Source organism: Haemophilus haemolyticus (assembly GCF_003493605.1).
In the GTDB taxonomy this organism is placed as follows: Bacteria; Pseudomonadota; Gammaproteobacteria; order Enterobacterales; family Pasteurellaceae; genus Haemophilus; species Haemophilus haemolyticus_J.
The window spans coordinates 1-115,343 of sequence record NZ_QQKA01000007.1 but is presented as its reverse complement, the minus strand read 5'-3'; the positions used below and the strand labels follow the sequence as shown (position 1 = coordinate 115,343).

119 protein-coding genes (1 of these 119 running past the window's edge) are annotated in these 115,343 nt (G+C 37.7%); 68 read left to right on the top strand and 51 right to left on the bottom strand.

The window, feature by feature from the left end; translation table 11 throughout:
• Positions 1–52, bottom strand: partial view of a single-stranded DNA-binding protein gene (locus DV424_RS06410; protein WP_118859469.1) — the 5' end (the start) only. 455 nt of this gene lie to the left of the window's left edge; 52 of the gene's 507 nt are visible here — the first part of the coding sequence; its start codon is at positions 50–52; its stop codon lies beyond the left edge, outside the window.
• A gap of 154 nt (positions 53–206) precedes the next feature.
• On the opposite strand from DV424_RS06410, the gene uvrA reads away from it, so the two are divergent.
• The 10 genes from uvrA (at position 207) to secF (ending at position 14,327) form a co-directional block, all read left to right on the top strand.
• A complete protein-coding gene (uvrA, locus tag DV424_RS06405; protein ID WP_118859468.1) occupies positions 207–3,038 on the top strand; it encodes an excinuclease ABC subunit UvrA in 2,832 nt (943 codons plus the stop codon).
• Between the two features lie 153 nt (positions 3,039–3,191).
• Positions 3,192–3,635: a hypothetical protein gene (locus DV424_RS06400; RefSeq protein WP_118859467.1), complete on the top strand. Its 444-nt coding sequence runs from the start codon at positions 3,192–3,194 to the stop codon at positions 3,633–3,635.
• 186 nt (positions 3,636–3,821) lie between these two features.
• Positions 3,822–4,913, top strand: a complete 1,092-nt coding sequence (gene queA / locus DV424_RS06395; RefSeq protein ID WP_118859466.1) for a tRNA preQ1(34) S-adenosylmethionine ribosyltransferase-isomerase QueA — start codon at positions 3,822–3,824, stop codon at positions 4,911–4,913.
• A gap of 344 nt (positions 4,914–5,257) precedes the next feature.
• Positions 5,258–6,406, top strand: coding sequence for a tRNA guanosine(34) transglycosylase Tgt (tgt, locus tag DV424_RS06390; RefSeq protein ID WP_118802769.1), 1,149 nt, complete (start codon positions 5,258–5,260; stop codon positions 6,404–6,406).
• An 88-nt stretch (positions 6,407–6,494) separates the two neighbouring features.
• Positions 6,495–10,256, top strand: coding sequence for an N-6 DNA methylase (locus DV424_RS06385; RefSeq protein WP_118859465.1), 3,762 nt, complete (start codon positions 6,495–6,497; stop codon positions 10,254–10,256).
• Between the two features lie 26 nt (positions 10,257–10,282).
• On the top strand, positions 10,283–10,801 hold the full coding sequence (locus DV424_RS06380; protein ID WP_118859464.1) for a hemerythrin domain-containing protein: 519 nt from the start codon (positions 10,283–10,285) through the stop codon (positions 10,799–10,801).
• Positions 10,798–11,019, top strand: coding sequence for a sulfurtransferase TusA family protein (locus DV424_RS06375; RefSeq protein ID WP_005653410.1), 222 nt, complete (start codon positions 10,798–10,800; stop codon positions 11,017–11,019). The genes DV424_RS06380 and DV424_RS06375 overlap by 4 nt, the downstream gene beginning before the upstream one ends.
• Positions 11,020–11,128: 109 nt before the next feature.
• Positions 11,129–11,422, top strand: a complete 294-nt coding sequence (yajC, locus tag DV424_RS06370; protein WP_005631054.1) for a preprotein translocase subunit YajC — start codon at positions 11,129–11,131, stop codon at positions 11,420–11,422.
• 69 nt (positions 11,423–11,491) lie between these two features.
• Positions 11,492–13,342 carry a protein translocase subunit SecD gene (secD, locus tag DV424_RS06365; RefSeq protein ID WP_118859463.1) on the top strand — a complete coding sequence of 617 codons (1,851 nt, stop codon included), beginning with the start codon at positions 11,492–11,494 and terminating at the stop codon, positions 13,340–13,342.
• 10 nt (positions 13,343–13,352) lie between these two features.
• Complete coding sequence (gene secF, locus DV424_RS06360; RefSeq protein ID WP_118785422.1) at positions 13,353–14,327, top strand: protein translocase subunit SecF; 975 nt, start codon at positions 13,353–13,355, stop codon at positions 14,325–14,327.
• A gap of 98 nt (positions 14,328–14,425) precedes the next feature.
• Here secF and DV424_RS06355 read toward each other — a convergent pair whose 3' ends face one another.
• Complete coding sequence (locus tag DV424_RS06355) at positions 14,426–15,475, bottom strand: AI-2E family transporter (protein WP_118859462.1); 1,050 nt, start codon at positions 15,473–15,475, stop codon at positions 14,426–14,428.
• A gap of 77 nt (positions 15,476–15,552) precedes the next feature.
• Between DV424_RS06355 and arsC the strand changes: the two genes are divergently transcribed.
• The 3 genes from arsC (at position 15,553) to DV424_RS06340 (ending at position 16,536) form a co-directional block, all read left to right on the top strand.
• The gene (arsC, locus tag DV424_RS06350; protein ID WP_118859461.1) at positions 15,553–15,903 is read left to right on the top strand and encodes an arsenate reductase (glutaredoxin); all 351 of its coding nucleotides are present in this window, start codon (positions 15,553–15,555) and stop codon (positions 15,901–15,903) included.
• A gap of 67 nt (positions 15,904–15,970) precedes the next feature.
• Positions 15,971–16,216, top strand: a complete 246-nt coding sequence (locus DV424_RS06345) for an alternative ribosome-rescue factor A (RefSeq protein ID WP_118859460.1) — start codon at positions 15,971–15,973, stop codon at positions 16,214–16,216.
• A 23-nt stretch (positions 16,217–16,239) separates the two neighbouring features.
• Complete coding sequence (locus DV424_RS06340) at positions 16,240–16,536, top strand: DUF5377 family protein (protein WP_118859459.1); 297 nt, start codon at positions 16,240–16,242, stop codon at positions 16,534–16,536.
• A gap of 291 nt (positions 16,537–16,827) precedes the next feature.
• On the opposite strand, the gene mltF is transcribed toward DV424_RS06340, so the two are convergent.
• From mltF to pnp, 4 genes are all read right to left on the bottom strand, one after another.
• Positions 16,828–18,276 (bottom strand): membrane-bound lytic murein transglycosylase MltF, encoded by a 1,449-nt coding sequence (gene mltF / locus DV424_RS06335; protein ID WP_118859458.1) that lies wholly within the window; start codon positions 18,274–18,276, stop codon positions 16,828–16,830.
• Between the two features lie 117 nt (positions 18,277–18,393).
• Positions 18,394–20,235 carry a DEAD/DEAH box helicase gene (locus DV424_RS06330; RefSeq protein ID WP_105887879.1) on the bottom strand — a complete coding sequence of 614 codons (1,842 nt, stop codon included), beginning with the start codon at positions 20,233–20,235 and terminating at the stop codon, positions 18,394–18,396.
• A gap of 178 nt (positions 20,236–20,413) precedes the next feature.
• Positions 20,414–21,346: a lipoprotein NlpI gene (gene nlpI / locus DV424_RS06325; protein WP_042594183.1), complete on the bottom strand. Its 933-nt coding sequence runs from the start codon at positions 21,344–21,346 to the stop codon at positions 20,414–20,416.
• Positions 21,347–21,427: 81 nt separating this feature from the next.
• Complete coding sequence (pnp, locus tag DV424_RS06320) at positions 21,428–23,557, bottom strand: polyribonucleotide nucleotidyltransferase (RefSeq protein ID WP_118859457.1); 2,130 nt, start codon at positions 23,555–23,557, stop codon at positions 21,428–21,430.
• A gap of 272 nt (positions 23,558–23,829) precedes the next feature.
• On the opposite strand from pnp, the gene DV424_RS06315 reads away from it, so the two are divergent.
• Both DV424_RS06315 and nanQ read left to right on the top strand, forming a co-directional pair.
• Positions 23,830–24,672, top strand: coding sequence for a glycosyltransferase family 8 protein (locus DV424_RS06315; protein ID WP_118859456.1), 843 nt, complete (start codon positions 23,830–23,832; stop codon positions 24,670–24,672).
• Between the two features lie 75 nt (positions 24,673–24,747).
• Positions 24,748–25,215, top strand: coding sequence for an N-acetylneuraminate anomerase (nanQ, locus tag DV424_RS06310; RefSeq protein ID WP_118859455.1), 468 nt, complete (start codon positions 24,748–24,750; stop codon positions 25,213–25,215).
• A gap of 64 nt (positions 25,216–25,279) precedes the next feature.
• Here nanQ and DV424_RS06305 read toward each other — a convergent pair whose 3' ends face one another.
• From DV424_RS06305 to DV424_RS06295, 3 genes are all read right to left on the bottom strand, one after another.
• Positions 25,280–25,501 (bottom strand): sulfurtransferase TusA family protein, encoded by a 222-nt coding sequence (locus tag DV424_RS06305; protein ID WP_005631077.1) that lies wholly within the window; start codon positions 25,499–25,501, stop codon positions 25,280–25,282.
• A gap of 9 nt (positions 25,502–25,510) precedes the next feature.
• On the bottom strand, positions 25,511–26,554 hold the full coding sequence (locus DV424_RS06300; RefSeq protein ID WP_118859454.1) for a YeeE/YedE family protein: 1,044 nt from the start codon (positions 26,552–26,554) through the stop codon (positions 25,511–25,513).
• A 274-nt stretch (positions 26,555–26,828) separates the two neighbouring features.
• On the bottom strand, positions 26,829–27,536 hold the full coding sequence (locus DV424_RS06295; protein WP_118815833.1) for a 7-cyano-7-deazaguanine/7-aminomethyl-7-deazaguanine transporter: 708 nt from the start codon (positions 27,534–27,536) through the stop codon (positions 26,829–26,831).
• Between the two features lie 192 nt (positions 27,537–27,728).
• Here DV424_RS06295 and pdxH point away from each other — a divergent pair, with 192 nt between their 5' ends.
• A complete protein-coding gene (pdxH, locus tag DV424_RS06290) occupies positions 27,729–28,361 on the top strand; it encodes a pyridoxamine 5'-phosphate oxidase (protein WP_118859453.1) in 633 nt (210 codons plus the stop codon).
• 87 nt (positions 28,362–28,448) lie between these two features.
• Here pdxH and typA read toward each other — a convergent pair whose 3' ends face one another.
• Positions 28,449–30,299: a translational GTPase TypA gene (gene typA, locus DV424_RS06285; RefSeq protein ID WP_005631087.1), complete on the bottom strand. Its 1,851-nt coding sequence runs from the start codon at positions 30,297–30,299 to the stop codon at positions 28,449–28,451.
• 232 nt (positions 30,300–30,531) lie between these two features.
• On the opposite strand from typA, the gene glnA reads away from it, so the two are divergent.
• From glnA to ndk, 4 genes are all read left to right on the top strand, one after another.
• Positions 30,532–31,950, top strand: a complete 1,419-nt coding sequence (glnA, locus tag DV424_RS06280) for a glutamate--ammonia ligase (protein ID WP_118859452.1) — start codon at positions 30,532–30,534, stop codon at positions 31,948–31,950.
• Positions 31,951–32,037: 87 nt separating this feature from the next.
• Positions 32,038–33,081, top strand: a complete 1,044-nt coding sequence (gene rfbB / locus DV424_RS06275) for a dTDP-glucose 4,6-dehydratase (RefSeq protein WP_118859451.1) — start codon at positions 32,038–32,040, stop codon at positions 33,079–33,081.
• A gap of 76 nt (positions 33,082–33,157) precedes the next feature.
• Positions 33,158–34,462 (top strand): aminopeptidase PepB, encoded by a 1,305-nt coding sequence (pepB, locus tag DV424_RS06270; RefSeq protein ID WP_118859450.1) that lies wholly within the window; start codon positions 33,158–33,160, stop codon positions 34,460–34,462.
• Positions 34,463–34,471: 9 nt separating this feature from the next.
• Complete coding sequence (gene ndk / locus DV424_RS06265) at positions 34,472–34,894, top strand: nucleoside-diphosphate kinase (RefSeq protein ID WP_162697472.1); 423 nt, start codon at positions 34,472–34,474, stop codon at positions 34,892–34,894.
• A gap of 69 nt (positions 34,895–34,963) precedes the next feature.
• Here the strand turns inward: ndk and cgtA are convergent, their stop codons facing one another.
• The 4 genes from cgtA to rplU all read right to left on the bottom strand — a co-directional run bounded on the left by cgtA (position 34,964) and on the right by rplU (position 37,754).
• Positions 34,964–36,136 (bottom strand): Obg family GTPase CgtA, encoded by a 1,173-nt coding sequence (gene cgtA, locus DV424_RS06260; RefSeq protein ID WP_118859449.1) that lies wholly within the window; start codon positions 36,134–36,136, stop codon positions 34,964–34,966.
• A gap of 27 nt (positions 36,137–36,163) precedes the next feature.
• Positions 36,164–37,084, bottom strand: a complete 921-nt coding sequence (locus tag DV424_RS06255; RefSeq protein ID WP_105898988.1) for a DMT family transporter — start codon at positions 37,082–37,084, stop codon at positions 36,164–36,166.
• 80 nt (positions 37,085–37,164) lie between these two features.
• Positions 37,165–37,422, bottom strand: coding sequence for a 50S ribosomal protein L27 (gene rpmA, locus DV424_RS06250; protein WP_005539872.1), 258 nt, complete (start codon positions 37,420–37,422; stop codon positions 37,165–37,167).
• Positions 37,423–37,442: 20 nt separating this feature from the next.
• Positions 37,443–37,754, bottom strand: a complete 312-nt coding sequence (gene rplU, locus DV424_RS06245; protein ID WP_005626416.1) for a 50S ribosomal protein L21 — start codon at positions 37,752–37,754, stop codon at positions 37,443–37,445.
• A gap of 214 nt (positions 37,755–37,968) precedes the next feature.
• On the opposite strand from rplU, the gene ispB reads away from it, so the two are divergent.
• Both ispB and DV424_RS06235 read left to right on the top strand, forming a co-directional pair.
• Positions 37,969–38,958, top strand: a complete 990-nt coding sequence (gene ispB, locus DV424_RS06240; RefSeq protein WP_118859470.1) for an octaprenyl diphosphate synthase — start codon at positions 37,969–37,971, stop codon at positions 38,956–38,958.
• 50 nt (positions 38,959–39,008) lie between these two features.
• Positions 39,009–39,746, top strand: coding sequence for an epoxyqueuosine reductase QueH (locus tag DV424_RS06235; RefSeq protein WP_005651413.1), 738 nt, complete (start codon positions 39,009–39,011; stop codon positions 39,744–39,746).
• 51 nt (positions 39,747–39,797) lie between these two features.
• Here the strand turns inward: DV424_RS06235 and rplS are convergent, their stop codons facing one another.
• The 4 genes from rplS to rpsP are packed head-to-tail and all read right to left on the bottom strand — an operon-like array spanning position 39,798 to position 41,780.
• Positions 39,798–40,148: a 50S ribosomal protein L19 gene (gene rplS / locus DV424_RS06230; RefSeq protein WP_005626422.1), complete on the bottom strand. Its 351-nt coding sequence runs from the start codon at positions 40,146–40,148 to the stop codon at positions 39,798–39,800.
• A gap of 36 nt (positions 40,149–40,184) precedes the next feature.
• On the bottom strand, positions 40,185–40,925 hold the full coding sequence (trmD, locus tag DV424_RS06225; protein WP_118859448.1) for a tRNA (guanosine(37)-N1)-methyltransferase TrmD: 741 nt from the start codon (positions 40,923–40,925) through the stop codon (positions 40,185–40,187).
• A 37-nt stretch (positions 40,926–40,962) separates the two neighbouring features.
• Entirely contained in the window at positions 40,963–41,490 is a 528-nt protein-coding gene (gene rimM, locus DV424_RS06220; RefSeq protein ID WP_065244522.1) for a ribosome maturation factor RimM, read from the bottom strand.
• 44 nt (positions 41,491–41,534) lie between these two features.
• Positions 41,535–41,780, bottom strand: coding sequence for a 30S ribosomal protein S16 (rpsP, locus tag DV424_RS06215; RefSeq protein WP_118859447.1), 246 nt, complete (start codon positions 41,778–41,780; stop codon positions 41,535–41,537).
• Positions 41,781–42,090: 310 nt separating this feature from the next.
• On the opposite strand from rpsP, the gene DV424_RS06210 reads away from it, so the two are divergent.
• The 5 genes from DV424_RS06210 (at position 42,091) to DV424_RS06190 (ending at position 47,497) form a co-directional block, all read left to right on the top strand.
• On the top strand, positions 42,091–42,864 hold the full coding sequence (locus tag DV424_RS06210) for a hypothetical protein (protein WP_118859446.1): 774 nt from the start codon (positions 42,091–42,093) through the stop codon (positions 42,862–42,864).
• A gap of 22 nt (positions 42,865–42,886) precedes the next feature.
• A complete protein-coding gene (gene nadN, locus DV424_RS06205) occupies positions 42,887–44,698 on the top strand; it encodes an NAD nucleotidase (protein WP_118859445.1) in 1,812 nt (603 codons plus the stop codon).
• A 286-nt stretch (positions 44,699–44,984) separates the two neighbouring features.
• Positions 44,985–45,527 (top strand): shikimate kinase AroK, encoded by a 543-nt coding sequence (gene aroK, locus DV424_RS06200; protein WP_118859444.1) that lies wholly within the window; start codon positions 44,985–44,987, stop codon positions 45,525–45,527.
• Positions 45,528–45,546: 19 nt separating this feature from the next.
• Complete coding sequence (gene aroB, locus DV424_RS06195; protein WP_118859443.1) at positions 45,547–46,635, top strand: 3-dehydroquinate synthase; 1,089 nt, start codon at positions 45,547–45,549, stop codon at positions 46,633–46,635.
• Position 46,636: 1 nt separating this feature from the next.
• On the top strand, positions 46,637–47,497 hold the full coding sequence (locus DV424_RS06190) for a Dam family site-specific DNA-(adenine-N6)-methyltransferase (RefSeq protein WP_118859442.1): 861 nt from the start codon (positions 46,637–46,639) through the stop codon (positions 47,495–47,497).
• Between the two features lie 21 nt (positions 47,498–47,518).
• On the opposite strand, the gene mobA is transcribed toward DV424_RS06190, so the two are convergent.
• The gene (gene mobA / locus DV424_RS06185) at positions 47,519–48,109 is read right to left on the bottom strand and encodes a molybdenum cofactor guanylyltransferase MobA (RefSeq protein ID WP_118859441.1); all 591 of its coding nucleotides are present in this window, start codon (positions 48,107–48,109) and stop codon (positions 47,519–47,521) included.
• 64 nt (positions 48,110–48,173) lie between these two features.
• Between mobA and DV424_RS06180 the strand changes: the two genes are divergently transcribed.
• The 10 genes from DV424_RS06180 (at position 48,174) to DV424_RS06135 (ending at position 56,067) form a co-directional block, all read left to right on the top strand.
• Positions 48,174–48,440, top strand: a complete 267-nt coding sequence (locus tag DV424_RS06180) for a YihD family protein (RefSeq protein ID WP_118859440.1) — start codon at positions 48,174–48,176, stop codon at positions 48,438–48,440.
• 11 nt (positions 48,441–48,451) lie between these two features.
• Positions 48,452–49,069 carry a thiol:disulfide interchange protein DsbA gene (gene dsbA / locus DV424_RS06175; RefSeq protein WP_118859439.1) on the top strand — a complete coding sequence of 206 codons (618 nt, stop codon included), beginning with the start codon at positions 48,452–48,454 and terminating at the stop codon, positions 49,067–49,069.
• 61 nt (positions 49,070–49,130) lie between these two features.
• Positions 49,131–49,466: a MaoP family protein gene (locus DV424_RS06170; RefSeq protein ID WP_118859438.1), complete on the top strand. Its 336-nt coding sequence runs from the start codon at positions 49,131–49,133 to the stop codon at positions 49,464–49,466.
• Positions 49,467–49,609: 143 nt separating this feature from the next.
• On the top strand, positions 49,610–50,701 hold the full coding sequence (gene trmA / locus DV424_RS06165) for a tRNA (uridine(54)-C5)-methyltransferase TrmA (protein ID WP_118859437.1): 1,092 nt from the start codon (positions 49,610–49,612) through the stop codon (positions 50,699–50,701).
• A complete protein-coding gene (locus DV424_RS06160) occupies positions 50,683–51,456 on the top strand; it encodes a class I SAM-dependent methyltransferase (RefSeq protein WP_118859436.1) in 774 nt (257 codons plus the stop codon). The genes trmA and DV424_RS06160 overlap by 19 nt, the downstream gene beginning before the upstream one ends.
• Positions 51,450–51,884: a SoxR reducing system RseC family protein gene (locus DV424_RS06155; RefSeq protein WP_118859435.1), complete on the top strand. Its 435-nt coding sequence runs from the start codon at positions 51,450–51,452 to the stop codon at positions 51,882–51,884. The genes DV424_RS06160 and DV424_RS06155 overlap by 7 nt, the downstream gene beginning before the upstream one ends.
• A gap of 110 nt (positions 51,885–51,994) precedes the next feature.
• The gene (locus DV424_RS06150) at positions 51,995–52,216 is read left to right on the top strand and encodes a hypothetical protein (protein WP_005645740.1); all 222 of its coding nucleotides are present in this window, start codon (positions 51,995–51,997) and stop codon (positions 52,214–52,216) included.
• Between the two features lie 153 nt (positions 52,217–52,369).
• Complete coding sequence (mobB, locus tag DV424_RS06145) at positions 52,370–52,885, top strand: molybdopterin-guanine dinucleotide biosynthesis protein MobB (protein ID WP_118859434.1); 516 nt, start codon at positions 52,370–52,372, stop codon at positions 52,883–52,885.
• On the top strand, positions 52,882–54,270 hold the full coding sequence (locus DV424_RS06140; RefSeq protein WP_118859433.1) for an MDR family MFS transporter: 1,389 nt from the start codon (positions 52,882–52,884) through the stop codon (positions 54,268–54,270). Before mobB ends, DV424_RS06140 begins: the two co-directional genes overlap by 4 nt.
• Positions 54,271–54,423: 153 nt before the next feature.
• Positions 54,424–56,067, top strand: coding sequence for an ABC transporter substrate-binding protein (locus tag DV424_RS06135; RefSeq protein ID WP_118859432.1), 1,644 nt, complete (start codon positions 54,424–54,426; stop codon positions 56,065–56,067).
• 69 nt (positions 56,068–56,136) lie between these two features.
• On the opposite strand, the gene ligA is transcribed toward DV424_RS06135, so the two are convergent.
• On the bottom strand, positions 56,137–58,155 hold the full coding sequence (gene ligA / locus DV424_RS06130) for an NAD-dependent DNA ligase LigA (protein WP_118859431.1): 2,019 nt from the start codon (positions 58,153–58,155) through the stop codon (positions 56,137–56,139).
• 110 nt (positions 58,156–58,265) lie between these two features.
• Positions 58,266–59,252 carry a cell division protein ZipA gene (gene zipA, locus DV424_RS06125; protein ID WP_118859430.1) on the bottom strand — a complete coding sequence of 329 codons (987 nt, stop codon included), beginning with the start codon at positions 59,250–59,252 and terminating at the stop codon, positions 58,266–58,268.
• A gap of 152 nt (positions 59,253–59,404) precedes the next feature.
• Between zipA and cysZ the strand changes: the two genes are divergently transcribed.
• Together cysZ and cysK are read left to right on the top strand one after the other, a co-directional pair.
• Positions 59,405–60,223: a sulfate transporter CysZ gene (gene cysZ, locus DV424_RS06120; RefSeq protein ID WP_118859429.1), complete on the top strand. Its 819-nt coding sequence runs from the start codon at positions 59,405–59,407 to the stop codon at positions 60,221–60,223.
• Positions 60,224–60,322: 99 nt separating this feature from the next.
• Positions 60,323–61,273 (top strand): cysteine synthase A, encoded by a 951-nt coding sequence (cysK, locus tag DV424_RS06115; RefSeq protein ID WP_118859428.1) that lies wholly within the window; start codon positions 60,323–60,325, stop codon positions 61,271–61,273.
• Positions 61,274–61,419: 146 nt separating this feature from the next.
• Here cysK and DV424_RS06110 read toward each other — a convergent pair whose 3' ends face one another.
• From DV424_RS06110 to DV424_RS06080, 7 genes are all read right to left on the bottom strand, one after another.
• On the bottom strand, positions 61,420–62,076 hold the full coding sequence (locus tag DV424_RS06110; protein WP_118859427.1) for a HEPN domain-containing protein: 657 nt from the start codon (positions 62,074–62,076) through the stop codon (positions 61,420–61,422).
• Positions 62,077–62,295: 219 nt separating this feature from the next.
• Positions 62,296–62,955: an OmpA/MotB family protein gene (locus DV424_RS06105; protein ID WP_118859426.1), complete on the bottom strand. Its 660-nt coding sequence runs from the start codon at positions 62,953–62,955 to the stop codon at positions 62,296–62,298.
• Positions 62,956–62,962: 7 nt separating this feature from the next.
• A complete protein-coding gene (locus tag DV424_RS06100) occupies positions 62,963–64,285 on the bottom strand; it encodes a hypothetical protein (RefSeq protein WP_118859425.1) in 1,323 nt (440 codons plus the stop codon).
• A gap of 96 nt (positions 64,286–64,381) precedes the next feature.
• Positions 64,382–65,032 carry a hypothetical protein gene (locus DV424_RS06095; protein WP_118859424.1) on the bottom strand — a complete coding sequence of 217 codons (651 nt, stop codon included), beginning with the start codon at positions 65,030–65,032 and terminating at the stop codon, positions 64,382–64,384.
• The gene (locus tag DV424_RS06090) at positions 65,032–66,357 is read right to left on the bottom strand and encodes a hypothetical protein (protein WP_118859423.1); all 1,326 of its coding nucleotides are present in this window, start codon (positions 66,355–66,357) and stop codon (positions 65,032–65,034) included. The genes DV424_RS06095 and DV424_RS06090 overlap by 1 nt, the downstream gene beginning before the upstream one ends.
• A 23-nt stretch (positions 66,358–66,380) precedes the next feature.
• Positions 66,381–67,364, bottom strand: coding sequence for an ATP-binding protein (locus DV424_RS06085; protein ID WP_118859422.1), 984 nt, complete (start codon positions 67,362–67,364; stop codon positions 66,381–66,383).
• Between the two features lie 13 nt (positions 67,365–67,377).
• Positions 67,378–68,271, bottom strand: coding sequence for a helix-turn-helix transcriptional regulator (locus tag DV424_RS06080; RefSeq protein WP_118859421.1), 894 nt, complete (start codon positions 68,269–68,271; stop codon positions 67,378–67,380).
• A 198-nt stretch (positions 68,272–68,469) separates the two neighbouring features.
• Between DV424_RS06080 and DV424_RS06075 the strand changes: the two genes are divergently transcribed.
• Positions 68,470–68,805 carry a helix-turn-helix domain-containing protein gene (locus DV424_RS06075; protein WP_114892526.1) on the top strand — a complete coding sequence of 112 codons (336 nt, stop codon included), beginning with the start codon at positions 68,470–68,472 and terminating at the stop codon, positions 68,803–68,805.
• Between the two features lie 138 nt (positions 68,806–68,943).
• Here DV424_RS06075 and sodA read toward each other — a convergent pair whose 3' ends face one another.
• Positions 68,944–69,591 (bottom strand): superoxide dismutase [Mn], encoded by a 648-nt coding sequence (gene sodA / locus DV424_RS06070; protein WP_046952749.1) that lies wholly within the window; start codon positions 69,589–69,591, stop codon positions 68,944–68,946.
• Between the two features lie 264 nt (positions 69,592–69,855).
• Between sodA and ccmA the strand changes: the two genes are divergently transcribed.
• The 11 genes from ccmA (at position 69,856) to DV424_RS06015 (ending at position 77,656) form a co-directional block, all read left to right on the top strand.
• Positions 69,856–70,494, top strand: coding sequence for a cytochrome c biogenesis heme-transporting ATPase CcmA (gene ccmA, locus DV424_RS06065; protein ID WP_005645729.1), 639 nt, complete (start codon positions 69,856–69,858; stop codon positions 70,492–70,494).
• Positions 70,495–70,498: 4 nt separating this feature from the next.
• On the top strand, positions 70,499–71,164 hold the full coding sequence (ccmB, locus tag DV424_RS06060) for a heme exporter protein CcmB (protein WP_118859420.1): 666 nt from the start codon (positions 70,499–70,501) through the stop codon (positions 71,162–71,164).
• Positions 71,165–71,222: 58 nt separating this feature from the next.
• On the top strand, positions 71,223–71,963 hold the full coding sequence (locus DV424_RS06055; RefSeq protein WP_005634316.1) for a heme ABC transporter permease: 741 nt from the start codon (positions 71,223–71,225) through the stop codon (positions 71,961–71,963).
• Positions 71,964–72,005: 42 nt separating this feature from the next.
• Positions 72,006–72,209: a heme exporter protein CcmD gene (ccmD, locus tag DV424_RS06050; RefSeq protein WP_005645660.1), complete on the top strand. Its 204-nt coding sequence runs from the start codon at positions 72,006–72,008 to the stop codon at positions 72,207–72,209.
• The gene (gene ccmE, locus DV424_RS06045) at positions 72,206–72,727 is read left to right on the top strand and encodes a cytochrome c maturation protein CcmE (protein WP_118859419.1); all 522 of its coding nucleotides are present in this window, start codon (positions 72,206–72,208) and stop codon (positions 72,725–72,727) included. The genes ccmD and ccmE overlap by 4 nt, the downstream gene beginning before the upstream one ends.
• Entirely contained in the window at positions 72,724–74,670 is a 1,947-nt protein-coding gene (locus DV424_RS06040) for a heme lyase CcmF/NrfE family subunit (RefSeq protein ID WP_118859418.1), read from the top strand. The genes ccmE and DV424_RS06040 overlap by 4 nt, the downstream gene beginning before the upstream one ends.
• A gap of 113 nt (positions 74,671–74,783) precedes the next feature.
• On the top strand, positions 74,784–75,329 hold the full coding sequence (locus tag DV424_RS06035; protein WP_118859417.1) for a DsbE family thiol:disulfide interchange protein: 546 nt from the start codon (positions 74,784–74,786) through the stop codon (positions 75,327–75,329).
• Complete coding sequence (locus DV424_RS06030; protein WP_118775594.1) at positions 75,329–75,790, top strand: cytochrome c-type biogenesis protein; 462 nt, start codon at positions 75,329–75,331, stop codon at positions 75,788–75,790. Before DV424_RS06035 ends, DV424_RS06030 begins: the two co-directional genes overlap by 1 nt.
• Positions 75,791–76,708 (top strand): c-type cytochrome biogenesis protein CcmI, encoded by a 918-nt coding sequence (gene ccmI / locus DV424_RS06025; RefSeq protein WP_118859416.1) that lies wholly within the window; start codon positions 75,791–75,793, stop codon positions 76,706–76,708. It abuts the gene before it with no gap.
• Positions 76,709–76,815: 107 nt separating this feature from the next.
• Positions 76,816–77,346 (top strand): DUF8095 domain-containing protein, encoded by a 531-nt coding sequence (locus DV424_RS06020; RefSeq protein ID WP_118859415.1) that lies wholly within the window; start codon positions 76,816–76,818, stop codon positions 77,344–77,346.
• A 1-nt stretch (position 77,347) separates the two neighbouring features.
• A complete protein-coding gene (locus DV424_RS06015) occupies positions 77,348–77,656 on the top strand; it encodes a hypothetical protein (RefSeq protein WP_118859414.1) in 309 nt (102 codons plus the stop codon).
• A 67-nt stretch (positions 77,657–77,723) separates the two neighbouring features.
• Here the strand turns inward: DV424_RS06015 and DV424_RS06010 are convergent, their stop codons facing one another.
• From DV424_RS06010 to DV424_RS05980, 7 genes are all read right to left on the bottom strand, one after another.
• On the bottom strand, positions 77,724–79,091 hold the full coding sequence (locus tag DV424_RS06010; RefSeq protein WP_118859413.1) for an L-serine ammonia-lyase: 1,368 nt from the start codon (positions 79,089–79,091) through the stop codon (positions 77,724–77,726).
• 35 nt (positions 79,092–79,126) lie between these two features.
• Entirely contained in the window at positions 79,127–80,365 is a 1,239-nt protein-coding gene (locus tag DV424_RS06005) for an HAAAP family serine/threonine permease (protein WP_118859412.1), read from the bottom strand.
• Positions 80,366–80,588: 223 nt separating this feature from the next.
• A complete protein-coding gene (locus tag DV424_RS06000; RefSeq protein ID WP_118859411.1) occupies positions 80,589–82,757 on the bottom strand; it encodes a heavy metal translocating P-type ATPase in 2,169 nt (722 codons plus the stop codon).
• Positions 82,732–82,938 (bottom strand): heavy-metal-associated domain-containing protein, encoded by a 207-nt coding sequence (locus DV424_RS05995; protein WP_005656254.1) that lies wholly within the window; start codon positions 82,936–82,938, stop codon positions 82,732–82,734. Before DV424_RS05995 ends, DV424_RS06000 begins: the two co-directional genes overlap by 26 nt.
• A gap of 73 nt (positions 82,939–83,011) precedes the next feature.
• Complete coding sequence (locus tag DV424_RS05990; RefSeq protein WP_005631184.1) at positions 83,012–83,218, bottom strand: heavy-metal-associated domain-containing protein; 207 nt, start codon at positions 83,216–83,218, stop codon at positions 83,012–83,014.
• An 85-nt stretch (positions 83,219–83,303) separates the two neighbouring features.
• Positions 83,304–83,510, bottom strand: coding sequence for a heavy-metal-associated domain-containing protein (locus tag DV424_RS05985; protein ID WP_005631184.1), 207 nt, complete (start codon positions 83,508–83,510; stop codon positions 83,304–83,306).
• Between the two features lie 85 nt (positions 83,511–83,595).
• The gene (locus DV424_RS05980; RefSeq protein WP_005654130.1) at positions 83,596–83,802 is read right to left on the bottom strand and encodes a heavy-metal-associated domain-containing protein; all 207 of its coding nucleotides are present in this window, start codon (positions 83,800–83,802) and stop codon (positions 83,596–83,598) included.
• A gap of 76 nt (positions 83,803–83,878) precedes the next feature.
• On the opposite strand from DV424_RS05980, the gene DV424_RS05975 reads away from it, so the two are divergent.
• Positions 83,879–84,265 (top strand): Cu(I)-responsive transcriptional regulator, encoded by a 387-nt coding sequence (locus DV424_RS05975; RefSeq protein WP_005631185.1) that lies wholly within the window; start codon positions 83,879–83,881, stop codon positions 84,263–84,265.
• A gap of 13 nt (positions 84,266–84,278) precedes the next feature.
• Here DV424_RS05975 and metJ read toward each other — a convergent pair whose 3' ends face one another.
• Positions 84,279–84,596, bottom strand: a complete 318-nt coding sequence (gene metJ, locus DV424_RS05970) for a met regulon transcriptional regulator MetJ (RefSeq protein WP_005634287.1) — start codon at positions 84,594–84,596, stop codon at positions 84,279–84,281.
• Between the two features lie 244 nt (positions 84,597–84,840).
• Between metJ and rho the strand changes: the two genes are divergently transcribed.
• Positions 84,841–86,103 carry a transcription termination factor Rho gene (gene rho, locus DV424_RS05965; protein WP_005629550.1) on the top strand — a complete coding sequence of 421 codons (1,263 nt, stop codon included), beginning with the start codon at positions 84,841–84,843 and terminating at the stop codon, positions 86,101–86,103.
• Between the two features lie 53 nt (positions 86,104–86,156).
• On the opposite strand, the gene DV424_RS05960 is transcribed toward rho, so the two are convergent.
• From DV424_RS05960 to ppdD, 4 genes are read right to left on the bottom strand one after another with little or no spacing between them, the layout of a single operon-like run.
• Positions 86,157–86,849, bottom strand: a complete 693-nt coding sequence (locus DV424_RS05960; protein WP_118859410.1) for a prepilin peptidase — start codon at positions 86,847–86,849, stop codon at positions 86,157–86,159.
• Entirely contained in the window at positions 86,846–88,066 is a 1,221-nt protein-coding gene (locus tag DV424_RS05955; protein WP_075913213.1) for a type II secretion system F family protein, read from the bottom strand. Before DV424_RS05955 ends, DV424_RS05960 begins: the two co-directional genes overlap by 4 nt.
• Positions 88,063–89,457, bottom strand: coding sequence for a GspE/PulE family protein (locus DV424_RS05950; RefSeq protein WP_118859409.1), 1,395 nt, complete (start codon positions 89,455–89,457; stop codon positions 88,063–88,065). Before DV424_RS05950 ends, DV424_RS05955 begins: the two co-directional genes overlap by 4 nt.
• Positions 89,454–89,894, bottom strand: a complete 441-nt coding sequence (gene ppdD / locus DV424_RS05945) for a prepilin peptidase-dependent pilin (RefSeq protein ID WP_118859408.1) — start codon at positions 89,892–89,894, stop codon at positions 89,454–89,456. The genes DV424_RS05950 and ppdD overlap by 4 nt, the downstream gene beginning before the upstream one ends.
• Before the next feature lie 114 nt (positions 89,895–90,008).
• Between ppdD and ampD the strand changes: the two genes are divergently transcribed.
• The 6 genes from ampD (at position 90,009) to tadA (ending at position 94,667) form a co-directional block, all read left to right on the top strand.
• Positions 90,009–90,563 carry a 1,6-anhydro-N-acetylmuramyl-L-alanine amidase AmpD gene (gene ampD / locus DV424_RS05940; RefSeq protein WP_118859407.1) on the top strand — a complete coding sequence of 185 codons (555 nt, stop codon included), beginning with the start codon at positions 90,009–90,011 and terminating at the stop codon, positions 90,561–90,563.
• A gap of 525 nt (positions 90,564–91,088) precedes the next feature.
• Positions 91,089–91,679: an RNA pyrophosphohydrolase gene (gene rppH / locus DV424_RS05935; protein ID WP_118859406.1), complete on the top strand. Its 591-nt coding sequence runs from the start codon at positions 91,089–91,091 to the stop codon at positions 91,677–91,679.
• Positions 91,679–92,476, top strand: coding sequence for a sulfite exporter TauE/SafE family protein (locus DV424_RS05930; protein WP_118859405.1), 798 nt, complete (start codon positions 91,679–91,681; stop codon positions 92,474–92,476). Before rppH ends, DV424_RS05930 begins: the two co-directional genes overlap by 1 nt.
• An 8-nt stretch (positions 92,477–92,484) precedes the next feature.
• Entirely contained in the window at positions 92,485–93,291 is an 807-nt protein-coding gene (gene lgt / locus DV424_RS05925; RefSeq protein WP_118859404.1) for a prolipoprotein diacylglyceryl transferase, read from the top strand.
• Between the two features lie 9 nt (positions 93,292–93,300).
• A complete protein-coding gene (locus tag DV424_RS05920; RefSeq protein WP_118859403.1) occupies positions 93,301–94,152 on the top strand; it encodes a thymidylate synthase in 852 nt (283 codons plus the stop codon).
• Positions 94,152–94,667 carry a tRNA adenosine(34) deaminase TadA gene (tadA, locus tag DV424_RS05915; RefSeq protein ID WP_118859402.1) on the top strand — a complete coding sequence of 172 codons (516 nt, stop codon included), beginning with the start codon at positions 94,152–94,154 and terminating at the stop codon, positions 94,665–94,667. Before DV424_RS05920 ends, tadA begins: the two co-directional genes overlap by 1 nt.
• A gap of 33 nt (positions 94,668–94,700) precedes the next feature.
• Here the strand turns inward: tadA and DV424_RS05910 are convergent, their stop codons facing one another.
• Positions 94,701–95,015 carry a DUF721 domain-containing protein gene (locus DV424_RS05910; protein ID WP_118859401.1) on the bottom strand — a complete coding sequence of 105 codons (315 nt, stop codon included), beginning with the start codon at positions 95,013–95,015 and terminating at the stop codon, positions 94,701–94,703.
• Positions 95,016–95,093: 78 nt separating this feature from the next.
• On the opposite strand from DV424_RS05910, the gene secM reads away from it, so the two are divergent.
• The 3 genes from secM (at position 95,094) to mutT (ending at position 98,704) form a co-directional block, all read left to right on the top strand.
• Positions 95,094–95,396, top strand: coding sequence for a secA translation cis-regulator SecM (gene secM, locus DV424_RS05905; RefSeq protein WP_118859400.1), 303 nt, complete (start codon positions 95,094–95,096; stop codon positions 95,394–95,396).
• A 124-nt stretch (positions 95,397–95,520) separates the two neighbouring features.
• Positions 95,521–98,226, top strand: a complete 2,706-nt coding sequence (gene secA / locus DV424_RS05900) for a preprotein translocase subunit SecA (RefSeq protein WP_118859399.1) — start codon at positions 95,521–95,523, stop codon at positions 98,224–98,226.
• A 64-nt stretch (positions 98,227–98,290) separates the two neighbouring features.
• A complete protein-coding gene (gene mutT, locus DV424_RS05895) occupies positions 98,291–98,704 on the top strand; it encodes an 8-oxo-dGTP diphosphatase MutT (RefSeq protein ID WP_005627484.1) in 414 nt (137 codons plus the stop codon).
• Between the two features lie 47 nt (positions 98,705–98,751).
• Here mutT and DV424_RS05890 read toward each other — a convergent pair whose 3' ends face one another.
• From DV424_RS05890 to yggU, 5 genes are all read right to left on the bottom strand, one after another.
• Positions 98,752–99,015, bottom strand: a complete 264-nt coding sequence (locus DV424_RS05890) for a DUF5339 domain-containing protein (protein ID WP_044232187.1) — start codon at positions 99,013–99,015, stop codon at positions 98,752–98,754.
• A gap of 89 nt (positions 99,016–99,104) precedes the next feature.
• Entirely contained in the window at positions 99,105–100,139 is a 1,035-nt protein-coding gene (gene holA / locus DV424_RS05885) for a DNA polymerase III subunit delta (RefSeq protein ID WP_118859398.1), read from the bottom strand.
• Entirely contained in the window at positions 100,139–100,642 is a 504-nt protein-coding gene (locus DV424_RS05880) for an LPS-assembly lipoprotein LptE (RefSeq protein WP_118859397.1), read from the bottom strand. Before DV424_RS05880 ends, holA begins: the two co-directional genes overlap by 1 nt.
• A 95-nt stretch (positions 100,643–100,737) precedes the next feature.
• Positions 100,738–103,323 carry a leucine--tRNA ligase gene (gene leuS, locus DV424_RS05875; protein ID WP_118859396.1) on the bottom strand — a complete coding sequence of 862 codons (2,586 nt, stop codon included), beginning with the start codon at positions 103,321–103,323 and terminating at the stop codon, positions 100,738–100,740.
• 128 nt (positions 103,324–103,451) lie between these two features.
• Entirely contained in the window at positions 103,452–103,739 is a 288-nt protein-coding gene (gene yggU / locus DV424_RS05870; protein WP_005631228.1) for a DUF167 family protein YggU, read from the bottom strand.
• 152 nt (positions 103,740–103,891) lie between these two features.
• Between yggU and uppS the strand changes: the two genes are divergently transcribed.
• The 6 genes from uppS to lpxD all read left to right on the top strand — a co-directional run bounded on the left by uppS (position 103,892) and on the right by lpxD (position 110,982).
• Positions 103,892–104,611 carry a polyprenyl diphosphate synthase gene (uppS, locus tag DV424_RS05865; RefSeq protein ID WP_118859395.1) on the top strand — a complete coding sequence of 240 codons (720 nt, stop codon included), beginning with the start codon at positions 103,892–103,894 and terminating at the stop codon, positions 104,609–104,611.
• A gap of 21 nt (positions 104,612–104,632) precedes the next feature.
• The gene (locus tag DV424_RS05860) at positions 104,633–105,499 is read left to right on the top strand and encodes a phosphatidate cytidylyltransferase (protein ID WP_118859394.1); all 867 of its coding nucleotides are present in this window, start codon (positions 104,633–104,635) and stop codon (positions 105,497–105,499) included.
• A 9-nt stretch (positions 105,500–105,508) separates the two neighbouring features.
• Complete coding sequence (rseP, locus tag DV424_RS05855; RefSeq protein ID WP_118859393.1) at positions 105,509–106,840, top strand: sigma E protease regulator RseP; 1,332 nt, start codon at positions 105,509–105,511, stop codon at positions 106,838–106,840.
• A gap of 19 nt (positions 106,841–106,859) precedes the next feature.
• Positions 106,860–109,238 (top strand): outer membrane protein assembly factor BamA, encoded by a 2,379-nt coding sequence (gene bamA / locus DV424_RS05850; protein WP_118859392.1) that lies wholly within the window; start codon positions 106,860–106,862, stop codon positions 109,236–109,238.
• Positions 109,239–109,350: 112 nt separating this feature from the next.
• Positions 109,351–109,944, top strand: coding sequence for an OmpH/Skp family outer membrane protein (locus tag DV424_RS05845; RefSeq protein WP_042611073.1), 594 nt, complete (start codon positions 109,351–109,353; stop codon positions 109,942–109,944).
• A gap of 12 nt (positions 109,945–109,956) precedes the next feature.
• Complete coding sequence (gene lpxD, locus DV424_RS05840) at positions 109,957–110,982, top strand: UDP-3-O-(3-hydroxymyristoyl)glucosamine N-acyltransferase (RefSeq protein ID WP_118859391.1); 1,026 nt, start codon at positions 109,957–109,959, stop codon at positions 110,980–110,982.
• Between the two features lie 179 nt (positions 110,983–111,161).
• Here the strand turns inward: lpxD and tsf are convergent, their stop codons facing one another.
• The 4 genes from tsf to mtr form a co-directional block, all read right to left on the bottom strand.
• Positions 111,162–112,013, bottom strand: coding sequence for a translation elongation factor Ts (tsf, locus tag DV424_RS05835; protein ID WP_118859390.1), 852 nt, complete (start codon positions 112,011–112,013; stop codon positions 111,162–111,164).
• Positions 112,014–112,146: 133 nt separating this feature from the next.
• Positions 112,147–112,869: a 30S ribosomal protein S2 gene (rpsB, locus tag DV424_RS05830; protein ID WP_046949980.1), complete on the bottom strand. Its 723-nt coding sequence runs from the start codon at positions 112,867–112,869 to the stop codon at positions 112,147–112,149.
• Between the two features lie 177 nt (positions 112,870–113,046).
• Complete coding sequence (locus DV424_RS05825; RefSeq protein WP_118859389.1) at positions 113,047–113,811, bottom strand: class I SAM-dependent DNA methyltransferase; 765 nt, start codon at positions 113,809–113,811, stop codon at positions 113,047–113,049.
• Between the two features lie 64 nt (positions 113,812–113,875).
• Positions 113,876–115,132: a tryptophan permease gene (gene mtr, locus DV424_RS05820; protein ID WP_118859388.1), complete on the bottom strand. Its 1,257-nt coding sequence runs from the start codon at positions 115,130–115,132 to the stop codon at positions 113,876–113,878.
• Positions 115,133–115,343: the final 211 nt, after the last annotated feature.

The window sequence follows — 115,343 nt, the reverse complement described above, 5'->3', positions numbered from 1 at the left end:
CAGGATCATTACCTAAATGACCTACAATAATGACTTTATTAACTCCAGCCATAAAAAAACCTCATTTTTTATCTAAAAAAAGTGCGGTTATTTTGCCTGAAATTTTTTAAAAGATCTATATGTTTTAACTGGATATTTGCACAGATATTAAAATATGCGATAATGATCGCAGAATTTAAACTTATTTCATCCTTTTGAGTTATTTTATGGAAAATATCGATATTCGCGGGGCTCGAACCCATAACCTGAAAAATATTAATCTGACTATTCCACGCAATAAACTTGTGGTGATCACAGGGCTTTCAGGTTCGGGAAAATCCTCTTTAGCGTTTGATACACTTTATGCGGAAGGTCAGCGCCGCTATGTTGAATCTCTTTCAGCATATGCACGTCAGTTTTTATCTTTAATGGAAAAGCCTGAAGTGGATTCTATTGAGGGGCTTTCCCCAGCAATTTCGATTGAACAAAAATCTACTTCACACAATCCACGTTCTACGGTGGGAACAATTACGGAAATTTATGATTATTTACGTTTATTGTTTGCACGAGTAGGGGAGCCACGTTGTCCAGATCATGATGTTCCATTAACTGCACAAACGATAAGTCAAATGGTGGACAAAGTATTAAGTTTACCTGAAGACAGCAAGATGATGTTACTTGCGACAGTTGTAAAAAATCGAAAAGGTGAACATGTTAAGATTTTAGAAAATATTGCTGCGCAAGGTTATATTCGAGCACGTATTGATGGCGAAATTTGTGATTTATCTGATCCACCAAAATTAGAGTTACAGAAAAAACATACTATTGAAGTGGTGGTAGATCGCTTTAAAGTGCGGTCAGATTTAGCAACACGTTTAGCAGAGTCTTTTGAAACAGCATTAGAGCTTTCAGGTGGCACCACGATTGTGGCAGATATGGATAATCCGAAAGCGGAAGAATTAGTTTTTTCGGCAAATTTTGCTTGTCCGCATTGCGGTTATTCTGTGCCAGAATTAGAACCACGTTTATTTTCCTTTAATAATCCTGCAGGTGCTTGCCCTACTTGTGATGGTTTGGGTATGCAACAATATTTTGATGAAGATCGTGTGGTGCAAAATCCAACTATTTCCCTTGCTGGTGGCGCGGTAAAAGGTTGGGATCGTCGAAATTTCTATTATTATCAAATGCTCACCTCATTGGCGAAACATTATGATTTTGATGTTGAAGCGCCCTATGAATCTTTGCCAAAGAAAATTCAACACATCATTATGCATGGCTCAGGCAAAGAGGAAATTGAATTCCAATATATGAATGATCGTGGCGATGTGGTTATTCGCAAGCATCCTTTTGAAGGTATTTTGAATAATATGGCTCGCCGATATAAAGAAACGGAATCAATGTCGGTGCGAGAAGAATTAGCGAAAAATATTAGCAATCGACCTTGTGCAGACTGTGGGGGATCTCGTTTACGTCCAGAAGCGCGTAATGTGTATATCAGAAAAACGAATTTACCGATGATTGCGGAAAAAAGCATTGGTGAAACGCTCGAATTTTTCACCGCACTTTCTCTCACTGGTCAAAAAGCGCAAATTGCGGAAAAAATTCTTAAAGAAATTCGTGAGCGTTTGCAGTTTTTAGTGAATGTTGGTTTGAATTATCTTTCTCTTTCTCGTTCAGCTGAAACTCTTTCAGGTGGTGAAGCACAACGTATTCGCCTTGCTAGTCAAATTGGTGCGGGGCTTGTTGGTGTGATGTACGTATTAGATGAACCTTCGATTGGCTTGCACCAACGTGATAATGAACGCTTACTTAACACGTTAATTCATCTGCGTAATCTTGGTAATACGGTAATTGTCGTGGAACACGATGAAGACGCGATTCGTGTGGCTGACCATATTATTGATATTGGGCCTGGTGCTGGCGTGCATGGCGGACAAGTTATTGCGCAAGGAAATGCCGATGAAATTATGCTCAATCCAAATTCCATCACAGGAAAATTCTTATCGGGCGCAGATAAAATCGAAATTCCTAAAAAACGCACCGCACTTGATAAGAAAAAATGGCTCAAACTTAAAGGGGCATCAGGGAATAACTTAAAAAATGTGAATTTAGATATTCCCGTTGGTTTGTTTACTTGCGTAACCGGTGTATCAGGCTCAGGAAAATCAACACTCATTAATGATACTTTATTTCCACTTGCGCAAAATGCATTAAATCGAGCTGAAAAAACCGATTACGCACCTTATCAATCTATTGAGGGATTAGAACATTTCGATAAAGTTATTGATATTAACCAAAGCCCGATTGGGCGCACGCCACGTTCAAATCCAGCCACTTATACAGGCTTATTTACCCCAATTCGCGAGCTTTTTGCAGGGGTGCCAGAGGCACGTGCGCGCGGTTATAATCCAGGACGTTTTAGCTTTAACGTGCGAGGTGGACGCTGTGAAGCCTGTCAGGGCGATGGTGTACTCAAAGTTGAAATGCACTTTTTACCCGATGTTTATGTTCCTTGCGACCAATGTAAAGGTAAGCGCTATAATCGTGAAACCTTAGAAATTCGTTATAAAGGCAAAACGATTCATCAAGTTTTAGATATGACGGTGGAAGAGGCTCGCGAGTTTTTTGATGCGATTCCAATGATTGCAAGAAAATTACAAACCTTGATGGATGTGGGATTATCCTATATTCGATTAGGTCAATCTTCTACAACACTTTCAGGCGGCGAAGCACAACGCGTTAAGCTAGCGACTGAGCTTTCTAAACGTGATACGGGTAAAACCTTGTATATTCTAGATGAACCGACGACTGGTTTGCATTTTGCTGACATTAAGCAATTACTTGAAGTACTGCATCGATTACGCGACCAAGGAAATACTATTGTCGTCATTGAACACAATCTTGATGTGATTAAAACGACAGACTGGATTGTCGATCTTGGTCCTGAAGGGGGAAGCGGTGGCGGACAAATTATTGCTACTGGCACGCCTGAAGAAGTTGCTAAAGTCGCAGGATCTCATACCGCCAGATTCCTTAAACCAATTTTGGAAAAACGTTAAAAATTACCGCACTTTTAGTATAAAAAGTCGTAAAATAACAATTAGGATTTAGTTTCATGTTAATAGCTTTTTTGATTTAACATTGGGAACTTTATTTAATTAAACGTATCTAAGTAGCACCCCAGATTGGGGCTTAATTAAGAGGATTTAATGATGAACTTTACTAAAGTTTTACCGGCATTTGCTGCCGCTGTTGTATTATCTGCATGTGCAAAAGATGCGCCAGTAATGGAAAAAGCATCGGCTCAAATGGCTGCTCAAACTGCATCAACTATTACTGATAAAACAGTAGTTTATTCTTGTAATAAAAAAACTGTGACTGCAGTGTATCAATTTGAAAACCAAGAACCAGTTGCTGCAATGGTTAGTTTAGGTAACAAAATTATTGCAAAAGATTTTGCTCGTGATAAATTACAAAATGATTTTACAAGTTTCACTTCTGGTGACTATGTTTGGAATGTAGATAGTGGTTTAACTTTAGATAAATTTGATTCTGTTGTACCAGTGAATTTAATTCAAAAAGGCAAAACTAGCGATAAGATCATCATCAAAAACTGTGATGTAAACGAAAAAGCAACTAAAAAAGCAAATTTATAATTCATCAAAATGGCTAGCGTAATTGCTAGCCATTTTTCTATCTTAAATAGTTCTTAACTTGCATCACCTCAATAGATAAATAAAAAATTTTAGCTACAAATAGAAGATTAGATTTTTATTTTTTCTTGAGATCATCCCCAATTCAAACTAGACTTATCGCCTATTTTATTTAATCTAAACTTTATTATGCGTGTTTCAGATTTTAATTTCGATTTACCTGATGAACTTATTGCTCGCTATCCCAAAGAGGATAGAGCATCTTGCCGTTTATTACATTTGAATGGGGAAAATGGCGCGGTAATTGACCGCACTTTTTCAGATGTATTGGATTTAATTGATGAAGGCGATTTATTGATTTTCAATAATACTCGCGTTATTCCTGCAAGAATGTTTGGACGTAAAGCTAGCGGTGGGAAAATTGAAGTTTTAGTTGAACGCATGTTAGATGATCATCGTTTCTTAGCGCATATCCGTTCATCAAAATCACCAAAAGAAGGGGCTGAATTATTTTTAGGTGAAGATAAATTAGGCGAAAATAATGGAATTAAAGCGGTAATGACAGCGCGTCATGGTGCATTATTTGAAGTGGAATTAAGTGATAAATCAACCGCTCTTTTAGATGTGTTGCAAACCATTGGACATATGCCATTGCCGCCTTATATTGACCGTCCAGATGAAGAAGCCGATCAAGAATGTTATCAAACGGTTTATAGTAAAGTACCAGGTGCTGTCGCAGCGCCAACAGCAGGATTACATTTTGATGAGAATTTACTTGAGAAACTCAAAGCTAAAGGCGTGAATTTTGAATTTGTTACATTGCATGTGGGCGCGGGAACATTTCAGCCAGTTCGTGTAGAAAATATTGAAGATCATGTGATGCATGCAGAATATGTAGAAGTTTCTCAAGAAGTTTGCAATGCGATTATTGCAACAAAGAAAGCGGGTAAACGTGTTATTGCAGTGGGAACTACTTCTGTTCGTTCTATTGAAAGTGCGGCGCTTTCTGCGGAAGAATTTGGTAATCCAGATTTAATTGAGCCTTATTTTTCTGATACCTCTATTTTTATTTATCCAGGAAAAAAATTCCGAGTGGTAGATTGTTTAATTACTAATTTCCACTTACCTGAAAGCACATTGATAATGTTAGTTTCAGCTTTTGCTGGTTATAAAAATACTATGAATGCGTATAAGCATGCAGTGCAAGAAAAATATCGTTTCTTTAGTTATGGCGATGCGATGTTTATTAATAAAAATTCTAATGTGAGAGGATTGGAATAAGTTGTTTGACTTGTAATTAGTCAGCACCTACAATAAAGAACAAGAGATGGCGGTAACCATCCCTTGTCGGAGAATCTACCTAGCCAGCGCTACCTTTCAATAGTAGGCAAAGTAGAATAACAATGATTAGTTTAATAATGAGATTAATCATAGTTTTTATCCTCAATTTGATTACAAATGAAGGATCTACTCAAACAGCCCGTCAGGTGCATACTGGCGGACTGATTTTAGCAGATCCGCCTCTGCTCAAAGAGCATTGTAAATATGATATCACAAAGCCTGTATTTTTTAACAGGCTTTTTTGTTCAAAAAAATCTTCGAACTGTTTATTCGTTGGAGCAAAAATGAAGTATGAATTAGATAAAACAAGCGGCAATGCTCGTCGTGGTCGCTTGGTATTTGAACGTCCACAAGGCACGTTCACCGTTGAAACCCCTGCATTTATGCCAGTGGGTACTTATGGCACCGTAAAAGGCATGACACCAGAAGAAGTGCGTGCGACGGGTGCTGAAATTTTATTGGGTAACACCTTCCATTTATGGCTTCGTCCAGGTCAAGAAGTCATGCGTAAACACGGTGATTTACACGATTTTATGCAATGGCATCGCCCGATTTTGACTGACAGTGGCGGTTTCCAAGTATTTAGTTTAGGTAAATTACGTAAAATCACCGAAGAAGGCGTGAAATTCCAAAACCCAATTAATGGTGAGCGCATTTTCCTTTCGCCTGAAAAATCCATGGAAATTCAATATGATTTAGGGTCTGACATCGTAATGATTTTCGATGAATGTACGCCTTATCCAGCGACTTTCGATTATGCGAAAAAATCCATGGAAATGTCTCTTCGTTGGGCAAAACGCAGCCGAGATCGCTTTGATGAATTAGGCAATAAGAATGCCCTATTTGGTATTATTCAAGGCGGCGTATTTGAAGAATTACGCAAAGTATCACTAGAAGGTTTAGTGAATATTGGCTTTGACGGTTACGCGGTGGGCGGTTTAGCGGTAGGCGAACCGAAAGAAGATATGCACCGTATTTTAGAATACATCTGCCCACAAATTCCGGCTGACAAACCGCGTTATTTAATGGGCGTGGGTAAACCAGAAGATTTAGTGGAAGGTGTGCGTCGTGGTATTGATATGTTTGACTGCGTGATGCCAACCCGTAACGCACGTAATGGTCATTTATTTGTGACTGATGGTATTGTTAAAATCCGTAATGCAAAATATCGCGATGATACCAGCCCATTGGATCCTGAATGTGATTGCTACACCTGTAAAAACTACACCAAAGCGTATTTATATCATTTAGATAAATGCGGTGAAATTTTAGGTGCACGCTTAAATACCATTCACAATTTACGTTATTATCAACGTTTAATGGCGGAAATTCGTCAAGCTATCGAAGACGATTGTTTTGATGATTTTGTGGTGGAATTCTATGCTCGCATGGGCAAACCTGTTCCACCATTACAATTAGCGGATAAATCATAATTGATGAAAGTGCGGTAGAAAATGAAATGTTTTTTGACCGCACTTTTTAGTATAATGAATAATAAACCTCACAATAAATAGATAATATATGATTACTCGCTCAAACTTTTCTGAATTACTCTCTTCTTTAGGCTTTACACCAACGAATAAAATTTATTATAAAACAATCAACAGTTATGAATTAAAAGTCGATTTTGCTAATGAAAAATTAATTTATCCTGAAGGCTTAAAAGCACAAAGAGATACTACTAAAAACTTTTCTGCACCTGAAAATTTTGTGGTATTTGAGTGTGTGCATAACTTATTACAATCTGGTTATAAACCAGAACATATTATTTTAGAACAAGGTATGCCAGGCGGACACGGTGATACAGGTGGTTTCTGCGATATTATTGTGCAAGATAACGATGGCGTGGAATACTTACTAATTGAATGTAAAACCGCAGATGATGGCAAAAGTCGAGAATTTTCTAAAGCATGGGCGAAAATGTTAAAAAATGGTGGACAGTTATTTAACTATTTTAATACTTACCGCCGAGCTAAATGGCTTTGTTTATATTGTTCAGATTTTCGCAATGATAAAGTGGAATCCATTTATCATCTGATTTCGATGACAGATAATAATGACTTCTTGAAAAACAACGATAAATTACAAAGTTTTGCCCAAATTCAAGCAGAAAATGGGGCAAAAGTGGATTATTTCAACGTTTGGACAGATACCTATCAACAAGACTTTATTACGCATAATCTCTTTGAATCAGAAATCTTTAAAGTCGGTAATCGTCCTTATAATGTGAACGATCTTAAAATTGTTGATAACGACACCATTCAGAAAAAATATCATCAATTTGCCACGATTATGCGCCAGCATAACGTTTCAGCACGTGAAAATGCTTTTGATAAACTGGTTAATATCTTTCTATGCAAAGTAGTGGACGAAAAAGCCAACCCTGAAAATTTAAAAGTTTATTGGAAAGGAGCCGCCAGCGATAACCACTACGACTTGCAAGATCGTCTACAACAACTTTATAAAATTGGTATGAAAGATTTTTTGGGCGAAGAAGTAACCTACATCAGCGAAGAAGAAATCAACAACGCATTTCATTTGTTCAAAAATAAAAAAGATGAAACCAAACGCACTGTTTTAGAATACTTTACGCAACTTAAATTCTATTCCAACAACCCTTTTGCGTTTCTAGATGTACATAATGAAAAGCTCTTCTTTCAAAATGCAGTAATTTTGAAAGAAATCGTGCAAATGTTGCAAGACATCAAACTCAAAAGTGAAGAAGAACAGCACCAATTTTTGGGTGATTTATTTGAGGGCTTTTTAGATCAAGGAGTAAAACAATCAGAAGGACAGTTTTTTACTCCAATGCCGATTGTGAAATTTTTGATTTCTTCACTGCCACTGGAACAGGTTTTACAAAATAAAAATGCACCAAAAGTAATTGATTACGCTTGTGGTGCAGGGCATTTCTTAACGGAATACGCAAGCCAAATCAAATCCTTGCTAAAAGATAGCGGTCGGAATCTATCTGAGTTTTACCAAAAAATCTATGGTATTGAAAAAGAATACCGCTTATCCAAAGTGGCAAAGGTTTCTGCCTTTATGTATGGGCAAGATGAGATGAATATTATCTATGCCGATGCCCTTGCTCAAAATCAAGAACAAGGTAAAGCCTTACAAGATGGTTCATTCTCTTTATTAGTGGCTAATCCACCATATAGCGTTAAAGGCTTTTTATCTACTATTTCCGATGAAGATAAAGCCAAATTTACCCTTTATGAAAACATTGATAACGAAGAAACCTTTAACAGCATTGAAACCTTCTTTATTGAAAAAGCCAAACAACTTCTTCACGCTGAAGGGATTGCGGTTATAGTATTACCTTCTAGTATTTTAACCAACGGCAACATTTACATTAAATGCCGTGAAATTTTGCTACAACATTTTGATTTAGTCGCCATTGCAGAATTTGGTTCAGGCACATTTAGCAAAACAGGTACAAACACAGCCACCCTTTTCTTACGCCGTAAGCAAGCAACACCAAATTTAAGCGAACACTATAAAAATCGCATAGAACAATGGCAAAGTGGTAACTTTGGCTTTGATGGCTTATTTGAAGATCATCATTTGTTACAAAGTTATTGCAACCATTGCGGTTTTAATCTTGATGATTACAAAGCTTTCTTATCTGCCATCGAAGAAATGCCTTTGGCAATTGCTGAAACAGAGTTTTTCCAAGAATACCGCAAGGCATTTGAGAAAAGAAAATTTGCAAAATCAGCAAATTTAGCCAAAGAGTGGCTCAATTTTGCCAAAGCGATTGAGGCGGATAAGATGCAATTCTTTATGTTGGCACAAAATAATCCGCAAGATGTGTTAGTGGTGAAAATGCCTGCGGACAACAAAGAAAAGAAAGCCTTTTTAGGTTATGAATGGAGTTCGGCAAAAGGCAGCGAAGGGATTAAATATCTCAATCAAACCAGCGGTGATGAGGACGATAGCCTAGCAAAACTCAAAGGTATTAACCAAATTCAAACTCCGTTGTTTAACCCACAAAACTTGTTTGATGAAACCAAAATTAACTGCCTTATTCGCCAGAATTTCAACCAACAAGCGGTCGAAATTCCGCAAACGTTAGCAAATTATGTGAGCCTATTACCGCTTACACAAATGCTGGATTTTAGCCGTGTGGATTTTGATAAAGCCATTCGCACTAACGTTCAAAAGAAAATTAAGGTTTTGAGTAAGTATCCCATTATTGCATTGGAAGAGTTTCCAGCAGAAATTAAAAAAGGCAAATCAATTACTGCTAAAAATGCAATTGTAGGAGATTACAAAGTTGTTGCAGGAGGAAAAAACTTTGCTTATATGCATAATGAATTTAACCGTATGGAAAACACAATTACTATTAGTGCCTCAGGTGCAAATGCAGGATTTGTAAATTTTTGGACAGAGAAAATTTTTGCATCTGATTGTACAACTGTGAGAGCAGATAATTATGTGGGGACAAAATTTATTTTTACATATTTGCAAAGTATTCAAGAAAATATTTTTGATTTAGCGCGTGGTGCAGCACAACCACACGTCTATCCTGATGATATTAAACGTTTACCTATTCCTAAAGTCCCTCTAGACATTCAACAAAAAGTAGTCGAAGAATGTCAAAAAGTTGATGATGAATTTAACCGCACTCGCATGCAAATCGAAGAATATCGTGCAAAAATTGCTAAAATTTTCAATGAGTTAGAAATCGTGCGGGGGGTAAAACGCTTTAAAATCAATGACTTATGTTCATTTAATCCATCAAAATCTGAACTAAAAACACTGTCCGATGATTTAATGGTTTCTTTTGTAGAAATGTCATCAGTGAGTAATTTTGGCTTTATTGAAAATAAAATTGATAAGACACTGGGTTCTCTTCGTAAAGGCTCTTACACCTATTTTCGTGAAAATGACGTTATTATTGCAAAAATAACTCCATGTATGGAAAACGGAAAATGTGCTTTAGCGATTGGGTTGTCTAATGGGATTGGCATGGGGAGCTCAGAATTCCATGTTTTCCGTGCTAACGAAAACAAAGTTTTGCCTTTTTTCTTATTCTACTCTCTTAATCGTGAGAGTATTCGCAAGGAAGCAGAGCGAAATATGACAGGTTCAAGCGGACATCGTCGAGTACCAATTTCATTTTATGAAGATCTAGAAATTAGCTTACCCGATTTAAATGAACAACAATCTATCGTTAATCAAATCAATGAAATCGAAACCCAAATTTCTGAACTAGAAAAAGTGTTGGAAAATTCAAGGCAGGAGAAAAAAGCGGTTTTAGATAAATGGCTTTGATCTTTTATTTTAACAAAGGAAACCTTATGCAAATTCTTGAACCTCAACAATTCGCCACATGGAATGAACCTATTGAAATGCTTTATGCCTGTCATAGTAAGGTAAAACGTTTTTGTCGCCAGTTAAGCATTTTGCCTGATTATCTAGAAAAACACGGCTATACTCAGGCTGTATTAAATGATGTTGAGCAGATTTTAACTTATTTTAATCGTGCCGCGCCGTTACATCATGAGGATGAAGAATTAGATTTTTTCCCTCAATTAGTCAAAGTAGCTCCGCAAGCACAAACTTCCATTGATGAATTAGAAAAACAGCACGACTATTTGCATGAAAATTGGAATGCACTATCTGCGCAGTTAGAAGAGCTTATTTCTGAACAACGTCAAAATATTGATGAGCATTTAATTGAACGCTTTGTTCAAGGTTATGCTCGTCATATTGCGTTAGAAGAACCCTTATTTGAAATGGGGCGTGAATGCTTAAGTGCGGGTATTTTGGCTGAAATGGGCAAGAGCATGAGTGCTCGTCGTCAAGTTAAAGAATGAAATATCAGCTCAATTTAACCGCACTTCGATGTCCAATTCCTCTTTTAAGTGCCAAAAAAGCCTTAAAAAATTTGAATAAAAATGATGAGCTAATGTTGATCTTAAACCTTGAAAGTGCGGTGGAAAATTTTTCTATTTTTGCAGAAGAAAATTCTGTTGCCTTGGTCGAGCAATATTACGCTTCGGAAAAAGAATTTATCGTTATCTTGAAAAAATAAAATTAATCGCCATAACGTAGAATATTGGGCGTGGTTCACCTTTCCCAATGAGCCAATTTATGGTATTTTAAGCGCAATTTTTAACTTAAATTAACAAGGAAAACATACAATGGAAGCACAAAACCCGATGTCCACGTTATTTATTTTCGTGATCTTTGGTTTAATTTTTTACTTTATGATTTATCGCCCGCAAGCTAAACGCAATAAAGAACATAAAAAATTGATGTCTGAGCTTGCAAAAGGTACTGAAGTTTTAACCGCTGGTGGTTTAATCGGCAAAATTACTAAAGTAACCGAAGGTAGCGATAGCATCGTGATTGCGTTAAATGACACGACAGAAATTACGATTAATCGTAACTACATTGTGAGCGTTCTTCCTAAAGGTTCATTAAAATCACTTTAAGAGTAACGTTAAATTATTTTCCAGAGCCACGAATTGTGGCTCTGTGCGTTAGAAAAGAAAAGGAAAACTATGTTAAACCGTTATCCATTATGGAAGAATTTGATGGTTATTTTTATTGTGGCCATCGGGATTTTATATTCTCTTCCAAATATTTATGGTGAAGATCCTGCGGTTCAAATTTCTGGTACGCGCGGTCAAGAAGCGAATACTAGCGTGCTTGGACAAGTTCAAGATGTGCTTAAAACCAACAATCTTCCAACCAAATCTATCGTGCTTGAGAACGGCTCAATTCTAGCTCGTTTCACTAATACCGATGATCAACTCCTCGCTAAAGATAAAATTGCTGAACGTCTTGGCAATAATTACACCACTGCATTAAACCTTGCGCCTGCCACTCCAGCTTGGTTAAGCATGTTTGGTGCTAATCCAATGAAATGGGGATTAGACTTACGTGGTGGAGTTCGTTTTTTGATGGAAGTTGATATGAATGCTGCACTTGTAAAACGCCAAGAGCAATTACAAGACAGTTTACGTAATGAACTTCGCAAAGAAAAAATTCAATATACGGCAATTAAAAATACTGAGCATTTTGGTACTTCTGTCACATTGGCCGATGCAAGTCAACGCTCTAAAGCGGAACGTATTATTCATCAGTTGCATCCAACCTTAGATATAACAGAGTTGGATAACGATAGTATCAATTTAGGCCTTTCAACTTCAGCATTAAATGAAGCACGCGATTTAGCAATTGAGCAAAACTTAACGATTTTGCGTAAACGTGTTGCTGAATTAGGTGTATCTGAGGCGGTTATTCAACGTCAAGGTGCTGAACGTATTGTAATTGAATTACCAGGTGTTCAAGATACTGCTCGCGCAAAAGAAATTTTAGGGGCAACTGCAACGCTTGAGTTTCGTATCGTAAATCAAAATGTTACGGCCGATGCAATTTCTCGTAATATGTTGCCAGCTGATTTGGAAGTTAAATATGATCGCCAAGGTCATCCTGTTGCATTATTTAAACGCGCGGTCTTAGGTGGTGAGCATATTATTAATTCAAGTTCTGGTTTAGATCAGCATTCAAGTACCCCGCAAGTGAGTGTAACCTTGGATGGTGAAGGTGGTGAGATTATGTCTCAAACTACCAAAAAATATTACAAGAAACCAATGGCAACGCTTTATGTTGAATATAAAGATAACGGTAAAAAAGACGAAAATGGTAAAACTATTTTAGAAAAACATGAGGAAGTCATTAATGTGGCGACGATCCAAGGTCGTTTCAGTTCTAATTTCCAAATTACTGGTGTTGATAGTATCGCGGAAGCGCATAACCTTTCTACCTTACTGAAATCTGGCGCATTAATTGCACCAATTCAAATTGTTGAAGAACGTACAATTGGCCCATCTTTGGGGGCACAAAATGTGGAGCAAGGGATTAATGCGAGCTTTTGGGGACTCATCGCTGTGATTTTATTTATGCTGTTCTACTACAAAATGTTCGGTATTATCGCAAGTTTTGCTTTGGTCATTAATATCGTGTTGTTAGTGGGTTTAATGTCTATTTTACCTGGTGCGACACTTTCCATGCCAGGGATTGCTGGTATCGTATTAACCTTAGGTATGTCGGTGGATGCAAACGTGTTGATTTTTGAACGTATTAAAGAAGAAATTCGCAATGGTCGTCCAATTCAACAAGCAATCAATGAAGGTTACAACGGGGCGTTTAGCTCAATTTTTGATGCGAACTTAACGACAATTTTAACTGCAATTATCTTGTATGCAGTGGGGACAGGCCCAATTCAAGGATTTGCGATTACGCTTTCACTTGGTGTGGCAATTTCAATGTTTACCGCAATTACAGGAACTCGAGCATTAGTTAATGCGCTTTATGGCGGTAAACAACTTAAGAAATTATCAATTTAGGTAGGGAACGATGAAAATTTTTGCAAAAGATAAAGACGGACATTTTATCCGTGAAATCAATGGGATTAAACTCCCGTTCCCATTGACCGAATTTATGAAAGTGCGTAAATGGGGCTATGTTTTTTCCGCACTTTTAATGGCTGTTTCGCTATTTTTTATCGTATCAAAAGGCTTTAACTGGGGATTGGATTTTACCGGCGGGGTTGTTTTTGATACCCATTTTTCACAATCTGCAGACTTAGAAAAAATCCGTGGTAAGCTCCATGAAAATGGTATTGAAAGCCCAATTGTGCAGACAACAGGTTCTGTTCAAGATGTCATGATTCGTTTACCAGCGACGGATAATGATTCAGGCATTGGCGATCGCGTAAAAGGAATGCTCCAAGAAGTAGATTCTGGTATAAAGATTCGTAGTGTTGAATTCGTTGGACCAAACGTAGGGGAAGAATTGGCACAAGGTGCTGTGTATGCGACATTAGCGACATTAGCCATGATGCTAGTTTATGTAGGTTCTCGCTTTGAATGGCGTTTAGGTTTCGGCGGTATCGCATCCCTTGCGCATGACGTAATTATTACTCTTGGCGTGTTTTCAGCGTTACAAATCGAAATTGATTTAACCTTCGTTGCAGCGATTTTATCTGTTGTGGGTTATTCTATTAACGATAGTATCGTGGTCTTTGACCGTGTGCGTGAAAACTTTAGAAAAATAAGACGTCTAGATACGATTGATATTATTGATGTTTCTTTAACGCAAACTTTATCAAGAACCATCATGACCTCTGCTACAACATTAATTGTTGTTATTGCATTGTTCTTTTTTGGTGGTCCATCAATTCATAACTTCTCTTTAGCGTTACTTGTGGGTATTGGATTTGGTACATATTCTTCAATCTTTATTGCAATCGCAATTGCATACGATGTTGGATTACGCCGTGAACATATGATCCCGCCTAAAGTAGATAAGGAAATTGATGAATTACCTTAGTTAAATTCTATTCTTAGAATAAACTTCAATAAAAAATAGTTAACCAAAAATTCATGGTTAACTATTTTTTTATTTGTATAGCTTTTTAATTTAGACTTTTAATCTTGAGGTAACGCATTTATAACGGCTTTCACTAAAGTCGCTAAAGGAATGGCAAAGAATACGCCCCAAAATCCCCATAAACCACCAAAAATTAATACTGAAATAATAATAATCAATGGATGTAAATTCACTGCTTCAGAAAATAAATAAGGGACGAGTAAGTTTCCATCTAAGAGCTGGCTCACAGCAAAAGCGATGATGATATACCAAAATGTTGGGCTGATTCCAAATTGGAATAACGCAACCAATGCAACAGGAATCGTGACAATTACTGCGCCAATATAAGGGACCAGAACTGAAAGACCCACCGCAAAAGCTAATAAGAGCGGGTAATTTAGCCCGAATATTAAGAAAATAATGTAGGTGATGAGCGTGACAATCAGAATTTCTAATAATTTTCCATGAATGTAGTTGGAAATTTGCTGTTGCATTTCTTTCCATACTTTGAAGGCTAAGTTTCTATTTTTCGGTAAGAAACGGCTCACGCCTTGTAAAAGTTCTGATTTATCCTTCAGCATAAAAAACATCATTAATGGCACTAAAAAGGCATAAATCCCTAAAGAAACCAAGTTCATGATGGAGGCTAAAGAAAGTTTTACAGCAGATTCACCAAAACCAAGAATTTTTTCTCGCACAGAATTGAAAATAGAATCGACCATTGAATAGTCGATGAGTTCAGGATAATGCTCAGGTAAGTTTAGTAACCATTCATTGAGCTTGTTAAACATTGCAGGTAAATCACTTAATAAGGAAATAGTTTGATTCCATAACATTGGCACCAATACCAAAAAGAAAATTGCTGCTAGACCAATAAAACTACCGAAAATAAGAATTGTCGCTAACATTCTTGGACATTTTAAATATTGATTTAAAAAATTGATCGGCATTTCTAGTAAATAAGATAGTACTAGAGCAATTAACAAAGGTGCGATTAAATCTCCAAAAAAATAAATGGAGATAAAGCCAAATAATAATATTGCTAATAGTCCCATCGCTTGTGGATCGCTTAAACGGCGTGAGTACCAGCTTTTTAACATTTCTAGCATAATTTCTTTTCCTATAAGTATTTTTCGCCATTATAAGTTAAAATTTACAGTGTTTATAGCTACTAAGAGGAAATCCTATGTCTGTCGTTATTTATCACAACCCACATTGCTCAAAAAGCCGTGAAACGCTAGCATTATTAGAAAATCAAGGTATTCAGCCAATAATTGAACTGTATTTACAAAAGCAATATTCCATTGATGAATTAAAAAGTATTGCTCAAAAATTAGGAATTGATGATGTGCGTCAAATGATGCGAACGAAAGATGAACTATATAAAAGCTTAAATTTAGACAATTTAGAGCTCTCTCAAGCTGAATTATTAAAAGCCATGAGTGAACATTCAGCACTTATTGAACGCCCAATTGTTATAAATGGCGATAAAGCTAAAATCGGGCGTCCGCCAGAAACTGTACTTGAGATTTTGTAATTTAAACGTTTGCACGTATAATGTCTTTGCCGTGGAAATCCTTCCGCGGCTTTTTTAAGGAAAAATTATGGCAAAAAAACAAAAAAGTGCGGTTGAAAATGAAACCGTTTATCAGCATACTCGAGGTGTGATAAAAGATAATGCAGTGATGGCATTGCTAGGCGATAAATTATTTCGTCAGCGTGTTGAGAAAAAACGTAAAGGGAAAGGCAGTTACCAACGTAAAACGAAACACCCAGGGAAAATGTTTGAAAAGCCCGATTATAAATTTTTTGATTACAGAAACTTTATAATCGGGTTTTTCTTAGGCTAAAAATAGTAAAAAGGAGTATAAAAATGTCAAATCAGCCTCAAGTCCTATTTAATAATACATGGAATGTACGTATTAGTGATCCTGGTGAAGAGGGGGCTAAAAGCCATTTTTTTGAAACTATCTACCTAACTTTAACTGCATATTTTGAAGAAAATAGAATACGTTATGAGTTTGTTCGTAAAGTAGAAGATCAAATAAAAATTCAACGCTCTTTTATAGAGTTAAATGAATTGTTCAAATTTTTAGGGGATTATGTTGATCCTGTCTCGATTGGTCTATTGGGTGTGAAAATTGGAAACTTAGGGATAAAATCAGAATAAAATATTGATTAATCTATAAAATTTCACACTATATTTTACGATTATTGTAAAACAAAAATCGCACTTTAATGATATAAATTATATAAAAAAGTGCGGTTATTTTTTTATTTATTTTGATAAGAAAAATAGGTTACTTAACAACAAATTTCTTGTACGACAAATTGTAATGAATGTCTCGAAAATTGTTTTTGTTTGCGGTGTTTTAAACGTCTTAAACGTAGATTTCGTGATAAAGAACTTTGTTGTAAATTAGCTTTCTTTTTAAGAAAAGTTTTGCGTTTTACCATTTTATTAATCCTTATTTTCTTTTATTTCTTCTAAATTTTTAACCGCACTTTCGTTGCTTGCATTATCATTTATTATTTGATTTTCTTGGACTCGATGATAATTTACGATGCTATTCATATAGCGGCGAATATTTTCTACATATTGATAGGCTTCATAGCCCCTAGCATAGCCGTATTTGAGTTGGGAATAATAGCGTTTTTCGGCTAATAAAGGCAGATTTTTTTTCACATCGAGCCAATTATCTGGATTTCCTCCAAGATTTTGAGTTAAACGACGTGCATCAATTAAATGACCGAGTCCTATGTTATAGGCAACTAAGGCAAACCAAATTCTTTCTTCCTTTTCAATGCTTTCAGGAAGCTGACTAATCAACCAGTGTAAATATTCTGAACCTGCTTTAATACTTTGTTCAGGATTTGTTCTATCACTGATTTTCATATGTTGTGCGGTATTTTTGGTGAGCATCATTATGCCACGTACGCCAGTTGGCGATGTTGCGTCAGGATCCCAATGGGATTCTTGATAAGCCACTGCTGCGAGTAACCGCCAATCTAATTCTCCCTGATATTTTTCAAAAAACGGTGAATATTGCGGCAGTGTATTTTCAATCGCGTTCATATAAGAACGCGTATCCACGTAATCAAATTGTGAAATATGTCCTAAATATTTTTCTTTTAAATTATCTAAAAGCCCCGTTTCTTCGGCATTATTCATAAAATTGAGTAAAGCCGTTTGCAGATCACGGTAGGGGCTATTGGGTAAATACCAGTGAACGTTTGCTTCATCAGTAATATCAAAGGCAATGGCTAATTCTGGTTTTATTTGTTGAATTGCAGCAATATCAATAGAATTTGCAATAACGTAAGGAATTTTGCCTTCAGCCAGTTGTAGTAATAGCTCTTCTTGAGTGAGTGCTTGATTTTTTTTCCAAGTTAATTGTGGATATTGTGTTTGTAATTCTTTTAGCGTTTCTTCTAATGTTAAATTATTTGAGATATAAATATCTTTCTTTACGGCACCTAAATTTTTAGGGCGATTTTCATTTTTTCGATAAGCTAATTGCCATGAATCAGAATGATATGCTGGGCCTATTTGGAAACGTTCTGCATTTTTAGGATGATATAAAAGATGGGCGGCAGCTAAATCAATATTATGTTTATCAAGTTCATCAAATAACTGCTCTTGATTATCGAAAGTTTTCATTTTGAGTTCTACACCCAAAGTATCAGCAAATGCTTTGGCTAATTCATATTCAAAGCCTCGTTCGCCATCGTTATTGGTAAAATAAGAAATCTGGTTATTTATTGTGCCTACATAAAGTGCTCCCCTCGATTGAATTGCAGCATAATGATTTTCTTCAGTATGACGTAAAAATTGCCATGGGAATACCATATCAATAGCCCAAAATAATAAAGCTAGAGCAGTAATAATACGTAAAAAAAGACCTTTCAATGATTTTTCCTATATAAAAAAGTTATGGGATTGTAGCCAAAACTTTCACTATAGACAATAAAAAGCCCCTTGAGGTTCAAGAGGCTAAGCGTATGTAAAATATCAGACGATTTATTTTTAGAATGATGATCTACGATCACGACGTGGTTTGTCGCTAAAAGTGCGGTTACTTTTTTCATTAAATTTACGATTTCCACGATTATCATTGCCACGTTCACGTCCGCGTTCTCCACGGAAATCGCTACCACGACCTTTACGTTTACCGTTAAAATCATCGCTGCCACGAGAATTATCGGATTTTACTGCACCTAAGAAAGACATTTGCATTTGTTTATTCAATACGCGTGTTTTTCCGAATTGTTGCAATAATTCTTTCGGCATACCTTGTGGCAATTCAACGGTAGTGTAATCATCATAAAGTTTAATATGACCAATATAACGGCTGTTAATATCGCCTTCGTTAGCAATCGCACCAACGATATGACGAACTTCTACACCATCTGCACGACCGACTTCGATACGATATAAATCCATTGGTTGTGGATTTCCATAGCCTTTACGTTCGCCACGACGTTCAGCTGAACGTGGATTTTCACGGCGATCACCGCGTTCATTACGTTCACGACGACGTTTTTCCATTGGCGGATCTGGAGGAAGAATTAATTTTTGTTTGCCTTGTAGCAACATTAACATTGCTGCAGCAATATCTTCTTGATCCTGATCGGCTGTGAATAAGTCTTCTAATAAACTACGATATTGCTCTAAATCGTGATGTTCAAGTTGTTTCGTAATTTTTGCAACGAATTTTTTGCGGCGGCATTCTTGTAACACAAGATGATTTGGCAATTCTACTTCATTGATACCTTTTTTCATTAGGTGTTCAATATTACGAAGTAAACGACGCTCACGAGGTTCAACGAATAATAAAGCACGACCAGAACGACCTGCACGACCAGTACGCCCAATTCGGTGTACATAAGATTCTGCATCCAGCGGAATGTCGTAGTTTACCACAAGGCTGATACGTTCAATATCAATACCACGAGCAGCCACATCGGTTGCCACAACAATATCTAAACTGCCGTTACGTAAACGATCGAGGGTTTGTTCGCGTAATTGTTGTGTCATATCGCCATTAAGTGCGGCGGAACGGAAACCATTTTTCTCAAGTAGTTCTGTAATGTCTAAGGTGCCTGTTTTAGTGCGGGCAAAAATAATCGCCGCATCAAAATCTTCCACTTCTAAGAAACGAAGAAGGGCTTCATTTTTACGCACGCCGTGCACATACCAACAACTTTGGTCGATATCTGGTGCATTTTCGTTATTTACTTTGATCTTCACTTCTTGTGGATCATTCATAAAACGTTTCGTAATACGACGGATCGGTTCAGGCATTGTTGCAGAGAATAATGCAGTTTGATGATTTTCTGGTAATTCAGCCATCACGGTTTCTACATCATCAATGAAACCCATACGTAGCATTTCATCGGCTTCATCTAATACAATAAAACGAAGTTCAGAAAGATTTAATGTTCCGCGGCGAATATGGTCAAGAATACGACCTGGTGTACCCACAACCACTTGTGCGCCTTGTTTTAATGCACGAAGTTGGATGTCATAACGTTGCCCGCCATATAAGGTAACAATTCGAGTGCCATGCGCATATTTAACAAATTGTTCGCAAGCATCGGCAACTTGAATAGCAAGTTCGCGAGTAGGTGCCATTACTAACATTTGTGGATGTTTTTCACTTGGATCGATTTGTGCTAATAAAGGCAGTGCAAAAGCAGCGGTTTTACCACTACCCGTTTGTGCCATACCTAGCACATCATTGCCACTGAGCAAATGTGGGATACAAGCTTGTTGAATTGGAGAAGGGGTTTCAAAACCTAAGTCAGAAACAGCTTTTAAGATGAACTCAGGTAAGCCTAAGTCATTAAAAGTAATTTTGTCAGTCATTAAAATACTCGAATATAAATAAGGAAAGCTCAACGGGCTTTCGGGTTTATGTTGCTATTAAAACGTAGTCCTAGGGTAAATATACTCTAGGCTAATTTTAGTGCTGCCTCGTTGGAGGAGAGTAGTTCTCCAAAGGAGAACCGCTTTGCATAACTTAGGATATACCTACCCTAAGTGCTTATTTTGCCACCGCACTTTTCTCTTCTTTTTCGTCTTCTGTTTGAACTGGTTTTAATTTCATTAGTTCAAACGCAGCAAAACGATACTCAACAAAGTTATAAACCTGATTTGCCATAGCTAGTTTAAATAAAGCTGCCGCTTCATCTACTAGCCCTACATTGAGTTTTTGTTTTGCTAGATAAAAATAGGTTTCTGTGAGAATTTCAGCATATTGTTGTGAATTTTCGGCAAATTCACTTGCACGTTGTTGTAATTCTTCTACAGAGATGTGTCCTAAGTAATATTGAACGATATGTGTACCCCAGAAGTCCTCTGATAGCCCTTTTGCTCGTTCAACAAGGTTTGTTTGGGCTTCTTGTGGTTTTAATTTTTGTTCGTTCAAATATAGCCATAAGACACGATAGGGATCTTTTGTATCGGCTTGGTAGAACTGTAAGAAATCTTGCTGAGCAAGAGGGTAGCGTCCTACATAATAAAAATTTAAACCACGATTAAGGTGGGTATAGTCATAACCTGAATCTAATTCAAACACCGTATTGAAAGCATCCAATGCACCGTCGTAATCTTCTTCAAGCAATAAATAAAGCCCTAAGTAATTGTACACAGAAGCCATTTTCGGCTGTAATGCAAGGGCTTGAGTAAAATCGTAACGAGCAAGTCCCCATAATCCAAGGGAATCATAGAGTACGCCACGTTCAAAATGTAGCGATGCTCGTTCTTCATTACTCATTTTTCCAACCAGTAGTACTTGGCTTAATCGTACGATCATCACTTCTTGTTCAAAGTGCATATTCGGATTTTGTTCAGCCAATACAACATGATTTTTAGACACAAAACCGCCCCTAGACTGAACACAGCCTGCAAGGAGTAAGATCGCACATAAGCTAAATAAATAGACTATAAAATGGCGAGATAAGCGAAAACACCACATTTGCTTTCTTTATGCCTAAAAGTTGGAAAACAACAAAACTTGGCAGCTGTTGCTGTCAAGTTTTGATTCGATATTCCAAGATTATTTCTGTTCTTCGGAAGACATTTCTTGGTTAATTTCAGTTTCTTGTTTTGGAGCCAAGTCTTTCATTGTTAAACGAATACGACCTTGACGATCGATTTCAACAACTTTTACGTTTACTTCTTGACCCACTTGGAGGTAATCGCTAACTTTTTCTACACGCTCTTCAGCAATTTGAGAAATATGAACTAAACCTTCTTTATTTCCAACGATTGCTACGAATGCACCAAAATCAGCAAGACGAGTAACTTTACCTTTGTAAATTGCGCCAGCTTCAACTTCTGCAACGATTTCTTCAATGCGTCCCATTACGTTTTTCGCAGCGTTACCATCGACTGCGGCAATTTTCACTGTACCATCGTCATCAATATCGATAGAAGTGCCAGTTTCTTCAGTTAGTGAACGAATTGTTGCACCACCTTTACCAATCACGTCTTTGATTTTTTTAGGATCAATTTTCATTGTATAGATACGTGGTGCGTAGTCAGAAATATCAGCACGTGGAGCAGGGATTGCTTGTTCCATTACACCAAGAATGTGCATACGCGCACTCTTCGCTTGGTTTAATGCAATTTGCATAATTTCGGGGGTAATACCTTCAATTTTAATGTCCATTTGAAGTGCAGTGACACCTTCACGTGTACCTGCCACTTTAAAGTCCATATCGCCCAAATGGTCTTCATCGCCTAAAATATCTGAAAGCACCACAAATTTATCTTCTTCTTTCACTAATCCCATTGCGATTCCTGCAACAGCAGCTTTGATTGGTACACCCGCATCCATTAATGCTAAAGACGCACCACATACAGATGCCATAGAAGAAGAACCGTTAGACTCAGTGATTTCAGAGACAACACGCACGACATACGGGAATTCCGCAAGGCTAGGCATAACCGCTGCTACACCACGTTTTGCTAAACGACCGTGACCGATCTCACGACGTTTTGGCGAACCAATCATTCCTGTTTCGCCTACAGAATATGGAGGGAAATTATAATGGAATAAGAAGTGATCTTGGCGTTCGCCTGTTAATTCATCAATGATTTGTGCATCACGTTCGGTACCTAAAGTCGCAACAGCTAATGCTTGCGTTTCACCACGGGTGAAAATTGCAGAACCGTGAGTACGTGGTAATACACCTGTGCAAATATCTAATGCACGAACGGTATCAACGGTACGGCCATCAATACGTGGTTCTCCTGCAATGATACGGCCACGAACGATTTGGCTTTCAAGTGCGGTAAAAATATCCACGATTTTACCTTCGATGATTTCTTCATCTTCAGCTGTGATTTGTGCAATCACATCTGCTTTAATCGCATCGATTTGTTCGTAACGAGCTTGTTTTTCAGTAATGCGGTATGCATCGCCTAAACGTGCTTCAGCAATCGCTTTTACTTTGTTGATTAAATCTGTGTTTGGTTGTAGCGCAACCCAATCCCAACGTGGTTTGCCCGCTTCTTTTGCAAATTCTTTGATTGCTTCAACTACAACTTGTTGTTGTTGATGACCGAATACGACCGCCGCTAACATTTGTTCTTCAGTTAAAACGTTGGCTTCAGATTCAACCATTAATACGGCTTTGTCAGTACCTGCAACTACTAAGTCTAAACGGCTTTGTTTTTGTTCAGCCATCGTTGGGTTTAATACGAATTGGTTATCGATAAAACCAACACGCGCCGCACCAATAGGGCCATTGAAAGGCACACCAGATAAGGTTAATGCTGCAGAGGCACCGATCATTGCCACTAAGTCTGGGCTGATTTGCGGGTTTACAGAAACCACAGTTGCCACGACTTGGATTTCGTTGAAGAAACCTTCAGGGAATAATGGGCGAATTGGACGGTCGATTAAACGTGCAATTAAAGTTTCGCCTTCAGATGGACGACCTTCACGTTTGAAGAAACCACCAGGGATTTTACCCGCCGCATAAGTACGCTCTTGGTAGTTTACGGTTAATGGGAAGAAGTCTTGACCTTCTTTTACATCTTTTTTAGCAACAACAGTCACGAATACCGTGGTATCGTCCATACTTGCCATCACAGCAGCAGTTGCTTGACGTGCAATTGCACCAGTTTCTAGAGTAACGGTATGCTGACCGTATTTAAATTGTTTAACAATTGGATTCACAATGTTTTCCTTAAAATTTATATTAAAAACAATGCCTTATTTTCCAGATTGCGACTAGCAAAAGAAATCTCTCGAAGAAATGACCGCACTTTGGGCGTTTAAAAATTTCTTTTGATAGCCGCACGCTAATGTAGAAAATAAAGCTCGTGCATTATACAGGATGTTTGGCTTTAATGGCTAACTTTATTTCACATTGCCAACTTGTTATTATTGTTGCGACAGTATTTTCCTCCTAAAAATTGATTGTTCTCTCTGCAATTAGGTTCTTTTATATGAAATATAATGTAATGATGGCTAGTGATGCCAATTATCTTCCTTATGTAGAAATCACACTGAAATCTTTATTAATGCACAATGAAAATCTCTCTGTTTTTATTTTACATACAGGAGATATTTCTGAATCGTGGCAAAATGATCTTCAACCTTATTTTGCTAAACGTTATTCAACATTACAATTAGTCCATATAGATAAATCAGAATTAGATTCTTTCAGTGCAAATAATTATATTACTTCTGCTACTTATTTAAGATTTTATATTGATCGCTTACTTCATTATAGTGATATTCCTTATTGGATTTATCTTGATTGTGATATTGTAATTAATGGTAATATTACACATCCTTTTGAATGCTTAGATTTCTCTCGTCATTCATTAGCTGCAGTTTTAGATCATTATGTAACTCGCATTGGTCATCCTTATAAAAATAAGGACTATTTCAATGCTGGTGTTTTATATTTTAATATGGATAAGTATCAATTAGGAATTTCATCATTTTCTAAAGAATTAATTACATTACATACCCAATTAAAAGAAAGTTTAATTTACGGCGATCAAGATATTCTAAATTACTATTTTAAAGATCAGTGGATTCCATTAGATAAGCGTTATAATTTCCAATTAGATCATATGATTTCAATTAATAGTTTTGATATTTCTCCTGTTATTTTTCATTTTACAGGTCCTCATAAGCCTCTTGATAATATTTTTTCTGAAAATGCTTGTGTTAGTGCCGTAATTTCGTTGTTTAGGCTTTATGCTTCAATAAGTTGGCAAGATATTTGCTCTCTTCCGCTTGGTACTATAAAAGCAAGTTGGACTAATCAAAAGAGATGATGTAATCGGTGGCTTTATTTCATTTAACCGACTTGGTATCATAGGATAACTTTTATCTACTGTAAGGAAAATTCTATGATTATTAGCAGCTTAACCAGCCCAAATTTTAAAGTTGGTTTACCAACAGTGATTGCTGAAGTATGCGATTATTTGAATACGTTAGATTTAAATGCGTTAGAAAATGGCCGCCATGATATTAACGATCAAATTTATATGAATGTAATGGAACCAGAAACCGCAGAACCAAGCAGTAAAAAAGCAGAATTACATCATGAATACTTAGATGTACAAGTGCTTATTCGCGGCACGGAAAATATCGAAGTGGGCGCAACCTATCCGAATTTATCTAAGTACGAAGATTACAACGAAGCAGATGATTATCAACTTTGTGCAGATATTGATGATAAATTTACTATTACAATGAAACCCAAAATGTTCGCTGTATTCTATCCTTACGAACCGCATAAACCTTGCTGTGTAGTGAATGGAAAAACAGAAAAAATTAAAAAATTAGTCGTAAAAGTATCTGTTAAATTAATTTAACTTCGAAAAAAGTGAACTGCCCCCAAAAAGTTGGACAGGTTTTTGGGGGCAGTTTACTTTTTTATTATTTAATCACCGTAATTGACCATTTTGCATCATCAATTTGCTCGAAGTTTGTCACTTCATAACCTTCTTCAGCTGCCCAAGCGGGAATGGCTTCAGTGGCTTGTGTGCAGTCAAATTCAATTTCTAGGCCATCGCCTTTATTTAACTTAGCCATTGCTTCCTTGGCTTCAACGAGAGGAAATGGGCAAACAAGGCCGAGTGTTGGTAATTTAACGATCATATAAACTCCTTATGATGCTTTTGTTAATTTTAAACGTTGTGGACGGATAATGGTGAAGTAGGCGGCCACCCAAGTGCCGAGAATCATCAATGGCAATGAGACCCAACCTTGCCAAGAGAAAAAGGCGGTTTCGACTAAGCCATTACCGATAGAGCAGCCACCCGCAAGGGTTGCACCGATGCCCATGAGAATACCGCCGAGTCCGCTGCGTAGAATCGTGGTGGCATCCGGTACGCGGACACGGAATTCATTGCTTGCTTTAGCGCCGATGAATGACCCAATAAAAATCCCTAAGACTAAGAATACGCCCCAGTTAATAAATTTACCGTCGCCAGTAACAAGGAATTGCATGATATTGGCTGATGGGCCAGTGATCCCAAGTCCGAACTCACGACCAGTAGCAACACTTAATGGCCAAGCGGCAAGTGCGATTAATCCGATTAATAAGGCAGAGAAAAATGGGTGCCAGCGTTTTTCAAATAATAAGTGGGCAAGTCCCGTTTTCTTTGGTTTTAATGCCGCGACTTTTGCGCTTGGTTTGCTGAGATATTTGTATACATAGAAAGCTGTCACTAAAGTTAATAATGCGACTAACCACCAAGGTGAAATACCGAATGTATCGTAAATATTGCGTTGTTCAATATTGATACTGCGTAAGGTTTTATTAAGTTCACCTAATGGGCCAGTGCGCATGATGGCACTTAATAACATATAAGTGAATAACGCGACCCAACTGCCGACTAAGCCTTCTGCAGCTCGGTACCATGTGCCAGTTGCACAACCGCCAGCGAGAACAATGCCGACACCAAACACAAAGGCACCGATAATCACCGCTAAAAAGGCAAAATTTTCAGCCGGATCGACATTTAATACACCGATTTCTTTTAAGAGAAAGAAACCGATGGATTGCACGGTAATCGCCAATAGAAGGGCTACAAACATTTTGTTATTTTTGGTGACATACATATCGCGAAATGCGCCAGTAATACAAAAGCGCCCACGCTGCATCACAAATCCGAGTAAAATTCCGCAAAGTAATCCGGTTAAAAGCATAAATATTCCTTCTATTTTAGAACTAAGTAGGTCGGTATTTTCTAAAAAAATAAGAAGGTAGCGCCAATAACTTTTAGCTAGAAAATATGTTTTTTTGATATAAAAAAGTGCGGTTATAAATTTATACTTTTTACCGCGCTACTTTAGCAATGTAAGTGTAGAGAATATAATGTGAAGACTTTATGGCGCTCCCAAGCGATTTAATGAGCTTTTTAGTAATTAACCCCACTTAAAAGAGCGGGGTTAATTGTTTTATATGCGCCAGAAATTTGGTTTATGCAGGAACGCGTTCCGCTACGAGCATTTGTAGTTTTCGTAAAATGACATTTAATACTACGCCATAGGCTGGGACGAACAAGATAATTCCTATAAATAATTTAAATAGATAATCTACAAAGCCGAGTTGTGCCCAGTGTTCAGCCATGAACGGATCTGCACTTTGGTAGAAGGCGATACTGAAGAAAACAAACGTATCCGCCATTGAACCGAATGTCATTGAGCTAGTTGGCGCCACCCACCATGTTTTTAACTGGCGTAAGCGGTTAAATACGATCACATCAAGTAATTGTCCTATAACGTAAGCTGCAAAGCTCGCAATAGCAATACGGAATACAAACAGATCAAAATGCGTTAATGATTCGAAACCTTGGAATTTGCTTTCAGAGAATAAAACCGATATGACGTAACTTACAATAAGTGCAGGAAACATCACCACGAAGATGATTTTTCTCGCATCTTCCGCACCGAAAATGCGTACAGTTAAATCGGTAGCTAAAAAGATAAATGGGAATGTGAGCGTTCCCCAAGTGCTGTGGAAAGAAAAATCGTTTGCTGCACCAAGTGCGGTTAATTTTAGCGTGATTTCAAAAGGGATTTGAACAAAGTAATTGCTTGCGGCAATGATGAATATGTGGAAAAAGCTGAGCCAGATGATTGCACGACGTTTTTGTTGATCATTAAAGATCGGAGAGTTTAATTTCATGTTGTACCTTTTTAGTTTAAATAAATCGGGGTTAGGGAACCCGAGGTTGAATATAGGGGGCTAGATGATACGCATATTTCTAATAATTGCAAGAGTTGATGTCATTTGAGTTTTATATTTTATGATAATTGACGAATGCTTTTAGGGTCTTTATTCTATTTGCATTTTTCATCAAATTTGAAAGGAGAGAAAATGGAATTACACAATATTCGCGATGAATATACTAAACGCGTGCTTTCACAAAATGATTGCTATGAAAATCCAATTTCGCAATTTGAACAATGGCAGAAAGAGGCTATTCACGCTCAAGTTAATGAACCTACTGCAATGAATATTGCGACTGTTGATGAACAAGGTCGCCCAAATAGCCGAATGGTTTTGCTAAAAGAAGTCACTGAACAAGGTTTTGTCTTTTTTACCAATTATCTTAGCCGAAAAGGCAGCTGTATTGAGCGTAACCCTTATGTCGCACTGACTTTCTTTTGGCCAGAATTGGAACGCCAAGTGCGGATTGAAGGTAAGGCGGTTAAAATTTCGGCAGAACAATCTGATAAATATTTTGCTACCCGACCTTACACCAGTCGTATAGGAGCTTGGGCAAGTGAGCAAAGTGCGGTGATTTCTAATTATAAATCTTTACTAGCAAAAGCCGCATTGGTTGCTGCTAAACATCCATTAAAGGTGCCTCGACCAGATTATTGGGGCGGCTATTTAGTTGTGCCAGAAACCGTGGAATTTTGGCAAGGGCGACCAAGCCGTTTACATGATCGCATTCGTTATCGTAAAGTAAGTGATAATTGGATTAGAGAAAGATTGTCTCCTTAGTAAATTGAGCATAAAAATAACCGCACTTTAGTTGTATTCCCAAAGTGCGGTTAATTTTTTCTAAGTTTTAACGTTTAGCTTTATTTATTAATGCGTGCTAGTACTTGTTGTCGTACGATTTGCACGTTTACGATCGTTTTCCGTTAAAAGTTTTTTACGGATACGAATCGACTCAGGTGTCACTTCCACTAATTCATCGTCATCGATAAATTCAATCGCTTGTTCAAGACTGAATTTTACAGGTGTAGTCAGCACAATCGCATCGTCTTTACCTGACGCACGCATATTGGTTAGTTTTTTACCTTGTAAGCAGTTTACGGTTAAGTCATTTGAGCGGCTATGAATACCGATAATTTGACCTTCATAAACTTCCACGTTTGCATCAATCATTAACTTACCACGTTCTTGTAAGCCAAATAATGCATAACCCAGTGCTTTACCTGTTGCGTTCGAGATTAATACACCATTTTTACGTTGGCCAATATCTCCACCTTTGATTTCATCATAGTGGCTAAAACTTGAGTAAAGTAAGCCTGTGCCAGAAGTCATGGTCATAAAATCGCCACGGAAACCAATTAATCCACGGCTAGGAATGATGTATTCTAAACGAACACGGCCTTTGCCATCTGGCAACATATCACGAACTTCGCCTTTACGAATACCTAATGCTTCCATCACTGAACCTTGATGCTGTTCCTCCACATCAATAGTTACTTGTTCGTATGGCTCTTGTTTTTTACCGTCAATATCACGATAAATTACTTTTGGACGAGAAACCGCAAGTTCATAACCTTCACGACGCATATTTTCGATTAACACTGAAAGATGTAATTCCCCACGACCAGAAACACGGAATTCATCTGGGTTTGGGGTTTCTTCTACGCGTAACGCTACGTTGTGAACCAATTCTTTATTTAAACGTTCAAGAATTTGACGAGATGTGACATATTTTCCTTCTTGCCCTGCAAATGGAGAGGTATTCACACAGAAGAACATTGTTACTGTTGGTTCATCAACAGTTAATGATGGCAATGCTTCCACTGCGTTAATATCACAAATCGTATCTGAAATGTTTAATTCTCCTAAACCAGTGATTGCCACGATATCGCCTGCGTAAGCAACATCTTCTTCATAACGTTGTAAACCAAGATGACCAAGTACTTGACCGATACGACCTTGACGAGTTTTTCCTTCACTATTGATGATAGTAACAGGTTGATTTGGTTTAATCGCACCACGCTTAATACGACCAATGCCGATAACACCTACATAGTTGTTATAGTCTAATTGTGAAATTTGCATTTGGAATGGCGCATCAAGTTCTACTTTTGGCGGCTCTACATATTTCACAATAGCTTCAAATAATGGCGTCATATCTTCTGCTAATTCTTCGTGCTCAAGACCTGCAACACCATTTAATGCTGATGCATAGATAATAGGGAAGTCTAATTGTTCATCTGTTGCACCAAGATTGACAAATAAATCAAATACTTGATCTACAACCCAGTCAGGGCGCGCACCAGGGCGATCAACTTTATTAATTACGACGATTGGTTTTAAGCCGTGAGCGAATGCTTTTTGTGTCACGAAACGCGTTTGTGGCATTGGGCCATCAAAAGCATCAACGACTAAAAGTACAGAGTCCACCATAGAAAGTACACGTTCAACTTCGCCACCGAAGTCGGCGTGTCCTGGAGTATCCACAATGTTAATACGGTAGTCATTCCAGTTAATCGCGGTATTTTTTGCAAGAATGGTAATGCCACGTTCTTTTTCAAGATCGTTTGAGTCCATAACGCGTTCATCTACATCGCCACGAGCAGATTCAAAAGTACCAGATTGTTGCAGAAGTTTATCCACAAGAGTTGTTTTACCGTGGTCTACGTGGGCAATAATGGCGATGTTACGGAGTTTTTTAATATCGATTTCGTTTTTCATTGTTTAATGCTTTAATTGGATAAGATGCAATTTTTATTGCATTGTTACATAAAAAATGGCGCAACGAATTGCACCCTACATTTCTACATTTGTCGAAAGGGCAAAAATTATACATGTATTTTTCTTTTTCTGCTATGGCTAGAATAAGAAAAATAAATTTCATGAAAAAATAGCATGGCTACGTTATAATGCGTGCTTATCTTAATAAGACTAACCATAGAGGATTTCCTAAGTGCCAAACGCAAATGCAATCGCTAATGTATTTAAGCTAATTGAAGAAAATAATGTGAAATTTGTACTTCTTCGATTTACCGATATTAAAGGTAAAGAACATGGTGTTTCTATCCCAGTTAACCTTGTTGATGAAGATATGTTTGAAGACGGCAAGATGTTTGATGGCTCCTCTGTAGAAGGATGGAAGACTATTAATAAAGCTGATATGTTGCTTATGCCAATGGCTGAAACAGCCGTGGTCGATCCATTCGCGCAAATTCCAACGCTTTCTATTCGTTGTAGTGTTTATGAACCAACGACAATGCAAAGCTATGATCGTGATCCGCGCTCTATTGCAATTCGTGCAGAAAATTATATGCGTTCAACTGGTATTGCAGATCAAGCTTTTTTCGGCCCAGAGCCAGAATTCTTCTTATTTGATGATGTGCGTTTTAATGTATCAATGAACAAAGCGTCTTTTTCTATTGATGATATAGAAGCTGCTTGGAACACGAATAAAAAATATGAAGAAGGTAATAACGCTTATCGTCCATTGAAAAAAGGCGGATATTGTGCCGTTGCACCAATTGATAGTGTGCACGATATTCGTTCTGAAATGTGCTTGATTTTAGAAGAAATGGGCCTTGTGATTGAAGCCCATCATCATGAAGTGGCGACTGCGGGACAAAACGAAATTGCGACTAAATTTAATACGCTAACTTTAAAAGCGGATGAAACCCAAATTTATAAATATGTCGTACAAAACGTTGCATTAGAGCACGGTAAAACGGCGTGTTTTATGCCCAAACCAATTACTGGAGATAATGGTTCGGGTATGCACTGTAATATGTCGTTAAGTAAAGACGGGAAAAATATTTTCCAAGGCGATAAATATGCAGGTCTTTCTGAAACCGCACTTTACTACATCGGCGGTATCATTAAGCACGCTAAAGCCTTAAATGCGTTCACTAATCCAAGTACTAATTCATATAAACGTTTAGTGCCTGGTTATGAAGCACCAGTATTGTTGGCTTACTCTGCAAGCAATCGTTCTGCTTCAATTCGTATTCCTGCTGTAACCAATCCAAAAGCGATTCGCGTAGAATCACGTTTCCCAGATCCATTGGCAAACCCATATTTAGCATTTGCTGCATTATTAATGGCAGGTCTTGATGGCGTGGTAAATAAAATCCATCCAGGAGATGCGATGGATAAAAATCTTTACGATCTTCCACCAGAAGAATTAAAAGATATTCCAGCGGTTGCAAGCTCTTTAGAAGAAGCATTGAATTCATTAGAAAAAGACTATGAATTTTTAACTCAAGGTGGCGTATTTGCTAAAGATTTTATTGATGCGTTTATCAGTATCAAACGTAAAGAAGTGGAACGTTTAAATATGGCACCACATCCAGTTGAGTTTGAGATGTATTATGCGTAATCATCATTGATGAAATCATGTTTAAAAGTGCGGTAAAATTTACCGCACTTTTCGTTTGAAATTGTTTATAACGAGAATCGGGTAAAAATGTCGAATACAAATAGAACAATTCTAGTTACTGGTGGAGCGGGTTTTATTGGTTCTGCGCTTGTCCGTTATCTTCTTGAAAAGACACATAATAAGATCGTCAATGTTGATAAGCTGACTTATGCGGGAAATTTAGCCTCACTTAAAACTGTAGAAAACCACCCACGTTATGCTTTTGTACAAGCAGATATTTGTGATACTAAGGCGTTGTCTTATATTTTTGCACAATATCAACCTGATGCCGTTATCCATCTTGCCGCTGAAAGCCATGTTGATCGTTCTATAAATGCTTCTTCGGAGTTTATACAAACCAATATTGTAGGCACTTATAGGCTACTTGAATCTATTCTAGACTACTGGCATCGTTTAGATAATCAAAAAAAATCCAGTTTCCGATTCTTACATATTTCCACCGATGAGGTTTATGGAGATTTAAAAAGTAATGAGGGTTTATTTACTGAAACATCAGCTTATAAACCTAGTAGCCCTTATTCAGCTTCAAAGGCGGCAAGTGATCATCTTGTGCAGGCTTGGTATAGAACATATGGGTTACCGACAATCATTACACATAGTTCAAATAATTATGGCCCGTATCAGTACCCTGAAAAATTAATTCCATTGATGATTTTAAATGCGATAGAGGGAAAAACACTGCCTATTTATGGCGATGGTTTGCAAATTAGAGATTGGTTATTTGTTGAAGATCATATTGATGCTCTATATAACGTTTTGACGAAAGGAACTATTGGGGAAACCTATAATATTGGCGGAAATAATGAAAAGTCCAACATTGAAGTGGTGCGTTCTATTTGTTCTTTATTGGAAGAATTTTTACCTAATAAACCAAAACATATTGATAAATATGAAGATTTAATTTGCTATGTACAAGATAGACTAGGTCACGATCTTCGTTATGCGCTTGATACAAGTAAAATCAATGATAAGTTAGGTTGGGTACCTAAAGAGACTTTTGAATCTGGATTAAGAAAAACGGTAATTTGGTATTTAAATCATCAAGATTGGTGTCAAAAAGTGAGTGAATAATGTCAAATAATTAACTATCAGAAATAAAGCTGGTATAGTTTCTAAATTTATTTTGTTTATATATGGGGGAATAAATATGCAAATTACACTTTCAAATACCTTAGCGAATGACGCTTGGGGAAAAAATGCGATTTTGAGCTTTGACTCTAATAAAGTTACGATTCATTTAAAAAATAATGAAAAAACTGACCGCACTTTAGTTCAACAAGCCGCTCGTAAATTGCGTGGGCAAGGGATTAAAGATGTGGAATTAGTCGGTGAAGGATGGGATTTAGAATTTTGCTGGGTGTTTTATCAAGGTTTTTATACTGCAAAACAAGATTACGCGATTGAGTTTCCACATTTAGATGATGAACCGCAAGATGAATTGTTAGCACGTATTGAATGTGGCGATTTTGTGCGTGGAATTATTAATGAACCAGCACAAAGTTTAACGCCAGTTAAATTAGCGGAGCGTGCGGCTGAATTTATCTTAAACCAAGCGGACATTTATAATGAAAAAAGTGCGGTAAGTTTTAAGATTATTTCTGGAGAGGATCTTGAACAACAGGGTTATCACGGAATTTGGACAGTGGGTAAAGGCTCTGCTAATCCACCTGCTATGTTGCAACTTGATTTCAATCCAACACAAGATCCGAATGTGCCCGTGTTAGCTTGTTTAGTCGGTAAGGGGATTACTTTTGATAGTGGCGGCTACAGTATCAAACCAAGTGATGGAATGAGTACAATGCGAACTGATATGGGCGGGGCTGCATTATTAACTGGGGCTTTAGGTTTCGCTATTGCTCGCGGATTAAATCAACGCGTTAAGCTGTATTTATGTTGCGCAGAGAATTTGATAAGCAATAATGCCTTTAAACTAGGCGATATTATTACTTATAAAAATGGCGTGAGCGCAGAAGTGCTGAATACTGACGCTGAAGGGCGTTTGGTGTTGGCTGATGGATTGATTGAAGCGGATAGTCAAAATCCAGATTTTATTATTGATTGTGCAACTTTAACTGGTGCAGCAAAAATGGCTGTAGGAAATGACTATCATTCGGTATTATCTATGGATGATGAGCTTATGAAAAATCTTTTCCAATCAGCACAAGAAGAAAATGAACCTTTCTGGCGTTTACCATTTGAAGATTTTCATCGCTCACAAATTAATTCATCTTTTGCCGATATTGCTAATATTGGTTCGGTTCCAGTTGGAGCGGGGGCAAGCACTGCAACGGCATTTTTATCGTATTTTGTAAAAAATTATCAACAAAATTGGTTGCATATTGATTGTTCAGCGACTTATCGTAAATCTGGTAGTGATTTATGGGCTGTTGGGGCAACAGGGATTGGTGTGCAAACTTTAGCAAATTTAATGTTATCAAAATCATTGAAGTAAGGAGATATGATGACAGAAAGAACTTTTTCGATCATTAAACCTGATGCGGTAAAGCGTAATCTAATTGGGGCGATCTTAACTTGTTTTGAGCAAAATGGTTTTGAAATCATCGCCTCTAAAATGGTACGCTTAACTCGTGAGCAGGCTGAAGGCTTTTATGCAGAACACCAAGGCAAAGAATTTTTTGCGCCTTTAGTTGAATATATGATGTCTTCGCCAATAGTGGTTTCTGTTCTTGAAAAAGAAAATGCAGTGAAAGATTACCGCACTTTGATTGGTACAACGAATCCAGAAACTGCAGCAGAAGGTACAATTCGTAAAGATTTTGCATTAAGTCAGCGTGAAAATTCAGTTCACGGATCAGATAGTATAGAAAGTGCAAATCGTGAAATTGCTTATTTCTTTACTGATTCTGAAATTTTTGAGCGTTAATTGATAGAAAAAAGCACCTAAAAGTTTTAGGTGCTTTTAAATTTTTAATGCTTACAAAATTAGACTTTCTTAAGGTTTATAGATGAACTCAATTCCTTCATCGTCTTCTTCGCTCCAATCATCATCCCAATCTTCGTCATCATCAAATTGATGCTCTGCTAGTTGTTCTTGATGATAATCTTCCCATTTGAATTTTACTTCTTCAGGTGCAACTTGCTGTATTTCAGCTTCGCGTGGATTCGCTATGATAAAGTCCATAATATCACGACAAAGTGGTGGAACATTTTTCCCTGTTGCCGCTGAAATCAGGTAATAGTCTTCTTCCCAACCTAATTGTTCAGTAATTTCTCGAGCCCGCTCTTCAGCTTCTTCGTCACTTATCGTATCAATTTTATTGAATACTAACCAGCGTGGTTTTTCTGATAATTTTTCACTGTATTGGAAAAGTTCAGATTCAATAATAGCCACATTATCTGCTGGATTAGAGCCATCAATTGGCGCAATATCGACTAAATGAATAAGCACTCTACAACGTTCTAAATGTTTTAAAAAGCGAATTCCTAGCCCAGCACCATCTGCTGCGCCCTCAATTAATCCAGGAATATCTGCCACTACGAAACTGTTTGAGTCATCTACTTTCACAACACCGAGACTTGGTACTAAGGTCGTAAATGGATAATCTGCAACCTTTGGTTTGGCGGCTGAAACGGCACGAATAAAAGTGGATTTACCAGCATTAGGTAAACCGAGCATTCCCACATCAGCAAGTAGCATTAATTCCAATAATAAATCTCGTTTTTCGCCCGGTGTTCCCATTGTTTTTTGACGCGGCGCACGGTTTACTGATGATTTGAAACGAGTATTTCCTAACCCGTGATAACCACCTTTGGCTACCAACATTTTTTGACCGTGTTGGGTTAAATCCCCCAAAGTTTCTTTGGTGTCGTTATCAATAGCACGAGTTCCTACGGGAACAGGTAAAATAATATCTTTACCGCGACGTCCTGTACAATCTGAACTCCGTCCATTCTCTCCACGCTCTGCCGCAAAGCGTTTATTAAAGCGGTAGTCGATTAAGGTATTGAGGTTTTCATCGGCTTGTAAATAGACATCGCCACCGTCGCCACCGTCGCCACCATCAGGGCCACCTTTCGGAATAAATTTTTCTCGACGGAAACTTACGCAACCGTTGCCACCATCCCCTGCCTCAATTCTAATAAGGGATTCATCAATAAATTTCATTAAAACTTCTCCAAAATAAACCGCACTTTAATGAGTTCTATGCGGTAATAATTTATGTCCAATTGCGGATAAAATTGCCCCGCATACTACAACAAATGCACCAATATAGCTAATATTATTCAATTCTGGGGCTGCAAAATCTACTGGGCTAAAATAATGGGCAATATGGGAAAATAGGATTGTGAAAAGAGGTACAAGAGTGATAACAACGCTGACTTTTGATACATCCCAACGATTAAGAGCTTCCGCATAAGAGCCGTATCCAATTAAGGTATTTAAACAGCAGTAAATAAAACAAATCAGAGCTAAAGGTGTGAGTTCTTGCACTTGCGAGAATTCAGCCATCGGCATAAAGACTATGGCACAACCTAAATACATCATTAGCAAGATTTGTTGTGAATTAAATTTACGTAACATTAATTTTTGTGCCATTCCATAAGCGACCCAAATAAGAGCACCCCCTATACTTAAAATGACACCTGTTGAATACTGATTTAGTCCAGAAAATACAGCAAAACGATCATTAAAGAATAAGCCTAAACCAATTAATAATAAGAAAAGTCCGAGCTTTTGGTGTAATCCTAATTTTTCTTTGAAGATCAGTACACCACAGATGAGCATTCCAAAAGAGGATAAATGAATAAAAATTTGTGCAACTGATGGTTCAATGTAATTCAGCGAGCTACTAAATAATAGAAAATTGCCGGTAAGACCAATTACTCCAATAATCATAATCCATGCATATTGGCGAACTTTCATTAATTCAGGTAATTGTTTTTTATAAGCAAGTAAAGCCAATAATGAAACTGCAGCAATAATGAAACGATACCATACGATAGTTTGCGCATTCATTACAGACAAAACTTGTTTCAAAGCAATAGGCAATGACCCCCAAGCCATTGCAGCAATAAGTGCAAAGGTAAAGCCTAGTAAAGGTTGTTGTTTCATTGCGTTCTCACTTATGTGAAATTAAGAAAGACAAAACGCCCCACAAAATTGTAGGGCGTTTCAATGGAATAGATTTTAAATTATTCAGTAACAATACTTACGTATTTACGGCTTTTCTCGCCTTTTACTTCAAATTTAACTTTACCATCTGCGGTTGCGAATAAGGTGTGATCTCTTCCCATTCCTACGTTGTTACCTGCGTGGAATTTAGTACCACGTTGGCGAACAATAATGCTACCTGCTAATACAGATTCGCCACCGAAACGTTTAACACCAAGGCGTTTAGCTTCAGAATCACGACCGTTACGAGTTGAACCACCAGCTTTTTTAGTTGCCATCTACTTGATCTCCTCTGAAATTATGCTTGAATCCCAGTGATTTTCACTTCTGTGAACCACTGACGATGACCTTGTTGTTTACGGCTGTGTTTGCGACGACGGAATTTAACGATTTTAACTTTCTCGCCACGACCTTGTGCAACAACTTCAGCCACTACTTTTGCACCAGCAACTACTGGTGCACCAATTTTAACATCTTCACCATTAACGACCATCAACACAGAATCGAACTCAACTGTTGCGCCAGTTGCAAGTTCAAGTTTTTCTAAACGAACAACTTGACCTTCGCTCACACGGTGTTGTTTACCGCCACTTTGGAAAACTGCGTACATAAATACTCCGCTTAATTGTGTTTCCCTGCTTTTTAGCAGTCCACACTTAAAAATTCATACAAATAGGTCGCAAATTCTACGGAAAAATCCTACCTATGGCAAGGATTTATTTGCAATAAAATAAAAAAATTCCTTTCATTTGCGGATTGATTTCAGAAAGTCTGAAAATTCGGGTAAAATGCACTGCACTTTTGACTAATAATTGATGAAAAAAATGAAGAAACAAGATCTTATGAGCATAGACGAGATCCAAAAACTTGCAGATCCCGATATGCAAAAAGTTAATCAAAATATTCTTGCTCAGCTTAATTCAGATGTTCCATTAATAGGACAGTTAGGTTTTTATATTGTTCAAGGTGGCGGTAAGCGGATACGCCCGTTGATCTCAGTGCTTGCAGCTCGATCTTTAGGGTTTGAAGGATCTAATTCAATTACTTGTGCTACTTTTGTTGAATTTATTCATACCGCTTCTTTATTACACGATGATGTAGTAGATGAATCTGATATGCGTCGTGGGCGTGCTACGGCGAATGCTGAATTTGGCAATGCGGCGAGTGTGTTGGTAGGCGATTTTATTTATACACGTGCATTTCAATTGGTTGCACAATTAGAATCATTGAAAATTTTAAGTATTATGGCGGATGCGACTAACGTTTTAGCGGAAGGCGAAGTTCAGCAGTTAATGAATGTTAATGATCCTGAAACGAGCGAAGCTAATTATATGCGTGTCATTTATAGTAAAACTGCCCGTTTGTTTGAAGTGGCTGGACAGGCTGCGGCAATTGTCGCCGGTGGAACAGAAGCTCAAGAAAAGGCTTTACAAGATTATGGGCGTTATCTTGGCACTGCATTTCAGCTCGTGGATGATGTATTGGATTATAGTGCAAATGCGCAAGCTCTAGGCAAAAATGTAGGCGATGATTTAGCTGAAGGAAAACCAACCCTTCCTCTGCTACACGCTATGCGTCATGGAAATGCTCAACAGTCGGCTTTAATTCGCGAAGCGATTGAGCAAGGTGGTAAACGTGAAGCAATTGATGAAGTATTAGCTATTATGACGGAGCATAAGTCTTTAGATTATGCAATGAATCGTGCAAAAGAAGAGGCTCAAAAAGCAGTGGATGCAATCGAAATTTTGCCAGAAAGTGAATATAAACAAGCGTTGATTTCATTGGCATATTTGTCTGTAGATAGAAATTATTAGTCCATAATTTAGCTTATATACTTGATACCCATTAATTTTAATTAAACTTTATGAATACAGAACTTCAACCTAAACTAGAAAAAAGTGCGGTCAATTTTCAAGCTAAACCGCGAAAACAAAAAATCCGTAAGGATCCTAACGCACCTTTTATTCGTGAAAAACTTGAGTTGCCAGATGGACACAATAAGCTCCTTTTGCATTCTTGTTGTGCGCCTTGCTCTGGCGAAGTGATGGAAGCAATTCTTGCATCAGGCATTGAATTTACAATTTATTTTTATAATCCAAACATTCATCCACTCAAAGAATATTTGATTCGTAAAGAAGAAAATATCCGTTTTGCAAAAAAATTTGGTATTCCATTTATTGATGCTGATTACGATCGTCAAAATTGGTTTGATCGTGCTAAGGGTATGGAATGGGAGCCTGAGAGAGGTATTCGCTGCACAATGTGTTTTGATATGCGTTTTGAAAAAGCTGCTGAATATGCTCATAAACATGGTTTCCCTGTATTTACTAGTTGCCTAGGTATTTCTCGCTGGAAGGATATGAATCAAATCAATGGCTGTGGGCATCGTGCTGCGGAAAAATATGATGATGTTATTTATTGGGATTATAACTGGCGCAAGGAAGGTGGCTCGCAACGCATGATTGAAATTAGTAAGCGTGAGCGGTTTTATCAACAGGAATATTGCGGTTGTGTATATTCTTTACGTGATAGTAATAAATGGCGAGAAGAGACTGGTCGTCAAAAAATTGAAATCGGAAAATTGTATTATAGTGCTGATTAATATGATGAATGCAAAAAAGGCTTGGAATTCCAAGCCTTTTTCTTTGCGAAATTACTCGCCTAAACGCTCTTTAATACGAGCTGATTTACCTGAACGTTCACGTAAGTAGTAAAGTTTAGCTTTACGTACCGCACCTTTACGTTTAACTGCGATAGAATCTACAGCTGGAGAGTGAGTTTGGAATACACGCTCAACGCCTACGCCGTTAGATACTTTACGTAAAGTGAATGCTGAGTGCAAGCCACGGTTACGAATTGCAATAACCACGCCTTCGAATGCTTGCAAACGACGTTTGCTACCTTCAACTACCCATACTTTAACTTCTAAAGTATCACCTGGGCGGAAGCTAGGTACGTTTTGTTTTAATTGTTCTTGTTCAAGTTGTTTGATAATGTTAGACATTGTTTGATCCTTTATTGATCCTAGATGTAACTGAAACTAACTGTTATGCTCGGCTTGTGCCTCTTTTAACAGTTTACGTTGTTCGTCAGTCAGAGCTAGGCCTTCTAAGAGCTCAGGGCGTCGGAGCCACGTTCTTTGTAGCGATTGTTTTAATCGCCATTTCCGAATTTCTTCGTGATGTCCCGACATCAGCACGGGGGGCACAGTTAATCCCTCTAACACTTCCGGTCTGGTGTAATGCGGGCAATCTAATAAACCATCTGCAAAAGAATCTTCTTCTGCGGAGGCTTGCTTGCCTAATACACCGGGAATAAAACGGGCAACAGCATCAATTAATGTCATTGCCGGTAATTCCCCACCGGTCAGAACGTAATCGCCGATTGACCATTCTTCATCAATTTCAGTTTGAATCAATCGCTCATCAATACCTTCGTAACGTCCACATACCAAAATCAATTTATGATTTTGAGCAAGCTCTGTTACGCCGCCTTGATCGAGTTTACGTCCTTGTGGCGAAAGGTAAATCACCTTTGCGCCTTCTCCTGCCTCTGCTTTCGCAGCATGGATCGCATCCCTTAAAGGTTGCACCATCATCAGCATTCCCGGGCCACCACCATAAGGGCGGTCATCCACGGTTTTATGCTTGTCGAATGTAAAATCTCTTGGATTCCAACATTCTACTTGCAGAAGATTATGTTTTACGGCTCTACCTGTAACCCCAAATTCCGTAATCGCTTTAAACATTTCGGGGAACAATGAAATCACCCCTATCCACATAAAAAGCCTACTACATTACGTTTGTGCATACTTGAGATTAGAAACCAGCGTCCCAATCCACTTCAATAGTTTTCGTGGTGAGATCGACTCTTTTAACTACTTGTTCATACAAAAACGGAATTAACCGCTCTTGTTTTCCAAAAGCATCTTTCGTATTGGCTTTCACCACTAATACATCATTAGAACCAGTTTCCATCATCTCTGTCACAGTTCCCATTGTATAACCTTCTAGGTTTACGACTGAGCAACCAATTAAATCGTGCCAGTAATAATCGCCTTCTTCCAGCTCTGGGAAAACAGATAAATCCACACCAATTTCAACATTTGCTAAAATTTGTGCGGCTTCACGGTCGTCAACGCCTTTTAATTTAACGATGATTTCGTGATTATGATGACGCCAGTTTTCTAATTCTGTTGGCTGCCATTCACCTTTGATTTTTAAAAACCAAGGTTGATAATCAAAAATGCTTTCAGCTTGTTCTGTTGATGAATAAATACGTAACCACCCACGGATACCGTAGGTTGAGCCTAATTTGCCCACAACTTCAATACGTTGTTGTTCCATATTTTTCACCTATCTTAGTTTAAGAACTAAATCAAAAAGCGAAATTATGCTTTTTGAGCTTCTTTTACCAAAGTCGCAACACGGTCTGAAAGTGAAGCACCTTGAGCAACCCAGTGGTTTACACGCTCAAGATCAATACGAAGACGCTCTGCGTTACCTTGTGCGATTGGGTTGAAGAAACCTACACGCTCAATGAAACGACCGTCACGTGGTGAACGACTGTCAGCTACTACGATTTGATAAAATGGGCGTTTTTTAGCTCCGCCACGAGATAAACGAATGGTTACCATAACCTTCCTCTAAATGTTTAATTACTAAAAGAATATCCTCAAACTCGAAAGTGATTTAAGAATATAGCTTACTTTTTTCTCTGTATATATAGATAAAAAGCCTGCAAATTTTATACTTTTTGAGCAAAATTGCAAGTTTTGGATGAGCATTCTAATAAGTACGTTATATTCTCTTGAAAAGGTAAACATTATCATTCACAAGCTATTTTGTTTTACGTATAATCTAAGAAACTCTCTAATAGTTTTAGGTCTAGTTTACGCGTTAAGCGGTATTTTAGCTTGATAAAATATCAGTTAAATGAGGTTTATTATGAAAATTGGTTTTCATTCTGTGTTAATTGGATTAGCATCACTTATTGGTGTTCAACAAGGTGTAATAGCTAGTCCATCTTCTCATCAATCAATATCTACTGAATCAGCTGAGGCTTTGAAGCAACAATTTTCAATGGCTTTGGCTAAACAAGACAAACAACAAATTACAAATTTACAAAAAAAACTGACCGCTCTTTTTTCTTTACCGCCTCAATTCCTAGATAATCAGATCCAAATAAGCGAAAAAATCCTCACTCGTATTTTTAAAACAGATAAAAATCTCACCCCTAAATTTCTTGATTATTTATATTTTGAGCCGATAAATACTGGCGATGCTAATTTAATTCAGGAAATGAAGAAAAACTTACTGGTGTCTTTTTTAGCGAATGAGCAGGCAAAAATTTATATTCGTCAAACAGATAATTCGGAGCAATTTGTTCAGGCTTTAAGAGAACGGGGAGCAAAAGCAGATCAAATCATATTATTGTCTTTGGATGCGAAAGGTATATTTCAAAAAATTATTGAACAAATACGTCAAGATTTTCCGAATCAGACTATTTTTCCGATTACTGAAAATCGTATTAGTTTGATTACTCCTTCTTCAGAAATTAAGCCTCGCCTTGCTTTAGCAAATATGATGTTCAATCGCCAATTTAAAGGTGTGGAAGTCGATGATTTTTCGTATTTAGATCAACCACGAGAAAATTTACAGCACAATAATGATGCAATTCGTTACAAAACCTTTCAAGCAATGCTAGAAGGTTTAAATTAATCCCTTACCAACAGGAGTTTTTATGCTTTTATCCAAAAAATCAGCCACCTTTGCACTCAGTGCATTCGCGATGCTTTTCACTAGTACAGCTCTTGCCAAAGAGGCACCACAAGCTCATAAAGCTGTGGAATTAAGTATTTTGCACATCAATGATCATCATTCTTATTTAGAACCGCACGAAACACGGATTAATTTAAATGGTCAGCAAACCAAAGTGGATATTGGTGGTTTTTCTGCTGTCAATGCAAAACTTAACGAATTGCGTAAAAAATACAAAAATCCATTAGTACTGCATGCAGGCGATGCTATTACCGGTACGCTGTATTTCACCCTTTTTGGTGGTTCCGCTGATGCGGCTGTCATGAATGCTGGTAATTTCCATTATTTTACTTTGGGTAATCATGAATTTGATGCGGGTAATGAAGGTTTATTAAAATTACTCGAGCCGTTAAAAATCCCAGTGCTTTCAGCTAATGTGATTCCTGATAAAAGTTCAATTTTGTATAACAAATGGAAACCTTACGATATTTTTACTGTGGATGGAGAAAAAATTGCTATTATCGGTTTAGATACCGTGAATAAAACGGTTAATTCATCTTCACCAGGTAAAGATGTGAAGTTCTATGATGAAATTGCTACCGCACAAATTATGGCAAATGCGCTAAAACAACAAGGTATTAATAAAATCATTTTACTTTCACATGCAGGTAGTGAAAAAAATATCGAAATCGCTCAAAAAGTAAATGATATTGATGTGGTCGTTACTGGCGATTCACATTATTTATACGGAAACGATGAATTACGTGGTTTAAAATTGCCAGTAATCTATGAATATCCACTTGAATTTAAAAATCCGAATGGCGAACCAGTATTTGTAATGGAAGGTTGGGCTTATTCTGCTGTTGTGGGGGATTTAGGTGTTAAATTCAGTCCTGAAGGTATTGCGTCTATTACTCGTAAAATTCCTCACGTGTTAATGAGTTCTCATAAACTTCAAGTGAAAAATGCGGAGGGTAAATGGGCTGAATTAACAGGCGATGAACGTAAAAAAGCGCTTGATACTTTAAAATCAATGAAGAGTATTTCACTTGATGATCACGATGCAAAAACCGATAAGCTTATTGCTAAATATAAAAGTGAAAAAGATCGCTTAGCACAAGAAATTGTGGGCGTTATCACTGGTTCTGTAATGCCGGGTGGTTCAGCAAACCGTATCCCAAATAAAGCAGGATCTAATCCAGAAGGTTCTATTGCAACGCGTTTTATTGCAGAAACAATGTATAACGAACTCAAAACAGTGGATTTAACTATTCAAAATGCTGGCGGTGTACGCGCAGATATTTTACCAGGTAATGTAACCTTTAACGATGCTTATACTTTCTTACCTTTCGGGAATACGTTATATACCTATAAAATGGAAGGTTCGTTAGTGAAACAAGTGCTTGAAGATGCGATGCAATTTGCTTTAGTTGATGGTTCTACAGGGGCGTTCCCTTATGGTGCAGGCATTCGTTACGAAGCGAATGAAACACCAAATGCGGAAGGTAAACGCTTAGTGAGCGTGGAAGTATTGAATAAACAAACCCAACAATGGGAACCAATTGATGATAATAAACGTTATCTTGTCGGAACAAATGCTTATGTTGCAGGCGGTAAAGACGGTTACAAAACTTTTGGTAAATTATTTAACGATCCAAAATATGAAGGCGTTGATACATACTTGCCTGATGCGGAAAGCTTCATTAAATTTATGAAAAAACACCCGCACTTTGAGGCTTACACTTCATCAAATGTGAAATTTAATGCTTCAACTGATGCGTTACCTAAAAAATAAAATTGAAAACTAGACTAAAAATAGCGCGTACTTAACGCGCTATTTTTGTTATGAGTTTGCTGCTTTAAGATGTTATAGATGATTGAGAATCTTGATTATTCCACACTTGAATAGTTTCTTGTGGAAAATAAATTCCCTAGAAAGGTTGAAAAATAGGGTGGTTTATTGCGATAATCTAGGCCATTTTTGGGGAGATCTTTCAAGTAGTCAAATTTGTTTTAGACAGTGTATTTTTGTTAGAAAGATCAAATTTTTATTTCACCTTTAATTTAATTAGAAAAGAACAATGGCGGAAAAACGTAATATTTTTTTAGTGGGACCAATGGGTGCAGGTAAAAGCACTATCGGTCGTCAATTAGCACAACAGCTTAATATGGATTTTATTGATTCCGATTCAGTGATTGAAGAACGTACAGGCGCGGATATTAGCTGGATTTTTGATTTGGAAGGTGAAGAAGGCTTCCGTAAGCGTGAAGAACGTATTATTAACGAGCTTACTCAAATGCAAGGCATTGTACTTTCAACTGGTGGTGGCGCAGTGCTTTCTAAAGAGAGTCGTAATTATTTATCTGCACGCGGTATCGTGATTTATTTAGAAACAACGGTGGAAAAACAATTCCAACGTACTCAACGTGATAAAAAACGTCCATTGCTCCAAGATGCAGAGAATCCTCGTCAAGTATTGGAAGATTTAGCAAAAATTCGCAACCCACTTTATGAAGAAATTGCGGACATCACTTTGCCAACCGATGAGCAAAATGCCAAAGTAATGGTAAATCAAATTGTTGATTTAATTGATAATATGAATGGATTGAATGGTGCACTTTAAACACACCTAAGGATAAATTATGCTGTGCGTCAACGTAGAATTGCAAGAGCGTCGCTATCCTATTTTAATTGGTAGTGGATTGTTACAAGATGAACGTAGTTACCCGATTAAACATGGGGATCGCGTGATGATTGTAACGAATCCCACGGTCGCACAGTTTTATCTTGATACAGTCATCTATGCGTTGGAAAAACGTGGTTGCGTGGTCGATCATGTTTTATTGCCAGATGGCGAAAAATACAAAACGCTTGAATCTTTAAACTTAATTTTCACCGCACTTTTGCAAGGTAATCATGGACGAGATACCACGATTATTGCATTGGGCGGTGGCGTAATTGGCGATATTGCGGGATTTGCTGCGGCAAGTTATCAACGTGGCGTGCGTTTAATTCAAATTCCAACAACATTACTTTCCCAAGTGGATTCTTCAGTGGGCGGTAAAACGGCGGTCAATCATGAATTAGGCAAAAATATGATTGGCGCGTTCTATCAGCCATCAATGGTTATTATTGATACGCTCACGCTTAATACGCTTCCTAAACGTGAAGTAAACGCGGGTCTTGCCGAAGTTATCAAATATGGTGCCATTTTAGATTACGAATTTTTTGAATGGCTAGAACAACATATTGATGAACTTGTCGCTTTGCATCCTGAGGCGCTTCAACATTGTATTTCTCGTTGTTGCCAAATTAAAGCGGATGTGGTTGCGAGAGATGAAACAGAAAAGGGCGATCGTGCATTGCTCAATCTTGGACATACTTTTGGACATGCTATTGAAACTCACTTAGGTTATGGAAACTGGCTTCATGGCGAAGCTGTTTCAACGGGAATGATGATGGCAGCGGCGCTTTCGGAAGAACTTGGAGATATTTCTATTGCAGATGTGTCTCGCCTTGAAAAATTACTTGCTCGTGCCAATTTGCCCACCGTATCACCGGATACGATGCAGCCGGAGGACTATTTACCGCATATGATGCGTGATAAAAAAGTTCTAGCCGGTAAATTGCGTCTGGTGCTACTCAAATCTCTAGGCCAAGCTTATGTGGCGAATGATACCGATCATACCCTCGTGTTAAACGCAATTCGTTGTTGTACTCAAACGGATTAAGATGTTACGTCCGAAAAAACAATCTTTAAAACCTAAGTTAAAACACCGTCCATTTTTAAAATGGGCGGGGGGGAAATTTCGTTTAACGGACGATATAAATAAAGCCTTTCCAAACAAAAAAAACTGCTTAATTGAGCCATTTGTGGGCGCTGGAGCAGTATTTCTTAATTCTAATTTTGAACGCTATATTTTGGCAGATATCAACCCTGATTTAATCAATCTATTCAATATTGTTAAAGAAAATGTAGATGGTTATATTGAAGCTTGTAAGCCGATTTTCTTCGCTGATGATGCCAATACACCTGATTATTACTATACCAAACGTCGTCAATTCAATGCTTCTACGGATCCTTTCGAACGTTCGATTATTTTTTTGTATTTGAATCGTTTTGGTTTTAATGGATTATGCCGTTATAACAGCAAAAATGAATTTAATGTGCCTTTTGGGGCTTATAAAACTCATTATTTTCCAGAAGATGAATTACGTTATTTTGCTCATAAAGCGCAAAGTGCGGTGTTTTTATGTTGTGATTTTCAAAAAACCTTTGAATTTGCCGATAAAGATTCAGTGATTTATTGTGATCCGCCGTATGCTCCGCTACAACAGGATACTAATTTTACTGGTTATGCGGGGAATGAGTTTGGTCTGATGCAGCAACGTGCTTTGGCTGATTTAGCGAAATCTATACAAAAAGAAAAACAAATTTCGATATTGATCTCGAATCACGATACTAAATTTACGCGTGAAATTTACAATGGTGCTAAATTTAAACGGGTAAAAGTTCAACGTTCTATTAGTCAGAATTCAGAAAAACGCATAAAAGTGAAAGAGTTGATTGCGATATTTGGCGCCCGTAAATAATAAAAATAAACCACACTTTTGCTAGTTATTAATTAGATTACTGTTTTTCTTTAAATCATCCAGTGTATTAAAATTTTCAAAGTTGCCTTCTTCTTTCGTAAATTTTACTGAAATCCCGCCATTTTCTTGCATAAACTGCAAAAGGCGTCGTTCACCCGATGCTAAATAGTGTCGCAATTTTTCCTTTAGCTGAACGGACATCAAACAAAAAACGGGATGTTCACGTTCCCCATCGCAAGCATAAGCAATTAAAGTGCGGTGATTTTCAACCGCACTTTTAAGTTTATCTAAAAGATTAGTTGGGAAAAAAGGTGTATCACAAGGAGTAAAAAGGATGAAGTCACTTTTTGTCTTTTCTAGGGCTGTTAGCATGCCACTTAATGGCCCTTGAAAATCGGGCAGTTCATCGGAAAAAACAGGAAAGCCAAATTTTGCATATTCTGTTTGATTTCGGTTAGCGTTAATCGAAATATCATGAACTTGTGGTTGCAAGCGATGAATAACATGTTCAATTAAAGATTGTTTACCTAAAATCTGTAATCCTTTATCTTGCCCGCCCATTCTACGTGCTTTGCCACCAGCCAAAATTACCGCGCTTATTGTAATTGTCATATTTTAATCTATCGTTATTTCAAGTATCATTTGCCTATTTTTTACGATTAAAAAGGAAATAGCAATGAAATGTAAGCGTTTAAATGAAGTTTTGGAACTTTTACAGCCTTATTGGTCTAAAGACCCGGATTTGAGCTTAATGGAAATTTTGCAAAAAATTGCCAATGAATCAGGTTTCCAAAAGCCATTAAATGAATTAACTGATGAAGTGATTATTTATCAGTTAAAAATGGATGGTACCGATAAACATGAGCCAATTCCTGGTCTCAAAAAAGATTACGAAGAAGATTTTAAAACCGCATTGTTCCGTGCTCGCGGTATCATTAAATAAGAGGAAAGCAAATGAAAAAAGTATTACTTGCGTTAGGTTTAGGCGTCAGCACGCTTATGTCTGTAAATAGTTTTGCCGCAGATTTACAAGAAGGCAAACAATATGTTCAAGTGAGTCAACAGGCTTCACAGCAAAAAGAGGTGATTGAGTTTTTCTCATTCTATTGCCCGCATTGTTATGCCTTTGAAATGGAATACAAAATTCCACAACAAGTCGCAGATGCTTTACCAAAAGACGTGAAATTTAAACAATATCATGTGAATTTCTTAGGTCGCCAATCTGAAAACTTAACTCGTGCTTGGGCGTTAGCAATGGCATTAGGTGCTGAAAGCAAAGTAAAGGCACCATTATTTGAAGCGGCTCAAAAGGATGCCTTGAAATCAATGGATGATATTCGAGCTATTTTCTTATCGAATGGTGTAACCGCCGAGCAATTTGATGGTGGCATTAATAGTTTTGCAGTGAATGGTTTAGTCAATAAACAAGTAAATGCCGCAGAACAATTTAAAGTGCGTGGCGTACCTGATTTTTATGTCAATGGAAAATTCCGTGTAAACCCTGAAGGTTTAAATTACGATGATTTCGTGAAAGATTATGTGCAAACCGTAAAAGGTTTATTGCAAAAATAACGAAAAATTGGTTTAATGCCTGCCCTATTTTGTAAATATTAATGAAAGAAGAGAGAATATTATGGCTGCAAGTTTTAGCGTAACGCGTCGTTTCTTTGACGACAAAAACTACCCACGTGGTTTTTCCCGTCACGGTGATTACACAATCAAAGAATCACAAGTGCTTGAGCAATATGGCCAAGCGTTCAAAGCATTAGACTTAGGGGAACGTGAGCCAGCGACTAAAGAAGAAAAAGATTTCGTCGCTTTTTGCCGTGGTGAGCGCGCAGCAGAGAGTTTCTTTGAAAAAACTTGGAATAAATATCGTACTCGTATTAACACTAAAAAACGTGTTTACACCTTATCTGGTGATGTGAGTGAAGCTGCTTCTGGCGGTGAAGATTATTCCGGCGAATAAGATATGTTGAACAAGGCAGGCGGAAGTCTGCCTTTTGTTTTTGAATAGCTTGTGAAATCTCGCGTAATTCACAGCTGATAACTTTATTCTCCTATCTTTGTATGAACGATTCGTCTTCATACGCCCTATGAATACTAATTTCTATGCAATTACTGATTTCTCAATACAACGAACTGCTACAAAAAAAACTTGAAAAGTTAACCGCACTTTTGTGCCCTTTCAATGCGCCTGATATTCAAGTTTTTGACTCTCCAACAAGCCATTATCGTATGCGTGCGGAGTTTCGTATTTGGCACGAACAAGATGATTTTTACCATATTATGTTTGATCAAGCGACGTTGCAGCGTTATCGCGTGGATGAATTTCCAATCGCCAGCATGCTAATTAATCGTATGATGCAAACCTTATTAGCTTTGTTAAAACAACAAGAAGTGCTACACAAAAAATTATTCCAAATTGATTACCTTAGCACCTTGAGTAATAAGATTATTGTGAGCTTGCTTTATCATAAAACACTCACTGAAGAATGGGAAAGTGCGGCTAAAAATCTGAAAGATTTACTCGAAAAGCAAGATTTTGATGTGCAAATAATTGGGCGTGCAAGTAAACAAAAAATCTGTTTTGAGCAAGATTATGTGGATGAAGTTTTACCTGTGAATGGCAGAAATTATGTTTATCGCCAAGTCGAGAATAGTTTTACCCAACCAAACGCAACGGTAAACTGCAAAATGCTTGAATGGGCAATTGATTGTACCCAAAATAGCGAAGGTGATTTGTTAGAACTTTACTGCGGAAACGGTAATTTTTCTATCGCACTTGCACAAAATTTCCGTAAGGTATTGGCAACCGAAATCGCGAAACCTTCCGTAGCCGCCGCACAGTTTAATATCGCTGAAAATAAAGTGGATAATTTACAAATTATCCGTATGTCGGCAGAAGAATTTACTCAGGCTATGAATGGGGTTCGAGTCTTTAACCGCTTGAAAGGAATTGATTTAAAATCTTACGAATGTAATACCATTTTTGTCGATCCTCCTCGCGCTGGGCTTGATCCTGATACAGTGAAACTCGTACAAAATTACGATCGTATTTTGTATATTTCCTGTAATCCACATACGCTGTGCGATAATCTTGTTGAACTTTCAAAAACGCACCGTATTGAAAAAGCTGCGTTATTTGACCAATTCCCTTACACTGACCACATGGAAAGCGGCGTATGGCTCATTCGCAAGTAGGTATTCAGCTGATTTCTGAATCGACAGAAAAAACATTAGCAGAATTGACCGCACTTTGTGCTGAACATAACATTATTCATGATGAACAAAGCCCACTTGCGCTTGTTCAAACCGATGAACGTTTAGAGCTTCGTAAACTAGACGAACCTAAACTCGGAGCAGTTTATGTTGATTTTGTAGGTGGCACTATGGCTCATCGTCGTAAATTCGGTGGTGGACGTGGAGAAGCCGTAGCGAAAGCAGTAGGGATTAAAGGTTCGGAATTGCCAACGGTTATTGATGCCACAGCTGGTCTAGGACGTGATGCCTTTATGCTAGCCTCGATTGGTTGCCAAGTTCGTTTAGTAGAACGCCATCCTGTTGTTTTTTTACTTCTGCAAGATGGTTTAAACCGTGCTTATCAAGATGAGGAAATCGGCGAGATGTTGCAACAAAATTTGCGCTTGCTGAATGTTCACCATATTAATGAATTTGATCCTAATGCTGATTATGCCGATGTGGTTTATCTCGATCCAATGTATCCGCATAAACAAAAATCTGCGTTAGTAAAAAAAGAAATGCGTGTATTCCAGCATTTAGTCGGAGCTGATTTAGATGCCGATGAATTGCTTTTACCTGCACTACAATTAGCTAAAAAACGTGTGGTCGTGAAGCGTCCTGACTATGCAGAATTTCTTTGTGGAAAACAACCGCACTTTAGCCGTGAAACGAAAAATCATCGCTTTGATATTTATATGGGAGAATCCCAATGCTAAGAGAAAGTGCCGTTGTTATTAGCTATGAAAATGGCATTGCCAAAGTGAAATGCCAATCCCAAAGTGCCTGTGGACAATGCGCTGCTAAAAACAGTTGTGGAACATCAAGTCTTTCTGAATTAAACGGTAAACGTGGCGAGCATATTTTTAATGTGGACACATTAATGCCATTACGCGAAGGTCAAATTGTTGAAATTGGATTAGAAGAAAAATCAATGTTGTTATCGGCATTATTGATGTATGTTGTACCGCTTTTGACCTTATTGATTGCGACGATGTTGTCTGATTACATCAGCCACAATGAAATCTTGCGTGCAATTTTAATCTTTGGATTAACCGCACTTTCTTTCATTTTTGTAAAATCTTATAGCAGCAAATTAGGGCAGCAAACAGAGTTTCAGCCTGTTTTATTGCGCATATTATCTTAAGTTTTGATTCGCTTTTTATTATTTTTGCGATCTAGATCGCAAACTATAAAGCTAGTTGAGTAATTCTCTTCTATTTCAGCAAAATATCTCTTTTATTCATCGGAGAAATTATGCTGAATTTATTTAAATTACCCATTGAGAAAAGCTCTTTAGAGGCTTGGTCAAAACTTAGTGATGATGTGGCAAAAGTTGCTATTCTAGCAATGCCTGTTATACTTTACGGCGAGCAACCGCTTTTCCTAAAAGGATTAAATATTAGTTTTTTGCTCATTATTGCTTATGCTTGCCTTGTGATGGGGCGTAAATTTCGTCAATTAGTGGAGGGAAAATAATATGTGGCTTACTATAGGGCTTGGCATTGTTGCGCTTCTTGCTATTGGCGGACTTATTTTTGCCAATTATGCAGCAAAACATTCTTAATTTATTAACCCCGATCTTTCGGGGTTTTCCGTATCTAAAGTGCGGTTATTTTTAAGGTTATTTTTATGAACAATCAGATTCCTTTACTTGGAATTACCGGCTATAGCGGTAGTGGTAAAACAACATTATTAGAAAAACTTATTCCGGAACTTATCGCTCGTCACATTCGCGTTTCAGTGATTAAACATAGCCATCACAATATGCAAGTTGATAAGGAAGGAAAAGATAGTTGGCGTATGAAAGAGGCTGGTTCTTCTCAAGTCATTTTAGCGAATGATGAACGCTGGGCTATCATGACGGAAACACTAAAACCTGTTTCATTGGATTATTTAGCACAACAATTTGACCGCACTTTAACGGATTTAGTGTTGGTGGAGGGGTTTAAACAAGAGCCTATTCCAAAGATTTTGCTTCACCGTCAAGAAATGGCAAAACCTTTACCCGAAATTGACGAATATGTTGTGGCGGTTGCGACTAATTATCTCCTTGAAATTGACCGCACTTTGTTGGATATTAACCGCATTCCGCAAATTGCCGATTTTATTGAAAATTGGTTGCACCATTTTCACGGAGCACGATGACTGAATTCAATGCCTATCGCGGTTTAGCTTGGGTAGCAGCAATGGCACTTTTTATGCAAAGCCTCGATGCGACCATTCTAAATACAGCTTTACCCGCGATATCCTCCGATTTACATAAACCCGCCTTTGAAATGCAAATGGCGATTATTGCTTATTCTTTAGCCGTTGCATTATTTATTCCTCTTACCGCTTGGGCGGCTGCAAAATTTGGGACATTAACCGTTTTTCGCGGTGCAGTTTTCACGTTTATTTTAGGTTCAGTTGCTTGTGCCGCGGCCCCTAATTTAGAAAGTTTAATCTTAGCCAGAGTGATTCAGGGGATAGGCGGTGCCTTTATGATGCCAGTGGCGCGTTTAGCTATTATTCAAGCTGTCCCCAAACAACAATTAGTTAATGCTTGGAATTTAATGGCAACTGCAGGTTTGATTGGGCCAATTCTAGGGCCTATTTTAGGTGGATGGTTAGTCATTCACGCCAGTTGGCACTGGATTTTTTTAATTAATATTCCAATTGGTGCACTAGGGATTTTGGCATCGGGCAGAGTGATGAGTAATATCAAAGGTGAGGCAGAGAAACTGGATTGGGCAGGTTTTTTACTATTTGCATTAGGATTAGTTGGTATCACGCTTGGTTTGGATTTACTCGGTGAAAGCCAACATAGCGCAATTACAACCTATAGTGTGTTAGTTGTTGGTATTCTGTTACTTATAGCTTATTGTGGCTATGCCAAAAACAATGAAGATGCCATTTTACCGTTATCCCTTTTCCGTACTCGTACATTCAGATTAGGCATCATTGCCAATATTTTTATCCGATTATCTGCATCTGGCGTTCCCTTTTTATTGCCTTTGATGTTCCAATTATCTTTCGGTTACAGTGCTGAAATGTCAGGTTGGCTATTAGCACCGATTGCGTTAATTTCTGTGATTTTGAAAATATTAATTGGACGAATTTTAAATCGTTGGGGCTATAAAACAACGTTAATTTCATCCGCACTTTTGATGGCGGGATCTGTGATTTCCATGGCTTGGTTAGATCAACAAAGTTCTCTGACTTGGATTATTTGTAATCTCATGTGGTATGGCGCTTGCATGTCGATAATTTTCACTTCAATTAATACGTTGACTGTAGGCGATCTTTCAAAACAACAGGCAGGTACAGGTTCTACAGTATTAAGTATTGTGCAGCAAGTTGGGATTGGATTTGGTATTGCTATTTCATCGATAATTCTAAATCTCTATAGACATTTCTTTAGCGCAAATGATGGTTTACAACAGGCTTTTAGCTATACTTTCTTAACCTCATCACTTTTTGTAATCGCCTTAGTTTGGTCGCTTATGAAATTACATAAAAATGATGGCGATCATTTACGAAAGAATCCTTAGATTAATTTGTTATAATCCATAGAATTTTTTTATTTAAAAAAAGCGACATTTGCTTATATCTTATTAAACATTTATTTTAGATAGGATTTATCTAGCATCTTTGGTATATCACTATGCTCGAATAAATCTCTGCCAACAAAGTGAGGAACTATCATGAAGCTAAAAGCAACACTAACTCTTGCGGCTGCAACGCTTGTATTAGCAGCTTGCGATCAATCAGGTTCAACAAATAAACCGACCGCACAAGCTGAAACCAAATCTGCATCTAACAACACTTTCGTTTACTGTACAGCAAAAGCACCTTTAGGGTTTAGCCCTGCACTTGTGATGGAGGGAACATCTTATAATGCCAGTTCACAACAAGTGTATAACCGTTTAGTTGAATTTAAAAAAGGCTCAACAGATATTGAACCTGCTTTAGCTGAAAGCTGGGAAATTAGCGATGATGGTTTAACTTATACATTCCATTTAAGAAAAGGTGTTAAATTCCATACAACAAAAGAATTTACCCCAACACGCGATTTTAATGCGGATGATGTTGTGTTTTCATTCCAACGTCAGTTAGATCCAAATCATCCATATCACAATGTATCTAAAGGGACTTATCCATATTTCAAAGCAATGAAATTCCCTGAGTTGTTAAAATCTGTGGAGAAAGTAGATGACAACACAATTCGTATTACCTTAAACAAGAAAGATGCGACTTTCTTGGCAAGTTTAGGCATGGATTTTATTTCTATTTATTCCGCAGAATATGCGGATGCAATGCTGAAAGCAGGTAAGCCAGAAATAATTGATAATCGCCCGGTGGGGACGGGGCCATTTGTTTTTGTTGATTACAAAACAGATCAGGCAGCTCAGTATGTAGCAAATGAAAATTATTGGAAGGGTAGAACACCATTGGATCGTTTAGTTATCAATATTGTGCCAGATGCGACAACACGTTATGCAAAATTACAGGCTGGTTCTTGTGATTTAATTTTATTCCCGAATGTGGCGGATTTAGCAAAAATGAAAACAGATCCAAAAGTACAACTTTTGGAACAAAAAGGTTTGAATGTGGCATATATCGCATTCAATACCGAAAAAGCACCGTTTGATAATGTCAAAGTTCGTCAAGCACTGAACTACGCAGTAGATAAAAAAGCGATTATTGAAGCGGTTTACCAAGGCGCAGGTACACCAGCTAAAAATCCACTTCCTCCAACAATTTGGAGTTACAACGATGAAGTTCAAGATTATCCGTATGATCCAGAAAAAGCAAAACAACTTTTAGCAGAAGCGGGTTACCCAAATGGTTTTGAAACTGATTTTTGGATTCAACCTGTTGTTCGTGCCTCTAATCCAAATCCAAAACGTATGGCTGAACTTATCATGGCTGACTGGGCAAAAGTTGGTGTAAAAACTAACCCAGTTACCTATGAATGGGCGGATTACCAAAAACGTGCAAAAGCGGGTGAGTTAACTGCTGGTATCTTTGGTTGGTCTGGTGATAATGGTGATCCTGATAACTTCTTATCTCCATTATTGGCAAGTTCAAACGCGGGCAATTCCAATATGGCTCGTTTTAAAAATCCAGAGTTTGATGCATTACTAGATAAAGCAATCGGATTAACAAATAAGGAAGAACGCACCGCACTTTATAAACAAGCGCAAGTTATCATTCATAATCAAGCACCTTGGATTCCAGTGGCGCATTCCGTAGGTTTTGCACCACTTAGTCCACGCGTAAAAGGCTATGTACAAAGCCCATTTGGCTATGATGCTTTCTATGGCGTGAGTGTTGATGGTAAATAATTAATACTATTTCAGTTTTTTAGGCCCTTATTTCGTAAGGGCCTTTTTATTTATATGATTCTAATTTAACTAATTTAAAATATTAACCTGCTCTAAAAATTCTTCTTCTGTTAATACTGGAATATTTAGTTCCTGTGCTTTGGTGAGTTTAGAGCCAGCTGCGTCACCAGCGATGACAAAGTCCGTTTTACTGGAAACAGAACCGCTTACTTTTGCGCCTAGCTGTTGTAGTAATGATTTTGCTTCATTGCGACCCATTTGAGAGAGGGTGCCGGTGAGGACGACGGTTTTATCCTTGAATAAGTTTTCACTTGCTTCTTTTACTTCCACGGTTTCCCAATGTACGCCTTGTGCGATTAAGTCATCAATGACGGCAACATTATGCGCTTCACGCCAGAATACAAAAATTCTATTTGCTACAACTTCACCTACATCAGGTACTTGTTGAAGTTGCTCAAGATCAGCGGCTTTAAGTGCATCTAAAGTTTTGAAGTGATTAGCGAGATTCAATGCAGTGGCTTCACCCACTTCACGAATGCCTAAAGCAAAAATAAAGCGAGCAAGAGTCGTGCTTTTGGCTTTCTCAAGACTATTGAGAGCATTTTCTGCAGATTTTGCGCCCATTCTTTCTAAGCGTGTGAGCGTAGTTAAATCAAGTTTAAATAAGTCCGCCGGTGTATGAATCAGTTCTCGATCGACTAATTGTTCTATTAATTTTCCGCCTACACCATCAATATCCATGGCTTTACGAGAGACAAAATGTTTTAAAGCCTCTTTGCGTTGTGCTGCACAGAATAGTCCTCCCGTACAGCGAGCCACCGCTTCGCCTTCAATACGAATAATTTGAGAGTCGCACACAGGGCAGTTTGTTGGGAAAATTATTGGTTTAGCATTATCAGGGCGACGTTCATGTAATACACCGATGATTTGTGGGATTACATCCCCTGCTCGGCGAATGACAACAGTATCGCCAATAGCAATATTTAAGCGTTCAATTTCATCACCATTGTGTAAGGTGGCATTGCTTACTGTAACACCTGCAACAAATACTGGTTCCAATTTAGCGACTGGTGTGATTGCACCCGTTCGACCAACTTGGAATTCAACATCATTCAGCACCGTTAATTCTTCTTGGGCTGGGAACTTATAAGCAATCGCCCAACGAGGTGCTTTAGAAATAAATCCTAGCTCATTTTGTAAGGCTATATCATTGATTTTTAAGACTGTCCCATCAATGTCATAACCCAGAGAGCTTCGTTTATTTTGAATATCTCGGTAAAAATCTAAAACTTCATTCGTGCCATTACATAAACGAATTTCTGGATTCACTGGAATACCGATAGATTTTAGCCATTGCAAACGAGCGTAATGAGTGCTTGGTAGTTCAACGCCTTCAGCAATCCCAATACCATAAGCATTTAATACCAATGGGCGTTTACTTGTAATACTAGGATCAAGTTGACGCAAAGAGCCTGCCGCCGCATTACGAGGGTTAGCAAAAGTTTTTTCACCATGTTCTAGCGCATATTCATTTAAACGCTCAAATCCTGCGTGTGGCATAAAAACTTCGCCTCTCACTTCTAAACGTGCTGGAGGATTGTCTGTTAGAAGTTGTAATGGGATATTACGAATAGTGCGGATATTGGCCGTAATATCTTCGCCTGTGGTGCCATCACCACGAGTGGCTGCTTGGGTGAGCACGCCATTTACATACAAAATGCTCACGGCTAAACCATCAAGTTTAGGTTCACAACAGAAGGTAAGTGGTTTAGGTAATATGATTAAACGATCTTCAATGCGTTTTACAAAGGCATTGAATTCTTCATCGGAAAAAGCATTATCTAAAGAGAGCATGGGAATTTCATGACGAATTTGGCTAAACCCAGAAAGTGGTTTTGCACCCACACGTTGAGTTGGGGAATCTGAAGTAAGAAATTCAGGATGTTCTAGCTCTAGCGCTTTAAGCTGATGAAAGAGGCGATCATATTCGCTATCAGGCACGGTTGGATTATCTAGAACGTGATATTCGTATTCATATTGGCGCAAAGTTTTGCGTAGATTGTCTATTTGAGTTTGAATATTTGTCATAAAATTCTCGGGGAAAAATGACCGCACTTTTTGCTTGTTTAGAGTGAAAATAGACAGGCATAAAGCCTGTCTCAATAAAGATAAAAGTGCGGTAAATTTAAGGTATGGATTTACACGCGAGCAAGATAGGTTTGCTCTGCATTTTCATCAAAGATTTCTTGTTCTTCAGTAAGCACGATTCCTTGTAAATCTTCGGCTAATGTATGCGCAGCGCGGATCATCATTCGTAAATTGGCGAGATTATTACCTGGTGATGGCAGTTGCATAAAGAATACAATTCCCATCGTGCTAAAATCCACTAAGTTATAAGTATCGAATGTTCCTGGTTGCTCTAAATTTGCGACGCTAAAGAGAACGGGGCTTGCCACACTTAAATCTAAGTGTCGGTGATACATTTCATCCTCACCCAAGATAAACCCTAAGTTTTCAAGTGCTTGTACTAATTTCGCACCATTGAATTGGTCGCTAGATTTTGGAATAAGATAAAGTTGAATATAGCCAGTTGTTTGTTTAGGTTTAGTTGTAATTTCTGGTTTTGGTTCATTAAAAGATACGTTGTAGTCCACTTGACGTTCTTCGTGAGCTAATTCCGCAAGTTGCGCTCTTAATTCTGGAGATGATGAATTAATTCCATCGAAACTAGCATTTTGGCTTTGTTCTTCAATTTGTTCTAATGTCATATTCGCAACGCTATTTGATGTTGGTATATCGTATTGTGGTTGAGTCGGCTTTAACGGCTCAGAACGATGATTTCCCATATCATAAACAGGTTGAACATTTGGAATCGAAATTTTAATGTCATCGACGCTTTTTTCACTTTGTCTATAATCAACAGGTTCTTGATTCACAGCTGCATTAGGCATGACTTGATGACGAATTGGTGCGTTTGCTTGCGCTGTAGTGGCGTGAGACAAATTAGCATTTGTTGGTATCGTTTCTTCTTGCGTATGGGATCTTTGCACATGAGAAGTGCGGTCAAATTTATTGGCTTTATCAAAATATTTTGATTTCTCACGACGATTTGACCATAATCCGTGCACGATTAAGGCAACAAGTGCCAAAATGCCCACAATAATCAAAATTGTATTTAAATCCATCTTTATTCCTTACGCGTGCTAGTCCTGCGAGAATGCTATTAATAGCACTAATCCTACCATATTTCAGTAGGTGAAAAAATACTTCAATGCGTGGAATTTTAAGGGAAAAGAGCGGTCTGTTTTAGGCGTATTTTTATTGAAAGGAAAGAAAAATGTTGAACCCCAATGAATTAAAATCTGGTTTCCATTATTTTGTAATGGGCTGGCATTACATCACACAAAAAGGTTTGCGTCGGTTTGTTATTATTCCAATTTTGCTCAATACCGTTTTGCTTTGTGGTTTATTTTGGCTTTTTATTAGCCAAATCACGAGTGCTATTGATTGGGTAATGAATTTTATTCCAGACTGGCTGAGTTTTCTCAGTGTAATTTTACTGACACTTTCGATTTTAACGATTTTATTGCTATTTTATTTTACCTTCACCACACTTTCTGGCTTTATTGCTGCTCCTTTTAATGGCTTGTTAGCGGAAAAAGTAGAAAAAATGCTGACAGGTGAAAATATTAATGATGATAGTCTTGTTGATGTAATGAGAGATGTGCCTCGTATGCTTGCTCGAGAATGGCAAAAATTACGTTATAGCCTACCAAAAATTATCGCTTTGTTTTTACTGAGTTTTATTCCTTTGGTTGGGCAAACCATCGTACCTGTACTTACTTTCTTGTTCACTTGTTGGATGATGGCAATTCAATACTGTGATTATCCTTTTGATAATCACAAAGTCTCTTTTGATATCATGAAAAATGCGCTTGGCAATCAACAAACTCAAAGTTTAACTTTTGGTGGATTGGTTACTTGTTGTACTTTTGTACCAGTGGTTAATTTATTAATTATGCCTGTTGCAGTATGTGGTGCGACCGTAATGTGGGTGGAAAATTATCGTAATGGCTTACGTTTTAATATGAATAACCATTCTTCATCTCAAACAGAGCTTGATGTTCGTTCACAAAATACAGGGATTGTTAAATAGCTTGCGGTTATAAAATAGATCAAATAACTATTTTTTTAATCAAAAGTGCGGTGCTATAAATAAATCAACATTAACGAAGTCCAACGAAAGGGAAATATTATGACAATTTATGCAGACAATTCTTATTCTGTCGGAAATACGCCACTTGTGCGTTTAAAACACTTTGGTCACAACGGCAATTTGGTGGTGAAAATTGAAGGGCGTAACCCAAGCTACAGCGTAAAATGCCGCATTGGGGCTAATATGGTGTGGCAAGCAGAAAAAGATGGCACGCTCACGAAAGGAAAAGAAATTGTAGATGCAACGAGCGGTAACACCGGTATTGCTTTGGCCTATGTTGCTGCCGCTAGGGGTTATAAAATCACACTCACTATGCCAGAAACAATGAGCCTAGAAAGAAAACGTTTATTGCGCGGATTGGGTGTTAATTTAGTGCTTACCGAAGGCGCAAAAGGAATGAAAGGCGCGATTGCGAAAGCAGAAGAAATTGTTGCTTCTGATCCAAACCGCTATGTCATGCTTAAACAATTTGAAAATCCAGCCAACCCACAAATTCATCGAGAAACAACAGGCCCTGAAATTTGGAAAGATACGGATGGTAAAGTCGATGTTGTGGTTGCTGGCGTAGGAACAGGCGGTACGATTACGGGTATTTCTCGCGCGATTAAATTAGATTTTGGTAAACAAATCACTTCTGTTGCCGTTGAACCAGTGGAATCACCTGTCATTACTCAAACTTTAGCGGGCGAAGAAGCAAAACCAGGCCCACACAAAATTCAAGGCATCGGTGCTGGTTTTATTCCAAAAAATTTAGATTTATCTATTATTGATCGCGTAGAAACAGTTGATAGTGATACCGCACTTGCCACAGCTCGTCGCTTAATGGCGGAAGAAGGCATTCTTGCAGGTATTTCATCTGGTGCAGCTGTCGCAGCCGCAGATCGTTTAGCTAAATTACCAGAATTTGCCGATAAACTCATTGTCGTTATTTTGCCTTCAGCTTCTGAACGCTATTTAAGTACAGCACTATTTGAAGGGATTGAGGGATAAATATAAAAAAGAATAAAGTGCGGTGAATTTTCACCGCACTTTTATCAAGACCAAAAAAGGAGTTCAATCTGAATGATATCAGATCGGTGAGGATTATAGCGAACTAGATTGCAAGGTTGGTTCGCAAATTACATTAAGAAATAAATTTATTTTACAACAGGATAAAAAGGTTTTCCCCAACTTGGCTCTGAATCATTACGCAACATAATTTTTACCATTGCAGGTACGAATAATGACAGTAATGCACAGGCTTCTTCTAGCTGTTTACGGTTGGTACTACTTTCATAAGTAGCACCGCCATGTATAAGCTGATTTCTCAGTGTGTATAAATGCCCAAATACTACTTCTAATACATCTGCTGTTTTTTGTTCTTCAAAAGCAAAATGGGCTTTTTTCTTCGCTGCAGAAAACATTGCTTTCCATTCTTTCCCTGCTAATAGACCATTATGAGCATCCCAAAATGGTTGGAATGTATAAGGCGTATCTAGTAGAGCTTTCACTGTACCAGGAAATTCATCCCAGATAATTCCATAAAGTAGATGTTCAGAATCCAATTTACAAAGGCGAGTAATAAATTGATGAAATATCTTACGTTCAATTTTTTCTTTACTTAACTCATCAGAATAGGCTGCATTAAAGGCAATCCAAAGTGCGATAAATTTGAGGTCTAAATTTTCTTCTTCATTGGCTTTTTTTAACCAGCTTAATGTACGGTGCATTTTTAAGCGAAAGTTATCGTTAAAGGTATCACGATTTTCTTTGTAGTAATCGTTTAAATTTTCTAATTGTTCTGTCAGTGACATAATAGGCTCCGATGTTATCAACATATAGTTATTATTGTATGGAGTTGTATATTCTTTTTAAGAGAATCGTCCAATAGGATTTGTTTGGAATGATGCAAAATAAATTACTTAAATTAGTCTTCAAATTCCTCATAGAAGATCATTTTTCCTTTTTAGCTTTAGTCTTTCATGTCGAGTATATTTCTTGCAATTTAAATGATATAGGTATTCGAAAAATTTCTACTTTTTATTTCCGTTATTATCTCTATTAATGATAAATTGAATCTCAACTCTTCTATTTCTTCGATCATTATATAAAACACCCTCTAGAGGTCGAGAATCTCCATATCCTGCGACAATAACTCTTTTGGCCTCCTTATCAGTCAATTTATTAATTAACAACTTTCTTGCTTCTCTTGCTCGTGCAGCTGAAAGGGTATAGTTATCATCATAAACGGTACAATATTTTTCATAATTTGTAACTGGCATTTTTACAGGATCACTATCTGTATGACCGTCAACAAAGATACTGTAGTTATTAGATGTTTGAAGATGTTCAATAATTTTATTTTCTATACTTCCTAGAGCTTCTCGAGCAAGTGGTGTGATACATGCACTACTTTTTTCAAAAGCGCCATCCCTCAATGTAACTCTAGCTTCTGAAACATTAAAGTCTATTAAATCTTTCATACCTTGTTGATTTAATGAATTTTCTAGATCAGTTAACATTTTAGTTACTTTAGTTCTTTTCGCATTTTCCCCCTCTTCAAGTTCTTGTTTATGTTTCATTTCTGCATAAGTTTTTTGAATTACAGATATAACTAGTAGAAGCATTACGACAGCCATTACTCCAGACATTAAGTCTGAAATTGAGACCCACTCATTTGGTTTATCTTTCATAGCTTTTCTACGCTCTCAATATTTGTTTAATCTCATCTAATTTTGTCACAATATTTGAATACGAGCCTGATTTATCATTAGCAACCGTAATCAATTTTCCTAATTCTTTACTGTTACTATCAATTTTTGAAACTAGATCATTAATATTGCTGTTAGAAAGTACAAGATCTTTTATTGATAATTTAAAACTATTAACTACATCAATATTATCTTTAACATTATTTACAGTGTTAGTCACAGCATTAATCAATTCTTCAATTTGTTCCGTTGATGTATTATATTTTTTGTTCAGACTAGCTACATTTCTATTGCTTTCTGAAATTTTTGCTAATCCGCTTAAAATATCGTTACTGAGTTTATTAACCAATCCTGTCATCTCGGTTACTTCTTCTTGTAATGCATCAGCCATTGAAGAGAACAATACTTGTGATTTAGTTTGCATATCCATAGCTTCTTTAATGTTATTACTTACATTATCCATTGTTGTTCCAACCTCTGAAGATAAATGATTTACAGCATGAGAAATATCACTTGTAGCTTGGTTAAGATTCATTTTCATCTCAGTCATATTTACTTTGAAGCTATCATTCATATCCCTAATAGTTTCCCCAAGATTTGACGTCATTTTAGCCATATTTCCGCTGAAACTTTGATCCATATTTTCAATCGTACCTCCAAGATCTTTATTTAGTTTTTCCATCAGATCTGTCATGTTTATACTTAACGAATCAATAACAGCTTGCAATTTAGATGCAGAATCTCCCATTTGTGAAGAGGCTTCTGACATATTTGAAGCCGAGTTTTGTAAACTTTCAACAGTCTTACTATTTTCATTAACGAATCTTTCCATTGCTTCACGTGATAATTTACTCTCATGGATAGTATCTTTCAAAATATTCAGACTTTGTTGATGATTTTCTGTTAACTTATCTAGACTCTCTGTGTGTTGACGAGAAAATAATTCACTTAAACTGTGATGCTGTTGATTTAATTGTTTATTTAATCGCTCAGTTGCATTTAATAGCGATTTATTTGCTTCATTATCTATTTTTTGTTTTTCTGTATGATGTTTAGATACCAATCCTGTTAATTCATCATGTTGAGAAATAAGCTGTTCACTTAATGTTTTATTTAATGATTTCAATGAGTTGTTTAATATCTCGGAGTTTTTATTACCTGCTAGTTTCAATTCAGAAAATAAATTTGAAAACAATCGAGAGATATTAGTCGTCATATTAGTTAGCAATTCATTTTGTTTGATTGACAACTGATTCATAACGTTGATCTGTTTATCAATTAATCTTTCCTGTTTAGAAAAAATTTCTTCCATTTTATCTAATAAAGAATTAGTTGAGTTTTTATCTAGCTCTTGTTTATCTTTATGATTTTCAACAAGTAAAGACGATATTGATTCAGAATGATTGCTTTAAGAAGTTGTAACTTCCATTTCTAGTTTATTAATAGATGCAATTAAAGATGAATGGAATTTATCATCTTTTTCTTGTTTACTATTTCTTAAGGCTTCTAGTTCAGCATTAATTTTTTCAGAACACCAAACTAATCGCTTATGTTCATATCCTATCCCACCTAAAATACCTTTAAGTAAAAGGAATGCCATTAACCCCCATGTGGATGTTTTAAATTTTGTTCCTAGCCCCTCCATCATTCCCATTAATTGAGCCATCGAATCATTCATACTATCAGGATTTGCAGATCCTAAGATAGATGACGCCTTATCTAAAGCTAATCCAAGTCCAATAAAAGTGCCAAGTAATCCAATAATTAGAATAATTCCAGGCATCACATCTGCGACTTTTTCTGATTTTGTTGCGATAAGTTGACTTAAGTCAATTACAGAACCTTGTTCAATATCCAATTTAGATATCTTTTTATTTTGATCTCTCAGCCAATTTTTCTCCCAACTTTCTGTTTTAGCATTTAATTTTGTAGAAATAACAGTAACTAAAAATACAACTAGGATTAGCGTAAAGAAAAATAGAGGCAAAGGTTCAATATTTCCCGTACTTTGTTCAATAGTTATTGGATTTAAAAAACTTATAATATTTGTGATCTCCATTATGCAGTTACCTCAATTTCTTCGGCTTCAAATTCAATTTCTTTCATCATTTCTTCGCGGCGTTGTTTACTATCTTCGGCAAAAATATTAGCGAAGTCACTGATAATAGACTGCTGATCATCAGTTAACTCATCCCAAGGTTTGTTATTTTCAGCGCATTCAATGATAAGCAACCCAACCTCTTGGCTGTCTTCTAAAATCCATTCTTTATCTTGTTCAATCCAATAGTCTTCCGTTTTTTCTAAAATCTGCAAGAAACCTTCTGCAGCAAGAATATAGGTTTTCATTGAACGATTTGAAATTTGTTTTTCATTTAATAGATAACTATTATCGCGAATGTCTTCTGATAGCTTAATAATATCAGCCTCTTCTAAAATTGATAATTTTTCAATTTGTCCTTTAATTTTTAACTGTCTTAGCGATGTTTTTAATTTTGATATATCTTTATTTAAACTATCCCATTCTTGTTCCATTTGGTTAAGTTTTAATGTCCAAGAATAAACTAACTCCTCAAATACAAATGGAAGTAATGATTTACCATTGAAGCGACGTTTAATAATACGATCAAGTTTTAATGCATCTTCATTTGTCAATTCAGGTACTTCATTTAGTAGCTTTGCACCGACTTGCAATAAAAAGACATCATCACCAGTAATATCTTCTAGTCGTTGAGCTTGTTTCAAGCGTTTTTCTGTCGCTTTAAGGAGCTTTTGTGTTGCTCTTAAACGAAGGTAATGCTCAAAATCTTGAAATTCTCCAGAATCAAGTAAATCACCAACTTTTGTACTAACTAAAACGTATTCGTTGATTAATTGTGCAAAATAGAAAGATTTACGTTGTTCTTCAGTTTTGGCTAATTTAGCTGCTTCCTCAAGATCTTTACGTCTTTGCTCCGCTTCTTCTTGTTCAGTTTTGCCAAATAATTTACGAAGATTTTTGACTGCCTCAATAGCCCAATCAATAGCTTTCTTAACCTTATCTAATAAAGGACTTTTATCTAGTTTTTCAAGAAATTCTAATCCTTTGGCTACGACTTCAAGACCTGTTCGTAACCAAGGCCATGGTGCTACTTTTGCAGCAGCTTGTACCCATGGTCGAATTTTTTGCACAAAAGGTTTTACTTTTTGCCAAGTCTCTTTTACAGTTTCAACAAAACTTTCTGCCTTATCCATTACCCAAGATGCGGCTTTAGATACAACTCTTTTTGTAGCATTCCAGGCACTAGATGCTACATCAGATACCGTACTTACAACACTAGAAACAGCATTAGATACTGTACTTGCTGCATTGCTAATAAAACTACCAACAGAACTCCAGAATCCCATAATTTTTTTCCTCTTAGTTAATATTAATTTATGCCTAACATTGATCTTGCAGAATCAATATCATTTCTATTTTTTGGTTTACTTGCCACTTCTTTTTGTGCTTGCTTTACTTGTTCGATGACATCTCCTAGCTGTTTAAGTGTTACCATTTTTTCAGTATTATTTTGTTCTGACTCAAGTAACGCCTTGGGTAAAACTAAACGCATACAAGTTCGAATATCTCGTCCAGAAAACCCCTCTGATAATTTAGCTATTTTCTCAATAACCTCTTCTCGATTTTCAGCTAGCGGAATTTCTTTTACTAACATTAAATTCCATAGTTGTTTTCTTGCTTCTAAATCAGGTAAATCAAAATAAATATGATGGCTAATACGACTACGAAATGCTTCATCATAATTTTTTGCAAAATTTGTAGCAAAAATAGCAATACCATCAAATTTTTCTAACTCAATTAACAATGTTGAACGCATCGCATTTACTTCATTATCAATACCTTGTGTTACCGAAGATAAACGTTTTCCTAATAAAGTATCAGCCTCATCAAAGAATAGTACTGAATCATTCTCTTTTGCTACTTTAAATATAGTTTGAATATTCTTTGATGTTTCTCCCATAAATTTACTTTCAAGCTCAGCAATACCAAGTTTTATAATAGATTTATTAATGCTTCCTGCGAATCCCTCTGCTGTTAAAGTCTTACCTGTTCCTGGCTTACCAAAAAAGTTCAAGATAACAGCTTTACCTTGTTTATCAATCTTTTGAAAATTCCAATCTTCATAGATAATTTTATGAAAGCGAAGCTTTGCCATCCCCTCCTCAAGCTGTAATCTTGTTGATTTAGATAGGATAACCTCATCTAGGCATAATCTAGGTGTATCTAGTTGATATTCAATAGGATTTTTTTCTTTTTTATCATTTGAATAATCATTTATTTCCTGTTCTTCTGGAAGCAATTTTTTTAATTCCTCAATAAACTCTTCTGATGTTTTTGCTTTTTTGTTAAACACGGTAAGACCTCTTTTATCTGTTCATTTGAATATAATTTTGTAAATTAGAAAGCATTTTATTTTGTAACTCATTTGGACTCACAATCACCAAATGTGGAATCCAATATTGCACTAATGGAATAATTTCTAACTCGTGAATGTTTTTGCAAGAGAGCAGAAGCTCGCCATTTTCTAATTTTCGGATAGTTTCTTGGTTTGGTAGCAAATTACGTCGAGTGAAATAATGGGCAACGGAAGCATCTACTTTGATTACAACTTCACTAATTTGATTGCCGTGTGAAATGCTGTCGCTTTTTTGAATTTCTGAGAGAAATTGTTCATCAGGTTTGAATGTTTTATCTGTTATTTTTAAAAAATGGATTTGAGTGAAGCAAAAGGTTTTTTGTTTTCCATTTTCAAGGCCGATGAGATACCAAACCCCATTTTTATTTAATAACACATAAGGCTCAACTTCACGATTTGAAGCATTTTGAGTGCCGAGTTTTTGATAGGTAAATTGCACCACGCAATGTTTTTCAATCGCATTTTGAAGTAGTTTAAATTCTTGTTGGCGATGCTGAATTGCTTCGTAATGTAATCCTTTAACGGCAATACTTTCATTTAAACTATGTTGAAAAAATTCACGATCTATTTTAGGGAAAAGATCTTGCACACTAGCGAAATGGGCAAATCGTTCAATATCTTCTTTAGTGAACACACCGAGTTGGGCACGGTTTAAACGATAAAAGCGCGGTCCATTTTGTTCCCAATTTAGGAAAACAAGACGTTCATTTAGATCTTTTTGTAAGGTGCGAATGCCGATAGAAAAGCGTTCGGCTAGTTCATTAATATCAATTTGCCCTGTGGTATTCAATTCCACCAAAATAGAAGCTAAATGTTCCGCTAGTTTTTCGTGTTTGTTCGACATAATCATTCTCTTGATTTCAATATATGCATGTATTTTATGTAAAGTATTTGCACGGTTGATTCGGGCGAGAAAATATTTTGTATAAAATCTCGCTTATTGTAAGAATTTAACTCTTTATTGCAAGATTTTAATTCTCTTTTTATTGGGTGGTGAATGTTTATACTCGTTCCATTCAAAAAATGAAATAAAGAAAATGGCGTGAAAGATAAAGTTGAGATAAATAAACAAGTGGGAGCTTCTATTGCAAAATATCGGAAAGCCTCAGGTTTATCACAAGCAAAAGTGGCAGAAATATTGGGATTAAGCAATGATGCCATTTCTAGAATGGAGCGCGGTAAGATTGGATTAAATGTAGAGCGTTTATGTGAATTTGCAACACTGTTTCAATGCCGTGTGTCTGATTTGATCACAGATAGTAGTTTGCAACCATCGGATCAAATTTATCAACTTGATCGATTATTAAATCAATTAGATGATATGGAAAGAAGAAAATTAATTTTATTGATTGAGCAAATGATCGAATGGAAAAATTAGCTACAGAAAATTAGGTTTGATTATCCTGTTGATAACAGTCTAACTTTTGCGGCTAGTCGTTGTCACCTCACTTTTATATATTGAGTATCGGGAAAGAAGAAAAGCCTAGCGTTTGCTAGGCTTATTCTTCAATATTGATTATTTTGCGCAGTTGCAGTGTGCTGTTTTTTGTTCAAAACGTTCTGCAACGAAATCCCAGTTTACCACGTTCCAGAATTCTTTAATGTAGTCTGGACGGCGGTTTTGGAATTTTAAGTAGTAAGCGTGTTCCCAAACGTCTAAACCTAAAAGTGGGAAACCTTCACAACCTGCCACTTCTTTACCCATTAATGGGTTATCTTGGTTTGCTGTTGATACTACTGCCAATTTACCTTCAGCAGTTAATACTAACCACGCCCAACCTGAACCGAAACGAGTTGCTGCTGCTTTTTCAAATTCTGCTTTAAATGCATCTACAGAACCGAAATCACGTTCGATAGCATCTTTTAATGCGCCCTGTAAGGTTGTGCCTTTTTTCAAACCTTTCCAGAATAAGCTGTGGTTTGCATGACCGCCTGCGTTATTGCGTAATACGCCGCGTTTTTCTGCAGGGATTTTGTCAAGGTTAGAAACTAATTGACCTGGGCACATTTCCACTAATTCAGCCGGTAAACCTTCTAATGCTGCGTTTGCATTGTTTACATAAGCTTGGTGGTGTTTGCTATGGTGGATTTCCATTGTTTGCGCATCGAAATGTGGTTCTAATGCATCGTAGGCGTAGCCTAATTCAGGTAGAGTGTAAGCCATAATTTATTCCTTCTATGTAAAGACAAATTTGTAAAGACAAATTTCGTTGAGGGTTTTGGTCTATAACCAAAAGTGAGCAAATAATAGCAAAAATTTTGATTTAGATCATTAAATGTTTTTCCTTTTGCATTAATAGACGAATTTATTAAACCTTGTTTTAAATCAATAAACCTATCGATCTACTTCTAAAGAGTTATGCGTTTGAGTTGCGAAAATTTCATCAAATATTAGAATACCGCCACTTTTTATTTTCCCTTTGCAATTATGTTTGAACCACACAAGTTATCTCTGCAAAATTTATCCTGCCAACGTGGTGAGCGCGTACTTTTTCGTGCTTTGACTTGCGATTTTAATAGCGGTGATTTTGTGCAAATTGAAGGGCATAACGGCATAGGTAAAACCAGTTTATTGCGTATTCTTGCTGGTTTAGCTCAACCTTTAGAAGGCGAAGTGCGGTGGGATGCTGAAGCAATTTCTAAACAACGTGAACAGTATCATCAAAATTTGCTTTATTTAGGTCATCTTTCTGGCGTAAAACCAGAATTAACCGCATGGGAAAATTTGCAGTTTTATCAACGAATTAGTCAAGCGGAACAAAATACTGATATTTTGTGGGATTTGCTTGAGAAAGTGGGATTGTTAGGCCGTGAAGATTTGCCCGCCGCACAACTTTCTGCAGGGCAACAAAAACGTATCGCGTTAGGTCGCTTATGGCTGTCTCAAGCACCCTTATGGATTTTAGATGAGCCCTTTACTGCGATTGATAAAAAAGGCGTGGAAATTCTAACCGCACTTTTTGATGAGCATGCGCAACGAGGTGGTATTGTATTGTTGACTAGCCACCAAGAAGTGCCAAGTTCTCATCTGCAAAAATTGAATTTAGCGGCTTATAAAGCGGAATAACTTAATGATTTTTTTTGAGATAATTAAACGAGAACTTCAAATTGCGATGCGCAAAAATGCGGAGATTTTAAATCCCCTATGGTTTTTTTTGCTTGTGATTACCTTGTTTCCACTTGTTATTGGGCCGGATCCTAAATTACTTTCTCGTATCGCACCGGGTATCGCATGGGTAGCCGCATTACTTTCAGCATTGCTTTCTTTTGAACGTTTATTCCGTGATGATTTTATTGATGGCTCTCTTGAACAATTAATGTTAACCGCGCAGCCTTTGCCGATGACGGCTTTGGCTAAAGTCGTTGCACATTGGTTGCTCACTGGTTTGCCGCTTATTTTGCTATCACCTATTGCTGCTTTGTTGCTTTCTCTTGAGGTCAATATTTGGTGGGCATTGGTTTTGACATTGTTACTTGGCACTCCTGTATTGAGTTGTATCGGTGCAATTGGTGTGGCTTTAACGGTGGGATTGCGAAAAGGTGGCGTGTTGTTGAGTTTGCTTGTTGTTCCGTTGTTTATTCCTGTTTTGATTTTTGCGTCATCAGTATTAGAAGCTGCAGGCTTAAATGTACCTTATGGGGGGCAACTGGCGATTTTAGGTGCCATGATGGTTGGCGCTGTAACGCTTTCGCCTTTTGCCATCGCAGCGGCACTGCGAATTAGTTTAGATAATTAATTGCATCCCACCGCATAAAAGTGCGGTGGTTTTTCTCTTTAATTTTTAAGGATTTTTTATGTGGAAGTGGCTACATCCTTATGCAAAACCCGAAACTCAATATCGTATCTGCGGTAAATTGAGTCCGCTATTTGCATTTTTAACGCTTATTTTACTCGGTGTCGGCATTGTATGGGGCTTAGCATTCGCCCCAGCAGATTACCAACAGGGCAATAGTTTCCGAATTATGTATGTGCATGTGCCGACAGCGATTTGGTCAATGGGTGTGTACGGTTCAATGGCGATTGCGGCTGTGGTTGCCCTTGTGTGGCAAATTAAGCAAGCTCACCTCGCAATGATTGCAATGGCGCCAATTGGTGCATTGTTTACTTTTTTATCGCTTGTGACTGGCGCGATTTGGGGTAAACCAATGTGGGGCACTTGGTGGGTGTGGGATGCTCGCTTAACTGCAGAATTAATTTTATTCTTTCTTTATCTTGGTATCTTAGCGCTTTATTCTGCTTTTTCAGATCGTAACGTAGGGGCAAAAGCGGCTGGGATTTTATGCATTACAACGGTCGTGATTTTACCGATTATTCATTTTTCGGTGGAATGGTGGAACACGTTACATCAAGGTGCGAGTATCACTAAACTGGAAAAACCATCCATTGCAATTCCAATGTTGGTTCCATTGATTTTGTGTATCTTCGGTTTTTTAACCTTGTATATTTGGCTTACTTTAGTGCGTTATCGTGTGGAATTATTGAAAGAAGATGCGAAACGTCCTTGGGTTAAAGCATTAGCTCAAACACTGAAATAAAGTGCGGTTAGTTTTTTAGCGATTTTTTATGAGGAATATTTTATGTTTTTCCAAACTTGGAGTGATTTTTTTAATATGGGTGGCTACGGTTTTTACGTATGGTTATCCTATGCAATAAGTTTAGTGGCAGTGATTGCCTTAATTGTTCAAAGTGTAAAACAACGCAAGACAGTGTTACAAAATGTATTGCGTGAGCAACAACGCGAAGAACGTTTACAACAAGCAAATAAGGGGAACACACTATGAATCCAAGACGTAAATTCAGATTTAAATTAGTCATTTTTGTTGTGCTCGGCATTGCTATTGCAAGTGGATTGATGCTGTATGCATTACGTCAAAATATCGACTTGTTTTATACGCCATCTGAAGTGATTCAAGGTAAGGATAATAACCCGAATCAAAAACCTGAAGTGGGACAGCGTATTCGTGTTGGCGGTATGGTGGTTGAAGGCACGGTAGTGCGTGATCCAAAAAGCTTAAAAGTGCGGTTCGATTTAAATGATATTGGCCCTGCGATCACTGTTGAATATGAAGGTATTTTGCCGGATCTTTTCCGTGAAGGACAAGGTATTGTGGCTCAAGGGGTATTAACTCAGCCAACCGTTTTAACCGCGACAGAAGTATTGGCTAAACACGATGAAAATTATGTGCCACCAGAATTAGGTGAAAAAATGCAAAAAGTGCATAAACCAATGGGGATTGGTGATGCAGATTTAAAAGGCGAAAGCACACGTGATCGTCAAGAAAAAGAAGGCGCAAAATGATTGCTGAATTAGGAAATTATGCGCTGGCTTTAAGTTTAGCTGTATCGCTTATGTTGGCGATTTTCCCTTTGTGGGGAGCAGAAAAGGGCAATGCACAATTAATGGCATTAGCTCGCCCAATGACTTATGGTCTATTTGCAAGTTTAAGCATCGCTTTTGCTGCGTTATTTTATTTATTCGCAGTAAATGATTTTAGTGTGCAGTATGTGGTGAATAACTCTAATACGGCTTTACCGATTTATTATCGTTTATCTGCCGTCTGGGGTTCTCACGAAGGTTCTTTATTGCTGTGGATTTGGCTACTGGCTGTTTGGTCATCTGCTGTTGCTTTATTGAGTAAACATTTACCTCAAGAAGCCGTTGCTCGCGTGCTTGGTATTATGGGGATTATTAGCGTCGGTTTTGTGTTATTCGTCTTGTTCACCTCAAATCCTTTTACGCGTACTTTCCCTGATTTCCCAGTGGATGGAAAAGAACTTAACCCAATGTTGCAAGATGTGGGCTTAATTTTCCACCCTCCATTGCTTTATATGGGTTATGTTGGTTTTTCTGTGGCATTTGCGTTTGCGATTGCATCCTTAATGACTGGAAAATTAGATTCAGCTTGGTCGCGTTGGTCACGTCCTTGGACGCTTGCTGCTTGGGTGTTTTTAACTTTGGGTATCGTGCTCGGTTCTTGGTGGGCTTATTATGAGCTTGGCTGGGGGGGCTGGTGGTTCTGGGATCCTGTGGAAAACTCATCGTTTATGCCTTGGCTTGCTGGTACTGCATTGATTCACTCTCTTTCTGTCACAGAAAAACGCGGTTCTTTCAAAGCTTGGACGGTATTACTTGCTATTTTAGCCTTTTCACTTTGTTTGCTCGGCACATTCTTAGTTCGTTCTGGCATCTTAGTTTCAGTTCACGCATTTGCATCGGATCCAACTCGTGGTTTGTATATTTTGGCTTACCTTGTTGTGGTGATTGGCGGTTCGCTTGCGCTCTATGCGTATAAAGGCAGTCAAATTCGCTCTCGTGATAATGCAGAACGCTATTCACGCGAAAGTATGTTGTTATTAAATAATATCTTCTTAATGACCGCACTTTGCGTTGTATTTTTAGGAACGTTGTTACCACTCGTTCACAAACAACTTGGTTTAGGTTCTATTTCTATTGGTGCGCCATTCTTTGATCAAATGTTCTTAATTATTATGACACCATTTGCATTATTGCTTGGTATTGGACCTTTGGTGAAATGGCGTAGAGACCAATTTTCTACAATTCGTACGCCTGTTGTTATCAGCGTATTTATTATGGTGGTTGCGGGTTTTGCGTTACCTTACTTTTTGCAAGATAAAATTACCGTGAGTTCGGTGCTTGGTTCAATGATGACTGTGATTATCGCGTTACTTGCGCTTTATGAATTGCAACAACGAGCGACGCATCGTGAATCATTCTTTGTGGGCGTACGCAAACTATCTCGTTCTCATTGGGGAATGATGTTAGCTCACTTAGGCGTAGCAATGATTGTTTGGGGTATCGCATTTAGCCAAAACTTCAGCGTAGAACGTGATGTTCGAATGAAAGTCGGCGAAAGTGCACAAATTGGTCGTTACGATTTTAAATTCGCCGGAGTGACGGATGCGAATGGTCCAAATTATGTTGGTGGAAAAGCGCAAATTGATATTTCGAAAGATGGGCAACCAGAAGCAAGTTTATTCGCAGAAAAACGTTTTTACACTGTGAGTCGTATGTCTATGACGGAAGCCGCGATTGCTGGTGGTTTAACTCGTGACCTTTATGTGGCACTTGGTGAAAAACTTGAGGACAATTCTTGGGCGTTACGCTTATATTACAAGCCATTTATTCGCTGGATTTGGATTGGCGGCTTGTTTATGGCGTTAGGTGGATTATTGTGCATGTTTGATCGACGCTATCGATTTAACGCTTTATTGAAAAAATAATATGACGGCGCACCTTGATTAAGGTGTGTCTTAACTTTTAATTAGCTTGTGTGAACAATGCGGGCTTTCGGGAAAGCCAACTTTGGTTTTTTATATTTAAAGTGCGGTAAAAAATGAAAAAAAAATTACTCGTTCCTCTTATTCTCTTTTTATCGATAACAATTGCCTTTTTAGTGCAATTAAAACGCAATGCGCAAGGTGAAGATATTAAAGCATTAGAGTCTGCTTTGGTTGGAAAGCCTGTGCCAGCAAAAAATTTGACGGAGCTTTTTGAAAATAAAGCTTACACGACTGAATTGTTTCAACAAGGTAAGCCCGTTTTGCTTAATGTATGGGCGACTTGGTGCCCGACTTGTTATGCAGAACATCAATATTTAAACAAACTTGCTAAAGATGGTGTGAGAATTATCGGTTTAGATTATAAAGATGAATCACCTAAAGCAGTGAAGTGGTTAAAAGATCTTGGCAATCCTTATCAAGTTGTTTTAAAAGATGAAAAAGGTTCTTTCGGTTTGGATTTAGGGGTATATGGTGCGCCTGAAACTTTCATTGTAGATGGAAAAGGTGTGATTCATTATCGTTATGCCGGTGATGTAAACGAGAAAGTTTGGACTCAAACTTTAAAACCAATTTATGACAAACTTTCGGAGCAACAATAATGAAAAAAACATGGCTATTTTTGACCGCACTTTTGTTTAGCTCAATGGCCTTTTCATCCATTGATGCACTTAATTTTAGTTCTCCACAGCAAGAGAGTGATTACCATCAATTAACACAATCTTTGCGTTGCCCTCAATGTCAAAATAACAATATTGCGGATTCCAATGCGACTATCGCAGTGGATATGCGTGGTAAAGTATTTGAGCTTTTACAAGAAGGCAAATCGAAAAATGATGTCGTGGATTATATGGTGGCACGCTACGGCAATTTTGTAACTTACGATCCGCCTATGACAGCGAGCACATTAGTGCTATGGATTGCGCCATTATTGCTTGTGTTGTTAGGCGTGGTATTTTTATTAAGACGTAAACCAAAAGCTCAAAGTGCGGTGAAATCCCAAGATGTTTTAACTGATGAAGATAATGCGCGTTTGGCAGAATTATTAAACAAGGATAAATAGATGAATTTTGCATTAATTTTTATATTAACCACTTTAGTTGTGGCGTTAATTTGTTTTTATCCTTTATTACGTCAATTCAAAGCGAAACATGGGCAAAAACGTGATGATTTAAATAAGGCGTTATATTTCTCACGCTTGGAAGAAATTGAGCAAGATAATTCCCAAGGTTTAGTTGAAAATGTTGAGCAACTCAAACAAGAATTACAGAAAACCTTGCTTGATGATGTGCCGAGTAAAGTCCAAGAGAATGTGGATTATTCAGGCAAATCTTATGGAAAAATTTGGTTTGTCTCTGGTGTATTGGCGTTAGGAATTATCGCAGGTTCTTCTTATTTTATGGTTGGATCTTGGCAAGCCGAATCGATGTTAGAGCAAACTTATGCGAAATTGCCCTATTTCTTTGACCGAATGAAAGATGAAGATAAAAATCCATTTTCTGATGCAGAAATGCAGCAATTTTCTACCGCACTTCGAATCGATTTGCAGAAAAATCCAACTGATGCAAAAAAATGGTGGATGCTCGGTCAAATTGGGATGAATTTAGGTGATGCACGTTTGGCATTCGATAGCTATCAAAAGGCTAATAAACTCGAACCAGATAATGTGCAATATAAATTAGGCTATGCTCGCATATTGATGTTCTCTGAAGATGCGACTGATAAACTTAAAGGTGGCGATTTATTGCGTCAAGTGATCCGTCAAGATCACACTAACATTGAAGCGTTAAGTCTGCTCGCATTCCGTTATTTTGAAACGGAAGATTATAAAATGGCAGCGGTGACTTGGGCGATGATGCTACGCTTAATGCCGAAAGATGATGAGCGAGTTCCACTAATTGAAAAAAGTATTCGTGCCGCGCGTGATGCTTTAGAAGCTCAAAATGAAGAAAAATCAAAAAGTATAACTCCTGAAAAATAACCTAGAATCATATAAGTCTTTTTGGTATAGTTCGGTAATACTATTAATTGGCAAATAGCTATTTTAATATTAGAAATTACTTTAAAGAACGTTAAGGAGAACTGGAGATGAATTACAAAAATTGTACTTCTTTTTCTTTATTTTGTAGCATGCTGGTTAGTTTATTTATACCGCATTTATCTATTGCTAAAGATACATCTAGTTCAGTAACTTATGTTGATGAAAAAGATAAGAAAGCCTTTAGCTCTGATATATCAAGTAATGATACTCAGAAATTGGGTCAAAGCATTGAGTTGAAAGTTTATAAAATTGATGAGATGAGCTCATCTGAAACTATTTACGAATCTCCAGCTGGTATTTGTCAAGGATTTAAAGTGAAAAGAGGTGTGGATTATACAAATTCAACCCACAATTATCTTTCGCCAAATGATAAAAGTGAATATTACGGTAGTGTAACGGGGGCGACGATTTATAATCAAAAAGATCCTCAAAATTTAAGTTATGTGCCAGTTTATTCAATTACAGATAAAGATGTGTCTAAGCGTATTCAATCACAAGAAAATAAAAAACTAAAGGAAAAAGCAGCTAATTATGTATCAGAAGGTAGAGCAGTATTAACTGACGTAATTTGTAAATAGGATCATATTAAATGAGAAAATAGTTTTTGTTAGTTGTGTAATTTTAGGTTTAGCAGCATGTTCATCTCAACCAGAACAAACTGGTGGCGGTGTTTATGATATGAAGGCTGTGCAAGAGTATAATGCTCGTGTAACAAGTGGTAATACGGTTACTCAGGCACAGAAGGATAAAGTGGCAAGTCAAGTTGATACTAACTTAAAATTGAATGCGAGTGATAATAAGGTTAAAACTCGAGTGAGAAGTTCGCTACCCGTTATTCCTGTAGTCCCAAGTGTCGGATATCATTATAATTACCATCATTTTAGATAAAAAACTAAAGCCTTGATTATCAAGGCTTTAGTTTTATATACAATAAATTGAATTGAGATTTTTATATTTAAGTACAAACAATTTTAACTGCTAGTCCGCCTTGAGATGTTTCGCGATACTTGGCGTTCATGTCTTTGCCTGTTTCGTACATTGTTTCAATCACTTTATCTAAGGTTACTCTTGGATTGGTGGTGCGGCGTAAAGCCATACGTGATGCATTGATTGCTTTAACTGAAGCAATCGCATTGCGTTCGATACAAGGTACTTGAACTTGACCGCCGACAGGGTCGCAGGTTAATCCTAAGTTATGTTCCATTGCAATTTCAGCAGCGATGCATACTTGCAGTGGATTACCACCCAGAATTTCAGCCAGTCCCGCAGCCGCCATTGAACAGGCTACACCCACTTCACCTTGGCAACCCACTTCTGCGCCAGAAATTGAGGCGTTCATTTTATAAAGTGAACCAATCATCCCTGCTGCTAATAAATAGCGTTCAATGATTTCATGTGTTAATGGCGAGATGAATTTTTCGTAGTAAGCTAATACCGCTGGAATAATCCCACATGCGCCGTTGGTTGGTGCAGTGACTACGCGTCCACCCGCTGCATTTTCTTCATTGACAGCAAGCGCAAACATATTGACCCAGTCGATCACACGCATTGGATCGTTGGATAAATTAGTATTTGCTTGCAACATACGATAAAGAGATGCTGCACGACGTGGTACACGTAATGGCCCCGGTAAAATCCCTTCAGTGTGAATACCGTGTTCGATACAAGCTTGCATCGTTTTCCAGACATTCTCTAAATGAGCACTGACAGCCTCTTTGCCATGTAACGCTATTTCATTTTCTAGCATCACAGTGGAAAGCATTAAGCCGTTATCACTGCAATGTTTTAAAATATCTTCTGCATTTTTGTAAGGATAAGGCACTTGGACTGTGGTTTTTTCTTCTTGACCAAAATGGGCTTCATCGACAATAAAACCACCACCGATCGAATAATAGGTTTGGCGATAAAGCTCTGTGCGATTTTCATCAAGAGCGGTGATTGTCATGCCATTTTCGTGCAATTTTAAAAAAGTGTGGTGGAAAATGAGATTATTTTCAAAATCAAATTTTACCGTTTTTTGACCAACATTAATTGGTAAAAGAGCCGTCTGTTTCACTTTCTCGATGAAACCTGAAATCATATCGATATCCACATTATGTGGTAAATAACCCGCTAACCCCATGATGATGGCGATATCCGTACTGTGGCCTCTCCCTGTCATCGAAAGAGAACCATACACATCCACATGAATTTCAGCGGTTTGTTCAAATTGATTTCGTTCAATTAAGTCGTCTATAAATTGTTTTCCGGCTTTCATCGGGCCGACAGTGTGGGAACTGGATGGCCCAATTCCCACTTTAAACATATCAAATACGCTAATCATAAATTTCTCAAAATTCGCTAAACTTTAAAGGGCGCTTATAATAATCCATAAACAACCGCAGAGATAGCGATTAATCCCATAATCGTTACAAAAACATTGCTGAAACGTCCGCTGTAGCGTTTCATCGCTGGGATTTTGCGAATCGCGTACATTGGCATGATAAACAAAATCATCGCAATGATTGGGCCACCAAGAGATTCGATTAAGCCTAAGATACTTGGATTAATAATCGCAACGCCCCATAACGTTAATAAGAAGAAAAGTGCGGTCGCGTAATTGAGTTTTTTACGATTTACAGATTCGCCTTTCATTTTCAAATATAAGCCTTCTAAGCCTTCGCGTGCGCCCATATAGTGACCGAAGAATGAGCTAGTAATTGCTAAGAATGCGACAAGAGGACCAAAATAAGAGATATATGGGTTATCAAATTTATTCGCCAAGAAAGACAAGATACTGATATTTTGTGCTTTTGCTGCCACTAATTCTTCTGGTGTTAATGTTAATACACAGCTAAATACGAAGAACATTACGAAGAATAACAAAATTGTTGAGGTGCCTTTTTCTGTATGGCCGATATGGCGTTCTGCACCATCGAAAGTTTTGTATTCACGGAATTGTGAGCAAGTGAAAGATGAAATTGCTGGTGAATGGTTAAATGAGAATACTAACACAGGAATAGTAAGCCACAATGTGGTGACAAAACCGCCTGCTGTTGGGAATTCATGTAACATCGCACCATTCCATTCTGGAATTAAGTAAATAGAAAGAACAAATAAAATTAATACCAACGGGTAAACAAGCCATTCTGTGATTTTTAACATCACTTTTTCATTAAATAGCATGACGGAAATCAATACTGCAATTAATACAAAAGAGAGAATGGCTCGGTTTGGCGATGCCATGCCAAGTTGATTCACAATGAAAGAATCGACTGTGTTAGTAATCCCGTTTCCGTAAATTAAAAGAATTGGGAAAATCGCGAAGAAATAAAGTAGGGTGATAAGTTTACCCGCTGTTTTACCAAAGTGTTCTTCAACTACTTCAGTAATATCGCTGCCAGGATTTTTTGATGAAAGTACAAAGTAGGCTAAGCCACGGTGAGCAAAATAGGTCATTGGTCCGACGATAATTGCCATTAAAACTAACGGCCAAAATCCACCCATCCCTGCGTTAATCGGTAGGAATAAGACGCCAGCGCCAACCGCCGTACCGAAAAGGTTTAACATCCATGTTGCATCAAATTTGTTCCATTTGAGTTTTTCTGTTGGTTTCATAGTTTGCTCCAAAGCATAAATTACTTAAATTTGTCAATTTGCAGAGCAAAATATGCCCTAACAAATTTTGAGTATTATGTTATGCCGATAAATAGAGAATCTCAAAGAGCAAATTCTAAAATTGTGATCAAGTTAAAATTTTTTTTATAAAAAGTGCGGTAATTTTCAGCGACAAAAAAATCGGTGCGATCACGACACCGATTGCGTATAAAAATAAATGAAATTAGAACCGCACTTTTTTCAATCTTAAAGCGTTCATCAATACGGAAATTGAACTCATCGCCATCGCGGCGCCTGCAATCACTGGATTTAGAAAACCGAAAGCAGCAAGGGGGATGCCGAGAATATTGTAAATCAAAGCAAAAAATAGATTTTGTTTGATATTTTTCAAGGTTGCTCTTGCAATAAAAAGCGCATCCACAAGTTGATTCACCGAATGTTGCATAAGCGTTGCCGAGGCGGTTTGTTCTGCAATATCTGAACCTGATTTCATCGCAAAACTGACGTTTGCAGCGGCCAAAGCAGGTGCATCATTTATTCCATCACCTACCATTGCGACAACATGACCTAGATTTTTCAGCTTTTGGATTTGTTCCGCTTTATCTCTTGGAGTTAGTTTCCCAAAGGCTTTCTTAATGCCGAGCTGTTTAGCAATGTAATCAACCACAGATTGTTGATCGCCACTCATAATTACGACATCAATATTTTGCTGTTGTAAGCGTTGAATGGCGTGCAAGCTATCGTTTTTTAAAGTATCCGTCAGTGCAAATGCACCGATGGGTTCATCATTTATGGATACTGCGACAATGCTCGCAATTTGCCAGATATCCTCTAAATTTTTAGGCAAGATTAAACCGCAATAATCGGGTTTACCGACTTTTATTGTTCCCACTTGTTCTAATTCCGCTTGAATGCCTTGACCGACTTCCATCTTTGAAAAAAGTGCGGTAGGAATGTCTAACATTTTTTGTTCTGCTGCTTGCACAATAGCTTTTGCAATTGGGTGGTTAGCTTGTCGTTCAACGGCTGCTGCAAAACGATACAAATCGTCTGCAGAATACACCGCACTTTGTGGCTGCCATAAAGCAGAGATTTCAAGCTCTCCTTTTGTTAATGTGCCAGTTTTATCAAGCACAACGGTATCCACATGGGCGGTTTCCTCCATTGCTGCCGCATCTTTAAACCATACGCCAGCATTGACCGCTTTACCTAAACCAACCATTATGGCTGCTGGTGTGGCTAATCCCAAGGCACAAGGGCAAGCAATCACAAGCACGGATACCGCGTGAATAAGTGAAGACACACTATCATTCGTCAGAATATAAGTGAGTGCGAAAGTAACAAGTGAAATCACTAAAACGACAGGCACAAACACGGAAGCAACTTTGTCAGCAAATCGTGCGATTGGCGCTTTTGATCCTTGTGCATCTGATAATGCATTCATCATATCGCCAAGTAAGGTTTGGCTACCAAGCTGATTTGCTCGATAGATAATAGAACCTTCTGTTACCATCGCCCCCGCTAATACTTTTCCACCTTTCTGTTTTTCTTCTGGGCGAGATTCCCCCGTTAAATGACTTTCATCACACCATCCATTTCCACTTTCAATTACGCCATCTGCCGCAATACGCTCGCCTTGATTCGCACGAATGATTTCGCCGATATTGACTTGGTCAAGAGCAATTTCACTCCATTTTTCATTACGTAAAACAGTGACTTTTTTCGGTGTCAGCTGCAAGAGCATACTCAAGCTATTTAAGCTATGCTTTTTAGTGCGATCTTCAAGAAATTTTCCAAGACTGACAAAACCAATTACCATTACAGAAGCTTCAAAATACACATGCCCCATTGCATGATCGGCGTGGTAAAACAGCATAAAAGCAGAATAAAGATAAATAGTGAGCGTTCCTGTGCTGACCAGTACATCCATATTGGCAAGTCCACCACGAATACTACCGATTGCTCCGCGATAAAATGGAATGGCTAACCAAAGTTGCACAATGCTCGCTAATGCAAATTGCCAAATCGGCGGTAACATTAAGTTATGGGAGCCACCTATCATACCAAGCATTCCAATCAGAAATGGAATATTGATTATCCAAAGTACGATTAATCGCCAAGGGATTGATGTATTTTCTTCTATTGGTAATTCGTTGGCTTGTTTGATATGGGCAGAGAAACCTGTTTTATGGATAATCTCTATAATTTGAGCTTCGCTTGCTTGCGTAGCGTCAAATACAACTTGTGCTTCTTCGGCAGCAAAATTTACGCCTGCTTGTTGCACAAATGGTTTTTTATTTAAAACTTTTTCAATGCGATTGGCACAAGATTGGCAGGTCATCCCACCAATCTGAATTGAAATTTTTTTACTCTGTGGCGTCAAATCCAGCATCTTCAATGACCTCAATCAACTGTGCAACATTGACTCGATTTTCATCAAAAGTAATATTTACTTTACCCTCTAATTGCACATCAGCAGATTGTACACCATCTAATTCAGTTAAAACTTGAGTAAGATTTTTTACGCAACAGCCGCAATGTATGCCTTTTATGTTTAATGTGATAGTTTTCATTTTTACTCCTTGTTAGTTGTTTTATTGATGAATGCGATTGGCAGGCCATCCCACCAATCTGAATTGAAATTTTTTACTCTGTGGCGTCAAATCCAGCATCTTCAATGACCTCAATCAGCTGTGCAACATTAACTCGATTTTCATCAAAAGTAATATTTGCTTTACCCTCTAATTGCACATCAGCAGATTGTACGCCATCTAATTCAGTTAAAACTTGAGTAAGACTTTTTACGCAACAGCCGCAATGTATGCCTTTTATGTTTAATGTGATAGTTTTCATTTTTACTCCTTGTTAGTTGTTTTATTGATGAATGCGATTGGCACAAGATTGGCAGGTCATCCCACCAATCTGAATCGAAATTTTTTTACTCTGTGGCGTCAAATCCAGCATCTTCAATGACCTCAATCAGCTGTGCAACATTAACTCGATTTTCATCAAAAGTAATATTTGCTTTACCCTCTAATTGCACATCAGCAGATTGTACGCCATCTAATTCAGTTAAAACTTGAGTAAGACTTTTTACGCAACAGCCGCAATGTATGCCTTTTATGTTTAATGTGATAGTTTTCATTTTTACTCCTTGTTAGTTGTTTTATTGATGAATGCGATTGGCACAAGATTGGCAGGTCATCCCACCAATCTGAATCGAAATTTTTTTACTCTGTGGCGTCAAATCCAGCATCTTCAATGACCTCAATCAGCTGTGCAACATTAACTCGATTTTCATCAAAAGTAATATTTGCTTTACCCTCTAATTGCACATCAGCAGATTGTACGCCATCTAATTCAGTTAAAACTTGAGTAAGACTTTTTACGCAACAGCCGCAATGTATGCCTTTTATGTTTAATGTGATAATTTTCATTTTTACTCCTTGTTAGTTGTTTTATTGATGGTTAAACTATAAACCTTTACATAAGGTTAAGGTCAAGAAGTTTTTTATGAATATTAGTGAAGCCGCAAAATTAGTAGGTTTATCTACAAAACAAATCCGTGATTATGAAAAAATGGGGTTAATTAAACCCGCTGTTCGCAGTTTGTCAGGCTATCGAAATTATGGAGAAAGTGATTTAGAAAGGTTGCATTTTATTCGACACTCACGCAATGTTGGGTTTTCGTTACATCAAATCGCACAATTATTAGCACTACAAGATAATCCTAAGCGTAGCTGCCGAGAAGTGAAAGTGCTAACTGCTCAACATATTGCGACATTAAATCAACAAATAGAACAGCTACAAAAAATGGTACAAAAATTGCAGCACTGGCACGACAGTTGTCAGGGCAATGGCAACCCTGAATGTTCAATTTTGAATGGCTTGAACGGATAAGTGAAAAGTGCGGTTAATATTCCCAACTTTCTGGATCGACACCTAATTCACGCATAAGCACTTTGGCATCTTCAGGGATTTCATCATTACGCTCTTTCATTAAATCCGCATCGGTGGGTAAAGGCTGTCCTGTGAATGCGTGCAAGAACGCTTCACAAAGCAATTCACTGTTAGTTGCGTGACGTAAACTTTTCAATTGGCGGCGAGTGCGTTCATTCGTCAAAATTTCCAGTACTTTAATGGGAATGGATACTGTAATTTTTTTTACTTGCTCACTTTTTTTGCCATGTTCTGCATAAGGGCTGATATATTTTCCGTCCCAATCCGCCATAATTTCCCTTAGAGCTTATCGATAACCTTACAAATTGTCCGTATTCTAATTAAAAATCAAATAAATAACAATCTAGACGGCTAAACTTCCAAAATAAGTTCTAAAAAAGTGCGGTAATTTTTTATATTAAATGCTAATAAAAGCTAGACTGCGTAGGGTTTTAGTGGTAATTTACGCGCCATTCAAAGGGTGCAAGCCCACCATTCGAATAATCAATTCTTATTAATTCCAACATTTATTCATTATGCATTTAACAGAACTTAAAAATACGCCTGTTTCTGATCTTGTGAAACTCGGCGAGGAGCAGATGGGCTTAGAAAATTTAGCTCGTTTGCGTAAACAAGATATTGTCTTTGCAATCTTAAAACAGCACGCCAAAAGTGGCGAAGATATTTTCGGCGGTGGCGTGTTAGAAATTTTACCAGATGGTTTTGGTTTCCTTCGTTCTGCCGACAGTTCCTACCTTGCAGGCCCTGATGATATTTATGTTTCCCCAAGTCAAATCCGTCGTTTTAATCTTCAAACTGGCGATAAAATCGAAGGCAAAATTCGTCCACCAAAAGAAGGCGAACGTTATTTTGCACTTTTAAAAGTTGATCAAGTTAATGACGATAAACCCGAAGTTTCTCGTAGCAAAATCTTATTTGAAAACTTAACGCCATTGCACGCTAATTCGCGTTTAAGAATGGAACGTGGCAATGGCTCAACAGAAGATTTGACTGCCCGTATTTTGGATTTAGCCTCGCCAATTGGTAAAGGCCAACGTGGTTTGATCGTAGCACCGCCAAAAGCGGGTAAAACCATGTTGCTGCAAAATATTGCACAAAGTATCACGCATAATTATCCTGATGTAGAGCTTATTGTATTATTGATTGATGAACGCCCAGAAGAAGTGACAGAAATGCAACGTTCCGTAAAAGGCGAAGTCATTGCTTCTACTTTTGATGAACCCGCAACTCGTCACGTTCAAGTGGCAGAAATGGTAATTGAAAAAGCAAAACGTTCCGTAGAGCATAAAAAAGATGTGGTCATTTTGCTTGACTCTATTACACGTTTAGCGCGTGCTTACAATACAGTCACTCCAGCTTCAGGTAAAATTTTGTCTGGCGGTGTGGATGCTAACGCATTGCATCGTCCAAAACGTTTCTTTGGTGCTGCGCGTAACGTGGAAGAAGGTGGTAGTTTAACGATTATTGCGACTGCGCTAGTTGATACTGGTTCGAAAATGGATGAAGTTATTTTCGAGGAATTTAAAGGTACAGGTAATATGGAATTACACCTTTCTCGTAAAATTGCAGAAAGACGTGTATTCCCAGCCATTGACTTTAAACGCTCTGGCACTCGTAAAGAAGACTTACTCACAACATCTGATGAATTACAAAAAATGTGGATTCTTCGTAAGATTCTTAATCCAATGGATGAAGTGGATGCAATGGAATTCTTGATTGATAAGCTGATGATGGCGAAAACCAACGAAGAGTTTTTTGAAGTGATGAAACGTTCGTAAAAGCAACCGCACTTCTATGAAGAACAAGGGGAAAATATTATGTTTTCCCCTTTTTAATATCCGTAATATTTGACGAAATAAATGATGACAGCTGATAAGTTCATAAAAGGGGCAAAAGGTATAAATTCTTTTTTCTTTTTATGAATAAGCGAAAAACATATTCCAAGCACTGAGGCTAATAATAAAAAGTGCGGTAAGGTTTCTAAATGAATAAAACTTCCTAATGCCATTGCTAGCCAATAATCTCCCCGTCCAAAGGCTTCTTTTCTGTAATAACATTTTGCAATCCAATAGATTGCGTAGAAAACAATAAAAAAACTAGCCGCACTTTTTATGCTTTCAGATAACGTTAGCAATGAAAAGTTATTGTCTGCTCCAAATAATCCTAGAGTAAGTAACCATAAACAGGGAGTCGTAGAAATAAGTTGATAGTGCCAATCAAGATAACTAATTGCCCAAAGGATAAGAAGTGTGAGCCCTAGCCATATAGCGAAAATAGAGTCCTTGAAGGCAATTTGTAAAAATATAAATCCAACTCCAACACTTAAAAAATACCTCAAAATATGACCGCACTTTTTTTGTTGAATAGAGGCAAAGTGCGGTTGAAATGGAGAACGGTTTTGTGGAAATAATTCAACGTAAGTCGCATAAATCTCTTGCTGCAAATGCGTAATAAAACCAGATAGGTAGAACCACAATGCGATTCCTAAGATACCGCCTAATAAAAACATTATGAAATAAATCATTGAATAACAGAACCCATATTAAAGATAGGTAAATACATTCCCATCATAATAATTCCAATCAGGCTTCCGATGATTACCATCATTAATGGTTCTAGCATTTGTGAGAGTAAGTCAATTTGATGATTAAGTTTTTCTTGGTAATTATCCGCGATATGCTCTAGCATCAAAGCGAGTTTTCCGCTTTGCTCGCCAATTTGTAGCATTTGTTGTGCTTCCATCGGGAAAAGATCGCTACTTACACTATGAGAAAACGCATAGCCTTGAGAAACCCATTGCAAAATTGACCGCACTTCTTTATCTAATACCATATCGTTTACAAGCGTTTTCTTGGTTTGCCAAGTTTGTGTGCGAGGAAGAAAACTGTCTAGTGCCTGATTAAGCGGTACGCCAGCCTGCAACATAATTTGTAAACTTTGACTAAAGTTCACTAAACGTGAAAGCTTTTGAATTGTGCCAAAAATAGGCGTGATAGAAATAAGTTGATTTTTCTTTTGATGAAACCAAGTCTGGCGTTTTAGATAGAAGTAATAAAATAGAAAAAAACTAAAAGCGAAAAATAGCAAAATGCCAATATTTTGCTTAAGAAAATTAGATATTGAGAGCAATATTGCGGTTATTGTTGGTAACTCAGCATTATTGCCACTGTACATTTCAGCAAATTGAGGCACGATAAAAAGCAGTAATGCGAGTGTCAATAATAGAGAAATTCCCAATACCATTGAGGGATATAACATAATTTTCTGTAATTTACGTTGTAATGCTAAAGATTGGCTACGATGCGTGGCTATTTTTTTACAAACAACGGAAAGTTTTCCCGTCATTTCTCCCACTTGAATCAGTTGAATTTCTTGTTGAGTAAGATATTTCCCTTGTTGTTCAATGGCTTGTGAGAATGCTAAACCAGATTCAATAGATTGAAGTAGTCGTTCAAGCCATTCATTGAGCATAATTTGAGTACAATTTTGTTGCAAAATTTGCAGACTGTTTTTTAACGGAATAGCGGACTGTAGCAACGTGGCTAATTGATTGAGTAATTCACTAATTTCTGAATTTTTGGGCTTTGCCCAAAATTGCCAGTTTTGTTGTAATTTGATGTGAGTAAGCCCGCGGCTTATTAATTGAAAATGTGCTTGTTGTTTCGTATCCGCAATAATTGAGCCTTTTTGTCTCTGATTTAATGAGTTACTACCTTGATAATAAAAGAGTTTTTTAGTCATGAGTTTTTACCTAGCACACGTTCAATTTCTTTCTCATCGGTTATTCCTTGATTAACTTTTTCTAGACCACTCTCTCGTAAATTCTCAAAATCCGTTTGATAGCCATTCTGCTGCCAATGTAGAAATTGATACACGCCGATTCGACCTCGATAACCTTGATGGCAATCACAAGAATTTGCTAAATTTCCACCGCACTTTGAACAAAGCTTTCGTACAAGACGCTGTGCAATGACGAGTAGTAAACTGTTTTCAATTTCATGTTGCTGAATACCGAGTTGTTGTAAGCGAGAAATGGCAGAAATTGCATCATTGGTATGTAAAGTTGAAAGCACCAAATGCCCAGTTTGTGCCGCACGTAATGCAATCCTTGCACTTTCTTCATCGCGAATTTCGCCTAACATAATAATATCGGGATCTTGGCGTAAGAAAGTGCGCAATAGGCGGTTAAAATCTAGTCCAATCTGTGGATTAATTTGGCTTTGAATAATGCCACCAAGCTCAATTTCAATGGGATCCTCAGCGGTCATAATATGTTTATCTGGCGTATTCAGCCACTGAAGTGCGGTGTAAAGTGAGATACTTTTCCCACTTCCTGTTGGGCCAGTTACTAAAATTAATCCTTGTGGTTGGCTAAGCGCGCGTTGAAATGCTTGCTGTTGACTCTCTGTCATGCCCAGTTCAGAAAAGCTGAGTTCTACTGGTTTATTTTGCTGTGCTCTCAGGACAACTTTCTCTCCCCAATGAGTTGGTAACGTTGAAAGACGGAAATCAAGAATATCGGAAAACGTAGTTTTAAATTGAAATCGTCCATCTTGTGGAAGTCGGGTTTCACTGATATCTAATTTAGCGAGCAGTTTTAGGCGAGAAATAATTCGATTCGCCAAATTTTTACTAAGTGGAGGCTGAGCTTGTAAAACACCGTCAATTCTAAACCGCACTTGGAAATGATCCGATAAGGTCTCCAAATGAATATCTGAGGCATTGTTTTGTAAAGCAGATTCAAAAATTTGATTAAGCAAGCGAATGACGGGCTCATCATCTTGTTGTTCAAGATGGGACTGTTCTTGATGTTGGTAATATTTAACTTGCTCTTCCACTTGAAGTTGATTTGGGGCAAGTTGCTGTAATAGTTCTTTAAGTTGAGTGCTTTCTAATAAAACTGGCTCAACAAGCTTGCCAGTTATAAACGCAATAGTTTCACAGGCGGAAAGATTAGAAAGAGAATCGACACCTAGCCAAAGGCGATTATTTTCTTCTTTGAGTGGTAAAGCAAAATAACGTAAGAGTAACGACTGTTGTTGCTGATTACGCCCCCATAAATCTGGCGAGATCGTAAATATCTCGCCATTTTGTGCTTTTACACGAGGTTTTGCACTAGTTAAGTCGATCATTTTGAACAGAATCCAGCAGGGAAAATATCGGCATTCGTTGTACCACAGGTGGTTTTCCATGTAACGCCTTTTGCACTATCGCCTTCAGCCGTGAGCGTGTAACTCATTCCAGCTAATGTACGATCACCCTCTACTGTTATTGCACCGTTGCTTGTTGTCACTGATTTTACATAGCCTTTTGCTGTTGTAATATCAGCCGCAATTCCATTACTTCCTCCCGAGCAAGTGGAAGGTTTGCCTGTGCTATAAACGCATAATTCCACATCTGACTTATAAGGTGCGGAAGCTTGCAGTAATTCGGATACCGCAGCTTTTTTGGTATAATTTTGATAAGAAGGAATAGCGATAGTGGCTAAAATCGCGATGATGGCGATGACTATCATCAATTCAATTAAAGTAAAACCTTTTTTCAAGGTTGTTTGTGTAGTTAGTTTCATTTATTTTCCTTTCGTTAAGCCTTTATTGGCTGAAATATTGTGAAAAGGGAAAATTGTTTTGTAAAACAGATCGCACTTTTTCTGCGATCCTGATCGCAAAAATAGGAAAAATGTATGCGAAAAATAAAAGATATTGACAAAGGATTTCTGACTGATTGTCGACAAATTCCATCTCCGCATTTTGATGAACGTCCAGATTTACAAGATATTTCACTTCTGGTGATCCATTACATTAGCTTACCGCCAGAACAATTTGGTGGCGGATATGTGGATGATTTTTTTCAAGGAAAATTAGATCCTAAGATTCATCCTTATTTTGAAGAAATTCATCAAATGTGTGTTTCTGCCCATTGCTTGATTGAACGAGATGGACAAATCACGCAATATGTTAATTTTAACTACAGGGCTTGGCATGCTGGATTATCCAGCTTTCAAGGGCGAGAAAAATGTAATGATTTTGCCATTGGAATTGAGTTAGAAGGTAGTAATGAACAACCTTTTACTAATGAGCAGTATTTGGCATTGCAAGAACTTACTAACCTAATCATGAAAAGTTATCCTAAAATTACGAAAGAGCGCATTGTTGGGCATTGTGATATTTCGCCAGGACGTAAGATCGATCCCGGTCAATATTTCGATTGGGAACGTTATTTTGCCAGCCTAAAATAATTTGTTTAAAAATTAGACATTAAAATTTAGAGACTTCTGTGTATTACAAATATTGTCATGTTTTGTTGCTAAGTGATTGAATTTAAATAGATAAATTTTATCTTAAAATTGTCTTGGGAAGGTTTGTTTAAGTTATACAACATTATGGATTTTCTCAATCACAATTTTATCCACAGAAATATTGAATAACTCAAAGAGATGACCAAAAGATCTTTGATGAATGGCGTCTCTTTAAAAATTGTATTTTTTTACCGCACTTTCTTCCATTTTTATATGTGAAAAGTGCGATTTATTTTTGTTTAAGATCTTTTAATTAGAAATAACCCAATTTATTTTTAAGTGTGATGAGATAAGGATTCCGCCCTGTTTTTACGTGATCAATTCACAATCAGAAATACGTTATTCACAATGTTATCCACAATCTGTGTATTTTATTGTGTAATCAGCCCTTTGGTTGATAAAAACACTGATTTATGAAACAATCTGCAGACTATTTTTATATGAAAAATTTAAGGTAAAACGATAGTGATCGATTTTGATGGCTACCGTCCAAATGTGGGTATTGTGATTTGTAATCGCAACGGGCAAGTGCTTTGGGCGAAGCGCTGTGGGCAAAATTCTTGGCAGTTTCCGCAAGGTGGTATTAATGATAATGAAAGTGCTGAGCAAGCGATGTATCGTGAACTGTACGAAGAAGTTGGTCTACAGCCTAAAGATGTGCGCATTTTATATGTATCTAAGCATTGGTTGCGTTATAAATTACCAAAACGTTTGTTGCGTTATGACAGCAAACCGATGTGTATAGGACAAAAGCAACGCTGGTTTTTGTTACAGCTTGTTGGCGATGAAAAAAATATCAATATGCAAACAACCAAATCACCAGAATTTGATGGGTGGCGTTGGGTGAGTTTTTGGTATCCTGTTCGCCAGGTCGTATCTTTCAAAAAAGAAGTGTATCGCAAAGCGATGAAAGAGTTTTCGGGCGTGTTGTTCTCAGAAAATCCTCCTGTATATCAACCTGCGCGAGAATTGGAGCAAAAATCTTATGCTCATCCTAAAAAATATAATGGTTCAAAATTTCCAAAACGTTCTTTTAATAAAACAAGGAATTCATAATGCTTAGCTTTATTTTACTTTGTTTGCTTGTGGGGGCTGTGGCTGGCTTTTTTGCGGGGCTTTTCGGTATTGGCGGTGGATTAATGATTGTTCCTGTGTTGGTGTATTTATTACCAATGGTAGGCGTGCCAGAACCTTTATTAATGTCTACCGCACTTGGAACCTCTTTCGCAACGATTGTTATTACTGGCTTTTCTTCGGCTCAACGACATCATAAGTTAGGTAATGTTGTGTGGAGAGCGGTGAAGATCCTTGCTCCGAGCATCATGGTTAGCGTGTTTATTTGCGGTTTCTTTATCGGAAAACTTGATCGCGATATTTCTAGTAAATTATTTGCCTGTTTAGTGGTTTATCTCGCAGTTAAAATGGTCTTATCTATTAAACCTAAGACAAATAAAACAGTTAAACCTTTGACGACTCAATCGTCTATTATCGGTGGCATTCTAATTGGCATGGCATCTAGTGCTGCAGGTATCGGTGGTGGCGGATTTATTGTGCCGTTTTTAAATTCTCGCGGTATCGATATGAAAAAGGCTATTGGTTCTTCGGCTTTCTGTGGCATGTTACTCGGAACTTCTGGAATGTTCAGTTTTATGTTAAGTGGCTGGGGGAATGCTGCAATGCCGGAATATTCTTTAGGTTATATTTATTTCCCTGCAGTGTTATGTATTACTGCTACATCTTTTTTCACGTCAAAACTTGGTGCGACAGCCACCTCAAAACTACCCGTGTCAATTTTAAAGAAAGGATTTGCACTTTTATTAATTACCATTGCTGTTGATATGTTTATTAGATAGAGAAAATTATGAATTCAAATTACTTGCTCCTGCCTCATTTTGATCCAACTATTTTTACTCTTGGTGATAGCAATATCGGCTTACGTTGGTATGGTTTGATGTACCTTTTGGGTTTTATTTTTGCACGCTGGCTTGCGGTTCGCCGTGCTAATCGCCCAAATAGCGGTTGGACAGTGGATCAAGTTGATACCTTACTTTTCAACGGTTTTATGGGCGTATTTATTGGCGGACGTGTTGGCGATGTATTTTTTTATAATTTGGATCGTTTCTTACAAGAGCCGCTTTATTTGTTCCGTGTTTGGGAAGGTGGAATGTCTTTCCATGGCGGCTTAATAGGGGTCATTGTTGCCATGATTTGGACGTCTTATTCACAAAAACGTAATTTTTGGCAAACCGCTGATTTTGTTGCGCCTTTGATTCCGTTTGGTTTAGGTTTAGGCAGAATTGGTAATTTCATTAATCTTGAGCTATGGGGACGCGAAACGGATGTACCTTGGGCAATGATTTTCCCAAATGATCCACTATTACTTCCTCGTCATCCATCACAACTTTATGAAGCTTTTTTAGAAGGCATAGTGTTGTTTGCAATTCTGAATATTTTTATTAAAAAGCCACGTCCAATGGGCTCTGTTGCAGGCTTATTCTTAATTGGTTATGGCGTCTTTCGTTTTATTGTGGAATATGTGCGTGAACCTGAAGTTGAAAATTTCTTTGGGATCATTACAAGAGGACAAGCGCTTTGCTTACCGATGATTATTGGTGGTGCCTTAATTATGGCTTGGGCGTATTCACGCAAAAGTGCGGTAATAAAATAGGAGATTTTTATGAAGCAATATCTTGATCTTTGTCGTCGCATTATTAATGAAGGTGAATGGGTTGCCAATGAGCGTACAGGTAAGCGTTGTCTGACAGTTATTAATGCAGATTTAGAATATGATGTAGCGAATAATCAATTTCCGTTGATTACTACGCGTAAAAGTTATTGGAAAGCGGCCATTGCTGAATTTTTAGGTTACATTCGTGGGTATGACAATGCCGCTGATTTCCGCACACTTGGCACTAAAACTTGGGATGCCAATGCGAATGAAAATGCCGCATGGCTTGCGAATCCGCACCGTAGAGGTGTTGATGATATGGGGCGCGTATATGGTGTGCAAGGCAGAGCATGGCGTAAGCCTAATGGTGAAACCATCGATCAGCTACGCAAAATTGTTAATAATTTGACAAAGGGCATTGATGATAGAGGGGAAATTTTAACCTTCTTTAATCCAGGGGAATTTGATCTTGGTTGTCTTCGTCCTTGTATGCACACGCATACTTTTTCTCTTGTGGGTGATACTTTACATCTTACTAGTTATCAACGTTCTTGTGATGTTCCGCTCGGATTGAATTTCAATCAAATTCAGGTGTTTACTTTCTTAGCGCTTATGGCACAGATCACGGGCAAAAAAGCAGGCAAGGCATATCATAAAATTGTGAATGCGCATATTTATGAAGATCAGCTTGAATTAATGCGTGATGTGCAACTTAAACGCGAGCCTTTCCCATTGCCAAAATTAGAAATTAATCCAGATATAAAAACGCTTGAAGATTTAGAAACTTGGGTCACGATGGATGATTTCAAAGTCGTTGGCTATCAATCTCATGATCCGATTAAATATCCTTTTTCCGTCTAATGGATGTAGCAAAAGTGCGGTCAGAATTTGACGAGAAAATGATGCGCCATGCCCTTACTCTTGCCGATAAAGCAGAAACTTTAGGTGAGATTCCTGTGGGGGCGGTTTTGATAGATGACGCTGGAAATATTATTGGAGAAGGTTGGAATCTCTCTATTGTTCAAAGCGATCCTACCGCACATGCTGAAATTATCGCTTTGCGTAATGGCGCGAAAAATATTCAAAATTATCGCCTACTGAATACTACGCTTTATGTGACATTGGAGCCTTGCACAATGTGCACCGGGGCGATTTTGCATAGCCGTATTAAACGCCTTGTGTTCGGCGCTTCTGATTATAAAACCGGTGCGGTGGGATCACGTTTCCATTTTTTTGATGATTATAAGATGAATCATACTCTGGAGATTACATCTGGTGTATTGGCAGAAGAGTGTAGTCAGAAATTAAGCGCATTTTTTCAGAAGAGACGCGAAGAGAAAAAAATAGAGAAAGCATTGTTAAAAAAGTCTGGTTGATATTAAATTTCCATTCTCTTTTATTCTTAGCTTTTAAAAACCAGGGTTTATTGTTATCTCAAGTCGTTTTACATGCGGAAATTCTTCTTGAATGAGTTTCAACAATTCTGTCTGTCTGAATAAAATTCCTTGGCGAACGATCGCATTTGCTGCCTCAATAAAAATTGAGTTATCTATCATATTACCAATACGAAATTTGCCGTGAAATTCCTGTGGGAAAATGCGGTTAAATTTTTGATTAAGTTCATTGATGACAAGGCCTTTTTTCATTATTTTGGCAAAGGGCGATTGCTCAAGCACATCCATAATATTGACTGCTTTTTGATAACGCTCAGCCTTGTTTTCCATAAAGTCTGCCCCCAGTAAATGACATTAGTTTAGATTTCCGCTACAATACACGCAATTTTCATAATAAACAACGAGACGATGATTTCAGGCACTGTCAAACCGAATTTTTGGTCGCGATTACTTTTAAGTATTATTGCGATTTTTGCTTTGCCTAACGCACAAAGTTTTGAAAATCAAAATAATGCGGAAAATTATTCCTCGAGTGTTTCGATTCAACAAGTGTTGGAAACGGTAAAAGTTTCACGTGAAGTGCAACGACAAGCCATTCCTCAACCTTCAATTTCCCACCAAACTGAAAAACAACTTAAAATTCAACCGCACTTTTTAGCAGATGTGTTGAATCTTAGTGCGCCAATTCGAGCTGGTCCCTTGCTTATTTAATTTTTTGTTTTCTGTGAAGAATATTGCTATTGAAATAGCGATATTTAAAAAAAATTATTGTACATGAAATAAAGTATTTCATACGCATTTAGCTATTTAACTTATATATTTAAAAAGAGAAATTATGAGCATTTTAACGAAAATTTTTGGTAGCCGTAACGACCGTATTTTACGTAAATTAAGAAAACAAGTTGCAAAAATCAATAAATTAGAAACTGAGTTTGAAGCCCTCACAGATGAACAACTTCGTGCAAAAACAGATGAATTCCGTCAACGTTTAAGTGCGGGCGAAACTTTGCAACAAATTTTACCAGAAGCATTTGCAACGGTACGTGAAGCAAGTAAGCGCGTGCTTGGTATGAGACATTTTGATGTTCAGCTTATTGGTGGGATGGTATTGACTAACCGCTGTATCGCAGAAATGCGTACCGGTGAAGGTAAAACATTAACTGCGACTTTACCTTGTTATTTAATCGCACTTGAAGGTAAAGGCGTTCATGTTGTGACGGTGAATGACTATCTTGCTCGCCGAGATGCAGAAACAAACCGTCCGTTATTTGAATTTTTAGGCATGAGTGTAGGCGTGAATATTCCTGGTTTACCGCCGGAAGAAAAACGTGCCGCTTATGCAGCAGATATTACTTATGCAACCAATAGTGAACTTGGTTTTGACTACTTACGTGACAATTTAGCCCACTCAAAAGAAGAGCGTTTCCAACGTACTTTAGGCTATGCGCTGGTGGATGAAGTAGATTCCATCTTAATCGATGAAGCGCGTACACCATTGATTATTTCTGGTCAAGCTGAAGACAGTTCTGCGCTTTATATTGCAGTCAATAAACTGATTCCAAACTTAATTAAGCAAGAAAAAGAAGATACAGAAGAATACCAAGGTGAAGGGGACTTTACTTTAGATCTTAAATCTAAACAGGCACATTTAACGGAACGTGGCCAAGAAAAAGTGGAAGATTGGTTGATTGCGCAAGGTTTAATGCCAGAAGGGGATTCTTTGTACTCTCCTGGTCGAATCGTATTGCTTCACCATGTTATGGCTGCCTTGCGTGCTCACACATTGTTTGAAAAAGACGTCGATTACATTGTGAAAGATGGTGAAATCGTGATTGTTGATGAACATACTGGTCGAACAATGGCAGGGCGTCGTTGGTCAGATGGTTTACACCAAGCCATTGAAGCAAAAGAAGGGGTTGAAATTAAGAGTGAAAACCAAACTGTTGCGTCTATTTCTTACCAAAACTACTTCCGTTTATATGAGCGTCTTGCGGGTATGACAGGGACTGCGGATACCGAGGCGTTTGAGTTCCAACAAATTTATGGCTTGGAAACCGTTGTGATTCCAACAAACCGCCCAATGATTCGTGATGATCGCACAGATGTGATGTTTGAAAATGAACAATATAAATTTAATGCGATTATTGAAGACATCAAAGATTGTGTAGAACGCCAACAACCAGTATTAGTGGGAACGATTTCAGTAGAAAAATCGGAAGAGTTATCTAAGGCTTTAGATAAAGCGGGCATCAAACACAATGTGTTGAATGCGAAATTCCACCAACAAGAAGCGGAAATCGTGGCAGAAGCTGGTTATCCTGGTGCGGTGACTATCGCAACGAATATGGCGGGTCGCGGTACGGATATTATTCTTGGTGGTAACTGGAAAGCGCAGGCTGCCAAATTAGAAAATCCAACTCAAGAACAAATTGAAGCGCTTAAAGCTGAGTGGGAAAAGAACCACGAGATTGTAATGAAAGCAGGTGGTTTGCATATTATCGGTACAGAGCGTCATGAATCTCGCCGTATCGATAACCAGTTGCGTGGTCGTTCTGGCCGTCAAGGTGACCCTGGTTCTTCTCGCTTCTATCTTTCTTTGGAAGATGGCTTAATGCGCATTTATTTAAATGAAGGTAAACTTAATTTAATGCGTAAAGCGTTCACCGTGCCTGGTGAGGCTATGGAATCGAAAATGTTGGCGAAAGTTATCGCATCAGCTCAAGCAAAAGTTGAGGCCTTCCATTTCGATGGTCGTAAAAACCTACTTGAATATGATGATGTGGCAAATGACCAACGTCATGCAATTTATGAGCAACGCAATTATTTGCTTGATAATGATGATATTTCTGAAACTATCAACGCAATTCGCCATGATGTATTTAATAGCGTGATTGATCAATATATTCCACCGCAATCTTTGGAAGAACAATGGGATATTAAAGGGCTTGAGGAACGTCTAGCTCAAGAGTTTGGTATGGAATTACCAATTTCTCATTGGCTAGAAGAAGACAATAATCTTCACGAAGAAAACTTGCGTGAGCGCATCGTAGAAGTCGCGGAAAAAGAATATAAAGAAAAAGAAGCACTAGCTGGTGAAGAAACTATGCGTAACTTTGAAAAAGGTGTCATGTTACAAACCTTAGATGAGCTTTGGAAAGAACACTTAGCGGCGATGGATTATTTACGCCAAGGTATTCATTTACGCGGCTATGCGCAAAAAGATCCAAAACAAGAGTATAAAAAAGAATCTTTCCGTATGTTTACGGAAATGTTGGATTCTTTAAAACACCACGTTATCACGACGTTAACGCGTGTGCGTGTGCGTACTCAAGAAGAAATGGAAGAAGCTGAACGTGCTCGTCAAGAAATGGCTGCTCGTATCAATCAAAATAATTTACCTGTGGATGAAAATGGTCAGGCGATCCAAAATTCAGATTCTGAAGATTATTCAGATCGTCGCATTGGGCGCAATGAGCCTTGTCCTTGTGGTTCAGGTAAAAAATACAAGCATTGTCATGGCAGTCGTGCTGCTCGCCATTAATGATTAGCCAAAGTGCGGTGATCTTTCACCGCACTTTTTTCATAGGTGCTATTGGATAGAAGAAATGGATAAAAAAATTATACAAGTCGCTGCAGGTATTATTCGTAATGAGTTTGGGCAGATCTATTTAACGCAGCGTTTAGAAGGACAGGATTTTGCCCAATCTTTAGAATTTCCTGGTGGAAAAGTAGATGCGGGGGAAACCCCAGAACAGGCTTTAAAACGTGAACTGGAGGAGGAAATTGGCATTGTTGTATTAAATGCTGAACTTTACGAACGCTTTCAATTTGAATATCCAACAAAGATTATTTCTTTTTTCTTTTATGTCGTAGATGAATGGATTGGTGAGCCTTTTGGGCGAGAAGGGCAAGAAGGTTTTTGGGTTGAGCAACGCGCATTAGATGCAGGACAGTTCCCGCCAGCTAATGCTAAATTAATTCATCGCTTATTGAATGAAGCTCTCCATCCTATAAAATAAAACCCTAGTCAGACTAGGGTTTATATAACAGCTATTGATTTTTCAAATTATTTCGGCATTGCAGCTTTCATTTGTTTAAGTTGCTCTGCCGCTTGATTACAAGCCTGATCTTGTGCAGCTGCGGGCATTGATGCAAATTGTTGTTTGCTTGATTCATATTGTGCTTTCATTGCATTTGCTTGCGCAGCTGGCATTGATGCTAAGAAAGAATCAATTTCAGCGAAATAAGTTTTACAACTTGCAGACAAATCAGCTGCAGAAGCTGAAAAACCAAATCCCATTAAAATAAGTGTAGCTAGTGTTTTTTTCATCATGATATCCTCACGAAAGTTAATTAATAAGTCATTGCCGATGTGGCATTTTATTATACCATTTTAGTGCAAAAAAAAAACAATAGCGATTACAAACAAATTTTCACAGACAAATCAGCGAGTTTAATCCACACTTCATCGCTAAATTCTTGTTTAGCAAGACGTTCAATATTGGCGAGTTCTTGGATAATTTCGTAGAGCTTTTGGTAGGTTAAACGTTGAATTGCACTTAAAAAGAGCGGTCGGCGATTTTGCCAGATTTTTAGACGGTCAAATTCAGTCTTAATTTGTTGAGTTGGAAGTTTTTCCGTTGTCACAATACGTTGCTGTGGTTTGGTAAGTTCAAGCAACGTAAATAATTCTCGCTGTAGTGTGCGTAATAAAATAACAGGTTGCACATCTTCAGCTTGTAACCCTTTTAAAATGCGTTTGGCACGATTTGCCTTTCCAACAAGCAACGCATCAATCCATTGAAATGGTGTAAAAATTGAGGATTGTTCGACTACGCTAATTACACGATTGTAGTTAAGTTTATGATCAGGATAGAGCAAATCTAAAAGCTGCAGAGCTTGTTTGAGTGCGAGCAGATTGTTTTCATAACTATAACAAAGTTGTTGGATTGCTTCATCATCAGCGTCTAATCCCATCGCTTTGGTACGATTTTTTACCCAACGAGGGAGATTTTCAGCTGTAGGCGTTTGGCAATTTACAAGAATCGCACTGGTTTCATATTGGTTTAGTTCAATAAACCATGATTGGTTTTCATTTACTTTTGATAGCTTTGCAATTTGTAAAATCAGCAAGATATCGTCATGTAGAACCGAAATAAATTCTTGCAGATTTTTCTGTAAAAGTGCGGTGAAATTTTCAGGTAAATTTAATACCATGACTTGTTTATTAAAAAACAATCCCATGGACTGACAGGATTCTATGAGTTGTGCCCAGTCAGTTTGGTTATCAATCTGAATGCTATTTTTCTCATCGAATCCTTGTTGGTTGGCTGTTTTATAAATGGCATCTTCACTTTCACTCAGTAACAATGGATCTTGCCCGACCAAAAAGTAAACTTTGTCTAAACGCTGGGAAAGATGTTGTTTCAATTGCTCTGGGAAGATGCGATTCATTATTTATGTTTAACCTGTTTTTCTAATGCAACTATTTTGGTAATAAGCTGACGCGCAGCTTGTTCCCGCATATCATTCCAAATTACTTCTCGTTCGGCGGATTTAGCTAATGCTGCGCGAGAATTATCAAAGAAAGTGCGGTTGATTTTTGCGGTGATTGGGTGAGTTTCACCATTTGCTAAACGAACGCTTGCTTCAACTTCCAACATCAATACTTTTTCCGCTTCACGACCGCGTTTAAATACTGAAGCGACTTCATCATTTTCGCGGAATTTATTGATGCGCAAAACAGGAATGCCTTGAGTCGAATTGACGAGCTGAATATTGTTCGCTTGTAGCTGATTACGCATTGCCACTGACATTTCGCTGTATGGATCGGGGCTTTCAAATGTAAGAGTACGTAATTCTTGTGGAATTAATGTACCGTTTTGAAAATGCCAGCCGCAAGCAGAAAGCGCGGTAATGCTTGCTACAATAAACAACGCTTTGATTGATTTAATCATAAAAATTACCTTTATTGTGGAGTGTATGAATTTAAAATCCATACACTAATAAAGATAGAATCTGTGAAATATCAATATTCCACAGATTCTACGGATTATGGTTTAACCACAAAATTTAACATTTTTAATGGAATATAGATTTCTTTAAGAATTTCTTTTCCATCAAGGAATTTTGCAACATTAGGATCTGCTTTGGCAGCCTCTTTAATTTCTTCTTCTGAAGAGGTTGCAGGAACAGTCACTTTTCCACGAACCTTGCCATTTACTTGCACAACAATGAGTTTTTCATCTTCTACCATTGCAGCTTCATCAGCTTTCACCCATTCAGCGGTATCGATGTTGCTTTCATTTCCTAGCGCTTGCCATAATTCAAAGCAGATATGTGGCGTAATTGGATAAAGCATACGCACTACGGCACTTAATGCTTCTGCCATCACGGCACGATCTTGTTCGCTTTCAAGCGGTGCTTTGGTGAGTTTGTTCATCAACTCCATAATTGCTGCAATCGCAGTGTTGAAAGTTTGACGGCGACCAATGTCATCGCTCACTTTCGCGATGGTTTTGTGTACTTCACGGCGAAGCGCTTTTTGTGTTGCTGAAAGTGCGGTGATATCTAGGCTAGTTTTTGCTGGATTTTGTTGATATTGATATACCAAATTCCAAACACGCCCTAAGAAACGTTTCGCACCTTCTACACCAGATTCTTGCCACTCCAAGGTCATTTCTGCTGGAGAGGCAAACATCATAAATAGACGAACAGTATCGGCACCATATTTTTCTACCATTTCTTGTGGGTCAATACCGTTATTTTTGGATTTCGACATTTTGGTCATGCCACTGTGGACTAGTTCACGCCCTTCAGGATCAGTCGCTTTAATAATTCTGCCTTTTTCATCACGTTCAAGAGTCACCTGTGTTGGACTTACCCAAATACGCTCATTGGTTGGACTTGTGTAGTAGAAGGCATCTGCAAGCACCATACCTTGACACAATAATTTATCGGCTGGTTCATCACTGGTTACAAATCCCGCATCACGCAATAATTTGTGGAAGAAGCGGAAGTAGAGCAAGTGCATTGTTGCATGTTCAATACCACCGATATATTGATCCACTGGTAACCAATAGTTTGCTTCTTCCGCATCCAGCATGCCATTTTGATATTGTGGACAAGTGTAGCGCGCGTAATACCAAGAGGATTCCATAAAGGTATCAAAGGTATCCGTTTCTTTTAACGCTGGTACGCCGTTAAGGGTTGTTTTTGCCCAGTTAGGATCTGCTTTAATTGGACTTTTTACGCCATCCATGACCACATCTTCAGGCAGAATAATAGGTAAATCTTCCATTGGTGCAGGTACTACATCGCCATTTTCAAGGGTTAGCATCGGAATTGGCGCACCCCAATAACGTTGGCGAGAAACGCCCCAGTCACGTAAACGATAATTAACTTGACGTTTTCCAACAGCTAATTTTTCTAATTTATCTGCAATGCCGTTGAAAGCGCCATCAAAATCTAAACCATCAAACTCGGCTGAGTTCACTAATTTACCGTGTTCAACGAAAGCTTGTTTGGTTAAATCAATTTCTTCATCTGCAAGCGGTGCGATCACTTGTTTAATTGGCAAACTATATTTTTGAGCAAATTCAAAGTCACGCTGGTCGTGAGCTGGAACCGCCATTACCGCGCCAGTACCGTAGTGCATTAATACGAAATTAGCGACCCAAATTGGTAATTTTTCACCTGTCAATGGATGAATGGCAAATAAGCCTGTTGCCATTCCTTTTTTCTCCATTGTCGCAAGATCAGCTTCTGCTACTTTTGCGTTTTTCGCTTCTTGGATAAAGGTGGCTAATTCAGGATTATTTTGAGCCGCTAAACTTGCTAATGGATGTGCTGCCGCAATACCTAAATAACTTACGCCGTAAAAGGTATCTGGACGCGTGGTGTAAACCGCTACTTTTTCGTTGGTGTCTGCAACATCAAAGGTAATTTCTACCCCTTCAGAACGGCCAATCCAGTTACGCTGCATGGTTTTTACCATGTCAGGCCATTGTGGAAGGGTATCTAAACCACCTAATAATTGCTCTGCGTAATCGGTGATTTTAATAAACCATTGTGGGATTTCTTTTTGTTCCACAGGTGTATCACAACGCCAGCAACAACCTTCGTGTACTTGCTCGTTTGCGAGTACGGTTTCATCGTTCGGGCACCAGTTTACGGTTGAGGTTTTTTTGTACACTAAGCCTTTTTTGTAAAGCTCTGTGAAGAACCATTGTTCCCATTTGTAGTATTCTGGTTTACAGGTTGCGATTTCACGATCCCAGTCGAAACCAAAGCCTAAAAGCTGAAGTTGTTTTTTCATATAGGCAATGTTTTCGTACGTCCATTTAGCAGGCGCAGTTTTATTTTTAATCGCCGCACCTTCCGCCGGTAATCCGAAAGCATCCCAACCAAATGGTTGTAATACGTTTTTACCTAGCATGCGTTGATAACGAGAAATTACATCACCAATAGTGTAGTTGCGCACGTGCCCCATATGCAGGCGACCAGAAGGATATGGGAACATAGAAAGACAGTAATATTTTTCTTTAGATTCGTCTTTGATTGCTTTGAAAACTTTATTTTCTGCCCAATATTGTTGAACCTTTGGTTCGATCATATCGGGGCGATATTGTTCTTGCATAAAATCACCTTAAATTTTAACCGCACTTTTGCAGCATTTTGATAATAGAAAATGTGGCATAGAATACCGTAAAACGGCATAAATTGATAGGGTGAGAGTCCAAAGTGCGGTGATTTTTTTCTTTGTTTTTACAATAGATTTTGAATTTCTTTTGGAATTAATTTGGGTTCAGGAATCCAAACTTGTTTGTGTCGGCTTAATTCCCCTTTTTCTAAAATAATACTGCTTTTGGGCACTTTGAAGGATTTACTTAAAAATTTCAATAAATGCGCATTTGCTTGACCATCAACAGGTGGCGCAGTAATGGTAATTTTTAATTCATCATCGTGAATGCCAGCAATATGATCTTTGCTGGCTTTTGGTTGTAAGAATATTCTTAATCTAATACCGTCTTTATTTTGTTCAATCGCAGACATAAATTCTTCGTTTTGTTTATTTTTCTTTATTATAAAAATGAATTATGTAAAAAATAAAGTGTGGATTAGGGCTCGCTAATCCATAGCAAGCAAATACAACTTATGATATAGTTCACAGCCGAATTTATAGGGATCTTTTTATAATAAAAATAATGATAGAACTCGATCAAAACAATATTCCAAAACACGTTGCCATTATTATGGATGGTAATGGGCGGTGGGCAAAACAGAAAAATAAAATGCGTATTTTTGGCCATACCAATGGCGTATCTGCAGTTCGCCGTGCAGTAAGTTATGCTCGTCAAACTGGCGTGAATTTTCTTACACTTTATGCCTTTAGTAGCGAAAATTGGAATCGACCAGAGCAAGAAGTCAGCGCATTAATGACGCTTTTTATGCAAGCTTTGGACCGCGAAGTGAAAAAATTACATAAAAATAATATTCGCCTGAAAATTATTGGCGATGTATCTCGTTTTAGTGAATCTTTGCAAGAAAAAATTACAAAAGCGGAAAATTTAACAGAAAAAAATACTGCACTTACGCTTAATATTGCTGCAAATTACGGCGGTTGTTGGGATATTGTACAAGCGACAAAACAACTCGCAGAAAAAGTAAAAAATAATGAAATGAACGTTGACGAGATTGATGAAATTACTTTTCAGCGTCATTTGGTTACACAAGATGAACCACCAGTAGATCTGTTGATTCGTACCAGTGGTGAACAACGCATTAGTAATTTTTTATTATGGCAAATCGCATATGCAGAACTTTATTTTTCCGATGTGATGTGGCCAGATTTTGATGAGGCGGAATTTAACCGCGCCATCGCCTGTTATCAACAACGTCATCGCCGTTTTGGTGGGACAGAATAATTCAATAAATGGATTAAAATTATGCTTAAACAACGAGTTTTATCTGCCATTGTGTTAATCGTAGCGGTGCTATGTGCGCTATTTTTATTCACGCCTTTTTATTTTGCCCTTGCGTTAGGTGCAGTAGCGACTTTAGGCGTTTGGGAATGGACTCAGTTTGCTCGCCTTAAACAGCCCTTAGCGCGTTTTTGTGTTGCTGCTTTTTTAGGCGCCTTTATTTTTTTATGGCTCTACACTGAGGGCAACTATTTAGATGCCGGTCGTGTGTTTGAACAGCATCTTCAGCTTTTATTGATGAACGCTGTTGGTTGGTGGCTTTTAGCTTTATTGCTTGTGGTGAGTTATCCTAAATCAGCTAAATTTTGGTCTAAAAATCCTCTTTTACAGCTTTTATTTGCCTTTTCTACTTTAATCCCATTTATCGCGGGCGTATTACGTTTACGTTTAGAACACTATACCCATAATCCTTATCACGGCTTATTTTTATTACTTTATGTATTTGTGCTTGTTTGGGCGGCTGATTCTGGTGCTTATTTTAGCGGGCGCGCTTTTGGTAAACGTAAACTCGCGCCAAAAGTATCACCGGGTAAAAGTTGGGAAGGCGTTGTTGGTGGTTTAATTACAGCGTTAGTGCTTGCTTTTGTATTTATTCATTTCTCTGGCGATTCTTTAGTTGGTGAGCGAAATATCTCTGGATTCGTTATTCTTTCCGTTGCCACAGTTGCAATTTCAGTATTGGGCGATTTAACTGAAAGTATGTTTAAACGTGAGTCTGGTGTGAAAGACAGCAGTCAATTAATTCCGGGTCATGGTGGTGTATTAGATCGCATTGATAGCTTGACTGCCGCGGTACCTTTTTTCAGCTACTTCTATTTCTTTGTGTTATAAGGATTCTGAATGTCATTTTTGTGGTCGCTAGGTTCTTTTATCATTGCTATTGCGGTATTAGTATCCGTTCACGAATATGGTCACTTTTGGGCTGCTAGAAAGTGCGGTATAAAAGTCCATCGTTTTTCAATTGGCTTTGGTAAGGTAATTTGGAAACGAATCGATAAGTATGGTACAGAATTTGCGGTTTCAATGATTCCTTTAGGCGGTTATGTAAAAATGCTTGATGGACGTAATGAATCGGTTCCAGTTGAACAAAAGCCACAAGCATTTGACAGTAAAAGCGTATTACAACGCGCATTTGTGATTATTTCAGGTCCTTTGGCAAATTTTATTTTCGCGATTTTTGCCTATTGGGTCATCTACCTTTATGGAATGCCAAGTGTTAAACCTGTGATTGAATCAATAACACCAAGTTCAATTGCAGCACAAGCTCATATTGAACCTAATACACAAATTCTAGCGGTTGATGGCGAAGAAACTCAAGATTGGGAAACCATCAATATGCTACTTGCCACAAAAATGGGGGAGCCTAATGTTGAAATTACCCTTTCTCCTTTTGGTTCTAATATTGAACAACAGCGGACTTTAAATCTTACAAATTGGACTTTTGATCCTGAAAAAGAAAGTGCGTTTGAGGCATTAGGGATTATGCCTATGCGTCCTAAAGTTGAAATGGTGCTTTCTAAAGTTGTTCAAGATTCTCCAGCTGAGAAAGCAGGTTTACAAATCGGTGATAAAATTTTAAAAGAAAATTTAACCGCACTTCCTTGGCAAGATTTTATAAAACAGGTCGAACAAGGCGAATCTTTTTCTATTAAAGTTGAACGTAATGGGGAAACGCTTGACAAAATTATTACTCCAGTGCGTAATCAGAGTGGAAAATGGTTTGTAGGTTTAAGCCCAACTTTCGTAAAATTATCTGATGAATATCGTACTGAATTAAAATATGATATTCTTAACTCTTTGCAAAAAGGCATTGAAAAGACTGGCCAACTTTCTGTGTTAACCTTGAAGGTGTTAGGAAAGTTAATCACGGGTGATTTGTCATTAAACAATTTAAGCGGCCCAATTTCTATTGCTAAAGGTGCTGGTGCATCCGCTAATATTGGATTGGTGTATTTTTTAAGTTTTATGGCATTGATTAGTGTTAATTTAGGCATTATGAATTTATTCCCATTGCCTGTATTGGATGGCGGTCATTTAGTTTTTTTAGCAATGGAAGCTGTTAAAGGAAAACCTGTTTCTGAGAGGGTGCAAAGCATCTGTTATCGAATTGGCGCAGCACTGTTATTAAGCTTAACGGTGTTTGCATTATTTAATGATTTTTTACGTCTATAATTTATATAGGATACAATCGATGAAAAAACTTCTAATCGCAAGTTTATTATTCGGTACGACAACGACTGTGTTTGCCGCACCTTTTGTGGCAAAAGATATTCGTGTGAATGGTGTTCAAGGCGACTTAGAACAACAAATCCGAGCAAGTCTACCTGTTCGTGCCGGTCAGCGTGTGACTGACAATGATGTGGCTAATATTGTCCGCTCTTTATTCGTAAGTGGTCGATTCGATGATGTGAATGCGCATCAAGAAGGCGATGTGCTTGTTGTTAGCGTTGTGGCTAAATCGATCATTTCAGATGTTAAAATCAAAGGTAACTCTGTTATTCCAACTGAAGCACTTAAACAAAACTTAGATGCTAACGGTTTTAAAGTTGGTGATGTTTTAATTCGAGAAAAATTAAATGAATTTGCCAAAAGTGTAAAAGAGCACTATGCAAGTGTAGGTCGCTATAACGCAACAGTTGAACCTATTGTCAATACGTTACCAAATAATCGCGCTGAAATTTTAATTCAGATTAATGAAGATGATACAGCAAAATTAGCATCATTAACTTTCAATGGTAATGAATCTGTTAGTAGCAGCACGTTGCAAGAGCAAATGGAATTACAACCTGATTCTTGGTGGAAATTATGGGGTAATAAATTTGAAGGCGCTCAGTTCGAGAAAGATTTACAGTCAATTCGTGATTATTATTTAAATAATGGTTATGCCAAAGCACAAATCACAAAAACTGATGTTCAGCTAAATGATGAAAAAACGAAAGTAAATGTAACCATTGATGTAAATGAAGGTTTACAGTATGACCTTCGAAGTGCTCGCATTGTTGGTAATGTGGGCGGTATGGCTTCTGAACTTGAACCTTTGCTTTCTTCATTACATTTAAATGATACTTTCCGTCGCAGTGATATCGCCGATGTTGAAAATGCGATTAAAGCAAAATTGGGTGAACGTGGTTACGGTAGTGCAACGGTGAATGCAGTACCTGATTTTGATGATGCGAATAAAACCTTAGCAATTACTTTTGTTGTTGATGCTGGTCGACGTTTAACTGTTCGTCAACTACGCTTTGAAGGAAATACTGTTTCAGCAGATAGTACTTTACGTCAAGAAATGCGCCAACAAGAAGGGGCGTGGTATAACTCGCAATTAGTTGAGTTAGGTAAAATCCGTTTAGATCGTACAGGATTCTTCGAAACCGTAGAAAATCGAATTGATCCTGTAAAAGGTACGGATGATGAAGTAGATGTCGTGTATAAAGTTAAAGAGCGTAATACAGGTAGTATCAACTTTGGTATTGGTTACGGCACAGAAAGTGGTATTAGCTATCAAACTAGTGTTAAACAAGATAATTTCTTGGGAACAGGGGCAGCAGTAAGTATAGCTGGTACGAAAAATGATTATGGTACTAGTGTCAATTTAGGTTATACCGAACCCTACTTTACTAAAGATGGCGTAAGTCTTGGTGGAAATGTTTTCTTTGAAAACTATGATAACTCTAAAAGTGATACATCTTCTAATTATAAACGTACGACTTACGGTGGTAATGTCACTTTAGGTTTCCCTGTAAATGAAAATAACTCTTACTATGTAGGATTAGGTTATACCTATAATAAAATTAGTAACTTCGCAAGAGAATATAGTCGTGATTTATATATGCAATCAATGAACTTTAATGGAAATGCCATTAAAACAAACGACTTTGATTTCTCATTTGGTTGGAACTATAACAGTCTCAATAGAGGATATTTCCCAACTAAAGGGGTTAAAGCAAGTCTTGGTGGACGAGTTACGATTCCTGGTTCTGATAACAAATACTATAAACTAAGTGCAGATGTACAAGGTTTCTACCCATTAGACAGAGATCACCGTTGGGTAATGTCGGCAAAAGCATCTGTTGGCTATGCAAATGGATTTGGTAACAAACGCTTGCCATTCTATCAATATTATACTGCGGGTGGTATTGGCTCTTTACGTGGATTTGCATATGGTGCTGTTGGACCGAATGCTATTTATTTAAATCCAACCCAAAATAAATGGATACCAAGCACAGATGTTGTGGGTGGTAATGCAATAGCTACAGCTAGTGCAGAGTTAATTGTGCCAACTCCATTTGTCGGTGATAAAAGCCAAAACTCTGTTAGAACTTCATTATTTGTGGATGCAGCAAGTGTGTGGAATACAAAATGGAAATCCGATAAAGCATTAGACGCAAGTATTGCTGCGTTAAATTTACCTGATTATGGAAAAGCTAGTCGAGTTCGTGCATCTGCAGGGGTAGGCTTCCAATGGCAATCACCTATTGGACCGTTAGTGTTCTCTTATGCTAAACCGATCAAAAAATATGAAAATGATGATGTAGAACAATTCCAATTTAGTATTGGTGGTTCTTTCTAATTAGATTGAACTTTTTTCATCATTCGAATGTCAAAGATAACATTCTCTGCCTAATTTTGTTAGGCAGAGAAAATACTAAACTAACCACAATTTAATTAAGGATCTTTATCAAATGAAAAACATCGCAAAAGTAACCGCACTTGCTTTAGGTATCGCACTTGCTTCAGGCTATGCTGCAGCTGAAGAAAAAATTGCTTTCATTAATGCAGGTTATATTTTTCAACATCACCCAGACCGTCAAGCTGTAGCGGATAAACTTGATGCTGAATTTAAACCTGTAGCTGAAAAATTAGCAGCAAGCAAGAAAGAAGTTGATGATAAAATTGCAGCTGCTCGTAAAAAAGTAGAAGCAAAAGTTGCGGCTTTGGAAAAAGATGCACCTCGCCTACGCCAAGCAGATATTCAAAAACGCCAAGAGGAAATTAATAAATTAGGCGCGGCTGAAGATGCTGAATTACAAAAATTGATGCAAGAACAAGATAAAAAAGTTCAAGAATTCCAAGCGCAAAATGAAAAACGTCAAGCAGAAGAGCGTGGTAAATTATTAGATAGTATTCAAACTGCTACAAATAATTTAGCAAAAGCGAAAGGTTATACTTATGTGCTTGATGCAAATTCAGTTGTGTTTGCGGTAGAGGGTAAAGACATCACAGAAGAAGTATTAAAATCTATCCCTGCTTCTGAAAAAGCTCAAGAGAAAAAATAATAGGTTCTCATAATGCAAAAATCCTATTCTTTACAAGAATTGGCAACTCAAATCGGCGCTACCGTTCGCGGTAACGCCGATGTTGTTGTTGAGAATATCGCCCCACTCGATAAAGCCCAATCAAATCAACTTACTTTTATTTCTAATTCAAAATTTCGTGCATTATTGAAAGATTCTAAAGCAGGAATTTTGGTTGTTTCTGAAGAGGATGTTGCACACTGTTCTTCAGAAAGCAATTTACTTATTGTGAAAGATCCTTATGTAGCTTATGCAATTTTGGCTCAATATATGGATAGCACACCAAAAGCGGCAAAAGGAATCGAAAAAAGTGCGGTCATTTTTGATGGTGTTTTATTGGGCGAAAATGTATCTATTGGTGCGAACGCAGTGATTGAAGAAGGTGTTGTACTTGGTGATAACGTGATCATTGGTGCAAATTGCTTTGTTGGTAAAAATACCAAGATCGGTTCAGACACTCAACTTTGGGCTAATGTAACTGTTTACCATAACGTTGAGATTGGCACTAATTGCTTAATTCAATCAGGAACAGTCATCGGTAGTGATGGTTTTGGTTACGCAAATGATCGTGGTCGTTGGGTTAAAATTCCACAAGTAGGGCAAGTAATAATTGGTAATAACGTTGAGATTGGTGCGAATACCTGTATCGATAGAGGCGCATTAGACGCAACGATTATTGAAGATAACGTGATTATCGATAACCTTTGTCAAATTGCACATAATGTTCATATCGGCACTGGTACAGCGGTTGCGGGTGGCGTTATCATGGCGGGTAGTTTGACAGTTGGGCGCTATTGCTTAATTGGTGGTGCAAGTGTGATTAATGGCCATATGGAAATTTGTGATAAAGTCACGATTACTGGAATGGGAATGGTTATGCGCCCAATTACAGAGCCTGGCATATATTCCTCTGGTATTCCATTGCAAACGAATAAAGAATGGCGTAAAACAGCGGCATTGACGTTAGGTATTGATGGAATAAATAAACGTTTAAAAGCGTTAGAAAAGAAAATTTCTTAATTTCTTCTGAAATTTTATTACAAAATCCATATTTTAAAAGTTTACTATTAAAGTGTGGATTTTTTATTTTACTAAACGTAACTAAAAAAGTTTAAGCCCGTTAATTAAGCAGCTTATCCTATAAAACAAATAAGCCCAACTTAAGTTGGGCTTATTAACATATCGTTATCTTTAAAGAATTACGCGTTACCGCCAGTGATTTTTGCTACTTCAGCAGCAAAGTCTTCTTCTTTTTTCTCAATACCTTCACCAACTTCTAAACGGATGAAGTTAGAAACTGAAGTGTTTACTGATTTTAAGAAGTCACCTACAGATACAGAAGGATCCATTACGAATGGTTGGCCAGTTAATGAAACTTCACCAGTGAATTTCTTCATACGACCTTCAACCATTTTCTCTGCGATTTCTTTTGGTTTGCCAGAGTTAACTGCGATGTCGATTTGGATTTGGCGTTCGTGTTCAACTATTTCTGCAGGTACATCTTCTGGGTTTACGAATTCTGGTTTAGATGCCGCTACATGCATTGCCACTTTTTTAAGTTCATCAGCTGAACCTTCACCCGCAACTAACACACCGATTTTCGCACCGTGTAAGTATTGAGCAATAACTTGACCATCTAAGTAAGCAACACGACGGATGTTCATGTTCTCACCGATTTTAGCCACTAATGCAGCACGTTTTTCTTCAAATTGTGCTTGTAACGCTTCGATAGTAGTACCTTTGTGTGCTGCTGCAAAATCAGCTACTTCGTTTGCTAAACCTAAGAAGCCAGCATCTTTTGCTACGAAGTCAGTTTCACAGTTCATTTCAACTAATACACCGAAACCATTTTCTACACGAGCAAGGATAACACCTTCAGCTGCAACACGGCCTGCTTTTTTAGCTGCTTTAGCTTGACCAGATTTACGCATGTTGTCGATTGCTAACTCGATATCACCGTTTGCTTCAACTAATGCTTTTTTACATTCCATCATACCGGCACCGGTACGTTCACGAAGTTCTTTTACTAATGATGCTGTGATTTCAGCCATTTTAAAAATCCTCTGTCGAAAGTACGATTTATTTTGACCGCACTTTTAGATAAAAATATAGGGGCTAAACTTTAGCCCCTATGCCAATTAATCGTTTGATTATTAAGGGCTTCGCCTTACTGCAAAACTTAAATTATTCTGCGTCAGCTGCTAATTCTTCAGCAACTTGAGCTTCGTTACCACGACCTTCTTTAACCGCTGCTGCAGCTGCAGAAACGTAAAGTTGGATAGCACGAGTTGCATCATCGTTACCTGGGATAACGAAATCTACGCCAGCTGGAGTTGAGTTAGTATCAACGATAGCAAATACAGGAATACCTAGGTTGTTTGCTTCTTTAACTGCGATATGTTCGTGATCTGCACCGATAACAAATAATGCATCTGGTAAGCCGCCCATATCCTTGATACCGCCAAGGCTTAATTCAAGTTTTTCCATCTCACGGGTACGCATTAACGCTTCTTTTTTGGTTAATTTATCAAAAGTACCGTCTTGAGATTGAGTTTCTAAATCTTTTAAACGTTTAATTGATTGACGAACGGTTTTCCAGTTAGTCAACATACCACCTAACCAACGGTGGTTTACATAATATTGCTGACAATCTAATGCTGCTGCTTGAACTGCTTCAGACGCTGCACGTTTTGTACCAACGAATAATACTTTACCGTTGTTGCTAGCAATACGGGTTAATTCCGCTAAAGCTTCGTTGAATAAAGGTAAAGTTTTTTCAAGGTTGATGATGTGAACACCGTTACGAGCACCAAAAATGAAAGGTTTCATTTGTGGGTTCCAGTAACGAGTTTGGTGTCCGAAGTGTACGCCCGCGTTGATCATGTCGCGCATTGAAACTTGTGCCATAATATTTTCCTTTTGTTGGGGTTGAGCCTCCACATATCAGCTAATCGACCGTTTGGCACCCCGATTAAGCCTTGTTGATATGTGTGTGTTGTTAGTAATTAAAAAGCTGCTTTTGAAAGGCAAAAACAGCGGGGCGATTTATACCATAAAGTGCGGTTAAAAACTAGTTTATTTTGTTTATTTCTCCACTTTTCTTGCTTTGATAAATAACAATGGCGGGCGGTGTGATAAATCTTTAAATTCATTATGCCATTGAGGTTGGTCAGCAAGCATGGGTTCTTCCATTTGCTCGATTTGAAACCCTGCATGAATTAAATTATTGATAATTGTCGCAGTTGTTCGATGATAGGTTTGAAAAGGTTGTTTAAACCAATTTCTATTGCGTTCGCCCTCTTCTCGATAATGATTTAAACGATAAGCGACTTGCTGTTTTTTGTCATTTTTTTCCCAGCGCCCCCCTTCTTTGTGGCAAGTGGTTATCGGATGTTCTTGTGAGAAAACCAATATGCCATTAGACGAGAGTTTGTCATAGATAGTTGATAATAATGCCGGAAAATTTTCAATATAATGAAAGGCGAAAGAGCTAGTAATTACATCAAAATGACGTTTTGGTAACTCAGCTAATTTTTCCATTGGTAACTGATATAACGAAAAACATCCAGAAAATTGGCCGCACTTTTGCAGATCTTTTTCTGCTTGTTCGAGCATTTTTTCGGAAAGATCGGTTCCAATTACTTTAGCTGCCCCTCGTTCTAAATAAAGTTGTAAATGTCCTCCTGTACCACAGCCTAAATCGAGTAATTTTTTCCCTTTTAAATCAGGCAACAGTGAGAGCATGGTCGGCTTTTCGACAATTTCATTGAGACTAATTGGATTTGCGCGGAGTTTCTGATAAAGCTCAAAGAAGTTTTCTTTGTCATAAACGCTAGTTTTATTATTCATCTCGTATCCTATATTACAAATAAAAAGGGCGCATGATATACGCCCTTATTGTATCGAGTAAAACTTATCCTGTGAAATTGGCAAACCATCCTAAGTTTGCACCGACTTGTGCCACAATATTTAACACACCGAATAAGATCACAAAGCCAATCATAAAATTGCCACCGTAAACTTTATAACTCGCTTGTGGGAATTTTTTACGACTTGCTCTGGCAAGAAGTGCTGGTACGATTGCAGCCCAAATGGTAGCTGCTAATCCTGCATAACCAATGGCAATCACAAAGCCATAAGGGAATTGTAAACTTAATAATAGCGGTGGTAAAAATGTCACTAATGTGGTTTTTGTTCGTCCTAACAAGCTATCGTCAAATTTAAATAGATCCGCAATATAGTCAAATAACCCTAAAGTGACGCCTAAGAATGAAGTAGAAATTGCCATATAAGCAAAGAAATTTAATACGACGGAAAGGTATTCCACTTCAATATATTTATGTAAAGCCTCTAGTAATGCAGATACATCGCCGCCTTTTTCAATTACCGGAGCAAATTCGTTGCGTGGCAAATTACCTTGCACAGCAAGTTGCCATAAAATATAAATTACGAGTGCTAATCCCGTACCGATGAAGATTGATTTCATGACTCGGCGACCATCACGATCGTAATATTTGACAAGGCTCGGTACATTTCCATGGAAACCAAAAGACACTAAGCAAACTGGAAGTGCGGTGAATAAATAAGGTAAATATGTTTGTTCACCCTCAGCAACAGTATTAAATAAAACTTCTGTTTTTACAGAGCTTAATAAACCGGTAGTAGAAAGGAAAAAAGCGACTACCATTCCAACAATCAATACAGTGGTGAAACGATCCACTGCTTTGGTTGAAAGCCATACAAAGGCTGCAAGAATAAGGCAGAAAATTAAAGATCCTGAAGTTCGCCCAATATCTACCGCACTTTCAGCAGAACTGAATGCTTGGTTGAGCAGATTCTGTGTAATGCCTCCGCCTGAGGTTATGTAGGCATAAGTCAAAATATACAAGACGAAAGCAACAGAAAGACCGTTGATAATATTCCAACTTTTTCCTAATAAATCTTTAACGATAGTGTCAAAACTTGAACCTGTTGGATAATGTAGATTAGCTTCTAGGATCATTAATCCTGATGTCGTCATACAAAACCAAGTATAAATTAAAGCAAGAATTGAACCGATAAACCATACACCTGCCGTTGAAGTTGGGTTAGCAAGCATGCCTGCACCAATCGCTGTACCTGCAATGATCATTGCGCCGCCTAAGAGAGAAGGAGATTTTTGTTGTATCATAAAATGCCTCTAAAATAAATTTGCACTATTATAGTAGTACAAAAGGAAAGTGCAATATATTTATATCGATAAAAAGGGGACATTTGATCTGCACCCCAAAAGTTGGACTAAATAACCAACTCACTAAGGTGCAGATTTTTTATGACCAAATACAATTTTCTTTTCAAGCAACAAGTCATCGAATTTTATCTTCAAAATGGTAAAAATAGTT

Coding starts and splice junctions, on each gene's coding strand:
- cgtA (WP_118859449.1), bottom strand. CDS start 36,136: ATGAAATTTATTGATGAATCCCTTATTAGAATTGAGGCAGGGGATGGT.
- DV424_RS06000 (WP_118859411.1), bottom strand. CDS start 82,757: ATGCTGGATTTGACGCCACAGAGTAAAAAAATTTCAATTCAGATTGGT.
- typA (WP_005631087.1), bottom strand. CDS start 30,299: ATGAAAAACGAAATCGATATTAAAAAACTCCGTAACATCGCCATTATT.
- DV424_RS06040 (WP_118859418.1), top strand. CDS start 72,724: ATGATTGCTGAATTAGGAAATTATGCGCTGGCTTTAAGTTTAGCTGTA.
- DV424_RS05980 (WP_005654130.1), bottom strand. CDS start 83,802: ATGAAAATTATCACATTAAACATAAAAGGCATACATTGCGGCTGTTGC.
- zipA (WP_118859430.1), bottom strand. CDS start 59,252: ATGGATTTAAATACAATTTTGATTATTGTGGGCATTTTGGCACTTGTT.
- mutT (WP_005627484.1), top strand. CDS start 98,291: ATGGATAAAAAAATTATACAAGTCGCTGCAGGTATTATTCGTAATGAG.
- secA (WP_118859399.1), top strand. CDS start 95,521: ATGAGCATTTTAACGAAAATTTTTGGTAGCCGTAACGACCGTATTTTA.
- DV424_RS06100 (WP_118859425.1), bottom strand. CDS start 64,285: ATGGAAGAAATTTTTTCTAAACAGGAAAGATTAATTGATAAACAGATC.
- DV424_RS06340 (WP_118859459.1), top strand. CDS start 16,240: ATGTCAAATCAGCCTCAAGTCCTATTTAATAATACATGGAATGTACGT.
- trmD (WP_118859448.1), bottom strand. CDS start 40,925: ATGTGGATAGGGGTGATTTCATTGTTCCCCGAAATGTTTAAAGCGATT.
- metJ (WP_005634287.1), bottom strand. CDS start 84,596: ATGGCGGATTGGGACGGAAAATATATCAGCCCTTATGCAGAACATGGC.
- rimM (WP_065244522.1), bottom strand. CDS start 41,490: ATGGAACAACAACGTATTGAAGTTGTGGGCAAATTAGGCTCAACCTAC.
- ligA (WP_118859431.1), bottom strand. CDS start 58,155: ATGACAAATATTCAAACTCAAATAGACAATCTACGCAAAACTTTGCGC.
- aroB (WP_118859443.1), top strand. CDS start 45,547: ATGCTGTGCGTCAACGTAGAATTGCAAGAGCGTCGCTATCCTATTTTA.
- ispB (WP_118859470.1), top strand. CDS start 37,969: ATGAAGAAACAAGATCTTATGAGCATAGACGAGATCCAAAAACTTGCA.
- DV424_RS06005 (WP_118859412.1), bottom strand. CDS start 80,365: ATGAAACCAACAGAAAAACTCAAATGGAACAAATTTGATGCAACATGG.
- DV424_RS06110 (WP_118859427.1), bottom strand. CDS start 62,076: ATGTCACTGACAGAACAATTAGAAAATTTAAACGATTACTACAAAGAA.
- DV424_RS05845 (WP_042611073.1), top strand. CDS start 109,351: ATGAAAAACATCGCAAAAGTAACCGCACTTGCTTTAGGTATCGCACTT.
- DV424_RS06080 (WP_118859421.1), bottom strand. CDS start 68,271: ATGTCGAACAAACACGAAAAACTAGCGGAACATTTAGCTTCTATTTTG.
- DV424_RS06030 (WP_118775594.1), top strand. CDS start 75,329: ATGAAAAAAACATGGCTATTTTTGACCGCACTTTTGTTTAGCTCAATG.
- DV424_RS06305 (WP_005631077.1), bottom strand. CDS start 25,501: ATGATCGTTAAATTACCAACACTCGGCCTTGTTTGCCCATTTCCTCTC.
- cysZ (WP_118859429.1), top strand. CDS start 59,405: ATGTTGAACCCCAATGAATTAAAATCTGGTTTCCATTATTTTGTAATG.
- secD (WP_118859463.1), top strand. CDS start 11,492: ATGTTAAACCGTTATCCATTATGGAAGAATTTGATGGTTATTTTTATT.
- bamA (WP_118859392.1), top strand. CDS start 106,860: ATGAAAAAACTTCTAATCGCAAGTTTATTATTCGGTACGACAACGACT.
- DV424_RS05990 (WP_005631184.1), bottom strand. CDS start 83,218: ATGAAAACTATCACATTAAACATAAAAGGCATACATTGCGGCTGTTGC.
- rfbB (WP_118859451.1), top strand. CDS start 32,038: ATGTCGAATACAAATAGAACAATTCTAGTTACTGGTGGAGCGGGTTTT.
- nlpI (WP_042594183.1), bottom strand. CDS start 21,346: ATGTGGTGTTTTCGCTTATCTCGCCATTTTATAGTCTATTTATTTAGC.
- sodA (WP_046952749.1), bottom strand. CDS start 69,591: ATGGCTTACACTCTACCTGAATTAGGCTACGCCTACGATGCATTAGAA.
- DV424_RS06155 (WP_118859435.1), top strand. CDS start 51,450: ATGCTAAGAGAAAGTGCCGTTGTTATTAGCTATGAAAATGGCATTGCC.
- DV424_RS06400 (WP_118859467.1), top strand. CDS start 3,192: ATGAACTTTACTAAAGTTTTACCGGCATTTGCTGCCGCTGTTGTATTA.
- DV424_RS06140 (WP_118859433.1), top strand. CDS start 52,882: ATGACTGAATTCAATGCCTATCGCGGTTTAGCTTGGGTAGCAGCAATG.
- DV424_RS05910 (WP_118859401.1), bottom strand. CDS start 95,015: ATGGAAAACAAGGCTGAGCGTTATCAAAAAGCAGTCAATATTATGGAT.
- leuS (WP_118859396.1), bottom strand. CDS start 103,323: ATGCAAGAACAATATCGCCCCGATATGATCGAACCAAAGGTTCAACAA.
- DV424_RS06315 (WP_118859456.1), top strand. CDS start 23,830: ATGAAATATAATGTAATGATGGCTAGTGATGCCAATTATCTTCCTTAT.
- DV424_RS06380 (WP_118859464.1), top strand. CDS start 10,283: ATGCAAATTCTTGAACCTCAACAATTCGCCACATGGAATGAACCTATT.
- DV424_RS06055 (WP_005634316.1), top strand. CDS start 71,223: ATGTGGAAGTGGCTACATCCTTATGCAAAACCCGAAACTCAATATCGT.
- DV424_RS05890 (WP_044232187.1), bottom strand. CDS start 99,015: ATGAAAAAAACACTAGCTACACTTATTTTAATGGGATTTGGTTTTTCA.
- DV424_RS06355 (WP_118859462.1), bottom strand. CDS start 15,475: ATGCTAGAAATGTTAAAAAGCTGGTACTCACGCCGTTTAAGCGATCCA.
- ccmA (WP_005645729.1), top strand. CDS start 69,856: ATGTTTGAACCACACAAGTTATCTCTGCAAAATTTATCCTGCCAACGT.
- tgt (WP_118802769.1), top strand. CDS start 5,258: ATGAAGTATGAATTAGATAAAACAAGCGGCAATGCTCGTCGTGGTCGC.
- DV424_RS06180 (WP_118859440.1), top strand. CDS start 48,174: ATGAAATGTAAGCGTTTAAATGAAGTTTTGGAACTTTTACAGCCTTAT.
- ccmI (WP_118859416.1), top strand. CDS start 75,791: ATGAATTTTGCATTAATTTTTATATTAACCACTTTAGTTGTGGCGTTA.
- nanQ (WP_118859455.1), top strand. CDS start 24,748: ATGATTATTAGCAGCTTAACCAGCCCAAATTTTAAAGTTGGTTTACCA.
- lgt (WP_118859404.1), top strand. CDS start 92,485: ATGAATTCAAATTACTTGCTCCTGCCTCATTTTGATCCAACTATTTTT.
- DV424_RS06235 (WP_005651413.1), top strand. CDS start 39,009: ATGAATACAGAACTTCAACCTAAACTAGAAAAAAGTGCGGTCAATTTT.
- nadN (WP_118859445.1), top strand. CDS start 42,887: ATGCTTTTATCCAAAAAATCAGCCACCTTTGCACTCAGTGCATTCGCG.
- arsC (WP_118859461.1), top strand. CDS start 15,553: ATGTCTGTCGTTATTTATCACAACCCACATTGCTCAAAAAGCCGTGAA.
- DV424_RS06010 (WP_118859413.1), bottom strand. CDS start 79,091: ATGATTAGCGTATTTGATATGTTTAAAGTGGGAATTGGGCCATCCAGT.
- rpmA (WP_005539872.1), bottom strand. CDS start 37,422: ATGGCAACTAAAAAAGCTGGTGGTTCAACTCGTAACGGTCGTGATTCT.
- lpxD (WP_118859391.1), top strand. CDS start 109,957: ATGCAAAAATCCTATTCTTTACAAGAATTGGCAACTCAAATCGGCGCT.
- ccmE (WP_118859419.1), top strand. CDS start 72,206: ATGAATCCAAGACGTAAATTCAGATTTAAATTAGTCATTTTTGTTGTG.
- rplS (WP_005626422.1), bottom strand. CDS start 40,148: ATGTCTAACATTATCAAACAACTTGAACAAGAACAATTAAAACAAAAC.
- DV424_RS06135 (WP_118859432.1), top strand. CDS start 54,424: ATGAAGCTAAAAGCAACACTAACTCTTGCGGCTGCAACGCTTGTATTA.
- mobA (WP_118859441.1), bottom strand. CDS start 48,109: ATGACAATTACAATAAGCGCGGTAATTTTGGCTGGTGGCAAAGCACGT.
- ccmD (WP_005645660.1), top strand. CDS start 72,006: ATGTTTTTCCAAACTTGGAGTGATTTTTTTAATATGGGTGGCTACGGT.
- pepB (WP_118859450.1), top strand. CDS start 33,158: ATGCAAATTACACTTTCAAATACCTTAGCGAATGACGCTTGGGGAAAA.
- DV424_RS06295 (WP_118815833.1), bottom strand. CDS start 27,536: ATGAAATTAAACTCTCCGATCTTTAATGATCAACAAAAACGTCGTGCA.
- rpsP (WP_118859447.1), bottom strand. CDS start 41,780: ATGGTAACCATTCGTTTATCTCGTGGCGGAGCTAAAAAACGCCCATTT.
- DV424_RS06035 (WP_118859417.1), top strand. CDS start 74,784: ATGAAAAAAAAATTACTCGTTCCTCTTATTCTCTTTTTATCGATAACA.
- uvrA (WP_118859468.1), top strand. CDS start 207: ATGGAAAATATCGATATTCGCGGGGCTCGAACCCATAACCTGAAAAAT.
- uppS (WP_118859395.1), top strand. CDS start 103,892: ATGATAGAACTCGATCAAAACAATATTCCAAAACACGTTGCCATTATT.
- DV424_RS05920 (WP_118859403.1), top strand. CDS start 93,301: ATGAAGCAATATCTTGATCTTTGTCGTCGCATTATTAATGAAGGTGAA.
- ampD (WP_118859407.1), top strand. CDS start 90,009: ATGCGAAAAATAAAAGATATTGACAAAGGATTTCTGACTGATTGTCGA.
- DV424_RS06105 (WP_118859426.1), bottom strand. CDS start 62,955: ATGAAAGATAAACCAAATGAGTGGGTCTCAATTTCAGACTTAATGTCT.
- DV424_RS06255 (WP_105898988.1), bottom strand. CDS start 37,084: ATGAAACAACAACCTTTACTAGGCTTTACCTTTGCACTTATTGCTGCA.
- DV424_RS05825 (WP_118859389.1), bottom strand. CDS start 113,811: ATGAATAATAAAACTAGCGTTTATGACAAAGAAAACTTCTTTGAGCTT.
- DV424_RS05930 (WP_118859405.1), top strand. CDS start 91,679: ATGCTTAGCTTTATTTTACTTTGTTTGCTTGTGGGGGCTGTGGCTGGC.
- DV424_RS06090 (WP_118859423.1), bottom strand. CDS start 66,357: ATGGGATTCTGGAGTTCTGTTGGTAGTTTTATTAGCAATGCAGCAAGT.
- DV424_RS06160 (WP_118859436.1), top strand. CDS start 50,683: ATGGCTCATTCGCAAGTAGGTATTCAGCTGATTTCTGAATCGACAGAA.
- aroK (WP_118859444.1), top strand. CDS start 44,985: ATGGCGGAAAAACGTAATATTTTTTTAGTGGGACCAATGGGTGCAGGT.
- DV424_RS05860 (WP_118859394.1), top strand. CDS start 104,633: ATGCTTAAACAACGAGTTTTATCTGCCATTGTGTTAATCGTAGCGGTG.
- DV424_RS05960 (WP_118859410.1), bottom strand. CDS start 86,849: ATGATTTATTTCATAATGTTTTTATTAGGCGGTATCTTAGGAATCGCA.
- secF (WP_118785422.1), top strand. CDS start 13,353: ATGAAAATTTTTGCAAAAGATAAAGACGGACATTTTATCCGTGAAATC.
- queA (WP_118859466.1), top strand. CDS start 3,822: ATGCGTGTTTCAGATTTTAATTTCGATTTACCTGATGAACTTATTGCT.
- trmA (WP_118859437.1), top strand. CDS start 49,610: ATGCAATTACTGATTTCTCAATACAACGAACTGCTACAAAAAAAACTT.
- rho (WP_005629550.1), top strand. CDS start 84,841: ATGCATTTAACAGAACTTAAAAATACGCCTGTTTCTGATCTTGTGAAA.
- ccmB (WP_118859420.1), top strand. CDS start 70,499: ATGATTTTTTTTGAGATAATTAAACGAGAACTTCAAATTGCGATGCGC.
- DV424_RS06345 (WP_118859460.1), top strand. CDS start 15,971: ATGGCAAAAAAACAAAAAAGTGCGGTTGAAAATGAAACCGTTTATCAG.
- DV424_RS05995 (WP_005656254.1), bottom strand. CDS start 82,938: ATGAAAACTATCACATTAAACATAAAAGGCATACATTGCGGCTGTTGC.
- DV424_RS05955 (WP_075913213.1), bottom strand. CDS start 88,066: ATGACTAAAAAACTCTTTTATTATCAAGGTAGTAACTCATTAAATCAG.
- DV424_RS06300 (WP_118859454.1), bottom strand. CDS start 26,554: ATGCTTTTAACCGGATTACTTTGCGGAATTTTACTCGGATTTGTGATG.
- DV424_RS06210 (WP_118859446.1), top strand. CDS start 42,091: ATGAAAATTGGTTTTCATTCTGTGTTAATTGGATTAGCATCACTTATT.
- DV424_RS05985 (WP_005631184.1), bottom strand. CDS start 83,510: ATGAAAACTATCACATTAAACATAAAAGGCATACATTGCGGCTGTTGC.
- secM (WP_118859400.1), top strand. CDS start 95,094: ATGATTTCAGGCACTGTCAAACCGAATTTTTGGTCGCGATTACTTTTA.
- mtr (WP_118859388.1), bottom strand. CDS start 115,132: ATGATACAACAAAAATCTCCTTCTCTCTTAGGCGGCGCAATGATCATT.
- DV424_RS05880 (WP_118859397.1), bottom strand. CDS start 100,642: ATGATTAAATCAATCAAAGCGTTGTTTATTGTAGCAAGCATTACCGCG.
- rseP (WP_118859393.1), top strand. CDS start 105,509: ATGTCATTTTTGTGGTCGCTAGGTTCTTTTATCATTGCTATTGCGGTA.
- DV424_RS06385 (WP_118859465.1), top strand. CDS start 6,495: ATGATTACTCGCTCAAACTTTTCTGAATTACTCTCTTCTTTAGGCTTT.
- yajC (WP_005631054.1), top strand. CDS start 11,129: ATGGAAGCACAAAACCCGATGTCCACGTTATTTATTTTCGTGATCTTT.
- rpsB (WP_046949980.1), bottom strand. CDS start 112,869: ATGGCACAAGTTTCAATGCGCGACATGATCAACGCGGGCGTACACTTC.
- DV424_RS06330 (WP_105887879.1), bottom strand. CDS start 20,235: ATGACTGACAAAATTACTTTTAATGACTTAGGCTTACCTGAGTTCATC.
- DV424_RS05975 (WP_005631185.1), top strand. CDS start 83,879: ATGAATATTAGTGAAGCCGCAAAATTAGTAGGTTTATCTACAAAACAA.
- ndk (WP_162697472.1), top strand. CDS start 34,472: ATGACAGAAAGAACTTTTTCGATCATTAAACCTGATGCGGTAAAGCGT.
- cysK (WP_118859428.1), top strand. CDS start 60,323: ATGACAATTTATGCAGACAATTCTTATTCTGTCGGAAATACGCCACTT.
- dsbA (WP_118859439.1), top strand. CDS start 48,452: ATGAAAAAAGTATTACTTGCGTTAGGTTTAGGCGTCAGCACGCTTATG.
- pdxH (WP_118859453.1), top strand. CDS start 27,729: ATGGAATTACACAATATTCGCGATGAATATACTAAACGCGTGCTTTCA.
- ppdD (WP_118859408.1), bottom strand. CDS start 89,894: ATGAAACTAACTACACAAACAACCTTGAAAAAAGGTTTTACTTTAATT.
- DV424_RS06095 (WP_118859424.1), bottom strand. CDS start 65,032: ATGGAGATCACAAATATTATAAGTTTTTTAAATCCAATAACTATTGAA.
- DV424_RS06190 (WP_118859442.1), top strand. CDS start 46,637: ATGTTACGTCCGAAAAAACAATCTTTAAAACCTAAGTTAAAACACCGT.
- yggU (WP_005631228.1), bottom strand. CDS start 103,739: ATGTCTGCGATTGAACAAAATAAAGACGGTATTAGATTAAGAATATTC.
- DV424_RS05950 (WP_118859409.1), bottom strand. CDS start 89,457: ATGATCGACTTAACTAGTGCAAAACCTCGTGTAAAAGCACAAAATGGC.
- DV424_RS06170 (WP_118859438.1), top strand. CDS start 49,131: ATGGCTGCAAGTTTTAGCGTAACGCGTCGTTTCTTTGACGACAAAAAC.
- mobB (WP_118859434.1), top strand. CDS start 52,370: ATGAACAATCAGATTCCTTTACTTGGAATTACCGGCTATAGCGGTAGT.
- DV424_RS06375 (WP_005653410.1), top strand. CDS start 10,798: ATGAAATATCAGCTCAATTTAACCGCACTTCGATGTCCAATTCCTCTT.
- DV424_RS06020 (WP_118859415.1), top strand. CDS start 76,816: ATGAATTACAAAAATTGTACTTCTTTTTCTTTATTTTGTAGCATGCTG.
- rplU (WP_005626416.1), bottom strand. CDS start 37,754: ATGTACGCAGTTTTCCAAAGTGGCGGTAAACAACACCGTGTGAGCGAA.
- tadA (WP_118859402.1), top strand. CDS start 94,152: ATGGATGTAGCAAAAGTGCGGTCAGAATTTGACGAGAAAATGATGCGC.
- holA (WP_118859398.1), bottom strand. CDS start 100,139: ATGAATCGCATCTTCCCAGAGCAATTGAAACAACATCTTTCCCAGCGT.
- DV424_RS06150 (WP_005645740.1), top strand. CDS start 51,995: ATGCTGAATTTATTTAAATTACCCATTGAGAAAAGCTCTTTAGAGGCT.
- tsf (WP_118859390.1), bottom strand. CDS start 112,013: ATGGCTGAAATCACAGCATCATTAGTAAAAGAACTTCGTGAACGTACC.